Source organism: Serratia sp. Res13-Sevr-LER1-36-b, assembly GCF_015673035.1.
Taxonomy (GTDB): Bacteria; Pseudomonadota; Gammaproteobacteria; order Enterobacterales; family Enterobacteriaceae; genus Chania; species Chania fonticola_C.
Window position 1 is genome coordinate 287,910 of record NZ_JADACK010000044.1, and the last position, 115,343, is coordinate 403,252.

General features: G+C 52.8%; 84 protein-coding genes, 1 tRNA gene and 2 pseudogenes (1 of these 87 only partly in view). 28 read left to right on the plus strand and 59 right to left on the minus strand.

Features of this window, described 5'->3' with window-relative positions:
* Positions 1-59 precede the first annotated feature (59 nt).
* The 7 genes from mdcE to IMQ33_RS25200 all read right to left on the minus strand — a co-directional run bounded on the left by mdcE (position 60) and on the right by IMQ33_RS25200 (position 8,053).
* Complete coding sequence (mdcE, locus tag IMQ33_RS25170; RefSeq protein ID WP_196062712.1) at positions 60-866, minus strand: biotin-independent malonate decarboxylase subunit gamma; 807 nt, start codon at positions 864-866, stop codon at positions 60-62.
* Complete coding sequence (locus tag IMQ33_RS25175; protein ID WP_024528337.1) at positions 863-1,699, minus strand: biotin-independent malonate decarboxylase subunit beta; 837 nt, start codon at positions 1,697-1,699, stop codon at positions 863-865. Before IMQ33_RS25175 ends, mdcE begins: the two co-directional genes overlap by 4 nt.
* Positions 1,692-1,991 carry a malonate decarboxylase subunit delta gene (locus IMQ33_RS25180; RefSeq protein WP_021806268.1) on the minus strand — a complete coding sequence of 100 codons (300 nt, stop codon included), beginning with the start codon at positions 1,989-1,991 and terminating at the stop codon, positions 1,692-1,694. Before IMQ33_RS25180 ends, IMQ33_RS25175 begins: the two co-directional genes overlap by 8 nt.
* 21 nt (positions 1,992-2,012) lie before the next feature.
* Positions 2,013-2,867: a triphosphoribosyl-dephospho-CoA synthase gene (locus IMQ33_RS25185; RefSeq protein WP_196062713.1), complete on the minus strand. Its 855-nt coding sequence runs from the start codon at positions 2,865-2,867 to the stop codon at positions 2,013-2,015.
* Positions 2,867-4,528, minus strand: a complete 1,662-nt coding sequence (gene mdcA / locus IMQ33_RS25190) for a malonate decarboxylase subunit alpha (RefSeq protein ID WP_024528340.1) — start codon at positions 4,526-4,528, stop codon at positions 2,867-2,869. The genes IMQ33_RS25185 and mdcA overlap by 1 nt, the downstream gene beginning before the upstream one ends.
* Positions 4,529-4,748: 220 nt before the next feature.
* Positions 4,749-7,346, minus strand: a complete 2,598-nt coding sequence (gene acnB, locus IMQ33_RS25195; protein WP_024528341.1) for a bifunctional aconitate hydratase 2/2-methylisocitrate dehydratase — start codon at positions 7,344-7,346, stop codon at positions 4,749-4,751.
* 560 nt (positions 7,347-7,906) lie between these two features.
* Positions 7,907-8,053, minus strand: coding sequence for a hypothetical protein (locus IMQ33_RS25200; protein WP_158006212.1), 147 nt, complete (start codon positions 8,051-8,053; stop codon positions 7,907-7,909).
* Here IMQ33_RS25200 and IMQ33_RS26295 point away from each other — a divergent pair.
* A complete protein-coding gene (locus tag IMQ33_RS26295; protein WP_255518680.1) occupies positions 8,034-8,156 on the plus strand; it encodes a hypothetical protein in 123 nt (40 codons plus the stop codon). The genes IMQ33_RS25200 and IMQ33_RS26295 overlap by 20 nt on opposite strands.
* 98 nt (positions 8,157-8,254) lie before the next feature.
* On the opposite strand, the gene lpdA is transcribed toward IMQ33_RS26295, so the two are convergent.
* The 4 genes from lpdA to pdhR form a co-directional block, all read right to left on the minus strand.
* Positions 8,255-9,679: a dihydrolipoyl dehydrogenase gene (gene lpdA, locus IMQ33_RS25205; protein ID WP_021806270.1), complete on the minus strand. Its 1,425-nt coding sequence runs from the start codon at positions 9,677-9,679 to the stop codon at positions 8,255-8,257.
* Positions 9,680-9,913: 234 nt separating this feature from the next.
* The gene (gene aceF, locus IMQ33_RS25210) at positions 9,914-11,785 is read right to left on the minus strand and encodes a pyruvate dehydrogenase complex dihydrolipoyllysine-residue acetyltransferase (RefSeq protein ID WP_065684542.1); all 1,872 of its coding nucleotides are present in this window, start codon (positions 11,783-11,785) and stop codon (positions 9,914-9,916) included.
* Positions 11,786-11,798: 13 nt separating this feature from the next.
* A complete protein-coding gene (aceE, locus tag IMQ33_RS25215) occupies positions 11,799-14,462 on the minus strand; it encodes a pyruvate dehydrogenase (acetyl-transferring), homodimeric type (protein WP_024528344.1) in 2,664 nt (887 codons plus the stop codon).
* 165 nt (positions 14,463-14,627) lie between these two features.
* Positions 14,628-15,392, minus strand: a complete 765-nt coding sequence (gene pdhR, locus IMQ33_RS25220) for a pyruvate dehydrogenase complex transcriptional repressor PdhR (RefSeq protein ID WP_021179689.1) — start codon at positions 15,390-15,392, stop codon at positions 14,628-14,630.
* Positions 15,393-15,998: 606 nt separating this feature from the next.
* Here pdhR and IMQ33_RS25225 point away from each other — a divergent pair.
* Positions 15,999-17,378, plus strand: coding sequence for an amino acid permease (locus tag IMQ33_RS25225; RefSeq protein WP_065684543.1), 1,380 nt, complete (start codon positions 15,999-16,001; stop codon positions 17,376-17,378).
* A gap of 55 nt (positions 17,379-17,433) precedes the next feature.
* On the opposite strand, the gene IMQ33_RS25230 is transcribed toward IMQ33_RS25225, so the two are convergent.
* From IMQ33_RS25230 to IMQ33_RS25240, 3 genes are read right to left on the minus strand one after another with little or no spacing between them, the layout of a single operon-like run.
* The gene (locus tag IMQ33_RS25230) at positions 17,434-18,675 is read right to left on the minus strand and encodes a cytochrome c (protein ID WP_024528346.1); all 1,242 of its coding nucleotides are present in this window, start codon (positions 18,673-18,675) and stop codon (positions 17,434-17,436) included.
* Positions 18,675-19,226 carry a (2Fe-2S)-binding protein gene (locus IMQ33_RS25235; protein WP_065684544.1) on the minus strand — a complete coding sequence of 184 codons (552 nt, stop codon included), beginning with the start codon at positions 19,224-19,226 and terminating at the stop codon, positions 18,675-18,677. Before IMQ33_RS25235 ends, IMQ33_RS25230 begins: the two co-directional genes overlap by 1 nt.
* Positions 19,223-22,012, minus strand: coding sequence for a xanthine dehydrogenase family protein molybdopterin-binding subunit (locus IMQ33_RS25240; protein ID WP_065684545.1), 2,790 nt, complete (start codon positions 22,010-22,012; stop codon positions 19,223-19,225). The genes IMQ33_RS25235 and IMQ33_RS25240 overlap by 4 nt, the downstream gene beginning before the upstream one ends.
* A 261-nt stretch (positions 22,013-22,273) precedes the next feature.
* Here IMQ33_RS25240 and IMQ33_RS25245 point away from each other — a divergent pair, with 261 nt between their 5' ends.
* From IMQ33_RS25245 to IMQ33_RS25255, 3 genes are all read left to right on the plus strand, one after another.
* Positions 22,274-22,855 (plus strand): NTP transferase domain-containing protein, encoded by a 582-nt coding sequence (locus IMQ33_RS25245; protein WP_161711681.1) that lies wholly within the window; start codon positions 22,274-22,276, stop codon positions 22,853-22,855.
* Positions 22,855-23,829 carry an XdhC family protein gene (locus tag IMQ33_RS25250; protein ID WP_065684547.1) on the plus strand — a complete coding sequence of 325 codons (975 nt, stop codon included), beginning with the start codon at positions 22,855-22,857 and terminating at the stop codon, positions 23,827-23,829. Before IMQ33_RS25245 ends, IMQ33_RS25250 begins: the two co-directional genes overlap by 1 nt.
* Positions 23,830-24,087: 258 nt before the next feature.
* A complete protein-coding gene (locus tag IMQ33_RS25255; protein ID WP_065684548.1) occupies positions 24,088-25,482 on the plus strand; it encodes a sugar porter family MFS transporter in 1,395 nt (464 codons plus the stop codon).
* 54 nt (positions 25,483-25,536) lie between these two features.
* Here IMQ33_RS25255 and IMQ33_RS25260 read toward each other — a convergent pair whose 3' ends face one another.
* Together IMQ33_RS25260 and fumA are read right to left on the minus strand one after the other, a co-directional pair.
* The gene (locus IMQ33_RS25260; RefSeq protein WP_065684549.1) at positions 25,537-26,427 is read right to left on the minus strand and encodes a helix-turn-helix domain-containing protein; all 891 of its coding nucleotides are present in this window, start codon (positions 26,425-26,427) and stop codon (positions 25,537-25,539) included.
* A gap of 160 nt (positions 26,428-26,587) precedes the next feature.
* The gene (fumA, locus tag IMQ33_RS25265) at positions 26,588-28,234 is read right to left on the minus strand and encodes a class I fumarate hydratase FumA (protein ID WP_024484031.1); all 1,647 of its coding nucleotides are present in this window, start codon (positions 28,232-28,234) and stop codon (positions 26,588-26,590) included.
* A 367-nt stretch (positions 28,235-28,601) separates the two neighbouring features.
* Between fumA and IMQ33_RS25270 the strand changes: the two genes are divergently transcribed.
* The 6 genes from IMQ33_RS25270 to ruvX all read left to right on the plus strand — a co-directional run bounded on the left by IMQ33_RS25270 (position 28,602) and on the right by ruvX (position 32,750).
* The gene (locus IMQ33_RS25270) at positions 28,602-29,102 is read left to right on the plus strand and encodes a SprT family zinc-dependent metalloprotease (RefSeq protein ID WP_021806282.1); all 501 of its coding nucleotides are present in this window, start codon (positions 28,602-28,604) and stop codon (positions 29,100-29,102) included.
* Between the two features lie 114 nt (positions 29,103-29,216).
* Positions 29,217-29,915, plus strand: coding sequence for a deoxyribonuclease I (endA, locus tag IMQ33_RS25275; RefSeq protein WP_024528353.1), 699 nt, complete (start codon positions 29,217-29,219; stop codon positions 29,913-29,915).
* A 68-nt stretch (positions 29,916-29,983) separates the two neighbouring features.
* Positions 29,984-30,715, plus strand: coding sequence for a 16S rRNA (uracil(1498)-N(3))-methyltransferase (rsmE, locus tag IMQ33_RS25280; protein WP_065684800.1), 732 nt, complete (start codon positions 29,984-29,986; stop codon positions 30,713-30,715).
* 33 nt (positions 30,716-30,748) lie between these two features.
* Entirely contained in the window at positions 30,749-31,699 is a 951-nt protein-coding gene (gene gshB / locus IMQ33_RS25285; protein WP_024528355.1) for a glutathione synthase, read from the plus strand.
* Positions 31,700-31,764: 65 nt separating this feature from the next.
* The gene (locus IMQ33_RS25290; protein ID WP_024484035.1) at positions 31,765-32,328 is read left to right on the plus strand and encodes a YqgE/AlgH family protein; all 564 of its coding nucleotides are present in this window, start codon (positions 31,765-31,767) and stop codon (positions 32,326-32,328) included.
* Complete coding sequence (gene ruvX, locus IMQ33_RS25295) at positions 32,328-32,750, plus strand: Holliday junction resolvase RuvX (RefSeq protein WP_021179674.1); 423 nt, start codon at positions 32,328-32,330, stop codon at positions 32,748-32,750. The genes IMQ33_RS25290 and ruvX overlap by 1 nt, the downstream gene beginning before the upstream one ends.
* Here ruvX and IMQ33_RS25300 read toward each other — a convergent pair.
* The 5 genes from IMQ33_RS25300 to IMQ33_RS25320 all read right to left on the minus strand — a co-directional run bounded on the left by IMQ33_RS25300 (position 32,713) and on the right by IMQ33_RS25320 (position 40,836).
* On the minus strand, positions 32,713-34,881 hold the full coding sequence (locus IMQ33_RS25300; protein WP_186530220.1) for a fimbria/pilus outer membrane usher protein: 2,169 nt from the start codon (positions 34,879-34,881) through the stop codon (positions 32,713-32,715). The two genes, ruvX and IMQ33_RS25300, sit on opposite strands and share 38 nt — an antisense overlap.
* A gap of 83 nt (positions 34,882-34,964) precedes the next feature.
* The gene (locus tag IMQ33_RS25305; RefSeq protein ID WP_021179672.1) at positions 34,965-35,405 is read right to left on the minus strand and encodes a DUF1090 domain-containing protein; all 441 of its coding nucleotides are present in this window, start codon (positions 35,403-35,405) and stop codon (positions 34,965-34,967) included.
* Between the two features lie 125 nt (positions 35,406-35,530).
* Positions 35,531-38,902 carry a transporter substrate-binding domain-containing protein gene (locus tag IMQ33_RS25310; RefSeq protein ID WP_196062714.1) on the minus strand — a complete coding sequence of 1,124 codons (3,372 nt, stop codon included), beginning with the start codon at positions 38,900-38,902 and terminating at the stop codon, positions 35,531-35,533.
* Positions 38,903-39,038: 136 nt separating this feature from the next.
* Positions 39,039-39,671, minus strand: a complete 633-nt coding sequence (locus tag IMQ33_RS25315; RefSeq protein ID WP_196062715.1) for a response regulator transcription factor — start codon at positions 39,669-39,671, stop codon at positions 39,039-39,041.
* Between the two features lie 172 nt (positions 39,672-39,843).
* Positions 39,844-40,836 (minus strand): type IV pilus twitching motility protein PilT, encoded by a 993-nt coding sequence (locus IMQ33_RS25320; RefSeq protein WP_024528360.1) that lies wholly within the window; start codon positions 40,834-40,836, stop codon positions 39,844-39,846.
* Between the two features lie 20 nt (positions 40,837-40,856).
* Between IMQ33_RS25320 and IMQ33_RS25325 the strand changes: the two genes are divergently transcribed.
* The 6 genes from IMQ33_RS25325 to hemW all read left to right on the plus strand — a co-directional run bounded on the left by IMQ33_RS25325 (position 40,857) and on the right by hemW (position 45,081).
* On the plus strand, positions 40,857-41,570 hold the full coding sequence (locus IMQ33_RS25325; protein WP_024528361.1) for a YggS family pyridoxal phosphate-dependent enzyme: 714 nt from the start codon (positions 40,857-40,859) through the stop codon (positions 41,568-41,570).
* Positions 41,571-41,580: 10 nt separating this feature from the next.
* A complete protein-coding gene (proC, locus tag IMQ33_RS25330; RefSeq protein WP_065684557.1) occupies positions 41,581-42,402 on the plus strand; it encodes a pyrroline-5-carboxylate reductase in 822 nt (273 codons plus the stop codon).
* 82 nt (positions 42,403-42,484) lie between these two features.
* Positions 42,485-43,039 (plus strand): YggT family protein, encoded by a 555-nt coding sequence (locus tag IMQ33_RS25335; RefSeq protein WP_021179666.1) that lies wholly within the window; start codon positions 42,485-42,487, stop codon positions 43,037-43,039.
* On the plus strand, positions 43,036-43,326 hold the full coding sequence (gene yggU / locus IMQ33_RS25340; protein WP_024528363.1) for a DUF167 family protein YggU: 291 nt from the start codon (positions 43,036-43,038) through the stop codon (positions 43,324-43,326). Before IMQ33_RS25335 ends, yggU begins: the two co-directional genes overlap by 4 nt.
* A gap of 17 nt (positions 43,327-43,343) precedes the next feature.
* The gene (gene rdgB, locus IMQ33_RS25345; protein ID WP_024528364.1) at positions 43,344-43,940 is read left to right on the plus strand and encodes an RdgB/HAM1 family non-canonical purine NTP pyrophosphatase; all 597 of its coding nucleotides are present in this window, start codon (positions 43,344-43,346) and stop codon (positions 43,938-43,940) included.
* Positions 43,930-45,081, plus strand: a complete 1,152-nt coding sequence (hemW, locus tag IMQ33_RS25350) for a radical SAM family heme chaperone HemW (protein WP_173408750.1) — start codon at positions 43,930-43,932, stop codon at positions 45,079-45,081. The genes rdgB and hemW overlap by 11 nt, the downstream gene beginning before the upstream one ends.
* Before the next feature lie 111 nt (positions 45,082-45,192).
* On the opposite strand, the gene IMQ33_RS25355 is transcribed toward hemW, so the two are convergent.
* The 4 genes from IMQ33_RS25355 to trmB form a co-directional block, all read right to left on the minus strand.
* Positions 45,193-45,909: a DUF2884 domain-containing protein gene (locus IMQ33_RS25355; RefSeq protein ID WP_065684559.1), complete on the minus strand. Its 717-nt coding sequence runs from the start codon at positions 45,907-45,909 to the stop codon at positions 45,193-45,195.
* A 40-nt stretch (positions 45,910-45,949) separates the two neighbouring features.
* Positions 45,950-46,873, minus strand: coding sequence for a glutaminase B (gene glsB / locus IMQ33_RS25360; protein ID WP_024528367.1), 924 nt, complete (start codon positions 46,871-46,873; stop codon positions 45,950-45,952).
* Positions 46,874-46,953: 80 nt separating this feature from the next.
* Positions 46,954-47,280 (minus strand): YggL family protein, encoded by a 327-nt coding sequence (locus IMQ33_RS25365; RefSeq protein ID WP_065684560.1) that lies wholly within the window; start codon positions 47,278-47,280, stop codon positions 46,954-46,956.
* Positions 47,280-47,999: a tRNA (guanosine(46)-N7)-methyltransferase TrmB gene (gene trmB / locus IMQ33_RS25370; RefSeq protein WP_021806299.1), complete on the minus strand. Its 720-nt coding sequence runs from the start codon at positions 47,997-47,999 to the stop codon at positions 47,280-47,282. The genes IMQ33_RS25365 and trmB overlap by 1 nt, the downstream gene beginning before the upstream one ends.
* 180 nt (positions 48,000-48,179) lie before the next feature.
* On the opposite strand from trmB, the gene mutY reads away from it, so the two are divergent.
* The 3 genes from mutY (at position 48,180) to mltC (ending at position 50,692) form a co-directional block, all read left to right on the plus strand.
* Positions 48,180-49,280, plus strand: coding sequence for an A/G-specific adenine glycosylase (gene mutY / locus IMQ33_RS25375; RefSeq protein ID WP_024528369.1), 1,101 nt, complete (start codon positions 48,180-48,182; stop codon positions 49,278-49,280).
* Positions 49,277-49,549, plus strand: a complete 273-nt coding sequence (locus IMQ33_RS25380) for an oxidative damage protection protein (protein WP_021179657.1) — start codon at positions 49,277-49,279, stop codon at positions 49,547-49,549. The genes mutY and IMQ33_RS25380 overlap by 4 nt, the downstream gene beginning before the upstream one ends.
* Before the next feature lie 66 nt (positions 49,550-49,615).
* Positions 49,616-50,692, plus strand: a complete 1,077-nt coding sequence (mltC, locus tag IMQ33_RS25385; protein WP_021806301.1) for a membrane-bound lytic murein transglycosylase MltC — start codon at positions 49,616-49,618, stop codon at positions 50,690-50,692.
* 195 nt (positions 50,693-50,887) lie between these two features.
* Here mltC and speF read toward each other — a convergent pair whose 3' ends face one another.
* From speF to IMQ33_RS25410, 5 genes are all read right to left on the minus strand, one after another.
* Positions 50,888-53,050: an ornithine decarboxylase SpeF gene (gene speF, locus IMQ33_RS25390; protein ID WP_196062720.1), complete on the minus strand. Its 2,163-nt coding sequence runs from the start codon at positions 53,048-53,050 to the stop codon at positions 50,888-50,890.
* A 486-nt stretch (positions 53,051-53,536) separates the two neighbouring features.
* Entirely contained in the window at positions 53,537-54,883 is a 1,347-nt protein-coding gene (locus IMQ33_RS25395) for an OprD family outer membrane porin (RefSeq protein WP_196062716.1), read from the minus strand.
* A 111-nt stretch (positions 54,884-54,994) separates the two neighbouring features.
* A complete protein-coding gene (locus IMQ33_RS25400; protein WP_024528372.1) occupies positions 54,995-56,296 on the minus strand; it encodes a pyrimidine-nucleoside phosphorylase in 1,302 nt (433 codons plus the stop codon).
* A 17-nt stretch (positions 56,297-56,313) separates the two neighbouring features.
* Positions 56,314-58,257 carry a bifunctional 2',3'-cyclic-nucleotide 2'-phosphodiesterase/3'-nucleotidase gene (locus IMQ33_RS25405; RefSeq protein ID WP_370572956.1) on the minus strand — a complete coding sequence of 648 codons (1,944 nt, stop codon included), beginning with the start codon at positions 58,255-58,257 and terminating at the stop codon, positions 56,314-56,316.
* A gap of 68 nt (positions 58,258-58,325) precedes the next feature.
* Complete coding sequence (locus IMQ33_RS25410) at positions 58,326-59,507, minus strand: NupC/NupG family nucleoside CNT transporter (RefSeq protein WP_065684563.1); 1,182 nt, start codon at positions 59,505-59,507, stop codon at positions 58,326-58,328.
* 395 nt (positions 59,508-59,902) lie between these two features.
* Here IMQ33_RS25410 and IMQ33_RS25415 point away from each other — a divergent pair.
* Together IMQ33_RS25415 and IMQ33_RS25420 are read left to right on the plus strand one after the other, a co-directional pair.
* Positions 59,903-59,978: transfer RNA gene (locus IMQ33_RS25415), tRNA-Phe, on the plus strand.
* A 195-nt stretch (positions 59,979-60,173) separates the two neighbouring features.
* Positions 60,174-60,557, plus strand: a pseudogene (locus IMQ33_RS25420) (Arm DNA-binding domain-containing protein); the annotation flags it as partial.
* 53 nt (positions 60,558-60,610) lie between these two features.
* Here the strand turns inward: IMQ33_RS25420 and IMQ33_RS25425 are convergent.
* Positions 60,611-61,534: pseudogene (locus tag IMQ33_RS25425) on the minus strand (IS5 family transposase).
* A 449-nt stretch (positions 61,535-61,983) separates the two neighbouring features.
* Here IMQ33_RS25425 and IMQ33_RS25430 point away from each other — a divergent pair.
* Together IMQ33_RS25430 and IMQ33_RS25435 are read left to right on the plus strand one after the other, a co-directional pair.
* Entirely contained in the window at positions 61,984-63,876 is a 1,893-nt protein-coding gene (locus tag IMQ33_RS25430; RefSeq protein ID WP_196067771.1) for a DUF3696 domain-containing protein, read from the plus strand.
* Positions 63,873-64,895, plus strand: coding sequence for a hypothetical protein (locus tag IMQ33_RS25435; protein ID WP_196062582.1), 1,023 nt, complete (start codon positions 63,873-63,875; stop codon positions 64,893-64,895). Before IMQ33_RS25430 ends, IMQ33_RS25435 begins: the two co-directional genes overlap by 4 nt.
* 288 nt (positions 64,896-65,183) lie before the next feature.
* On the opposite strand, the gene IMQ33_RS25440 is transcribed toward IMQ33_RS25435, so the two are convergent.
* The 6 genes from IMQ33_RS25440 to IMQ33_RS25465 all read right to left on the minus strand — a co-directional run bounded on the left by IMQ33_RS25440 (position 65,184) and on the right by IMQ33_RS25465 (position 70,349).
* A complete protein-coding gene (locus IMQ33_RS25440) occupies positions 65,184-65,879 on the minus strand; it encodes an IS6 family transposase (protein ID WP_196062583.1) in 696 nt (231 codons plus the stop codon).
* A gap of 44 nt (positions 65,880-65,923) precedes the next feature.
* Positions 65,924-66,436: a type IV toxin-antitoxin system AbiEi family antitoxin gene (abiEi, locus tag IMQ33_RS25445; protein ID WP_196062584.1), complete on the minus strand. Its 513-nt coding sequence runs from the start codon at positions 66,434-66,436 to the stop codon at positions 65,924-65,926.
* A 161-nt stretch (positions 66,437-66,597) separates the two neighbouring features.
* Positions 66,598-67,710 (minus strand): M20 family metallopeptidase, encoded by a 1,113-nt coding sequence (locus tag IMQ33_RS25450; RefSeq protein ID WP_161714147.1) that lies wholly within the window; start codon positions 67,708-67,710, stop codon positions 66,598-66,600.
* A gap of 96 nt (positions 67,711-67,806) precedes the next feature.
* On the minus strand, positions 67,807-68,268 hold the full coding sequence (locus tag IMQ33_RS25455; RefSeq protein ID WP_037434993.1) for a YjiG family protein: 462 nt from the start codon (positions 68,266-68,268) through the stop codon (positions 67,807-67,809).
* 16 nt (positions 68,269-68,284) lie between these two features.
* Positions 68,285-69,019, minus strand: coding sequence for a nucleoside recognition domain-containing protein (locus IMQ33_RS25460; RefSeq protein ID WP_230326798.1), 735 nt, complete (start codon positions 69,017-69,019; stop codon positions 68,285-68,287).
* A gap of 559 nt (positions 69,020-69,578) precedes the next feature.
* Positions 69,579-70,349: a histidine phosphatase family protein gene (locus tag IMQ33_RS25465; RefSeq protein ID WP_196062585.1), complete on the minus strand. Its 771-nt coding sequence runs from the start codon at positions 70,347-70,349 to the stop codon at positions 69,579-69,581.
* Positions 70,350-70,843: 494 nt separating this feature from the next.
* On the opposite strand from IMQ33_RS25465, the gene IMQ33_RS25470 reads away from it, so the two are divergent.
* Positions 70,844-72,235, plus strand: a complete 1,392-nt coding sequence (locus IMQ33_RS25470; RefSeq protein ID WP_196062586.1) for a Xaa-Pro peptidase family protein — start codon at positions 70,844-70,846, stop codon at positions 72,233-72,235.
* 50 nt (positions 72,236-72,285) lie between these two features.
* Here the strand turns inward: IMQ33_RS25470 and IMQ33_RS25475 are convergent, their stop codons facing one another.
* The 4 genes from IMQ33_RS25475 to macA all read right to left on the minus strand — a co-directional run bounded on the left by IMQ33_RS25475 (position 72,286) and on the right by macA (position 95,603).
* Positions 72,286-72,945 carry a 4'-phosphopantetheinyl transferase superfamily protein gene (locus IMQ33_RS25475; RefSeq protein ID WP_024529099.1) on the minus strand — a complete coding sequence of 220 codons (660 nt, stop codon included), beginning with the start codon at positions 72,943-72,945 and terminating at the stop codon, positions 72,286-72,288.
* A gap of 68 nt (positions 72,946-73,013) precedes the next feature.
* Complete coding sequence (locus tag IMQ33_RS25480; protein WP_196062587.1) at positions 73,014-92,378, minus strand: non-ribosomal peptide synthetase; 19,365 nt, start codon at positions 92,376-92,378, stop codon at positions 73,014-73,016.
* Positions 92,379-92,547: 169 nt separating this feature from the next.
* Positions 92,548-94,494: a macrolide ABC transporter ATP-binding protein/permease MacB gene (macB, locus tag IMQ33_RS25485; RefSeq protein ID WP_186579223.1), complete on the minus strand. Its 1,947-nt coding sequence runs from the start codon at positions 94,492-94,494 to the stop codon at positions 92,548-92,550.
* Positions 94,494-95,603: a macrolide transporter subunit MacA gene (macA, locus tag IMQ33_RS25490; protein WP_065684631.1), complete on the minus strand. Its 1,110-nt coding sequence runs from the start codon at positions 95,601-95,603 to the stop codon at positions 94,494-94,496. Before macA ends, macB begins: the two co-directional genes overlap by 1 nt.
* A gap of 912 nt (positions 95,604-96,515) precedes the next feature.
* Here macA and IMQ33_RS25495 point away from each other — a divergent pair.
* Entirely contained in the window at positions 96,516-96,920 is a 405-nt protein-coding gene (locus IMQ33_RS25495) for a dTDP-glucose pyrophosphorylase (RefSeq protein ID WP_098931818.1), read from the plus strand.
* Positions 96,921-96,991: 71 nt separating this feature from the next.
* Here IMQ33_RS25495 and IMQ33_RS25500 read toward each other — a convergent pair whose 3' ends face one another.
* From IMQ33_RS25500 to IMQ33_RS25535, 8 genes are all read right to left on the minus strand, one after another.
* Complete coding sequence (locus IMQ33_RS25500; RefSeq protein WP_196062588.1) at positions 96,992-97,819, minus strand: hypothetical protein; 828 nt, start codon at positions 97,817-97,819, stop codon at positions 96,992-96,994.
* A 79-nt stretch (positions 97,820-97,898) separates the two neighbouring features.
* Positions 97,899-98,429 carry a fimbrial protein gene (locus IMQ33_RS25505; protein WP_024529105.1) on the minus strand — a complete coding sequence of 177 codons (531 nt, stop codon included), beginning with the start codon at positions 98,427-98,429 and terminating at the stop codon, positions 97,899-97,901.
* A 15-nt stretch (positions 98,430-98,444) separates the two neighbouring features.
* On the minus strand, positions 98,445-98,933 hold the full coding sequence (locus IMQ33_RS25510) for a fimbrial protein (RefSeq protein ID WP_024529106.1): 489 nt from the start codon (positions 98,931-98,933) through the stop codon (positions 98,445-98,447).
* A 13-nt stretch (positions 98,934-98,946) separates the two neighbouring features.
* Complete coding sequence (locus IMQ33_RS25515; protein ID WP_230326799.1) at positions 98,947-99,483, minus strand: fimbrial protein; 537 nt, start codon at positions 99,481-99,483, stop codon at positions 98,947-98,949.
* Positions 99,484-99,547: 64 nt separating this feature from the next.
* A complete protein-coding gene (locus IMQ33_RS25520) occupies positions 99,548-100,297 on the minus strand; it encodes a fimbria/pilus periplasmic chaperone (RefSeq protein ID WP_024482983.1) in 750 nt (249 codons plus the stop codon).
* Between the two features lie 8 nt (positions 100,298-100,305).
* Complete coding sequence (locus tag IMQ33_RS25525) at positions 100,306-102,882, minus strand: outer membrane usher protein (RefSeq protein ID WP_370572760.1); 2,577 nt, start codon at positions 102,880-102,882, stop codon at positions 100,306-100,308.
* Between the two features lie 122 nt (positions 102,883-103,004).
* Complete coding sequence (locus IMQ33_RS25530) at positions 103,005-103,541, minus strand: fimbrial protein (RefSeq protein ID WP_021179564.1); 537 nt, start codon at positions 103,539-103,541, stop codon at positions 103,005-103,007.
* Positions 103,542-103,610: 69 nt separating this feature from the next.
* Positions 103,611-104,150 carry a fimbrial protein gene (locus IMQ33_RS25535; RefSeq protein ID WP_021179563.1) on the minus strand — a complete coding sequence of 180 codons (540 nt, stop codon included), beginning with the start codon at positions 104,148-104,150 and terminating at the stop codon, positions 103,611-103,613.
* 762 nt (positions 104,151-104,912) lie between these two features.
* Between IMQ33_RS25535 and IMQ33_RS25540 the strand changes: the two genes are divergently transcribed.
* Positions 104,913-105,233, plus strand: a complete 321-nt coding sequence (locus tag IMQ33_RS25540) for a FaeA/PapI family transcriptional regulator (protein WP_083196365.1) — start codon at positions 104,913-104,915, stop codon at positions 105,231-105,233.
* Positions 105,234-105,349: 116 nt separating this feature from the next.
* The gene (locus IMQ33_RS25545) at positions 105,350-106,129 is read left to right on the plus strand and encodes a helix-turn-helix transcriptional regulator (protein ID WP_065684635.1); all 780 of its coding nucleotides are present in this window, start codon (positions 105,350-105,352) and stop codon (positions 106,127-106,129) included.
* Between the two features lie 32 nt (positions 106,130-106,161).
* Here the strand turns inward: IMQ33_RS25545 and IMQ33_RS25550 are convergent, their stop codons facing one another.
* From IMQ33_RS25550 to IMQ33_RS25595, 10 genes are all read right to left on the minus strand, one after another.
* Positions 106,162-106,734 (minus strand): type 1 glutamine amidotransferase family protein, encoded by a 573-nt coding sequence (locus tag IMQ33_RS25550; protein WP_161713824.1) that lies wholly within the window; start codon positions 106,732-106,734, stop codon positions 106,162-106,164.
* Positions 106,735-106,864: 130 nt separating this feature from the next.
* The gene (locus IMQ33_RS25555; protein ID WP_065684637.1) at positions 106,865-107,290 is read right to left on the minus strand and encodes an RbsD/FucU domain-containing protein; all 426 of its coding nucleotides are present in this window, start codon (positions 107,288-107,290) and stop codon (positions 106,865-106,867) included.
* A gap of 89 nt (positions 107,291-107,379) precedes the next feature.
* On the minus strand, positions 107,380-108,144 hold the full coding sequence (locus tag IMQ33_RS25560) for an SDR family NAD(P)-dependent oxidoreductase (RefSeq protein WP_161738592.1): 765 nt from the start codon (positions 108,142-108,144) through the stop codon (positions 107,380-107,382).
* 35 nt (positions 108,145-108,179) lie between these two features.
* On the minus strand, positions 108,180-109,487 hold the full coding sequence (locus tag IMQ33_RS25565) for an MFS transporter (protein ID WP_161713822.1): 1,308 nt from the start codon (positions 109,485-109,487) through the stop codon (positions 108,180-108,182).
* Positions 109,488-109,610: 123 nt separating this feature from the next.
* Positions 109,611-110,657 carry a LacI family DNA-binding transcriptional regulator gene (locus IMQ33_RS25570; RefSeq protein ID WP_196062589.1) on the minus strand — a complete coding sequence of 349 codons (1,047 nt, stop codon included), beginning with the start codon at positions 110,655-110,657 and terminating at the stop codon, positions 109,611-109,613.
* Between the two features lie 397 nt (positions 110,658-111,054).
* Positions 111,055-111,360 carry a type II toxin-antitoxin system RelE/ParE family toxin gene (locus tag IMQ33_RS25575; RefSeq protein ID WP_161713820.1) on the minus strand — a complete coding sequence of 102 codons (306 nt, stop codon included), beginning with the start codon at positions 111,358-111,360 and terminating at the stop codon, positions 111,055-111,057.
* Positions 111,360-111,614, minus strand: a complete 255-nt coding sequence (locus IMQ33_RS25580) for a type II toxin-antitoxin system Phd/YefM family antitoxin (protein ID WP_065684642.1) — start codon at positions 111,612-111,614, stop codon at positions 111,360-111,362. Before IMQ33_RS25580 ends, IMQ33_RS25575 begins: the two co-directional genes overlap by 1 nt.
* Before the next feature lie 133 nt (positions 111,615-111,747).
* A complete protein-coding gene (locus tag IMQ33_RS25585; RefSeq protein WP_173408734.1) occupies positions 111,748-112,497 on the minus strand; it encodes a DUF3142 domain-containing protein in 750 nt (249 codons plus the stop codon).
* Positions 112,467-114,644 (minus strand): hypothetical protein, encoded by a 2,178-nt coding sequence (locus IMQ33_RS25590; RefSeq protein WP_196062590.1) that lies wholly within the window; start codon positions 114,642-114,644, stop codon positions 112,467-112,469. The genes IMQ33_RS25585 and IMQ33_RS25590 overlap by 31 nt, the downstream gene beginning before the upstream one ends.
* 122 nt (positions 114,645-114,766) lie before the next feature.
* Positions 114,767-115,343 carry the 3' portion of a LuxR C-terminal-related transcriptional regulator gene (locus IMQ33_RS25595; RefSeq protein WP_098929782.1) on the minus strand. The gene runs 5 nt beyond the window's last position, so the window shows 577 of its 582 coding nt (coding positions 6-582); its start codon lies off the right edge, out of view; the stop codon is at positions 114,767-114,769.

A 115,343-nucleotide genomic window follows, 5' to 3' on the forward strand; every position in this document is an offset into this window, starting at 1 on the left:
CCCTCCCGGCGGGTCGTATTTTGTTCCTGAACTCTGACGTAAAAATGGCTAGCGTGGCATTACCACTCTGCGCGCATACGTTCACGCACCAGCGAAGAGCTATGGCGGTTGTCTGCCCCCAGGCGGTTAGTTAAACCAACGCCTTCACTGCGTGTTTTAGCAATCGCCTGAACCACCGAGTGGCGCACCAGATTAAGCTCCTGCTCACTGGCCTGCAGCGGGTCACGGATATCCAGTAACTGTTCCAGCAGGCCCAGCGAGCTGTAATGCTCGATGTCATAGGCCATCGGTGGAATGGTTGCTGCCAGCTTCTCCAGCGCCTCTACGGAGCGTAACGTGATGCGCGCCGCAGACTCTTTGCCCATCGCATGGATCATCACGCCAGCATCGTTGAAGGCGATCAAGCGGTTGGCCTGATAGCCGTGCGCCAGAAACGCGCCGGACATGGCTTTCCCGACGATCAAACCAATCACCGGGTGACCAGCCAGCCGAGCCTTGGCATAAGCCCCGGCCGCACCGGCCAACGCCTGATGAATACCAAAGGCCTCTTCCCGACGCCCGTAGGCCTGGCTCGGCACATCGATCACCGCCACGATGGCGCGCTTTTGTGCTTTACCAACGTCAGCCGCGACCGCTTCACTGACTACCAGGGCTAACGTCCAACCTTCCAGCAAACCTACTTCACCGCGTGCGGCGCGCGGGTAATGGTTATTTGCATCCGGCACCACGGCGATAAAACGCACCGGTTGGCCCTCTAGTTCAGCGTCCGCGACTCGGATCGAGGCACACTGCCCCTGGCGCTGCTCGGCACCTGCCGTCAGCAAAGAGAACCAATATTCTCCACGGCTTGATGATGACGTACTCATACCCGATCCTCCGCAGCAAACAGTTGAGCAATGACCGCCGAGTCCGCCTGCTGGCGGGTGTCGAATTGCGACAGTTTCGGCAAGTAGTAGTGATAATTGTCGGAACGGTGTTGAGCAGGCACGCCGCGTTGCAGGCAACCTGTCATCGCAGCCTTGACCGCATGTAACGCATCAGGGACTTCTTCATCGACAAAGCCACTGCGATAGCGCACATCGCCACCGGTCATGCTCCAGATAAAAGGCCGATCGCGGGAATCGTATTCTTCGATACCGGCTTCCTGTTCAATTACCTGTGGGCCGTTTAAGCCCAGGCGCGCTTCACGGGTGACAATCAGGTAGCTGCATAATGCTGCCGCGATCGACATCCCGCCAAAGCAGCCCACGGTTCCAGCAATAATGCCCACCACCGGGGTATATCGGCGCAGATCGACAATCGCCGCATGAATATCCGCGATCGCGGCCAGCCCCAGGTTGGCTTCCTGCAAACGCACGCCACCGGTTTCCAGCAGCAATACTGCCTGAGTCGCAATGCCGTTGCGGTTATCTTCTGCCGCCAGTTCCAGGGCCGCGGCCATCTTGGCACCGGAAACCTCCCCCATACTGCCGCCCTGAAACGCCCCTTCTACCGCCACTACCACTGCCGGTTGACCGTCAATGGTGCCTTTGGCGACCACCATGCCGTCATCGGCCTGGGTGACTATGCCTTGTGGCTCCAGCCAAGGTGAAGTAATGCGCTCAAATGGCCCCAATAGTTCACGAAAACTGCCGCTGTCCAGCAGATTACGAGCGCGCTCCCGAGCGCTGAGTTCAATAAAGCTGAGATCATCACGCATGGGCGGCCTCCTCAAATACCTGTTCGATACGCAACCGAGCCACCCCCGGCGTAGCGCCGAAGTCGTTAATCTCTAACCGTCCGGCAGGTAAATCGCGCAATGACGCCAAGCGTTCAAACAGGTGCTGCCAACGCTGACGACTACCGTCTACGGAGGTTTTGATCGCCACCGTCAACGTACCGTCAGCCGCAGGCTCAAACAGAGCCTCCATGTCACCGGAGCCCACGACTCCGGTCAGTGCCTTACCCGGCAGCGTAATGCTGGCCGGATAACTCAAATCGATATGTTCCATAACATCCTCTGGATTGATTATTCAGCGGGCCGTAGCCCGATCGAGGAACAGAGCCGCAGCCAGCAAATCGGCTGCGCCACCGGGTGAAGCGTTGCTCGCCAATAGCCGTTGTTCCAGTTTGGCCAACGCCGCCTGCCCTGCCGGATGTTGATATCCTCCAGCATGCAGTACCTCGGCGGCCCCCTGCTGCATCGCTTTCAGCGCCGTTAGCCCACCGCGCGACAACACACAGGTATCGCTCAGGGTGGTCATGATGGCCATCAGCGCATCGATCTGCGCGGCTGGCTCACTGGCCCCTTGGCTCCTGCTGTGCCACAGCTGCGGCAGCGCCCGTTGCATCACATGCGGAAAACCTTGCTGGGCCTCTTCCCTTGCGCCTGGAACCTGATAGCGTTGAGTGGCTCGCAAGCCTTTACTGAACACCTTCGGGCTGGCGTGATCCGGCAATTGCGCCAACTGGGCGGCTAATACGCAGCTGCTGGATGGTGTTGCGTTCCCCCCTTGCATGGCTACCGCCGTCACCAGCAGGCCCATCGCCCAGATCGCCCCGCGATGCGTGTTAACACCGGCAGTGGCTGCCATCATCCGCTGTTCACCTTCCCGACCAATCCGGCCAACTTCCTGGCGTAACGCGCTATCGGCTGGACGCTGCCAACCGGCAATCGCCAGCCGATGGAAGACCGGCGTCAGACTGTGAGCCGAACGTTCCATCAACGCCAGCGTCAGATCCTGATGCGCACCGGAGCCCCGGGCATCTACCAGCCCCGGTTTCGGGCTGAGGTGCGCCTCATCCACTAGCGCCTGCGTGGCAAGCTCCGCCAATCGTGCAGCAACCCGATCCGCTTCAGAGGCGATTAAACAAGGGGAAAGTTTCATTACCAGCTCCGGAATTTAGCTGGCGGGTTGTACAGGCCGCCGGACCACTCGACCAGATCCGCTACGCTGCCCGCGGCCAGCAAAGAACGCGAAGCATCGGTGCGGCGAATATCGAGATCTTCCGGGAACACCACTTTTCCTTCACGGCGCAGTTCAGCCACGCGTTTGGCGTCCACACCCAGCCCGATATCGGTGATACCGGCTACCGCAGCCACCATAGCGCGGCGCTCTTCCAACGAGCGTGCACGATACAGATAAGCGATGCCCTCTTCGGTCAGCACGTGGGTCACGTCATCGCCGTAAATCATCACCGGAGCCAACGGCATGCCAGATTCTTGCGCCACATCGACGGCATCGAGTTTTTCTACGAAGGTCGGTTTGGCACCTGCCTGGAAGGTTTCCACCATCTGCACCACCAGCTTGCGGCCACGAGCCAACGGATCCGGCTCTTCGATCATATCCAACCAGGCAGGCGTAGCGTGGCGACGACCGTGTGGATCGTGCCCCATGTTCGGTGCGCCGCCAAAACCGGAGAGGCGGCCACGGGTCACGGTAGAAGAGTGAGCCATACCGTCGATCTGTAAGGTGGAGCCGATAAACATATCTACGGCGTACTGACCGGCCATCTGGCAAAACGCGCGGTTGGAACGCATGGAGCCGTCACTACCGGTAAAGAAAATATCCGGGCGAGCGGCAATGTAATTCTCCATCCCCAGCTCACCGCCAAAGCAGTGCACGGTCTCAACCCAACCGCTTTCGATCGCCGGGATTAGGGTTGGATGTGGGTTCAGAGTCCAGTGTTTACAGATTTTACCCTTCAGGCCCAGTTGCTCACCGTAGGTGGGTAACAGCAGCTCGATGGCGGCGGTGTTAAAACCGATACCGTGGTTCAGCGATTGCACCTGATGTTTGGCGTAGATGCCTTTGATCGCCATCATCCCCATCAACACATGCACGGGTTTGATCAGACGCGGATCGCGGGTAAACAGCGGTTCAATAAAGAACGGCTTGTCTGCCACCACCACAAAATCGATCCAGGAACCGGGGATATCAACTCTTGGCAGATCCGTTTCATCGTCGACCAGTTCGTTGACCTGAGCGATGACGATGCCGTCTTTAAACGCGGTGGCCTCCACCAGTGCCGGGGTATCTTCGGTACTTGGCCCGGTGTACAGATTGCCATGACGATCGGCCTTGAACCCGGCCACTAGCGCCACGTTCGGCACCAGATCCACATACAGGCGGGAATAGAGTTCTATATAAGTGTGGATGGCACCGATTTCGAGCTGCCCATCTTCCAGCAGTTGGGAAATGCGCAGGCTCTGGGTACCAGAGAAGGCAAAATCGAGCTTGCGAGCGATACCCTTTTCAAAAATATCCAGATGCTCGGCGCGGCCAACGCTTGGCATGATCATATGCAGATCGTGAACCTTGGTGGGGTTGACCTCGGCGAGCATACGGGAGAGAAAATCAGCCTGTTTCTGGTTATTGCCTTCCAGCACCACCCGATCGCCAGAAACCAGCAGTTTTTCCAGCACGCTGGTCAGATCGGCGGTGGGGATCACTTTGCCCTGCGACTGCCCTTGCACACTCGCGATACGGCGTTTTTTTTCCTGCCGCCGGGTATCCCAAACGCGCGTGGGGCTTTGATGAAGCGACATACCTCAACCTCCTGAGTTTATTTGGTTCGGTTTAGTACGGTTAGAGTAAGAGTCTAGGAGAGCGCCATCAATCAAGCAGGGGGATGGTTTGTTAGCCTGAGAGTAATAATTTCATCAAAACAATACTAATCAATCAGTTAATATCAATAAAAGCGCGAGATGATCACAAAAAAACGGGGAACCCAAAGGCTCCCCGTGATGATGCTAACTCAGTACCGAATTACACCGCGGTTTGGAAGATCACACCGTCGGCTTTTTCCGTGTACTGGGTCAACTGGTCGAAGTTCAGGTAGCGATAGGTATCCGCCGCCGTCTTGTCGACCTGTGCCATATAGGTCTGATACTCATCAGGCGTTGGCAGACGGCCAAGCAGTGAAGCCACTGCAGCCAGCTCTGCGGAGGCCAGATAAACGTTGGCTCCGGTACCCAGGCGGTTCGGGAAGTTACGAGTCGAGGTGGAAACCACGGTCGCACCGTCCGCTACGCGTGCCTGGTTACCCATACACAGTGAACAGCCAGGGATCTCGATACGTGCCCCGCTCTTGCCAAAGACGCTGTAGTAGCCTTCTTCAGTCAGTTGCGCTGCGTCCATCTTGGTTGGCGGAGCCACCCACAGGCGAGTTGGCAGTTGGCCTTTATGCTGATCCAACAGTTTACCCGCCGCACGGAAGTGGCCGATGTTGGTCATGCAGGAACCGATAAACACTTCGTCGATCTTGCTGTTGGCCACGTCGGACAGCAGGCGCGCGTCGTCCGGATCGTTCGGCGCACACAGGATTGGCTGCTTGATATCGGCCAGATCGATTTCGATCACTGCGGCATATTCTGCATCCGCATCGCCTTCCAGCAACTGCGGATCCGCCAGCCATTTTTCCATCCCCTGAATACGGCGCTCCAGAGTACGGCGATCGCCATAACCTTCGGAGATCATCCACTTCAGCAGTACGATGTTAGAGCTCAGATATTCGGCGATCGGTGCCTTATCCAGCTTGATGGTGCAACCGGCGGCGGAACGTTCTGCCGAGGCATCGGTCAGCTCAAACGCCTGCTCGACCTTCAGCTCCGGCAGACCTTCGATCTCCAGAATGCGGCCAGAGAAGATGTTCTTCTTGCCCTTCTTCTCTACGGTCAACAGGCCCTGCTGGATCGCGTAGTAAGGGATAGCATGCACCAGATCACGCAGGGTGATACCAGGCTGCATTTTGCCTTTGAAGCGCACCAGCACCGACTCAGGCATATCCAGCGGCATTACGCCGGTAGCGGCAGCAAAGGCCACCAGACCAGAACCTGCCGGGAAGGAAATGCCGATCGGGAAGCGGGTGTGGGAATCGCCACCGGTGCCGACGGTATCCGGCAGTAACATGCGGTTCAGCCAGGAGTGGATCACGCCATCGCCAGGGCGCAGCGAAACGCCACCACGGTTCATGATGAAGTCTGGCAGTGTATGGTGAGTGGTGACGTCCACCGGTTTCGGGTACGCGGCGGTATGACAGAACGACTGCATCACCAGATCGGCAGAGAAGCCCAGGCAAGCCAAATCTTTCAGCTCGTCACGGGTCATCGGGCCGGTGGTATCTTGCGAACCTACCGAGGTCATCTTAGGTTCGCAGTATTCGCCAGGGCGAACACCAGCAACGCCACAGGCGCGGCCAACCATTTTCTGCGCCAGCGAGAAGCCCTTGCTGCTAGCCGCTACCGGCTTGGCAATACGGAACACTTCGCTGTGCGGCAGGCCCAGCGCTTCACGCGCTTTGGTGGTCAAGCCACGGCCGATAATCAGTGGGATACGGCCACCAGCACGCACTTCGTCCAGCAGCACATCAGTTTTCAGCTCGAAGCTGGCAACCAGTTCGCCAGTTTCATGATTACGCACTTCGCCTTTATACGGGAAGATGTCGATCACATCGCCCATGTTCAGGTTGGAGACGTCCACTTCGATCGGCAACGCACCGGCATCTTCCATAGTGTTAAAGAAGATTGGCGCAATCTTGCCGCCCAGCACCACACCGCCGCCACGCTTGTTCGGCACGTAGGGGATGTCGTCGCCCATAAACCACAGCACCGAGTTGGTGGCAGATTTACGGGAAGAACCGGTACCGACCACGTCACCAACGTAGGCCAGCGGGAAACCTTTCTTGTTCAGCTCTTCAATCTGCTTGATTGGGCCAACGCTACCCGGCTGATCCGGGAAAATACCTTCACGTTCGCTCTTGAGCATTGCCAGCGCATGCAGTGGGATATCTGGACGTGACCAGGCATCCGGAGCGGGTGACAGATCGTCGGTGTTGGTTTCGCCAGTCACTTTGAACACGGTCACGGTAATCTTTTCCGCTAACGGTGGGCGTGATAGATACCATTCGGCATCGGCCCAGGACTGCATGATTTGCTTGGCGTGTGGGTTACCGGCTTTGGCTTTCTCTTCTACGTCGTAGAAGTTATCAAACATCAGCAGCGTGTGGGAAAGTGCCTTGGCAGCAATCGGTGCTAGCTTTTCGTTATCCAACGCGTCGATCAGCGGATGAATGTTGTAACCGCCCTGCATGGTGCCTAGCAGTTCAATGGCTTTTTCGGGGGTAACCAGGGGAGAAGTGGCTTCGCCTTTGGCAACGGCTGCCAGAAAACCTGCTTTGACATAGGCGGCTTCGTCGACGCCCGGTGGTACACGGTTAATCAGCAGGTCTAACAGAAATTCTTCTTCGCCTTTTGGCGGATTTTTTAATGATTCAACCAGCGCTGCCATTTGTGTCGCATCTAATGGCTTAGGGACGATGCCCTCTGCAGCACGCTCGGCCACGTGCTTACGGTATTCTTCTAGCACGACTTTCTCCTCGCTCTCATTGTCATTTATTGTGCCTGGCGTTTTATATTCAAACCGGGTTTAGCGCACGGCGATATTTGACGGGGCACTGCTGTCGATATCCTGGACTGTAAGTAAGGTACAGTGCCCGGTTCCGCCCAGCCAGCATATCAGGATTTGAATCGGTTGTTAATTCGTTCACATAAAAGCAACATTAAATCTTTGCTGAATCGTTGACCGCAGCGTAATCGGCTGCAAAGCAGGCGGGACGGGCTTGGGTTCGTTACGGCACAACGGCAATCTCAGCCCAATGAGCACAACATAACGTCCATACTTTTACAATGGTTATTGATAGAGTTGGGGGAAATTGGCGGGCATTGGGCACAAAAAAACCGCCATAAAGACGGTTCTTTTGTATCCGCGCGGTGTTAGCAGGCACCGAACGGATTTCTTATATCGTTAAGAACGATACAAGCGCTGACGAACAGGATCATTGTGCGTAAAGCCGGTTAAAAAATCAACCATTGGGATGCAAAAACCCTTTTTTTTATGTACCCTGATTTTGGGTCTGTTCTGCCGGTTTAGCAGCCGGTCATCGGGCTTGAGAACAGTGCTGCAACTACTGCGATACAAGCGCTGACGAACGCTTGTTCCGCCGGGATTTTTCCGGTGAAGTCGCGGTGGTCGTGGTTCCACAAGGAACGCGCAATGAAAGGGAGATCACTCATTATCCTGCTCATTGTACTGGGATCGGTGTTTGGCGTCAGTAAAGGTGGCTGGTCAGTTTCCGGCAACCAACTGATCTTCAACGTCGTACTCCAGAACAAGTAAGCTACTGGCCGCTCTTTGAGCGGCCTTTTATCCGCTACTCACCAAATAAAAACGGCCCCTTTACAGGAGCCGCTTATCAACCTGATCAACCGCAGAAATTATTTCTTCTTGGCTTTCGGGTTTGGCAGATCGGTGATGCTGCCTTCGTAGATCTCTGCTGCCAGGCCTACGGATTCGTGCAGGGTTGGGTGAGCGTGGATAGTCAACGCGATATCTTCCGCATCACAGCCCATCTCGATCGCCAGACCGATTTCACCCAGCAGCTCGCCGCCGTTGGTGCCGACAATCGCGCCACCGATGATACGGTGCGTTTCTTTGTCGAAGATCAGTTTGGTCATACCGTCTGCACAGTCAGAAGCGATAGCACGGCCTGAAGCTGCCCACGGGAAGGTGGACGTTTCGTAGCTGATGCCTTTCTCTTTGGCTTCTTTCTCGGTCATCCCTACCCATGCCACTTCTGGCTCGGTGTAAGCGATAGATGGGATCACTTTCGGGTCGAAGTAGTGCTTCATACCGGCGATAACTTCGGCAGCTACGTGGCCTTCATGCACGCCTTTGTGTGCCAGCATCGGTTGACCAACGATGTCACCAATCGCGAAGATGTGCGGCACGTTGGTACGCAGCTGTTTGTCGACGTGGATAAAGCCACGGTCGTCAACTTCTACACCGGCTTGGCCAGCGTCCAGCAGTTTACCGTTCGGCACACGGCCGATCGCTACCAGCACCGCGTCGTAACGCTGTGGTTCTGCAGGGGCTTTTTTACCTTCCATCGTGACGTAGATGCCGTCTTCTTTGGCTTCTACCGCGGTCACTTTGGTTTCCAGCATCAGGTTGAACTGCTTGCTGATACGCTTGGTAAAGACTTTCACCACGTCTTTATCTGCAGCCGGGATCACCTGGTCGAACATTTCAACCACGTCGATCTGTGAACCCAGTGCATGGTATACGGTGCCCATTTCCAGGCCGATGATACCGCCGCCCATAACCAGCATGCGCTCTGGAACGGTTTTCAGCGCCAGTGCATCGGTGGAATCCCACACGCGTGGATCTTCATGAGGAATAAATGGCAGTTGGATCGGACGGGAGCCTGCGGCGATGATGGCATTGTCGAAGTTGATGGTGGTTGCACCATTCTCGCCTTCAACCACTAGCGTGTTGGCGCCGGTGAATTTACCCAGGCCGTTGACCACTTTCACTTTGCGGCCTTTAGCCATGCCAGCCAGACCACCGGTCAGCTGATTGATGACTTTCTCTTTCCAGACGCGCACTTTGTCGATGTCGGTTTTCGGCTCGCCGAAAACGATGCCGTGTTCGGCCAACGCTTTGGCTTCTTCGATCACTTTGGCAACGTGCAACAGTGCTTTGGAAGGAATACAGCCCACGTTCAGGCAAACACCACCCAGAGTGGAGTAACGCTCAACCAGAATGGTTTCCAGACCTAAGTCAGCGCAACGAAAAGCAGCAGAGTAACCTGCAGGGCCCGCCCCAAGTACCACGACCTGAGTTTTAATTTCAGTACTCATCATGACCTCTTAATTGTTTTGTCCGGCGGGTCAGACGTCATTTTTATTGCTAGTCGATCTCATAACGCCCTTCATCCACCGGGACGCATACACCGCGAGCAGTTTACAGAATTGTTAATAATCTGCAAAGCGTGTTCGAGTGACCCGTGTCCCAACAATTCTGTCGAGTCATGCAAAACCCGACAAAACTGCTACTGAATTACTAAGGGCGCAGCATGCTGCGCCCTTTTTTCATTACATCACCAGACGGCGAATGTCGGCCAGCATGTTGTTGATGATGGTGATAAAGCGCGCACCGTCAGCACCGTCAATCACCCGGTGGTCGAAGGAGAGCGACATTGGCATCATCAGACGCGGCGTGAACTCTTTACCATTCCAGACCGGCTCCATCGCAGACTTGGAGACACCCAGGATAGCCACTTCCGGCGCGTTAACAATCGGCGCGAAGTGAGTAGTCCCGATACCGCCCAGGCTGGAGATGGTGAAGCAACCGCCCTGCATTTCGCCTGCGGTCAACTTACCGTCACGCGCTTTTTTGGAGATCGCCATCAGTTCACGGGACAGCTCAGTGATGCTCTTCTTGTTCACATCCTTGAATACCGGAACCACCAGGCCATTTGGCGTATCTACCGCCACACCGATGTTGATGTATTTCTTCAGCGTCAGCTTCTGGCCGTCTTCGGACAGTGAGCTGTTGAAGCGTGGCATCTGCTCCAGGGCAGCGGCAACGGCTTTCATGATGAACACCACCGGGGTGAACTTCACGTCCAGCTTACGCTTGGCAGCTTCGTCGTTCTGCTGCTTACGGAACGCTTCCAGATCGGTGATATCGGTCTTGTCGAAGTGAGTCACGTGCGGGATCATCACCCAGTTGCGGCTCAGGTTGGCACCAGAGATTTTCTGGATGCGGCCCAGTTCAACTTCTTCGATCTCACCAAACTTGCTGAAGTCCACTTTCGGCCACGGCAGCATGCCTGGCAGGCCACCACCGGTAGCGGCAGGAGCGGCTTCGGCGCGTTTGACCGCGTCTTTCACGTAAGCCTGAACGTCTTCGCGCAGGATACGGCCTTTACGACCGGTGCCCTTCACTTTCGCCAGGTTAACACCAAACTCACGCGCCAAGCGGCGGATGACTGGGGTAGCGTGAACGTAGGCGTCGTTTTCAGCGAACTCGCCTTTACCAGCAGCAGGTGCAGCCGCTTTAGCTTCCTGCTTGGCTGGAGCCGGAGCAGCTTCTGCTTTCTGGGCCGGAGCAGCGGCAGGTGCTGGTGCAGCGCCTTCCACTTCGAACACCATGATCAGAGAACCGGTTTTCACTTTGTCCCCGGTTGCGATTTTAATTTCTTTCACGGTGCCCGCGAACGGAGCCGGAACTTCCATAGAAGCCTTGTCACCTTCAACGGTGATCAGTGACTGCTCAGCGGCAACTTTATCGCCCACTTTCACCATCACTTCGGTCACTTCTACTTCGTCGCCGCCAATGTCTGGCACTTCGACGTTTTTCGCCGCGCTTGCCGCAGGGGCAGCAGCCGGTGCCGCCTGGGTAGCCGCAGCAGCAGGGGCAGCAGAAGCCGCGCCAGCCACTTCGAAGACCATAATCAGGGAACCGGTTTTCACTTTGTCACCGGTGTTGATTTTGATCTCTTTCACGGTACCGGCGAATGGCGCAGGCACTTCCATAGAAGCCTTGTCGCCTTCTACGGTGATCAGAGACTGCTCGGCAGTCACGGTATCGCCAACTTTCACCAGGATCTCGGTGACTTCAACTTCGTCCGCACCGATGTCCGGTACTTCAACGTCTTTGGCTGCGGCAGCGGCAGGAGCCGCGGCCGGTTTTTCTTCTGCCTTGGCGGCTGGTGCGGCAGCGGCCGCACCTTCTGCTTCAAAGATCATCAGCAGTTTGCCCGTCTCGGTTTTATCACCGACGGCAACTTTGATCTCTTTCACCACGCCAGCCTGCGGCGAAGGCACTTCCATGGAGGCTTTGTCGCCTTCCACGGTGATCAGCGATTGTTCAACTTCAACCTTATCGCCAACCTTCACCAGGATCTCGGTGATTTCAACTTCATCTGCACCGATGTCCGGCACTTTGATTTCGATAGACATTGTTCAGTACCTCTTATGCCAGACGCGGGTTAACTTTTTCTGGGTTGATGTCGAATTTCTTAATCGCATCAGCGACCACAGAAGCTTCAATTTCACCGCGTTTAGCAAGTTCACCCAGAGCAGCAACCACCACGTAGGAAGCATCAACTTCGAAGTGGTGACGAAGGTTTTCGCGGCTGTCTGAACGACCGAAGCCGTCAGTACCCAGTACGCGATAATCGCTGGCTGGTACGAAAGTACGAACCTGCTCTGCGAACAGCTTCATGTAGTCGGTAGACGCTACCGCTGGCGCCTCGTTCATCACCTGAGCGATGTAAGGCACACGTGGGGTTTCGGTTGGGTGCAGCATGTTCCAACGCTCACAGTCCTGACCATCACGCGCCAGTTCGGTGAAGGAAGTTACGCTGTAGGTGTCAGAACCCACGCCGTAGTCTTTCGCCAGGATCTGCGCAGCTTCACGCACATGACGCAGGATCGCACCGGAGCCCAACAGCTGTACTTTACCTTTGCTACCTTCCAGAGTTTCCAGCTTGTAGATACCTTTACGGATACCCTCTTCTGCGCCCTGCGGCATGGCTGGCATGTGGTAGTTTTCGTTCAGCGTGGTCAGGTAGTAGTAGACGTTTTCTTGCGCGTCACCGTACATACGCACCAGGCCGTCATGCATGATCACCGCGACTTCATACGCGTAAGCCGGATCGTAAGAGATGCAGTTAGGGATGGTCAGAGACTGAATGTGGCTGTGGCCATCTTCGTGCTGCAGACCTTCGCCGTTCAGGGTCGTACGCCCTGAAGTCCCGCCGATCAGGAAGCCACGCGCCTGTTGGTCACCCGCTGCCCAGCACAGGTCGCCGATACGCTGGAAACCGAACATGGAGTAGTAGATGTAGAACGGGATCATTGGCAGATCGTTGGTGCTGTAGGAAGTCGCTGCGGCCAACCAGGAAGAGGCTGCACCCAGTTCGTTGATACCTTCCTGCAGGATCTGGCCTTTCTCGTCTTCTTTATAGTATGCAACCTGCTCACGGTCCTGCGGGGTGTACTGCTGGCCGTTCGGGCTGTAGATACCGATCTGACGGAACAGACCTTCCATACCGAAGGTACGCGCTTCGTCGGCGATGATTGGCACCAGGCGATCTTTGATCGACTTGTTCTTCAACATCACGTTCAGGGCACGCACAAAGGCGATGGTGGTAGAAATTTCTTTGTTCTGCTCTTCCAGCAGTGAGCTGAAATCTTCCAGAGCTGGCATTTCCAGCTTCTCGGTGAAGTTCGGCAGACGAGTCGGTACATAGCCTTGCAGCGCCTGACGGCGTTCGTGCAGATACTTGTACTCTTCGGACTCTTTCTCGAAGGTGATGTATGGCAGTTTTTCGATGTCGGCATCGGCCACTGGCACGTTGAAACGATCGCGGAAGTGGTGAACCCCTTCCATGTTCATTTTCTTCACCTGGTGAGCGATGTTCTTACCTTCCGCAGTTTCACCCATGCCGTAACCTTTGATGGTATGGGCCAGGATCACGGTTGGTTTGCCTTGGGTATCCTGCGCTTTTTTCAGTGCAGCAAAGACTTTCTTCGGATCGTGACCACCACGGTTCAGCGCCCAGATTTCGTCGTCGGTCATATCTTTGACCAGCGCGGCGGTTTCTGGGAAGCGGCCGAAGAAGTGCTCACGCACGTAAGCGCCATCTTTGGATTTGAAGGTCTGGTAGTCGCCGTCCAGGGTTTCGTTCATCAGTTGGATCAGCTTGCCGCTGGTATCTTTACGCAGCAGTTCATCCCAACGACCGCCCCAGATCACTTTCAGCACCTGCCAGCCAGCACCTGCGAAGATGCCTTCCAGCTCGTTGATGATCTTGCCGTTACCGGTGACCGGGCCGTCCAGACGTTGCAGGTTACAGTTGATGACGAAGACCAGGTTGTCCAGCTTCTCACGGGTTGCGATGGTGATCGCACCTTTGGATTCTGGTTCGTCCATCTCGCCGTCGCCCAGGAAGGCATAAACGGTCTGGCCAGAGGTGTCTTTCAGACCACGGTGTTCCAGATACTTGAGGAACTTGGCCTGATAGATGGCGCTGATCGGGCCCAGACCCATGGAGACGGTCGGGAACTGCCAGAATTCAGGCATCAGTTTTGGATGCGGGTAAGAGGACAGGCCTTTACCGTGCACTTCCTGACGGAAGTTGTTCATTTGATCTTCGGTCAGGCGGCCTTCAAGGAAGGCACGTGCATAAACGCCCGGAGAGATGTGGCCCTGGAAGTAAACCAGATCGCCGCCGTCTTTCTCGTTGCGAGCACGGAAGAAGTGGTTAAAGCAGACTTCATAGAAGGTCGCAGAAGATTGGAAGGAAGCCATGTGGCCGCCCAGATCCAGATCTTTCTTGGAAGCACGCAATACGGTCATCACGGCGTTCCAACGGATAGCAGAACGAATACGACGCTCCAGATCCAGGTTGCCCGGGTATGCCGGTTCGTCTTCTACCGCGATGGTGTTGACGTAGTTGTTAGCCGCAGCACCCGCTGCAACGCTAACACCGCCCTTGCGGGCTTCTCCCAGCACCTGATCAATCAGGAACTGAGCGCGTTCAACACCCTCTTCACGGATGACCGATTCGATCGCCTGCAGCCAGTCGCGGGTTTCGATCGGATCCACGTCATTGTTTAAACGTTCTGACATGGTGGTATTCCTTATCTGTCTAATGGTTTGTTTGGAGCCTGTCTTCGTGCGTTCTGTCATAAAACGCACGAAGACAGGCTCATCAGTTTGGTTGCCGCTTAAGTACTTAACTAAGCACTCCGAGCTTTATCTCTACAAGCTGGTGTGCCTTGAAGAGAACCACTCTTAATCCTTGCGTTGCTGGAGACGCCGCAGCGATCGATCACGCCGGGTGTGTTCCCTGCTGAGATCCAGCAAAATTTCCTCGATAAACGCCAAATGGCGGTGCGAGGCTTCACGGGCCTTTTCAGGTTCGCGTGCCACAATCGCCTCAAAGATCCCGGCGCGATGGCTACTCACTGTTGCCAACATCTCACGGCGCGAGTAGAGCAATTCAAAGTTCTGACGAACGTTCTGTTCCAGCATCGGGCCCATACAGCGCAGCAGATGGAGTAACACAACGTTGTGGGCAGCCTCGGTCACGGCAATTTGGTATTGCATGACCGCGTCGGCTTCGGCGTCTAGATCGCCACTGTCCTGAGCTTGCTGGATCACATGATGGCAGTCGCGGATGCGCGCCAGATCTTCGTCAGTCCCACGCAACGCCGCATAATAGGCAGCGATACCTTCGAGGGCATGACGGGTTTCGAGCAGGTCGAATTGTGATTCAGGGTGATCGGCCAGCAGTTCAGCCAGCGGATCGCTGAAGCTCTGCCACAGATTAGTTTGTACAAAGGTGCCGCCTCCCTGGCGACGCAGGAGCAGCCCTTTAGCTTCCAGACGCTGAATTGCCTCTCTCAGAGAAGGACGGGAAACATCAAACTGTTTCGCCAGCTCGCGCTCTGGAGGCAGCTTTTCGCCTGGACGTAGCGTACCCTCGAGGATCAGGTATTCGAGCTGCTGCTCGATAACATCTGACAACTTGGGTTGGCGGATTTTGCTGTAGGCCATGGGTGATTTCTTCTCTGCGAAGTGCCCGGAGTCAATTGGTAATACCAATTTCAAAAACGTGACGGTAAAGTAACAAAGTATTCACCTCCTGTCCATATGGGCCTTGATCGAAATCATGAATGCCGCACATTTTAACACTTCAATCCATAAGCCTTTGCAAACCGGCAACTCAGCGTTGGTAATACCATTTACGAGGTAGTCGCCGAATTTAACTTTTGTGAAACCTCTGGTTAGAAGAATGCCCGGAGTATATGGCAAGGAGATTAAGGGTTATTTTCGCTTTACTACCGCTTACCCAGCCCCTCCCTGTTAACAAAAAAACAACAACAATGGCGATTATTTTTGCCAATTCTGTGAGTTATTGCTTATTTCGTGCACGCAATCCCCCCGCTCGTCACACAACCCGCATTTTGTTGCCTAAACTGCTGCAATCTTCATCATTCAAACAACAAAGCAGGTGCAAACTTTCGCACATACCATTATTCTCTGCCAAACGGTAGCGACGCCGTGGAATTTATAGCTATAACGTCGTAAACAAAAAACAACACACATCGTAATCATTACTTTACGGTAATGAGCATTATGTCAGCACAGAGGGTTTCATTGATGGATGGTCAACAGCATGGCGACCAGCTAAAGCGCGGCCTGAAAAACCGCCATATCCAGCTGATCGCCTTAGGTGGCGCAATAGGTACCGGCCTGTTCCTCGGTATCGCTCAAACAATAAAAATGGCCGGTCCGTCGGTCATCCTTGGTTATGCAATTGGCGGTTTTATTGCCTTCCTGATCATGCGTCAACTGGGTGAAATGGTGGTAGAAGAGCCGGTGGCCGGTTCTTTCAGCCACTTCGCCTATAAATACTGGGGGAACTTCGCCGGTTTCGCGTCCGGCTGGAACTACTGGGTGCTGTACGTGCTGGTTGCCATGGCGGAACTGACCGCGGTGGGCATTTACGTGCAGTACTGGTGGCCGGAGATCCCAACCTGGATCTCCGCTGCCGTGTTCTTCCTGGCCATCAACGCCATCAACCTGTCGAGTGTGAAGGTCTATGGTGAAATGGAGTTCTGGTTCGCCATCATCAAAGTAGTCGCCATCATCGGCATGATCGTCTTTGGCGCCTACCTGCTGTTCAGCGGCCTCGGCGGCCCGGAAGCCAGCGTCACCAACCTGTGGGCCCAGGGTGGGTTCTTCCCGAACGGTACCATGGGGCTGCTCATGGCGATGGCGGTGATCATGTTCTCCTTCGGTGGATTGGAGCTGGTGGGTATTACCGCCGCCGAAGCCGATAACCCGGAAAAAAGCATCCCGAAAGCCACCAACCAGGTGATCTACCGCATCCTGCTGTTCTATATCGGTTCGCTGACTATTCTGCTGTCACTCTATCCGTGGGGCAAAGTGGTCGAGGGCGGCAGCCCGTTCGTGCTGATCTTCCATGCGCTGAACAGCAATATGGTCGCAACGGTGCTCAATATCGTGGTGCTGACGGCTGCGCTGTCGGTCTACAACAGCTGCGTCTATTGCAACAGCCGCATGCTGTACGGTTTGGCCAAACAAGGTAATGGCCCGAAAGCCCTGCTGAAAGTGGATAGCCGCGGTGTGCCGGTAGTTGCCATCGGTTTCTCTGCGTTGGCAACCGCGCTGTGCGTGCTGATTAACTACCTGATCCCAGGCCGTGCCTTTGAGCTGCTGATGGCGCTGGTGGTGTCTGCCCTGGTGATCAACTGGGCGATGATCAGCCTGGCACACCTGAAATTCCGCAAGGCGAAAAACCATGAAGGCGTCGAGCCGAAGTTCAAGGCCTTCTGGTATCCGTTCAGTAACTATCTGTGCCTGGCCTTTTTGGCCGCCATTCTGGTGATCATGTATCTGACACCGGGGATCCAGATTTCCGTGCTGCTGATCCCAGTATGGCTCGCTATTCTTGGCATCGGTTACTTCATCAAGCAGCGCGGGCAACGTGCTGTAAGCGCGACCAATACCCACTGATATCGTTGTTGACGATCAATAGGCCCGCATGCGGGCCTATTGTTTTTCTTCACTATTAATGGGCGTTGCGCAGAGCCTTCACCTGCTCTGCGGTGATATCCGCTGGCAGCCCACCCCAAGTGACACGCAGGTAATTCACCAGCTCGGCAATTTGCGCATCATCCAGACGATCGGCAAAGCCCGGCATGCTCTGCATACTTTCGTTGCCGGGGAACTGCTGCGCTGGTAGCCCGTCCAGCACCGAAACGATCAGGTTCTTGCCGTCTGGTTGGCGCAGCGTGGCGTTATCACGCATCGCTACCGCAACATGCGGTATACCTGCACCATCACGCTCATGGCAGGCGGAACACTGATCGAGATAGGTGATACGCCCGGCATCGCTGCCCTGCCCGATTTTAGCGGCAACCGGCTGTGGTGGCTTGTCGCCCATCAGGTAGGTCACCAACGCCCGATGATCTTCCGGCGTCAAATGACGAGTGCTGAGATCGACGACCATGTGCATTTCGCTAAACGCCGAGCCCTGCGGCGCTAACCCGGTGCTGAGGAAACGGCTTAGATCCTCTGGCGTCCAGCCGCGCTGAGCCAAAGCCTGTGGCGTGATATCCGGCGCGATAAACCGCCCCAGATCGCCGCCCTGCATCGGCTTGCTCAGTTCCATCTGCCCCAGCATACCCCGTGGCGTATGGCATTCACCACAGTGGCCAAGCACGTCAGACAGGTAACGGCCACGCTGCCATTCGGCGGAGTTCCCCTGCGAGCTGGCCGGTAACGGATCGCTGTTGCGGAATAGCAAATTCCAACCGATCAACGCCATCCGCTGGTTGAACGGGAATGGCATATCGTTGGCTGGAATGGCCACATCCACAGCCGGGCGCGACATCAGATAGGCATAAATAGCATCCGCATCCTCACGCGAAATGCCTTTGTAGGAGGTATAAGGCATCGCCGGGTACAGATGGCGGCCACCCGGAGCCACCCCCTGCGTCAACGCCAGGAAGAAATCATCCTTGGTCCAGCGGCCAATACCCTGATCGGCAGAAGGCGTCAAGTTGCTGCCATAAATGGTGCCGAACGGGGTATCCAGCGGATAGCCTCCCGCCAGCGGTGCCCCACCAGCGGCGGTATGACAGGCGGCACAGTCGGCAGCCTGCGTCAGGTAACGCCCACGGGCAATCTGTTCGCTGCTGGCGGTAACCTGCTGGACTGGGCCGTCGTAGCTGCGGTTTTCCCGCCACCAGAGTACGGCGATGACAATCGCCGCAATCAGCACAATCAACAATGCGAGACGTTTTTTCATTACGCCGTCTCCTTCAGCAGGCCTGGGGTTTTCAGCACCACGTCACGCACCGCCTCGTAATAACGGACATAGCCGGTACAGCGGCAAATATGGTTTTCCAACGCCTGCTCAATCGCGCCTTCCAACTGGTCACGCAGGATTGGCTCACGCTTGAGCTTCTCGACAAAGATGGTGGCCGCATTGACAAAGCCCGGCGTGCAATAGCCACACTGGAAGCTGTAGTGATCGAGGAACGACTGCTGGATAGGCGAGAGTTCAACCACTTCGCCCTGATTATCCACCTGCGCAACGCCTTCGATGGTGCGTACCTGTTTGCCATTGAAAAAGTGAGCACCGGTGATACAGGTACGGATTTCTTCGCTGGTGCCACTTGGATGGTCGAGGATCGCCACGCAGGCGTGGCAAATACCCTGCCCGCAGCCGAGACGTGAGCCAGTCAGATCGAGATATTCATGCAGAAAATCGATCATCATCAGCCCTTCCGGTACCTCGATAGGGCCATATTGTTTGCCGTTAATGGTCAGGGTAATGGGTTGGGTTTTAATGCTCATGGTAACACCTCAAGAATATTTTCGGCACGGACGGGCAAATCACGGAAACGATGACCGGTGGCATGGGCAATGGCGTTAACCAGTGCAGCGACCACCGGGATCATGACGACTTCCGCCATTCCTTTCGGCGGATCGGTTTCCGACAGCGCAGGCAGGATGTCACCGGTCTGTTTCCAAACCGCCACATCGCTGGCGCGCGGCAAATGGTAACGGTTAAAATTCCAGGTGCCGTTACCCGGCCCATCTTCGTACAGCGGTAAATACTCATGCAGCGCATGGCCGATCCCCATCGCCAAACCGCCCTGCAACTGGCCAGAAACCAGCTCAGGCACGATCAGGTTGCCACACTCCATGATCGAATGATGATTCAGCAGTTCGACCTTGCCGGTGGCGATATCCACCGCTATTTCCGTCAGCGTACCCACGGCGCTGTAATAGGTCACAGCGGCGTTATTACGCTGGGTTGGCGGGTAATAAACCTGCTCACGCTCCAGAGCGCTAAACTCGCCGTGGCCAGTGCGTATCGACAAGCCGTCGACAGGCAGGCGCTCGCTGTGATTATTCAGCTTGAAGTCCGCTTCCGCCCACTGCCAGCGGTTGAAGACATGCACCACCGCGCCGGTCAGGTTGCCCATCTGATAGGCTTTCTTCGCCAACAGCTCAAACGGCAATATCTGCATACCGGCCGCCGTCAGGCCACCTTCCACCCAGCGAGCATCTTCTTTACGCACCACCAGCGGTGCCGCCTGGCCACCACCTATACCCGACTGCCAGATAGACAGCGCGGCAGGCCACAGCCCCTGTTCAAACACCAGCCGGGCCGCTTCACGCGTGCTGTGCGAGAAATAGTAAGCGGAATTGCTGGCGCTGGAAGGAGAACAGTAGCTTGGCGTCCAGTTCGGGTTGGTTTGCAGCTTGTCCTGCTCATCCTGCGACATCGTGTAGGGATCGCCGCTGGTCACCATCGGCAACAGGGACCAATCGGTCACCGAGAAATGAGCCTCATCTGCCGGTTTCCCCAGCCATTGTGCACATAGCACCGACTGCGACGTTGACATACCGGTGCCCATTTCGGCCCCGCTGTGATACAGCGAGATACGCCCGTCCTCGCTGAACTCCACACGAGCAAAGGAGGTTTCAGCCCCGGTGCCAAAGTCTTTCTGCACGCAGCCAAAGCCTACGCCATAGCGTTTGCCGGGATTCTTACTCTCAAACTCCACCTTACGCTCGGCTCGTTTGCGCCACATCTCATGCTGTGAGGCTTTTACCAGCACTTCATCGGCGCGAATAGCCCCTGCCGGGATCGCCCCCTGGGTATTTTTCATGCCGGACTTAAGCACGTTGCGCAAACGAAACTCGATCGGATCGAGCTTCAGCTCTTGTGCCAATTCGTCCATCATCATCTCGGTGGCGGCCATGCTTTGCAACGTGCCGTAACCGCGTGCGGAACCCGCATCGATGGCACGAGAGGCCAGCCCGACCGAGGAAAGATCGCTTTTCGGGAAGTAGTAAATCGACTGTGCCGCCGTAGCCCCCACCATCACTACCGATGGCGTAAAGTTACAGCGCCCACCACCGTCGGCGGTCATTGCCCCTTGGAAGGCCTGCAATACGCCGGTCTGTTTGTCTACCGCAATGCGGTAATCCATATCGAAGGCATGGCGTTTGATCGAGGTCTGGAATTGCTCATAGCGGTCATTAGCCAGCCGCACCGGTAGCCCGTCACCGTACAGCGCGGCAACCGCACCGTAATACGGGAAGTTATAGTGATCTTTCGAGCCGTAGCCCACGGTGTAGCACGGGTGCAGGATTAGCTGTTTAACCGGCTGATGACGTTTGGCCAACATGCGTGGCATTTCGTCCGCTACCTCCTGCGGGGACTGGGTCGGGATCACCAGATGCAGGGTCTGGCTGGCGGTATCAAACCAGCCATTGGCGTTGTCCGGCTCCAGGGCCGAAGTATCAACAGATTGCGTGGTATAGCGGCGTGACATTACCAACCAGTCCTGCGGTGGGGTTTGCAGTTGGTCGGCAATCATCCCGGCGTAATACATGCCTTCCTGATCCAGCTTGCCGCCCTCACGCCCTTCCGGCCACACCGGCAGATGTCTGCGCATCGAAAGTGGGAAGATAGGAGTATCTTTCAGGCTGGAGAAGCGATCGTCATCGAATGGCTTTTCGCCCCCGACGCGCACGTAGCGGAAGCTGCCCCATGGATCGCGCTGTAACGGGCCGGTTTCAGTACCATACTGGATCACTTCGTCGTGGAATTTCAGCTTGTCTTTGGCAAAGCGGAAACGAGCAAAATCATGATAGATCAGGATTGCCACCGCATGGCCGAGATAGGCTGGGGTTTTCCCTGTGGGCAGCAGCATGTCATCGCCATAAAACGCCGGGAAGGCCAAACCATCACGCTCAAGATCTTCCGCCGTCACTATCCGATCCGGTTGCAGATCGTCACCCAGCAGGGAGAGATCGATACCGGTAAACAGACGATCGGCTTTCGTGGCGCGCAGAATAAAGGCATGAGCCTGCTGCTGCGGCCAGTGTGGCATATCAACGGCACGAATATCGCGGGCAAACACTTTCTGGCCCATGACCTTGGAGCGGCCATCGATACGGTAGCGAATGCGTTTAGTCTGCGCATCCCAGTTGGGCGATTGCAGGATCTTCTGCTCAAACAGCGCGGCATAAGCGCGGCTGTAAAGAGGCGCGAGGTAGACTGACACCCCCGCTATCACGGCACCCTTGATAAAACGGCGTCGTGACGGGTTGAAATTGCTCATAAAATATCCTTTACGTTCTTATCTACCCCCTAACATCTAGATGCAGGCATTAGCGCCTTAACCCGAAGGCTGGAGGTAAGTCGTTTTTTATCGGTTTTGTTGCGCAACCGCTGGTAACCTTGCCGAAGACGTTATAATCATAAGCTTATAACCAAAATTATGTGAGTATTAACATTTTGTTTTCATAAAATGAAACACTTGGAAACATGTAATGCATCTAATCTATAGTGTGGCTGATTTGCGCAAACGCGGGCAAAAGAGATGACGACAGGTATCGTAATTACCGCCGCCGGGCGGGGTGAGCGTTTTATTCAGGCCGGTGGCAGTGGCAACAAGCTTAACGCCCTATTACAGGGCAAGACGGTGTTCGAACATACGCTGCAACAGGCGCTAGCCTCCGGTTTACCGGTGCAGGTCGTCACCCGGCCAGAAAACCTGCCGGTGCAACAGGTTTGTGCCGCATATCAGGTTCCCTGCACCTTACTGGCCAGCGGTGGGCTGGGTGAATCTATTGCCGCAGGCGTTGCCGCAACCGCAAACTGGAATGGCTGGCTGATCCATTTAGCGGATATGCCTTTTGTCTCGCCGCAGATCTTTGTGCAGGTAGCAGCAGCGCTGAGCCAACACAACATCGTTCGCCCCAGTTTCCAGCACCAACCCGGCCATCCAGTGGGGTTCACCGCCATTTTGCGCAAACAACTGTGTGCATTGCATGGCGATAATGGTGCGCGAGAGCTGCTACGCAGTCACGGGGAGGTTTACCTACTCCATCTCGACCAACCGGGCATCGTGCAAGATATCGATCTCCCTTCCCAGCTAGTAGCGAATGAGTCCATTAATTAATGCAACACCTTGATATCACCGTAGTTGGCCAGGCAATCAACTGGCTGGAACAGCAGCCGGTGTGGCTGTGTACCGTATTGAACACTTACGGCTCATCACCACGTTCTCCAGGCGCGTTGATGGTGGCTACCCGCGACGGACACTATTGTGGATCGTTATCCGGTGGCTGCGTGGAAGAAGACTTCTTGCGCCGTCTGGCTGAGGGGGAATATCAAGCCGCCAGTCAGGTGATCCGCTATGGTGCTGGCGGGCTAACCCCCAGCGTGGCGCTGCCCTGTGGTGGCGTGCTGGACGTATTGATCGAGCATCTGCCCGCAGGCCCTGCCAGCATTAGCTACTTGCGTAATATTGCCGAGGCCTTGGCTGGCCATCATGCCCTGGTCAAGCACCTGACCTTGCCCAATGCCTGTAGCGCGCTGGAAACCACCAGCTTTGCCAGCGCCACCCAGGTCGTACGCAACCAACAGGAGATCCAGTTGCACATCGCCGCCGCTCCTCGGCTGCTGATTGCCGGGCTTTCTAGCGTCGCGCTGTATTGCGCCGACTTTGCCAGCGCACTCGGCTTTGAAGTGTTGGTATGCGAAAACCGCCCGGAAGCGTTGGAAAACTTCGCCACACAGCTCAAACCACATATCACCTTGCTACGCCAGTTCCCAGCCAAATTCATTGAGGCAGGCGGTTGCCACGCCAACACCGCGATTGTGGCGCTGACCCACGATCCGCGTATGGATGATTTAACCCTGATGGAGGCGATCTACACCCCGGCGTTTTACATCGGCGCGATGGGTTCCCAACGGAACAGCGATCGCCGCCGCCAGCGGCTGCAACAGATCGCCGAATTCAGCCCACAGGAACTCGGCCGTATCCATGCGCCGATCGGCCTGCCGCTTGGCAGTAAAACTCCGGCGGAGATCGCGCTGGCCGTGATGGCCGATATCGTGCAGCAGAAGAACCAACTCCGCCAACCCATTTGAATACCTGACGCGATCCTTCGGCTATGACAAATCATTGGCCGGTCAAAATGAAAGCGATTACACAAATTGGCATATAAAATCACCAATCCTATTTTAAACCATGGTTTAACATCTCATATTCATGATGTTAAATCGTAATACATAAACACATTAAGTGTAACCGATTACACTAAATGTGATCGATAGCACGTTAAATCATCACCTAGACCAATAACATTGCCTATTAACGAATCATCTATCTGGTTAACCGAGGCCGTTATGAGTACATCATCAACAAGTAAAGGCAGATCGAATGCCCAAATGACCTTCTTTGTCTGTTTTCTGGCAGCACTGGCAGGCTTACTGTTTGGGCTGGATATCGGCGTGATCGCCGGAGCATTACCTTTTATTGCTCATGAATTCCAAATCACTTCCCAACAACAAGAATGGGTGGTGAGCTCAATGATGTTCGGTGCAGCAGTTGGCGCTGTCGGCAGTGGCTGGCTCTCTTACCGGCTGGGGCGCAAATACAGCCTGATGATTGGCGCCGTGCTGTTTGTCATTGGCTCGCTTTGCTCTGCTTTCGCCCCCAACAACGACATTCTGCTGGTTTCCCGCGTTCTGCTCGGCCTGGCAGTAGGCATCGCATCCTTCACTGCCCCGCTGTACCTTTCTGAAATCGCGCCTGAACGCATTCGCGGCAGCATGATTTCCATGTACCAGCTAATGATTACGATAGGGATCCTGGGGGCTTATCTGTCCGATACGGCTTTCAGCTACAGCGGTTCATGGCGCTGGATGCTGGGTATTATCACCCTTCCGGCTTTGTTGCTGTTTGTTGGCGTGTTCTTCCTGCCCCGCAGCCCTCGCTGGTTAGCGTCACGTGGCCGTGATGCAGAAGCCAGGAAAGTGCTGGAAATGCTGCGAGATACGACCGAACAGGCGAAAGCCGAACTGGATGAGATCCGTGAAAGCCTGAAAATCAAGCAAAGCGGTTGGGCACTGTTCAAAGACAACAAGAATTTCCGCCGTGCGGTCTATCTTGGCGTATTGCTTCAGGTTATGCAGCAGTTCACCGGCATGAATGTCATTATGTATTACGCGCCGAAAATTTTCGATCTGGCCGGTTTTGCCAGTACAGCGCAACAAATGTGGGGAACGGTGATCGTCGGGTTAGTGAACGTGCTGGCAACCTTTATTGCCATCGGCCTGGTGGATCGTTGGGGCCGTAAACCTACGCTGAAGCTGGGCTTCCTGGTGATGGCCATCGGCATGGGGACATTGGGTACCATGATGAATATCGGCATGAATACGCCTGCGGCTCAATACTTCGCGATACTGATGTTGCTGATGTTTATTGTCGGTTTTGCCATGAGTGCCGGCCCGCTGATTTGGGTATTATGTTCAGAGATCCAACCGCTTAAAGGCCGTGATTTCGGTATCACCTGCTCAACGACGGTAAACTGGATCGCCAACATGATCGTGGGGGCCACCTTCCTGACGATGCTCAACAGCCTGGGCAGCGCGCATACCTTCTGGATCTATGCCGGGCTGAACCTGGTCTTTATCTTCATTACCATTGCCCTGATACCTGAAACCAAAAATATTTCTCTGGAACATATCGAGCGAAATCTGATGGCAGGGAAACCGCTACGGGAGATTGGTTCACACTGATCGAGGTCTTTGATTATCGCCCGTTTCGGGCGGTATTTACATCCGCAACGGCAATCAGGAGCGCGGGTTGGTTTTCTCTGCGAAGGCTTTGTCTGGCACTATTGGGATGAGATACTCATATTCCAGATACAGCTCTTCGTCACCATCGAGCGAGTAGCTATGCTGCGCAATATCGTACCCTTCCCGGCGTACCAGATTAAACTGCGGCAGAAGTTTGGTATAAACGCTGGCAATATGTTCGTGAAGGGCCACCGGTTTGCCAGCATAGCGAAAGCGACAATAACCGCCGCTGATTTCCGGAAGTTCCGGCAACGATTTACCTTTGGCGATCGCTTTATCAACCGCAACAAAATAGTCGACCTTCACCCGTTCACCATCCGGCGTAAAATTGGTTAGCGCATAAAGTTTGTCTGGATTTAAACTAAACTCGTCACAAAAACGATCCTTTATTCCATCACGAATTGCCGCGTGGGATTCGCCCAACTGTTCAATCTCGATGTGATAAGAATAATACTGACCGGCCAGCGAGTAGCTGTCTGGTTTAACCTCAACATAATCAATAGAGATATCGCTAGGTTGATTCAGCGACAGCGATTGCACCAGATGGCTGAAGTCACAATTCTGGGCCTTACGGTAGGCGCTAGGTGTGACAGAGAAATGTTTTTTGAAACAGCGTGAGAATGTCTGTTGGGAATCGAACTGATATTCCAACGAAATATCCAGAATGCTTTTCTGCGTAAAGCGTAATGAAAAGGCCGCCAGATAGAGGCGACGAGCGCGGATATAAGCAGCAAGTGGCAGGTTGGTCTGTCGGCGGAACATGCGCTGCAGATACCATTTCGAGTAGCCGGATTTTTCGCAAACAATATCCAGTGATAGTGGATTGCGTAGGTTATTTTCTATCCAGACCAGTAATTCTTTGATATGCGTTTCCTGCGTCACCATTACTCTTCCTAGCCAAAATTGTCCACGGCAATGGTATACAGATTTATTTAGAGCGTCCAAAGCGACGACACTATTTTACAAAGGTTGACGAATTCATCACAAACATCACAGCTTGTTACTCAAAATACAAGCCGCCCACCAGGGGCGGCTATCAATCAGATTACTTCACACAGCGCGTACATTGAGATTCCTGGATCTTCTGGAAGAAATCATTCCCTTTGTCGTCCACCAGAATAAAGGCCGGGAAATCTTCCACTTCGATTTTCCAGATAGCTTCCATACCCAGTTCAGGATATTCCACACACTCCAGGCTCTTGATGCTCTGCTGTGCCAGCACCGCCGCCGGGCCACCAATGCTGCCAAGATAGAATCCGCCGTGCTTGTGGCAGGCATCCGTCACCTGCTGGCTGCGGTTACCTTTGGCCAGCATGATCATGCTGCCGCCGTGTGACTGCAACAGATCGACATAGGAGTCCATGCGCCCTGCCGTGGTTGGCCCCAGAGAACCTGAAGCATAGCCTTCTGGCGTTTTGGCCGGGCCCGCGTAGTAGATCGGGTGATCTTTCACGTACTGCGGTAAACCTTCGCCACGATCCAGACGCTCTTTCAGCTTGGCATGGGCAATATCACGCCCAACGATGATGGTGCCGCTCAGGGAAAGACGGGTAGACACCGGATACTGTGACAGCTGCTTGAGAATATCGGCCATCGGGCGGTTCAGGTCCACCTTGATCGCTTCCCCTTCACCCGCGCGGCGCAGTTCCTGTGGAATAAATTTACCTGGGTTATGCTCCAGTTTCTCCAGCCAGATCCCCTCACGGTTGATCTTGCCTTTGATATTACGGTCGGCGGAGCAGGAAACCCCCATCCCCACCGGGCAAGAAGCGCCGTGGCGTGGCAAACGCACTACGCGCACGTCGTGGGCAAAGTATTTGCCGCCAAACTGTGCACCCAGGCCCAAATTCTGGGCTTCTTTTAGCAGTTCCTCTTCCAGTGCCACATCGCGGAACGCCTGGCCATGTTCGTTGCCTTCGGTTGGCAACGCATCATAGTATTTGGTTGAAGCCAGCTTCACGGTCTTCAGCGTGGCTTCCGCCGAAGTGCCACCAATTACAAAGGCCACGTGGTACGGTGGGCAGGCCGCGGTGCCCAGAGTACGCATCTTGTCGACCAGATAGTCTTTCAGCTTACCTGGGGACAGCAGCGCCTTGGTTTCCTGATACAGATAGGTTTTGTTGGCCGAACCACCGCCCTTGGCGATACACAGGAATTTATACTCGTCACCATCCACGCTGTAGAGATCGATCTGCGCAGGCAGGTTGCTGCCGGTATTGACCTCCTGGTACATATCCAGCGCGGCGTTTTGCGAATAGCGCAGGTTGTCTTCGATAAAGGTGTTGTATACCCCACGCGACAGGGCTTCTTCGTCCCCACCACCGGTCCAGACGCGCTGTCCCTTTTTACCCATGATGATCGCCGTGCCGGTATCCTGGCAGGTTGGCAAAATACCCTTGGCGGCGATTTCTGAGTTACGCAAAAATTGCAGCGCAACGTACTTGTCGTTTTCACTGGCATCGGGGTCATTGAGGATATCCGCCACCTGCTGCTGGTGCGCAGGGCGCAACATGAACGAGGCGTCGTGGAAAGCGTGCTGGGCGAGCAGGGTCAGGGCTTGCGGGTCAACCTTGAGGACTTCCTGGCCGGCAAATTCGCCGACGGAAACGTGGTCACGGCTTAGCAGATAGTATTCGGTATCGTCTTTCTTCAGCGGGAACGGATCTTGATAATGGAACGGTTTATTCGACATTGATCTCTCACTTGCAACATCAGCTGCGTTAAATTCACACTTACCCAGCGTGCTCGGGGCGCGCTGCGTCAAAAAAACTCCCCACACCTTACGTATTTTTAGGTAGTCAGTTATTGCGCCAAATCGCAAAATAACCTGTATTAACGTAGGGACTTAACGCTGGCGATGTTTTTCTGACCTCATCCGGTGAGAACTGCGGGTACAGACTCATCATGCACGGATTATTATCCCGCAGTTAACACAATGATTACAATCGAAGTGAGTCGATCGGCTTATCATTGTGGGAAAATAGCTGCGTCCATCTAGAAACGATTTCCTTACTGCTCCCGTTGCCAGCCGCCGCATCATTGCTTAAGCTAGCGCCATTATGAACAGAGTAAGAATCCCCATTGCGCTGCAACAGGCGGTAATGCGCTGCCTGCGAGACAAATTGCAGCTGGCGCGGCAGCATTTTGCCGTCGAGTTCCCAGAGCCCAAGATCCTGTATCAGCAACGCGGCACCAGCGCGGGCACCGCCTGGCTGCAAGCCTGGGAAATCCGCCTCAACCCAGTGCTGCTGATGGAAAACCAACAGCCGTTTATCGACGAAGTGGTCCCCCATGAGTTGGCTCACCTGTTGGTGTTCCGCCAGTTTGGCCGCGTGCCGCCGCATGGCCGGGAATGGCGCTGGATGATGGAAAACGTATTGCAGGTTCCCGCCAGCCGTACCCACCAGTTTGAGACCCGCTCGGTACAGAGCAAAACCTTTCCCTACCGCTGCGATTGCCAGCAGCATCAGTTGACCCTGCGCCGCCATAATCGGGTGATGCGCGGCGAGAGCGAATACCGCTGCCGTCAGTGCGGTGAAAAGCTGACATTTTCCGGTTAACCAAAGCCGTTAACAATAATATTTATAAGTTAAAACAATCTATTATCTCTATTTGCACCTATCGGTGACTTCCGTTACCCTGCCTGCCTTTCCAATTTTGAGCTGTTTTGGAATATGCATCGCAAAATTTTATTTTTAGTCGTATTGACGGCCTCCAGCGGCACGCTAGCCAAGGGGATTAATAACTTTACCCAGGCCAAGGCTGCTGCCGCCAAAATCAACCAGGACGCCCCAGGCAGCTTTTATTGTGGCTGCAAGATCGATTGGCAAGGTAAGAAAGGCATTCCCGATCTCGCTAGCTGCGGCTATCAGGTCCGTAAAAATGCCCAACGCGCCGGGCGTATCGAGTGGGAACATGTGGTTCCAGCCTGGCAGTTCGGCCATCAGTTGCAGTGCTGGCAACAGGGTGGGCGTAAAAACTGCAACAAGGATCCGGTTTATCGCCAGATAGAGATCGATCTGCACAACCTGCAACCCGCCATCGGTGAAGTAAACGGTGACCGCAATAACTTTATGTACAGCCAGTGGCGGGGTGGCGAAGGGCAATACGGGCAGTGCCAAATGAAGGTGGACTTCAAAAACAAGCAAGCCGAGCCACCGGCCCGTGCGCGAGGTGCCATCGCACGCACTTACTTCTACATGCGCGATCGCTACCAGTTGCCGCTTTCACGCCAGCAAACCCAACTGTTTGAAGCCTGGAACCGCCTATATCCGGTCAGCGCCTGGGAATGTCAACGTGAAGCACGCATCGCCATAGTACAAGGGAATCACAACCCTTATATTCAACAGGCTTGTCAGCAGCAAAAAGGCTGACCTACTATAGTGCTTTCGCGCTGCCCATCGGCAGCGCCGTTTCATTGAGCCAGGATCTGACAATCATTATGCGTAAACCCCGCATTTACCATCCAGAGCCCTTGAGCGCCAGTGCAGAAATTGCATTGAGCGAGGATGCCGCCAATCATGTCGGCCGCGTGCTGCGGATGAGCGCCGGGCAGGCACTGCAACTGTTCGATGGCAGCAACCAGGTGTTTGAGGCAGAAATCACCCGGGTGGATAAAAAGAACGTGCTGGTTCAGATCAACGCCGGGCAACTGGAAGATCGCGAATCACCACTCAACTTACATCTTGGCCAGGTGATCTCCCGTGGCGAAAAGATGGAATTCACCATCCAGAAATCCATTGAGTTGGGGGTGAACGTGATCACTCCGCTATTTTCCGAGCGCTGCGGCGTTAAACTCGACGGTGAGCGCCTGGAGAAAAAGCTCCAGCAGTGGCAAAAAATCGCCATCGCGGCCTGCGAGCAATGCGGCCGCAACCGCATTCCGGAAATCCGCCCAGCGATGACTCTGGAACACTGGTGCGCCGAGCAGGACGATAGCCTCAAGCTGAACCTGCATCCACGCGCCAGCCAAAGCATCAATACCTTGCCGTTGCCGGTAATGAGCGTACGTCTGCTCATTGGGCCGGAGGGCGGATTATCCGCCGAAGAAATTGCCATGACCACAGACTATGGATTTACTGATATCCTGCTGGGGCCACGCGTTTTGCGTACAGAAACCACCGCGCTCACCGCAATTACCGCTTTGCAGGTCCGTTTCGGCGACCTGGGCTAAGGACCTGTCTTCACAGGTTCGTAAGGAGAAGAGATGATCAAGCTCGGCATCGTGATGGACCCTATCGCATCCATCAATATCAAAAAAGACACCAGCTTTGCCATGCTGCTCGAAGCGCAGCGCCGCGGCTGGGAACTGCATTATATGGAGATGAACGATCTCTATCTGCATGCCGGTGATGGCCGTGCCCGCACGCGCCTGCTGAACGTGAAAGAAGACAAAGCGAGCTGGTTCAGCTTTGGCAGCGAGCAGGACCTGGCGTTACAGGATCTGGACGTGATCCTGATGCGCAAAGATCCGCCGTTCGACACTGAATACATCTATGCGACCTACATCCTGGAACGGGCCGAAGTGAAAGGCACGCTGGTGGTTAACAAGCCACAGAGCCTACGTGACTGTAATGAAAAGCTGTTCACCGCCTGGTTCCCGGAACTGACGCCAGACACCTTGGTCAGCCGCAGCGCTGCTCATATCCGCAAATTCCACCAGCAGCACGGCGACATCATCCTCAAGCCGTTGGATGGCATGGGCGGAGCCTCAATCTTCCGCGTGAAGCAGGACGACCCCAACCTGTCGGTGATTATCGAAACCCTGACCGAGCACGGTAGCCGCTTCTGCATGGCGCAAAACTTCCTGCCAGCCATCAAGGATGGGGACAAACGCATTCTGGTGGTGGATGGCGAACCGGTGCCTTACTGCCTGGCGCGTATCCCTGCCCAGGGCGAAACCCGTGGTAACCTGGCCGCCGGTGGCCGTGGTGAAGCGCGCCCGCTGAGCGAAAGCGACTGGAAAATAGCCCGCGCGGTTGCTCCAACGCTAAAAGAGAAAGGGCTGATCTTTGTTGGCCTGGACGTGATCGGCGATCGCCTTACCGAGATCAACGTCACCAGCCCAACCTGCGCCCGTGAGATCGAAGCCGCATTCCCGGTTTCCGTCACCGGCATGCTGATGGACGCCATTGAAAAACGTCTGGCCGCGAAGTAGGCCGACGACGCGCCCTCTCTCATTGGGAGAGGGCATGCATTTTACTTCCGAATTGAATTAACGCCATGAATTTACAGCACCATTTCCTGATTGCCATGCCCGCAATGCAAGATCCGCGCTTCAAACGTTCGGTGATATACGTTTGCGAACATAATGACGACGGAGCCATGGGATTAGTGATCAACAAGCCCGTGGAACATTTCACCGTGGAGACGGTGCTGGATAAACTCGACATCAAGCCTTCACCGCGCGATCCGGCGATCAGCCTGGATAAGCCGGTGTTTGCTGGCGGCCCACTGGCTGACGATCGCGGCTTTATTCTGCATACCCCACGCAAAGGCTTTGGTTCCAGCATTCAAATCTCACCGGCCACCATGATCACCACCTCAAAAGACGTGCTGGAAACGCTTGGCACGCCAGATCAACCCGCCGATGTGCTGGTGGCGCTTGGCTATGCGGGCTGGGAAAAGGGCCAGTTGGAACAAGAGCTACTGGAGAATGCCTGGCTGACGACCGAGGCTGACACCGACATTCTGTTCCACACGCCGATCGCCAACCGCTGGCGCGAAGCAGCCAACCGCCTTGGCATCGATATTCGCAGCATTGCCAGCCACGCAGGACACGCCTGATGACTAACCGCACCATTATCGCCTTCGACTTCGGCACCAAAAGCATCGGCGCGGCTATCGGCCAGGAAATTACCGGCACCGCTCGGGCGCTGGCGGCCTTTAAAGCTCAGGACGGTGTTCCTGACTGGCAGAAGATCGAACGCCTGCTGAAAGAATGGCAGCCAGACCTGGTGGTGGTTGGCTTACCTTTGAATATGGATGGCACCGAGCAACCACTGACCGAACGAGCGCGTAAATTTGCCAACCGGCTGCATGGCCGCTTTGGCGTGCAGATTGCCCTGCATGATGAGCGCCTGAGCACCGTTGAGGCACGGGCCAATCTGTTTGACCATGGGGGATTCCGCGCATTGGATAAAGGCAGCGTTGATTCTGCCTCCGCCGTGGTTATTCTGGAGAGCTGGTTTGAGCAGCATCCGGGCTGATTTTCCGTGCCGGAGCAAAGCGGCTGAACATGATCGCACCGGCGGTAGGCACCACTTCCTGATCAGATTCAGGCAACTCAAGCGTATCCGGTAGTTCGAGGCTGTCCAGCGTCAGACTGTTGATACGGTACGGCGTCAGATTGCCTATCAGCGCATAGCCCCGCCAGTCGGTGGTGACGCCATACTGATTATCGATGCCGATCCCCGGCGTCCCAGGCACGCTGACGATGGCCACGGTTTCGCCTAACGTCTGCCCAAGCGTGAGGCCTTCCTGATGCGCCATCAGGCTGCCAGCAAGCTCCAGATTCTGCTGGCGATAGCCTGCCCCTTGCGAATGGCCTACCCGCAGGTCACCTGCGTTATATTGATAATTGGCGCTCAGATCCTGGCTGCTGCCATTGCGTTGGCTTTGACTAGTGCTGGCATTATAGCTCAGGCTATAGTCGTCAAGCAGCGTACCGCTGACGCCTATCCGCCGGCTGTCGGTCCGATCGTTAGCCAACGTATGATCGTAGTTCAGCTTCATACGTGGTGCGCCGAGCGCGTTCAACGGCAGCGAGACAGAGAGCCCCAACTGTGCCTGTTCTTTGCCATACGAGGGGCGGTTATATTCCGCATACAGCGCAACGTCTACCTTACCCAGGCTGGCGCTGAAGCCCATCTCGACGCTGGTTTCGCCTCTTTGATTACCCCGCGTGGCCTCTCGAGCCAACGTCAGGTAAAGGCTGTCTGAATCGGACAGATACTGGTTATAGCGCGCTTCCAGGCGATACTTTTTTTCCTCGTCAAAGTCACCGACAAAAATGCCGTCTTCCCAGTCCCACCAATAGGTGCTCTGCTGATCTATCGCCGTGCCAAACGTGCGATAGCGCTGCCGTGGATAATATTGCGCCATCAGGCTGAGGGAAGACTCCCAGGCCGGGAAAGCCTTGGCGTAACGCATACGCGCCATGCCGCCGGTGTCCGGCGCTGAACGCCTTGGCTGACGGGCAGATGAAAACGTGTAATCCGCCGAAATCGCTCCCCAGTGGTTAAGACTCTTGCCAATCCCGACCGCCACGCTGCGATAAATATCTGCCCCCTGGAAACCACCATACAGGGTAACCTTTCCTGGGAGCCCATAACTGAGCGAGGCCTGGGCAAAGCCTGGCTGCTCCTCTTCCATGCCGTAATAGGGTTGGTATTTACCCACCGAGGCGTCATAGCGCCACTGGCCGGCGTAAACCAGGTTGGGCATGGAGGAGTAGGGGATTTTTCGTTCGGTTTCGGTACTGTCGCTTTCGCGTATCGTGACGGTAAGATCCCCCTCAAGCGCAGGCGGATAGACATCTTTCAACACGAATGCTCCCGGGGAAACAAACGTCTGATAGATGACCTCACCGTTCTGGCGCACCCTCACCTCCGCATTACTCCGTGCGAAGCCGCGTATCCAGGGGGAAAACTGCCGCAGGCCATCCGGTAGCATTCGGCTATCCGATACCAGGCTGATGCCACGGAATCGGACGTTGTCGAATAAAACTGATGGCGTCACGCTGTCACCCAAGGTCAACGTAGCGCGCCAGGCTTTGAGATCCCGATAGGCTAGCGCCCTTTCGGTGTGCCAGGTCGGGTTGCCCCAGATCTCTTTCTGATAGACGGGCTGATAACGCAGCCGCCAAGGGCCCACGTTTACCCCGGTGGTAATATCGGCATACAGGCTGTCGTGCCGCTGCGTATCGCGATAGTTTTCGCCCGCATAATGGCCGTAATTGAACTGATAGTTAACAAATGCCGCATTGATGCCGTCATCCCAGCGGCCTGCCAGCTTGCTGTCACCCAGCATGCTGGCCGGGATATCTACCGTCAGCAATTGCGCTATCGGCTCATAGAAAACCCCAATTTTTCGAGCACTCAATACGCCGGGCAGAATACAACCTTCAGGGGTCGTTTCCATCACTATCACGGCATCACGTATCCCCCACTCACGTAGCAATGAGGCATCAATACACGGCTGCTCATCCAGCCCCAGGTTAACGGCCACCTCACCCTTAAAGTTATCGTTAATAATGAGATAGACGTTATTTATTTCAGCCCTGGCACCGTTAACCAACAGGCCTAACGACATAATGGCAATATGAAAAGTGGGTTTCATTCGTTCCCTGAGTGCTAACCACAATATTTATCCAACACAAAAAGAGGCGCATCTGCGCCCCTTAATTACCAAATCATGACTGCTTATTTCTGTGCAGCGGCCAGTTCAGCACGAGCCTGCTTCAGCTCCTGTTTGATTTCTTTTACGTCAGCCTGCTTTTCTTGCAGTTTTTTCTGGTACTTGGCCACTTTCTTGGCGTCACCTTTAGCCTGAGCTTCGCGCAGGTCGGCTTTAATTTCCTGGACGTCTTGCTGCTTGTCGGCCAGTTTCTGTTCCAGCTTGGTAACTTTCTTCTGCGCGTCCTGCAGCACGCTGCCGTTGGTGCAATGGGCATTAACTTCGCTCAGAGCACGCTTCAGACCCGCTACGCGGTTGTAGTTACCGTACTTCTCAGCCTGCTGGATCTGATATTCGATCGCAGCACGCTTGGCGTTACAGTCGTAAGCCGCATTAGCCATGGTAGAGAAGCTCGCGCCCAGAACCAGAACCAGTGGCAGAATCGCTAATTTAGTGGTGTTTTTCATCATTTAATCCTTAAACGTTATTACACATGAGGAGCCCCAAAGCCCCCCTTCCTGTGCAACAAAGAATAAAATGATCGTGCTTACCTTAATATCCACAGAAGCCTTAATCACTCTGTAGGAAGGGACTATTCTCCTGTAGTCCGTTGTAGCCTACTTAAGGTGCTGAGCAGCCGTTGCGCTTCCCCCTGCACCGCCGTTGCGGTTGCCTGAACGGGGTTGTCATGCAATGACTGACAAGCTTGATTCAATTTTTCAGCATTCACCAACCGGGCAGCACCGGCCAATTTATGAGCCAACGCCCGTATGCTTATCAGGTCCATCGGTTGTTGCTTCATGTCCATGGCAAGTTGCGTGCAGTCTTCCTGTAAACAATCCAGCAACGTTTGGATGAACTCTTGCAATACCTTTGGCTGGCGCAATTCCGCTGGCAAATCTTCCACGACAAACGCAGGTTCCTCTTCACTGCGTCCCGCATCAGTCAGTGGCAGCGTAGACAATTTCATTTTTAATATGCTCAGGTTAACCGGCTTGAACAGGCAGTCATCCATTCCCGCCTGCAGACATGCCTCCCGTGCACTTTCTTGCGCATTGGCCGTCAGCCCCCAGATCACCGTAGGAACGGACTGCTGTTCACGCTCGAGGTGCCTGATTTGGCGGCTCAGGCTGTAACCATCGCGTTCAGGCATCTGGCAGTCGGTGATAATCAGGTTGAAGCTCTCCTGCTCCAACAACTGCAGCGCCTGCTCCCCATCCCCCACCGCACTAGGCTGATGGCCTAGAAACTGCAACTGTTGGGTCAATAACATTCTGCCCGCTGGATGATCTTCAACGATCAGTACCCGCAGTTGGGATGGTGCCATCGGGGCTGGTTCCTCCAGAGGTGTTTGAGGGGGGAATTTCAGCAATCTCGGCACCGAAAGCAGCACGGTGACGTCGCTGCCAATCCCAACCTCACTGTTCAATGCGATGGTTCCCCCCATCATCTCCACCAGCTTGCGGCAAATATACAGCCCAAGCCCTGTCCCGCCAGCCTCTCCATTGCCCTGAGTAAAGGGTTGGAAAAGACGCTCTTGAGTGGCTGCATCAATCCCCTTGCCAGTATCAGAAACACGTAGCCGCAGATCCGCTCGTTCTTCGCTAATCTGATCGACCGCGACACTGAGTGTGACCTGTCCCTGCTCGGTAAACTTGATGGCATTACTCACCAGATTGGATAGCACCTGCTTGAAACGCATGGGATCAACTAACACATCGCCGGTGATCTCCGCGTCAATATCCAACCTGAACGCTAACCCTTTTTGGCGTGCCACACCGTCAAATAACATCGCCACGGCTTCAATCAGGCGACGGATATCTGCACGCTGTGGATGCAGGATCAGACGGTCCGCCTCAATGCGTGAGATATCAAGAATGTCTCCAATCAAGGCCAGCAGAGAATGGGCGGACTCATGTGCAACGCTCAGCAGTTCTCGATCTAAAGCTTCCTCCCGCTGCGGGCGGTTCAGCAACAGTTCCAACATGCCGATAATGGCATTGAGCGGAGTGCGGATCTCATGGCTCATGGTGGCCAGGAAGGTGGTTTTAGCCCGGTTGGCACTGTCAGCACGCTCCTTCGCCTGCTGTAACTGAGCAATCAGGCGATCGCGTTCGGTCACATCGAACCACCCGCCAATTTTTCCTTCAGCACGCTGATCTTCAGTAATCAGCAATTGGCCCCACTGCTGCAAAATGCGCGACTGGCCCCCAAACTGCATAACAGATAAAACCGGTTCCTGCTCACCGCCCCGGCCAATATCCAACGCAACAGGTAACTGCAGTGAGTAGTTCTCCAGTGAGCTACCGATCACCGTCTCTGCTGGAACATTGATGGCATTAAAAAACGGCGTATTCGCCATCACTATCTGGTCTTTCAGATTGGTGATGTAAATCGGCAAGGGCACGCTATCGATGACCGCCTGGCAACGCTGCACCAGGCGGCGATTATTGCGCAACCGGCTGATAACCAAGACTATCACCAGCATTGCCAGCAACAGAACGATCAGTAACCACGCTGTGGAATAACAGTGGGCAAGCAATTTTCCATCGCCCGGGGTCCCTTCAAGCAGATAGGTATTGTTATACCAATTGCTGGTCATCGCATGGATATCCTCTGGGGGGATATTCAGCAATGCCTTGTCGAGGATAGTTGCCAGGGGATACTCATTGCCAGAGACACCAATCACAAAACGCGCCGGTTCAATATCCAGAGCACTCAGAATACTTAACCCCGAGGAGGGCTCCCGAGCCAGGAAGTAATCGGCGCTAATCATCGGCAACACGAGTGCTTCTGCCTTTCCCGCTTTTAGCGCCTCAATACCGGCTTGGGGTGAAGGCACGGTAATGATCCGGCTATCGGGGTACTGTTCCCGCAAAAGAACCTGCAGAGGGTGCCCTGCCACCAGAGCAATCAACTGCGGCGGATCATGGCTAATCTGCTCCTGGATCCCCAGCAATACCCAAGAGTTGAATAAATAAGATCGAGTCGTCAGCAACCCGTTAGGCCAGATTGCATCTAACGTCACGCCAGCGACAATGTCCGCCCTGCCGGTTTTCACCGCATCCAGGGAGTCTTGCAGTGATTGCGCGCGGATGATGTCAAACTTGAGCCCTATACGGCTAGAGATAGCCTCCATCACATCGGCTGTCAGACCGCGGAACTCCCCCTGAACGTCGAAGAAGCCCAGAGGGGCAAAATCGCCATTAACGGCCAAGCGCACCCTGGGATGTTCTTCCACCCACTTTCTTTCCAGTGAGGTCAGCAGTAGGTGTTCATCGCTTTGTGACATGGGGATCCCGCCATTCCAGCGGCTCTGGATCTCTGCATGGGTGCTTTCCGGAATGCTCGCTAAAACAGCGTTCAGTATTCGCTGTAAACGCACATTCCCGCTGGCCATGCCAAAGGAGAAACCTTTGATGTCCTGCTGTGGCAGCAATTGCAAACGCAGATTGTTCAGGTTGCCCTGATTGATTAAATAGCGAGCCACCGTGGCATCACCAATAAAAGCGTCCAGCTTCTTGAACGACAACGCCTCCAGCGCCCGACGCGGTATGTCAAAAACCTGATAATCCGCCGGAAAGCTTGCTACCAAACTCTGATTACCACTGTATAGGCGTTCGATAGCAATGCGCTTGGGGGGATTCTGTTGCAGCAGACTGTCGGTGCGCACCACCAATGCCGGTGAGGCAGAGACATAAGGCGTAGAAAGCAGCATGTCGGGATCGGCTACGTTTTTTGCAGCGACATTGCCGATCAGATCGACTTCTCCCTTATCCAGACTACGCCGCAGGGCTGAGGCATCTTCGTAGTAACGCACCTTTATCTGTACGTTAAGGTTATAGCCAATGATCCCCAGGTAATCAGCATTGATACCCCCATAATCCCGGGTGCCACTGATGATATCAAAAGGAGAATAATTGGGGGCCGCAATGCCGAAAACCAGCACACGTTTACGGCGCAACCATTGCCAATCATCACTGGTTAGCTCGGGTTCGGATAATTGAACCTGGCTACGGCTAAGCAAATTAGTTTCACGAAATGCTGGAGCTTCCCCAGCGGAAACACCAAAGCAAAAAAACAAAAGTATCAAAAGGAATTTATTCATCGTCAGGTCGTTCGCTCTGATGATGAAAAAAAGCCACTAAATCTTCTGTACTGCTAACTTTTAGTTTTTCCATCAGACGTGTCTTATAAGTGCTGATGGTTTTATTACTCAAAATCAGACGTTCGGCTATTTCCTTATTGCTAAGGCCCTCTGACAAATACCGTAACACGGTCAGTTCACGATCGGAAAGATTCGTAAGATTATTCTTGTTTTTTTGCGGTGCGTTTAGCAAAGGCATCAGAGTAATCTGTGGAAAACAGGCATAGCCTTGCAGCACCAACTGGCACAATGGAGCCAATTGGCTGATATCCTGATCCTTGTTGAAAAAGCCGCTAGCTCCGGCACGCAACGCTCTTTCTGCGTAGCTCCCCGTGGGCAGGCTGGTATAGACCACTACTTTAATAGCGCTGTCTACCTGGCGAATATGCTGTAGGATCTGCAGCCCATCCATTTTGTTCAGCATGATATCAAGGATTACCAGCTTAGGCGTATTTTCCCTTATTTGCGCCATGGCATCCAGACCGTTAGTTGCGGTAAAGATCGAGTCATTACCTAATGAAGATAAAATTGCTTTCACAGCGAAACAAATTGCAGGGTGATCGTCAACAATCAGCCAGGAACTCATAAGAATATCCTTATCCTAATACTAATCCTAAAAATAACAGCGCAAAGATAGCTGCTTAATAGTGCAACGGGGTTCGCACTTAAGTTACCAATATACTTCGCTCTCGCACACAACCTCTGTGCTATTGATTGCAATTAAAAATAAGGGGGAGAATAGTTAATTGATTGTGGCATTATAATATTCCCTGCGCAACACGCTGTTGCAGACCCTGTTCAAAAGTTTGCATGCCTGACTGCGCACCAGTTTGCAATACGCTGACCAACTGATGAGTTTTCCCTTCGCGGATCATGCTGCTCACCGCCGCCGTGGCCGTGAGGATCTCGTAAATGGCAACACGCCCTCCCCCGGGCTTGCTCAGCAGCTTTTGCGCGATCACCGCCTGCAGGCTACTGGCCAACTGAGCCCGAACATAGGCTTTCTCTTCCGCCGGGAAAACATCCACCAGCCGTTCCACCGCCTGTGGCGCGCTGCGGGTATGCAAGGTAGCCAAGACTAAATGGCCGGTTTCTGCCGCGGTCAACGCCAGCCGAACGGTGGTGGTATCACGCAGTTCCCCCAGCAGGATCACGTCTGGATCCTCACGCAGTGCGGCCCGCAACGCATCGTCAAAACTGTGGGTATCCCGCCCTAACTCGCGCTGCTGAATCAGGGAACGCTGGCTACGATGGATAAACTCGATCGGATCTTCCAGCGTGAGGATATGGCGGCGCTGATGCCGATTAATAAAGTCGATCATCGCCGCCAACGTGGTCGACTTGCCGCTGCCGGTAGCGCCGGTGACGAGTATCAAGCCATCTTCGCGCTGCAGCAGCGCCGGAATAATTTCCGGGGTGGTCAGTTCGGCCAACGTGGGGCACTGGCTGGCGATCCTGCGTAACGCCACGGAGACCCCGGTATTCTGCAAAAAGAAATTGGCACGCAGCCGGGTGCCACCAGCAAGGGCTAACGCCAGATCGAGCTGCCCCACCTGCTGGAGTTGCTGCCACATCGTCTTCGACAACTGCGCTTGGCACCATGCCTCCATCTGCTGTTGGGTAAGGATTTCCCCACTTTCCACGGCCTGGAGTTCACCATCGATACGTAACATTGGCAGATGGCCGGTACAAAGGTGCAGATCGGAGGCATTATGCTTTACACTAAGAGCCACAAATTCATCGATATCCATATCAATCTCCCGGGTTAATCATGAGCACTATCCAACAGAATCTGCAGGATGTCAGGAGCCGTATTGCCGCGGCCGCTCAAGACTGCGCACGCATTCCAGAAGAAGTGACATTGCTTGCAGTCAGCAAAACCAAACCTGCGGAGGCGATCGCACAAGCCATCGCCGCAGGCCAGCACGCGTTCGGCGAGAATTACGTGCAGGAAGGGGTAGACAAGATCCAGTATTTTGCCCAGCGGCCTGAAGGGGCTGGATTGGAATGGCACTTTATCGGCCCGCTGCAATCCAATAAAAGCAGGCTGGTGGCAGAGCACTTTGCCTGGTGCCACACCGTTGACCGCTTGCGTATTGCCCTGCGCCTGAGCGATCAGCGCCCCGCAGAAATGCCGCCGTTAAACGTGCTGATCCAGATAAATATCAGTGACGAGCAGAGTAAATCTGGCATTGTATTGAGTGAGCTGCCAGCGCTGGCAGAGGCGGTAGCCGCATTGCCTAACCTGTGCTTGCGTGGGTTAATGGCCATCCCAGCACCGGAACACGACTATCAGCGCCAACTGGCGACATTCGGCCAGATGAACGACGCTTTCCAGGAGCTCAAGCAGCGCTATCCGCAGGTGGATACGCTGTCGATGGGCATGACAGATGATATGCAGGCAGCGATCGCCGCTGGCAGCACGATGGTTCGTATCGGCACCGCAATTTTTGGTGCCCGTGACTACTCGCACACCACCGTATAACGAGGATTTGATGCAACATCGCAAAATTACCTTTATTGGTGCCGGTAATATGGCTCGCGCTATCATTGCGGGCCTGGTCGCCGGTGGCTATCCGGCAGCCGCCATCAGCGTTTGTGCGCCGTCAGCAAAAAACCGTGACGCCCTGGCCGCCGAATATGGCATCAACAGCAGCGCAGACAACATCACCTGTGCAAAACAGGCCGACGTCGTGGTCCTGGCGGTGAAACCGCAAATGATGGCGCAGGTTTGCTTACCTTTACAGGAACAGGTCGATTTCTCCGGTAAACTGGTGCTGTCGATCGCTGCGGGTATTCTGGTGAGCCGTTTCTATCAAATGCTTGGTGAAGGCTTGAATATCGTGCGCATCATGCCCAATACCCCTTCATTAGTGGGTAAAGGGATGAGCGGGCTGTATGCTCCCGAACAGGTTAGCCAACAGGATCGTGATTACACCCGCGATCTGATGAGTTCGGTGGGTAAAGTCTGCTGGGTCGATGACGAAAACGGCATTAATGGCGTGATCGCCGCGGCAGGCAGCGCACCGGCCTATTTCTTCCTGTTTATGGATGCCATGCAACAGGAGGCCGAGCGTATGGGGTTCAGCAGCCAGGCCGCGCGTGATCTGGTGCAGCAAGCCGCTATCGGGGCTGCGGCATTGGCCGCCGCTAATCCGGAGATTTCGCTAGCCACTCTGCGTGAGCAAGTGACCTCCAAAGGGGGCACTACCGCCGAGGCGTTGCGGGTATTCAACGAACAACGGTTGCCAGAGACCGTTGCCAAAGCCATGCAGGCCGCTGTTTCCCGTGCGCAGGAAATGGAAAAATCATTTTAACTATGCCCGATGAGTTTCAGGCCGCCAAGGTGGTCTGAAAACCCAGGGGATAACCCAGAAGTTAAGGAGAAGGGTAACTTACATGCTAACGCTGACTTTCCTGGTCAAAACCGTCGTTGATATTTACGTGATGGTGCTGCTGTTGCGCATCTGGATGCAACTGACGCGCACTGACTTTTATAACCCGTTTTCGCAGTTTGTGGTAAAAATCACCCAGCCGATCGTCGGCCCACTGCGCCGCATCGTTCCTTCGATGGGGCCGGTAGATAGCGCCTCATTGCTGTTGGCATTCCTGCTGATGACCATCAAATATCCGCTACTGCTGCTGATCCAGAGCGGTACCCTGTCACTCAGCCTGTACAACTTGCTGTTTGGCCTGATTTCTCTGATCAAATCCGTCGGCTACCTGATCTTCTGGGTGATGATCATTCGCGCCTTGATGAGTTGGATCAGCCAGGGCCGCAGCCCGATTGACTATGTGATGTTCCAGCTTACCGAGCCGTTGATGGCCCCTATCCGCCGCGTGATCCCGGCGATGGGCGGCATTGATTTCTCCGCGATGGTAGTGATCCTGATCCTGTATCTTATCAACTACCTGGGAATGGATCTGTTTGGCGAGCTCTGGTTCCTGCTGTGAGCGCAGTCACCACGCACCTGGACGGGCTGGTGGTCAGGCTATATATTCAGCCCAAAGCCAGCCGCGATCAGATTATTGGCCTGCATGGCGACGAGATAAAAGTCGCCATCACCGCACCGCCGGTTGATGGCCAGGCCAATGCTCATCTCATCAAGTTTATCGCCAAGCAGTTCAAAGTGGCGAAAAGCAACGTGCTCATAGAGAAAGGCGAACTGGGGCGGCACAAGCAACTGCGCATCCTCAACCCGCAACAGATCCCGGACGTCATCTCGGCGCTGATCGAATAATTTCAAGGTATCTATATATGCAAAAAATCGTTCTTGCCACCGGCAACCCCGGCAAAGTGCGTGAACTCGCCGAACTGCTGGCCGATTTCGGCTTTGACGTGGTAGCACAAACCGATCTTGGCGTAGACTCCGCCGAAGAAACCGGCCTGACGTTTATTGAAAACGCTATTCTCAAAGCCCGCCATGCTGCGCAAATCACCGGCCTTCCAGCGATTGCCGACGACTCTGGCCTGGCAGTCGATGCCTTGGGCGGCGCTCCGGGTATCTACTCTGCCCGCTACGCCGGTTTAGAGGCCAGCGACCAGCAGAATCTGGACAAGCTGCTGGTGACGCTGAAAGACGTGCCTGCGGGCAAGCGCGGTGCTCAATTCCATTGCGTGCTGGTGTATATGCGCCATGCAGAAGATCCCACCCCGCTGGTATTCCACGGTTGCTGGAACGGTGAGATCACTTTTGAAGCGGCCGGCGTTGGCGGCTTCGGTTACGATCCGATCTTCTACGTACCAGATTTGGGCTGCACAGCAGCAGAGCTGACGCGGGAAGAGAAAATTGCCATTTCCCACCGTGGCAAGGCGTTGAAGTTGATGTTGGAAGCGATGCGTAATGCCAGCTAACAGCGTACAACTGCCCCCGCTCAGCCTGTACATCCATATTCCCTGGTGCGTACAAAAGTGCCCATACTGTGATTTCAACTCGCATGCCTTGAAGGGCGAAGTCCCGCACCAGGAATATGTCGATCATCTGCTGGCGGATCTGGATGCCGATTTGCCGCTCGCCAGCGGTCGTGCAATCAGCACCATCTTTATCGGTGGTGGTACGCCGAGCCTGTTGAGTGCTGAAGCCATGCAAGCGCTGCTGGATGGCGTGCGGGCGCGCATTCACGTCGAGGATAACGCCGAGATCACCATGGAAGCCAACCCAGGTACCGTGGAGGCCGATCGCTTCAGTGGCTACCAGCGCGCCGGGGTGAACCGCATCTCGATTGGCGTACAAAGCTTTAGCGCCGAGAAGTTAACCCGTCTGGGGCGCATTCATGGCCCGGATGAGGCCAAACGCGCGGCACATCTGGCAACCGGCCTAGGTTTACGCAGTTTCAATCTGGACCTGATGCATGGCCTGCCGGATCAGTCACTGGAAGAAGCGCTGGACGACCTGCGTCAAGCTATCGCTCTTAATCCGCCGCATCTGTCCTGGTATCAACTCACTATCGAGCCAAATACCCTGTTCAGCTCACGCCCGCCGGTATTGCCGGATGATGACGCACTGTGGAATATCTTTGAACAAGGGCATGAGCTGTTGAGTGCCGCCGGTTATCAGCAGTACGAAACCTCTGCCTACGCAAAACCGGGTTATCAGTGTCAGCACAACCTCAACTACTGGCGCTTTGGCGACTATCTGGGGATTGGTTGTGGCGCACACGGCAAGCTGACCTTTGCCGATGGCCGCATTCTGCGCACCGCCAAAACCAAGCATCCGCGCGGGTTTATGCGGGGTGACTATCGGGACAAGCTGCATGAAGTCGAGGCGCACGATCGGCCATTCGAGTTCTTTATGAACCGCTTCCGCCTGCTGGAAGCGGCGCCACGCGCTGAGTTCGCCCAATATACCGGGCTGGATGAGAGCGTGATCCGCGCACCATTGGACGAAGCGCTAGCCAAAGGCTATCTGCAAGAGACGCCAGAGTATTGGCAGATCACCGAGCATGGCAAACTGTTCCTTAATTCGCTGTTGGAACTTTTCTTGCCGGAAGAATAGCTTAGGTAGAATTGCAGGCTCAACTGTCACACGCTTATCTGGCAGGGGTAATAGGTTCCGTCGAGTTAAGAGTGCAGCGCTTAAAACAACGGAACCTGTTGACGTCAAACCTTAGTTCAGCGCCTTAACCAGATCCTTACGCTGGGTTTCCAGAGCCGTTACGCGCTTGCACACGTCGCGACCAAAGTTCTGGAAGTCCTGCTCCTGATTATTCCATTCGTTCTTGATGGCCTGCTGTAGCCCACCCAGATTGCCCATGATCGCCTGCAACGGGTTGCCATTGCTGTTGGCGACCTGCTTGACGCCCATTTCGTTCAGGCTGTCCTGCAATACGCCGCCCATGCTCTGCTGCACGATATTGCGGCCATCCTGCTCCACCTGAGCGATCGCCTTGTGGTGGAACGTGAGACCGTCGCTGCGATGTTCGATGATACGGTTCATCTGCTGCTTCAACTGATCGTTGAGCGTGGTCAGGCGGTTACGCACGTTGCTGTCAGTACCCAACTCCTGAACGATGACTTTATCCAGCGCTACCCGCGCCTTTTCCAGATGCTGCTGCGCGCCCTGATCGATCCAAGGTAAATCTTTGCGCAATGCGTTCTGGTAGCTGAACGCCTTCTGGCGCTGGTTATCGTTCAGGCTCAATGCTTTGCCATCACGAGTGACGTCGCCGTCGGCGGTGATTTGCAGGTTACCGCCAGCCCCCACCACCTGCACGGTCTGTGGGCTGATAATCACGTCGTCCTGTGGCCTGACGCTGCACTGATACTCGGCATGCGCCTGTGAAGCCGTTAACAACAGCAAGGCCAATCCGGTTCTCTTTAACATAGTTTCTCCTGACTCCCTTCCAACCGCATGTGCGATGGAGTTAAAAAATCGAACGGCTAATGCGTTGAGACAACAGTTCTAGTGCCGCAGTTCCCGCCAATGAGTTACCGGATGCATCCAACTCCGGCGACCAGACGACAATCGACAGTTCATCAGGGACGATGGCGATAATACCGCCGCCCACTCCAGACTTGCCCGGCATGCCAACCCGGTAAGCAAATTCACCAGCGCCATCATACATACCGCTGGTCATCATCAAGGCATTAATCTGCCGGGCCTGTAACGGGCTGATCACCTCTTCACCATCAAGCGTCCGGCCCTGGTTAGCCAGGTAGACAAAGCTGCGTGCCAGTTCAACGCAGCTCATCCGTAACGCGCAGTAGTGAAAATAGGTTTGCAGCACGGTCAGCACATCATTGTCGAAGTTACCGAACGACTTCATCAGATAGGCGATGGCGGCATTGCGATCGGAATGCTCAAATTCGGAACGCGCCACGCGAATGTCATACGACAGATCATCAACGCCTGCCAGTTGGCGCACCACTTCCAACATCCGCTGCTTGGGAGCACTCAGCCGGGTTTGCAGCATATCGCATACCACCAGCGCTCCGGGGTTGATGAACGGGTTGCGCGGTTTTCCCTGTTCCATCTCCAACTGCAGCAGCGAATTAAACGGCAGGCCAGAGGGCTCTTTCCCCACCCGCTGCCAGATTTCCCCTTCCTGATAACGCGTTAGCGCCAGCGTCAGGCTCAATACCTTGGAGATCGACTGGATGGAAAAGCGCTCCGTCGCGTCCCCGGCCTGAAACAGCTCGCCGTCAACGGTACAGACGGCGATCGCCAGCCGATCGGCAGCAACTTCCGCCAGCGCGGGAATATAGTCTGCAACCTTGCCTTGCCCAATCAACGGGCGTACCTGTTGCAGGATCTCCTCCAGCAACGCGTTATCTAATGTTGTTACCACCGCGCTCACTACTCCAGAAAGGACACCAGATAAAACAAAGGTGCCATTAAGGCACCTTCGGCAATGCTAATCGGACGGGATCAATCCCACCAGATGTCGAACAGATCGCTGGTTTTCACATCGCTCAGCTTGCGTGCTTCCAGCCAGTTTTTGATCAGCTCACGGTGTTCTTCGGTGCAATGACCAATCGTCTGCAGGCAGATCAAACCTTCCCACTGCAGATAGCCACTGCCGTCAAACGCCAGGCCGTTCGGCTCGATCACTTCCTCGATAAACGCGTCCAGGGTGCTGTCGATATCTTCAACGGCGGTCCCTTCGGCAAAACGCCAGGCGACGGAGAAGCCCAGTTCCTGAAACTCTTCGATATGCAACTTTTTACGTAAACGACGACTACGGTTCTTAGCCATTATTCCATCCTCTCAAACATCAAATCCCAAACGCCATGTCCCAGACGCTGGCCACGTAATTCAAATTTTGTCAGCGGACGCGAGTCCGGACGCGGTACGTAATCATTGCTCTCGGAGAGATTACGGTAGCCTGCGCTGCTGCTCATGACTTCCAGCATGTGTTCCGCATAGGGTTGCCAGTCGGTGGCCATATGGAATACGCCACCGACTTTTAATTTGCGCTGCACCAGCTCAACAAACGGCGTCTGTACGATGCGGCGTTTGTTGTGGCGCGCCTTGTGCCACGGATCCGGGAAGAACAACTGCACCATATCCAGTGAAGCGTCCGGGATCATATTCTGCAAGACTTCTACCGCATCGTGGCACATCACCCGCAGGTTGGCCAACTCCGCCTCATGGGCATCGGCCAGACAGGCACCCACGCCCGGCGAATGGACCTCGATCCCCAGGAAATTCTGCTGCGGGTTATTGCCCGCCATGGTGACCAGCGAAGCCCCCATGCCAAAACCAATCTCCAGCACGGTTGGCGCTTCACGGCCAAACAGCGCGGCGATATCGACAGGTTCAGCCTGATATTCCACGCCCATCACCGGCCAATAGTTGTCCAGCGCCTGCTGCTGGCCTTTGGTCAACCGCCCCTGGCGGCGAACAAAACTGCGGATACGGCGCATCGCGCGGCCGTTCTCATCAAATTCTGGGGAGATGACGTCATTAATCATAGTGCTTTCTGTCTATTTGGCTGCCAATTAGGGGAACGCGCATTATGCAAAGATACCTTGCTTTAGCAAGCGTTCATCATCATACCGGATGTGCTACTGCGGAAAGTTCCGGTTTACAGCACCATCACTCTATGCTGCAATCGCGCATCATTATTTATCTGCCGGATAGCGAACTCGCTCATGATGCAAGCACAACAGTTCTCGCACGTAGTGCTTGACTGGTACCAACGCTATGGCCGCAAAACGCTGCCGTGGCAACTCGATAAAACGCCTTATCAAGTATGGCTCTCTGAGGTGATGCTGCAACAAACTCAGGTTGCCACCGTTATTCCTTATTTTCAGCGCTTTATGGCACGCTTTCCGAACGTGCGAGCCTTGGCCGAAGCGCCGCAGGATGAAGTCCTGCATCTGTGGACCGGGCTTGGCTATTATGCCCGCGCCAGAAACCTGCATAAAGCGGCGCAGACCATTGTCGCACAGCACGGCGGTGAGTTCCCGACAACCTTTGAAGAAATTGTTGCGCTGCCTGGCGTAGGCCGTTCAACTGCTGGCGCCATTCTCTCTCTGTCCCAGGGGCAGCACTACCCGATCCTAGACGGCAACGTCAAGCGCGTACTGGCCCGTTGCTATGCCATAGCTGGCTGGCCGGGCAAGAAAGAGGTGGAAAATCGCCTGTGGGAGATCAGCGAAGAGGTCACACCGGCAAAAGGGGTTGGCCAGTTCAATCAGGCGATGATGGATCTGGGAGCGATGGTCTGCACCCGTAGCAAACCCAAATGTGAGCTATGCCCGCTCAATATCGGCTGCATCGCCAACGGCAACAGCAGCTGGGCCAACTACCCAGGTAAAAAACCCAAGCAAACCCTGCCGGAAAAAACCGCCTACTTCCTGATGCTACAACAGGGTGATGGCGTCTGGCTGGAACAGCGCCCAGGAACTGGCCTGTGGGGAGGACTGTTCTGCTTTCCACAGTTTAGCGCGCGGATCGATCTTGAACTCTGGCTGCAACAACGCGGCCTGCAAGGTAGCCGTTTAGAGCAAATGACCGCCTTCCGCCACACCTTCAGCCATTTCCATCTGGATATTGTGCCTATGTGGCTGAACATCGACAAAGCGGGTAGCGCCATGGATGCGGGTTCCGGTCTCTGGTATAACTTAACGCAGCCCCCTTCGGTCGGGCTGGCCGCGCCGGTTGAGCGCCTGCTACAGCAGTTGGCCAAACAGTCCCCGACCCAACCCGGTTTATTTGGCAACAGCGCCATTGACGAGGAATTAGCATGAGCAGAACCATTTTTTGTACCTTCCTGCAGCGTGACGCCGATGGGCAAGACTTTCAGCTCTATCCAGGGGAAGTCGGCAAGCGCATCTACAACGAAATCTCCAAGGAAGCCTGGGGAGAATGGATGAAGAAGCAGACCATGCTGATCAACGAGAAAAAGCTCAACATGATGAACGTGGATGACCGCAAACTGCTGGAACAAGAGATGATCCGCTTCCTGTTCGAAGGGCATGAGGTCCACATCGAAGGCTATACGCCACCGAGCGAATAAGATTTTCCGGGCCAGGCGCTGGCCCTTTCCCCCTGTTTAATTCTTCGCGTATACGGCTTTAACAAGATGAAGAAAATGTTAGCTTTGCTAGTGATAGCGCCTTTGCTGATCTCCTGTTCTGGCAAAAAAAACGACGTGGTCAGTGAAGCCTATGTCAAAGACACCAACGCCTTTGATATTTTGATGGGCCAATTTGCCCACAATATCGAGAACATCTGGGGGCTGAGCGAAGTTCTGATTGCCGGGCCAAAAGACTACGTCAAATATACCGATCAATATCAGACCCGTAGCCACATCAACTTTGATTCGGGCACCATCACTATCGAAACCATCGCCACCACCGATCCTGCTGCTCATCTGCGCCAGGCGGTGATCAGCACCCTGTTGATGGGTGACGATCCAGGCTCGATCGACCTCTATTCCGACGCCAATGATATCCAGATCAGCAAAGAGCCGTTCCTGTACGGCCAGGTGCTGGATAACAAGGGCCAACCCATCCGCTGGGAATGGCGGGCGGCGCACTTCGCCGACTATCTGCTGCAAAACAAGCTAAAAAGACGCACATCGGGCTTGCACGTGATCTACTCGGTGACGATGCAACTGGTGCCTAACCACCTGGATAAACGTGCACACAAATATCTGCCGATGGTTCGCCAGGCGTCTGAGAAATACGGCGTCGAAGAATCGCTGATCCTGGCGATTATGCAGACCGAATCCAGCTTCAACCCGTATGCGGTAAGCGGTTCCGACGCGCTGGGCCTGATGCAGGTGGTGCAGCATACCGCCGGTAAAGACGTGTTCCAGAGCAAAGGTAAATGGGGCACACCAAGCCGCAGCTACCTGTTTGATCCGGAGAACAACATCGATACCGGTACTGCCTATCTGGCAATCTTGCAGAACAACTACCTGGGCGGCATTCAGAACCCGACCTCACGCCGTTATGCGGTGATCACCGCTTACAACGGAGGGGCTGGTAGCGTGTTGCGGGTGTTCAATAGTGACAAGGCGAAGGCGGTAACCATCATCAACAGCATGCAGCCTGGTGATATTTATCAGACTCTGACCACCAAGCATCCGGCGGGTGAATCACGCCGTTATCTGGTGAAGGTGAATAACGCGCAGAAAAACTATCGGCGGAAGTAATCGTTGGTGGGAAAATACGGGGCTGGGGAGCGATGATTCGTTCCCTCACCCTAACCCTCTCCCACAGGGAGAGGGGACCTACCGTGCTAGATCTTAGCTACGGCATTCATCCTCAACATCACCTTGCTACAGATTAACTTCCACACCTGGGTACGGTGCAATGGCGAACGCCGAGCTGGGGCCAAATAACGAGCTTCATTGCTTGATCATATAGCCAAATATCCGTTTCCAGCCGTGATCTTTCTTCTCGATATACACGCCCTGCAACTCCGGTGAGAAGCCAGGCAAGCGGTTGATGCCCTCCTCCAGCGCCAGGAAGTAACGCTGTACCGCACCGCCCCACACTTCGCCTGGCACCACGCACAGCACGCCCGGTGGATAAGGTAAGGCACCTTCTGCCGCGATGCGCCCTGTAGCCTGAGCGATCGGCACCAGCTCAACGTTGTCACGGATAAACTCGACGTTGGCATCCTGCGGATTCATCATCACCGGCGGGAAATGATCCTGACGGAACATCTCTTTTTGCAACTGCTTCACGTCAAAGCTGACGTACAAATCGTGCATCTCCTGGCAAAGTTGACGAATGGTGTAGCCTGCATAACGCTGCTGATTCTTGCGATAAACCGTCGGCAAGACCTCACTCAGTGGCGCATCTGCCTCAACGTAACGCTCGAACTGCACCAGCATATCCACCAGATGATCCATTTTCGCCGGGTTCTCCGCCGGGGTGAGCAGGAACAGGATCGAGTTGAGATCGCACTTCTCCGGCACGATGCCGTTCTCACGCAGGAAGTTGGCCAGAATGGTGGCTGGGATACCGAACTCGGTGTACTGGCCGGTGGCCGCATCAATCCCCGGCGTGGTCAGCAGCAACTTGCAAGGATCGACCAGATACTGCCCCTGCGCATAACCGGCAAAGCCGTGCCATTGCTCACCCGGTACAAAGTTGAAGAAGCGTGCGTCGTTGGCGATCAGGTCAGTATCGTAATCCTGCCAGTCTTTGCCTGCCACCTGCGGCGGAATAAAGGGCCGCAGCTGCGAGCAGCGTGCCAGTAGCTGTTTACGCGTGTCGATCCCCAGCTTGACGCACTCCATCCACATGCGGCGGCCAGCGGCACCGGCATGCATCTTGGCGTTGACGTCCAGCGCGGCAAACAGCGGATAAAACGGGCTGGTTGAGGCATGCAGCATAAACGCATTGTTGAGATGCTTATGGTTGCAGTGGCGCTTCTGGCCTTTGATGTGATCGTCTTTTTTATGGATCTGCGAAGTCTGCGAGAATCCGGCCTGCTGCTTATGTACCGATTGCGTGACGAAAATACCCGGATCGTGCTCATCCAGTTCCAACAGCAGCGGCGAGCACTCTTTCAGCATCGGAATAAAGCCTTCATACCCCACCCAGGCCGAATCAAACAGGATGTAATCGCACAGATGGCCGATGGTGTCGATCAACTGACGGGCGTTGTAAATGGTACCGTCATAGGTGCCGAGCTGGATGATCGCCAGGCGGAAAGGCCGTGCCGCAGCGGCTTTTTCCGGGGCTACATGGCGGATTTGCTCGCGCAGGTAAGCTTCATCAAAGCATTGGGAATCGATGCCGCCGATAAAACCAAACGGGTTACGCGCGGTTTCGAGATACACCGGCGTCGCTCCGGCCTGGATCAACGCGCCGTGGTGATTGGATTTATGGTTATTGCGATCGAACAGCACCAGATCGCCACGCGTCAGCAGCGCGTTGGTCACCACTTTATTGGATGCCGAAGTGCCGTTCAGCACGAAGTAGGTTTTATCGGCGTTGAACACTTTCGCCGCGTGTTTTTGCGCATCCTTGGCCGAGCCTTCGTGGATCAGCAGATCGCCCAGCTTCACATCGGCGTTGCACATGTCCGAACGGAAAATCGTTTCGCCGTAAAACTCGAAAAACTTGCGCCCTGCCGGGTGTTTACGGAAAAACTCGCCGCCCTGATGGCCCGGGCAGGCAAAGGTTGAGTTCTCCATTTCCACGTAGGTTTTCAGCGTGTTGAAGAACGGCGGTAACAGCGCCTGCTCGTAGGCATCGGCGGCGGCCTCCAACTGCGCCATGTAAAACACTTTGGTCGCTGCAGCCAAGGCAAATACGCCAGTAATCAACGGTAGGTGATCCGGGGAAAGCTGCTCATCCCCCTCAACGGCAACAAACGTCGGGATCTCAAAGCCGGTCGCTTTAAGCGTTGCCAGAATACCGGCATCCACATCGCTAACGGAGACCACGGCCGCCGCCACATCGGTATAGTCAGTCTGCCCCACGCGCACAATTTCGCGCAGGGTTTCAATGCTGGCTACCAGGCTGGCGCTGGTTGCTATCTTCAATTCTTTCATCATGCTGAGTCTCAAACGGTTAAGGATGAGGGTGTGCCACTGGGCACATAATGAGATAACCCTGGTTATCCCGGCAAAGTGATGAGCCAAGGCGCAACCATGACCGGCCGATGCGGGTAGGCATCAGACAACTATCGGGGACTGGGATCGGCAGCGTCCGATAGACATCAGTAAAATCAGAGCCGCAGCTCTATTTTTAATCATGCCTAACAGCGAGCATTGGCTAGCTTTACCGCATAACGGGCAGCGGTGTTCGCATAAATGGCGTTAAGGATACATGGAGTGATGGCATCATCAGACGTCTGGAGCGCAGCTGCGCTGAGGTGGTTAAACCCGTCATGCCTGTACTCCTCTGTGATGAAATGGGGAATTCGCGCAATGATTACACGTTTTTTTCGAGGGTTCAAGCCGGTTAATAGTTACTATTAATGCATAATTATTTATTGATACCGTGTGGGTTTCCCCACACGGCCAGGCAGGCGTTGATTAGAACAGGTTGAACTTGTAATCCACCTGCAGTTCGATCGAGTGGTTCTGAGCGCGCATCGGCTTGCCATCCGAGGTCAGCTTCGGCTGGTTGCTCTGGCTCTGGTAGTTCCAGGATGGGCCACCGGACAGCTGCACTGCCAGGTTTTTCAGTGCAGGCTGTGACGGCGTCCAGCGGGAGTAAACCAGGGTTTCACCACGCTCAATGCTATGGCCTCGGTACTTCATCCCCCAGCCATAGTTGGTGACCATCCCCAGCTCAACCTCTGGCGTAACGGCATAGCCGAAGGTCCAGGCCAACATCTTTTCCTTATCGCCCACATAGTCGTTACCCCAACTGTCGGCCATGGAGTTAAAGGTGCCGCGGCTGTGCTTGGCCAGGTGCCACTCAAAGCGCCCTAACCCGTTGCCATTATCGAGTGAGGCACGGGTGTATGAAGCCCCAACCTTGTGCTTCCAACGCTCGGCGCGCCATTCGGCGTACATCGCATAATGGTAGGCATCGTCATCGAACGTCTTGTGACGGGTGGACATGCGGGTCCAATCTTGCAGACCATGGTTGTAATACAGCTGGCTGGCAAGCTTGAGGCGATTTTCCGCCCAGGACGCCGGTTGCCACCCCAGTTCCACCCCGTGGCGTTGCATATAGTTATGGCTTTCACCCAGGAAATAGAGTGCGCTATAGCCGTGATCGCTATAGCTCAATTCACCGGTCGCAATGCTGCTGATCTCCTTTTTATCCGCAGTGAGGAAATGGATCTTATCCGGAGAATCCCTGTCGCTATAACGGGTCACATAAGCACCGCGTACCCGTACTGGCCCGGTAGCCGCTTCACCACGCAATCCCAGATAGGTACTTGGAATAGCGCGCGTGGAGTTGTTAAGTGCGCCCCATTTTTTAATCTGCTGCCAACCGGAATAAAGGTGTAGATAGGTGTCATCATCACCCAAACGCCCTTTCAGGTAGAGCTGACCAATCTTGTTGAAACCTTTCGCCTGGCCGTTGTCGTTATACAACACGCTACGGCCCCAGAAATCATCGCTGGCGGCCAGTTTAATCACGCCATAATAAGAAGCGTCTACTCCCAACATATCTGCAAAATAGCCGGACTGATAATCAAGCGTGATCCCCTGCCCCCAAGCCGTTTGGATGGAGCGTTCCCCATAATCCTCGGTGCTTAAATTTTTAAACACGTTACGGAAAGAAAGATCTGCGTGGCTATCATTAATAAAACTTGAGAAGAGATGATCGCTTACCTTTATTTCCTCTGCGCTGAGGGGTAAAGAGAGCATCAGTGCAAACAATGCAAGAGGCTTTTTTATTTTAAATTTATTGATTTGATACATAGAAAAATCCCGTTTTCTATCTACTCACCCAGAACTATTTTAATTAAATGATTTCTAGATAATGTTGGAAATGTTTCACCCCGCAACCAGGGTGAAACACGGCTAATATTATTATTCTGTAATAATGGTATGGATCAGTTTTGGTGCTTGCGCCTTATCGGCAAGGGTGATGCTGTCATAGATTTTCGCCATGACGTTCGCCACATCCGGGCGGTTGGCATGGATCGTCACCAGTGAGTCACCGATGGCGACCCGATCGCCGACTTTTTTATGCATCATCAGGCCCACGGCCAGATCGATGTCATCTTCCTTGGTGGCACGACCGGCACCGAGCAACATGGCTGCCACGCCGATTTCATCGGCCACAATATTGGCTACCACACCCGCCTGCTTGGCCGGAACCTCAATCAGGTATTTAGCCTGCGGCAGCTTCTCTGGATGATCCACCATTGAAGCATCGCCGCCCTGGTTGGCCAGGAAGTCACGGAACTTGGCCAACGCCTTGCCGTTATCGATCACCTCTTGCAGCATGGCGCGCGCAGCCGGTAACGAATCGGCCTTCTTCGCCAGCACGACCATTTGGCTACCCAACTGCATGACCAGTTCGGTCAGATCTTCCGGGCCTTCACCACGCAGCGTATCGATGGCTTCCTTCACTTCCAGCGCATTACCGATGGCGTAGCCCAAGGGCTGCGACATATCGGAGATCACCGCCATGGTATTACGGCCCACGTGGTTACCAATGCGCACCATCGCCGTGGCCAACTCGACGGCATCTTCAGTGGTTTTCATAAACGCACCGGCACCGGTTTTCACGTCCAACACGATGGCATCGGCACCCGCCGCAATCTTCTTGCTCATGATCGAACCGGCGATCAGCGGAATGGAGTTCACCGTACCGGTCACATCACGCAGCGCATACAGCTTCTTATCCGCCGGGGTCAGGTTACCGGTCTGACCAATCACCGCCACCTTGTCGCGGTTCACCAGCTCGATAAACTGTTTGCTGGAGATTTCCACATGGAAACCGGCCACCGCTTCCAGCTTATCGATAGTGCCGCCGGTATGCCCCAGGCCACGGCCAGACATCTTCGCCACCGGGATATCCAGCGCCGCTACCAGCGGTGCCAGCACCAGCGTGGTGGTATCACCCACGCCGCCGGTGGAGTGCTTGTCTACCTTGACGCCTTCGATCGCCGAGAGATCGATTACGTCACCGGAGTTCACCATCGACATCGTCAGATCGGCACGCTCACGGTCATTCATATCCTGGAAGAAGATCGCCATCGCCAGCGCACTGGCCTGGTAATCCGGAATATCTCCCCGGGTGTAGCCGTTAACAAAAAACTCGATCTCTTGCGTAGTCAGCTCTTTTCCATCGCGCTTTTTGGCGATGATATCAACCATTCTCATTGTCATTCCCCGGCTCTTTATTTCTGTAAATCGATCTTGTAAACGGCAAAGCCGATATCGTCTTTTCCTACCAGCGTCATTGGATGCTGTGCGGACTGTTTGATGTAATCAGCCGCATTCTGGCTTGGTGAGGTCTCGATGCGGATATCCAACGGCTTATCCGCAGTAATTTGCGCGATCCGCCAGTTGTTTTTTACCTCTGGCTTATATGCGCCATGCTGTTTGGTCTGCTCGGAGATGTAGTTGGCCACGATAGTGCGCACTTCATCCGGCGAGGAGATAACGATATTTTTTTCACCCGTGCCGGCGAACTTGCCGGTAAATGCCCGGTAATTGTTCACGGCAACCAGGAATGGCGCGTCTGCTACCACCGGTTTACCTTTATAGGTCAGCGACTTGATACGCTGGGCCTGTGGATTGATCACGTTGCAATCCACGTCATAACGCGCAGGCTGGGTCACGTCGATCTGATAGCTCAGATCGTCAAACATATCGAAGTTGTAGGCCCGGAAACCGTTCCAGTTGAGCAGTGACTGTGGCTTATCGCTTTTCTCGTCGATCTGGTTGTACATGCCCGCAGAGCACTCCAACCACTCTTTCAGATCGCTGCCTTTCACTTTCACTGCCGCCAGCGTGTTGGAATACTGGTAAAGATCGGCCGCGTTACGGAAGCTCAGAGGCCCTTTACGCATATCAACGAAGGCCGCCGGGTCGTTCTTCCTGCCACCCGCCTTGAACGGTGCCGCAGCAGAAAGAACTGGGATATCAGCCAGATCCGGATCGCCCTGAATAAAGTGTTCAACGTAGGCTTTCTGCGCCGCACGGATGATCTGGATGGCCGAGGAGTCCTGCACTAATGACAGATAGGTATTGGTGTCTTCGGCAATGGTGCCAATCGGCTTGTTAACGAATTCACGGGTGTCGTTATGCGCCTGCTCCAGCGTTTTCACCAGCGTAGCCTTGGCCTCGACCAGCGATTTGTCATTCTTCTTATCAAAAATTGGGCGGGCTTCTGCACGGCTGGAGACCACCTTCCACTTATTGGTTTCCCCTTCCAGCACCAGGTCGATCACCCCCAGGTTATCCGCCCAGTGGCCCGGCATGACTGCGGGTACGCCATTAACCGTACCCTTTTCAAGATCTACCCCAGGAATAGCGGCGAAATCCTTGCTTGGGAAAATACCGTGAGAGTGGCCAAAGGTAATGGCATCGATGCCTGGAACCTGCGTGAGGTAGTAGACCGAGTTTTCTGCCAGCGCCTTGTAAGGATCGGCAGAGATGCCGGAGTGGGCGATAGCAATCACGATATCCGCCCCTTCTTTACGCATCTGTGGCACCAGTTCCCTGGCAGTTTCGGTAATATCTTTGGCGATCACCTTGCCCGACAGCTTGTCCTTGTCCCACAGCACAATCTGTGGCGGTACGAAGCCGATATAACCGATGCGCAGCTTATGCTCTTTACCCTCGGTATCTTTTACCGGCGTGTCCACGATCAGGTACTGTTTGAAATAAGGCTTGTTGGTCTTGGCGTCATAGACGTTGGCGTTGATGTACGGGAATTTGGCCCCGCTAATCGCCATTTTCAGGTAATCCAGCCCGTAGTTGAATTCGTGGTTGCCCAGGCTGCCGACTGCATAATCGAGGGTGTTCATCGCCTGATAAACCGGATGCACATCGCCTTTCTTCAGGTTGGCAGCGGCATAGTCCGCCATCGGGCTACCCTGGATGATATCGCCGTTATCGACCAGCACGCTGTTGGTCGCTTCTGCGCGGGCAGCATCAATCAAGGTGGCCGCTCTCACCAAACCGTACTGAGCGGTGGCTTGATCTTTGTAATAGTCATAATCCATCATGTTGCCGTGAACGTCGGTGGTTTCCATGATGCGGAGATCCACCGTTGCGGCATGCGCAGCGCCTGCAACCAACAGGGCCAATAACGATAGCTTGAGGGGAGAAGTCATTTTCATCACATATTCCTTATTGTTATAGCGATAGCAGGCCACAACCTCTTGATGTGGCCTTGAGCTAATTAAAAGAAGAAACCTACGACGGCGGCGTTCAGGAAGCTGACCAGCGTGGAGCCGTAAAGCAGCTTCAGGCCAAAGCGGGCTGCGGCATTACCTTGCTTGGAGTCCAACGCCTTGATGGCACCGACGATAATGCCGATAGAAGAGAAGTTGGCGAACGACACCAGGAACACCGAGATAATCGCCATAGTACGTTCAGAGAAATTGTAATCACCCTGTGACAGGTTGAGCATGGCAACAAATTCGTTGCTGACGATCTTGGTTGCCATCAGGCCACCGGCCTGCACCGCTTCGTGCCACGGCACCCCCACCAGGAAAGCCAGTGGTGAGAACACATAACCCAATACCCCTTGGAAGGAAATGCCAAATGCAGCGGTGAATAGCGCGTTAGCCATGGTGATCAGCGCAATAAAGCCGATCAGCATCGCACCAACGATAATCGCTACCTTGAAGCCATCGAGGATGTATTCGCTCAGGACTTCGAAGAAGCTCTGCTTCTCCCCTTCAACGACATCCAGAATATCTTCCTCAGGCTTGACCTGATAAGGATTGATCAGCGACGCCATGATAAAGCCACCAAACAGGTTCAGCACCAAGGCAGTCACCACGTAGCGCGGATCAAGCATCACCATGTAAGCGCCCACAATCGCCATTGAGACTGTCGACATGGCAGAGGTACACAACGTATACAGGCGATGCTCCGGCAGCAGGCCGAGCTGTTTTTTCACCGAGATGAACACTTCAGACTGACCGAGGATCGCCGAAGCCACCGCGTTATAGGACTCTAAGCGCCCCATGCCGTTGACCTTGCTCAGCGCCAGGCCGATGTACTTGATGATAAAGCCCAGGATGCGCCAGTGCTGCAGGATGCCGATCAGCGCGGAGATAAACACGATGGGCAGCAATACGGACAGGAAGAAAGAGATCTCGCCGTGATTCACCAAACCACCAAAGACGAAGTTAACCCCTTCGTTGGCATAGGAGAGCAAATTGCCAAATACCTCGGCGATCACGCCAATCACTTTATTGCCTACGTCGGTCTTAAGCAGCAGTGCGGTCATCAAAAACTGGCAGGCCAGCATGACGAAAATCGGACGATAGCGAATGTTTTTGCGATCGTTGCTCACTAAAAGTGCCAAAATACAGATAGTAACGATACACACTATCCCTATGATATATTTCATCTTTTCCCCAAAATTATCTGTGAACTTTTACGTTCCGTTGCCGAGCCTTGTACCCTGGCGTTTGCCGGTAACTAATGATGTTATTATCGAAACATAACACAGACAATATGTTATTAAAGTTACATCGATCACATTTGAAAATGACAATAGCCTTAAAATACATATATGTAACATGTTGTACTTATCACTAACATTAACTTGATTAGGGAATAGGCAAGGGTAAACATTGTTGGGGTGAGTTTTTCGATCTCTGGTATCGGGCGTTTTGGGGGAGAAGGGAGAATGCTGGCGCAGGAAGGTAGCCCTGCCCTTGCTTGAAATTAGAGCAATCGCTCGGCTTTGTGACAGAAACCCATTGACGACACAGGGCCAAATACGGTTTAATGCGCCCCGTTGCCCGGATAGCTCAGTCGGTAGAGCAGGGGATTGAAAATCCCCGTGTCCTTGGTTCGATTCCGAGTCCGGGCACCAAATTCATATCAACGGACCTCCACGGAGGTCCGTTTTTGTTTGTATACTCCGTCAGAATCAGCACTTCCTTCATACTTTCATTCAACCAGACTCCACCTAACTTACCCGGTATCAAGTCCCTTGTGCGGGTACAATCGAGGGTATAGTCTGATTCGATAATGTTTATACCCTTCCCCTCAATCAGGAGACCTGTCTATGGCACTCACTGACGCAAAAATCCGTGCAGCTAAACCGCAAGATAAGCCCTATAAGCTTGCAGACAGCGGTAATATGTTTTTGCTCTTTCACCCCAACGGCTCCAGATACTGGCGGCTCCGTTATCGATTTCTGGGTAAAGAAAAAATGCTGGCACTTGGCGTATACCCTGACGTGTCATTATCTGCAGCACGGGATAAACGCGATCTCGCCAGAAAATTGATAGCAGATGGCATTGACCCCTGCGAACAAAAGCGGGTTAAGAAATCAGTACCTGATACTGCATCAACCTTCGAAGCGGTGACGCTACAATGGCACAAGAGCAACAAAAAATGGTCTGAGTCGCACAGCGCTAAAATTCTGAAGAGTTTCGAGTCCCACGTGGCTTTGTTGAATAAATCGGGTTTAGATAAAACTACCCCCTATCAATCGTTTTCTCAGGCAATCCGTACACTTTTTGGCATGCCTGCACGCGTCATTTTGTTTAAGGCACGGATCATGGCCATAGCCTCTCCGACCTGTGCATCATAGTCACGCAGCGTAAGATGCCCGCCGAACAGTTGTTTTACACGATACATCGCCGTTTCCGCCACCGACCGCCGGTTGTAAGCTGTATTCCATTTCCAGTAGGCGTTACTCCCCGTAAGCCGCTGCCTCGCTACCGCCTGATTTCTGTCCGCGTACTCCGTTGGCCAGTAACCTGCGCGGGCTCGCGGTGGGATCAGTGCCTTTATTTTCTTACGTCTTAGCTCGTCATGGCACCGCTTTGTGTCATAAGCACCGTCTGCTGAAGCCACCTTGATTTTCCGGTGGGTCTGCCGGATAAGACCCGGGAATGCCTCCGCATCAGTCACGTTGTTCAGTGACAGGTCAGCACAGATAACCTCGTGGGTATCGGCGTCCACGGCGAGGTGCAGTTTTCGCCAGACGCAGCGCTTTTCCTTACCGTGCTTTTTAACCTTCCACTCGCCTTCGCCGAAAACTTTTAAGCCGGTGGAGTCGATAACGAAATGGGCAATCTCGCCGTGCGTGGAGTTTTTAAAAGGAAAGCAGACCGACCTGGCCCGTCTGCTGACGCAGGAATAATCCGGGCAACGAAGCGGGAGCTTCATTAACGTAAAAATGGAATCAATGAAGCCCTGAGCGGCACGTAGCGTGAGGCGAAAGACGCGTTTGAGCATCAGTACGGTGGAAATAGCTAACGCAGATTAACGTTGTGGACGCCCTCGTGAAGTCGTTTTTGGCTCGTCGTACTAGGCATGGATGACCGACCCATCAAGCCAGAATGTCAGTGAACCCCGATTGACGAGAGCCTTGTTGTAGGCGTTCCAGTTGGTGATTTTGAACTTTTGCTTTGCCAAAGGATACCGCCAGAGGGGGCAGGAATGTGGTGATCTGATCCTGATTGCGGCCAAAAGTTCGATTTATTCAACAAAGCCCATTTAATCCCACAACAGAAAATATGGCAATCCAACAGGTGAACCATATTATATCCTTCTATCATCCATTAAACTCAAGTTCCATTTTCATTCCATTGAGTTTCAATTAGTTTTTTATAACACATCCATGCCCCACAGAAGCGTTGAGAAAAGAGATAACCGTTTTTCCACCGCACATAACTGAATAGAAAAGACTGAAATTGATATAATTGCATTTAAAATAATTTAAAGCATGCATCACTCAACATGCTATTTTGAAAAACCATTTTGTGTAGTATCATACCATCATGCGAAACGCTCACGAATGTAAGACTGTTAGGACAACAACTACTGAGCAAGGTAGTCCATGAAAGACATATAAGGATGGTAAAATGTTAAAAAAATTACATCTTAATAGTTTTAAATCGATATTAAACTCAAACTCTATTAACTTAAGTGAATACTCCTTATTATGTGGAGCAAATAGCTGTGGTAAAAGTTCAGTTATTCAGTCTCTTTTAATGTTAAGCCAGACATTTTCTGCCAGATTTTTTCAAGACTCAGTATGTTTAAATGGTCCATTAGTTAAACTCGGTTCTTTCCCAGACATTATTAGCCACAGTTCAGAATCAAAAGAAATAAGAATAAACTTAAAATTAGTTAGAAATGACTTCAACCCCATTTTTGATGATTTTGATGAAATAGAATTAGACTTTTCGTTTGATGAGGACGAAAAAAACCTTATTCACCCAGGATTAATTAGGTCTTCAATAAAAATAAATAGAGCAGGGAAGAAAGATGAATCTGATACGCAAGAGTTTCGTATAACAAGGCGTAATCTGAATAATAAAAAAACAAGTAAAGAGGCTGAATATGATGTAGTCAGCCTACCAAAAAACTTAAGAGCAGAAATTGAAAAGGAATACCCCGGATTCAATATAATTGGATGTAAAAAGAGAAACACAATCCCTACCACGCTTATTATTGAATATGAGCACTCGACAAATGCAAATACGCGTTCAATCGAACTATTGCATAATGAGGTTTTATTTAGAATAGTAGACAGGAAAAATAAATCACTAAAAGAAAAAAGCCCTACAATACCAAAGAATGTTTTAATACAAATAAAAGAACTTATATCAGAAAGTTTTGAGTACACCGCATCAAGTTTATTCATACCGGAAAGCCTGAGGAAAATATTCTCCAAACAAGAAATTGATGAAGGGAATTTAATTAATATTATTATAATGGAACAAAAGAAAAAAATTGAAAAAGCTCTCCCAAAACATTTTTTATCAGAGAGTGAACTTGAGTTTTCCACTTGGTATAGCCATCTCAACAGTCTAGATGAAACGCTAAAAAAGAACGTATTGGATGTGATAGATAAAAATTCTTCAGCTCTGAGAAATACATGGCATAATAATTTCAAAAAGGAAAAAAAAGTATATGAATATGAATTAAAGCCTTTTTTATTAGCAGCTAGGTATTTAGAAAATTTTTTCACTTCAAAATTTAAATATTTGGGTCCATTGAGAAATGAGCCACAGGCAATATATCCATCACTGGGTTTGATTGATCCAACAGATGTGGGTTTGAAGGGGCAGTATTCCGCTGCGGTTTTACATATAAATAAAGAACGAGAAATAATCTACCCAGACCCCATTCAATTTTCTGATGCATTATTTCTTAAAGATAGTGGCTTTAAAAAAAATAAAGATAATTTATTAATCGCAAGTCTCAAATGGTTATCCTATCTTGGCGTTGTAGATGAGATCAATACAGATGATAAAGGTAAATTTGGTTATGAATTAAATGTTAAAACAAGTGGCGATGACAAGTGGCAGGATTTAACACACGTGGGCGTTGGTGTAAGCCAAGTACTTCCTATTGTCTTAATGAGTCTTTTATCAGAGGAAGACGACGTTTTGATATTTGAACAGCCAGAGTTACACTTACATCCCAAGGTTCAAACTCGCTTAAGTGACTTTTTTATCGCAATGGCACTATCCAATAGACAATGCATTGTAGAAACACATAGTGAGTATATGATTAACAGGCTAAGGTTACGAATTGCTCAAAGTGAGGACAAAAGAGTAATGGATGCTAGCTCAGTTATTTTCATTCAAAAAGATAAAGGGGAAACTAATTTTAGAAGTGTTGATATAACGAAATATGGTTCTATTAATGACTGGCCACAGGATTTCTTCGACCAAACCCAGGCTGAAGTAGAAACAATATTACTTGAAGGTGCTAAAAAAAGAAGAATGGAGAGGAATTCAAAATGATATTCTCCATAATTAGCGGTGACTATATTATGTCACCTGCCCTTTGCAGCCCGGAAAGTATAGAGGACTTCGTAGAGGATTTATTAAAAATAAAATGGACAATGAATAACAACATTCGCCCAAGGATTGTACTTGAGGATAACATTTTATTTAATGCTCAAGAAAGAGGGTTATACCCATGCTCCAAAGTATTTAAGGAGAACATAGTTAAATCAAGTGATACATTGATATATTCGAGTCAAGATATAGTAACATTAGTTCACTCAATTCTAGAAAACGCCACAGAACTTTCAGAATTTTCTGGGATAAACGAAATTATACTATCATCTGAAATTTCTCATGAGGTTCTATCTTCGTGTGCAACTGATAAACGCAAAAAAGAGTTAACAAATCTACTAACTTGCACTGTTTTTCACAGTGTCCACACGACAAACAACAAGGGTGCTCTGTTACACCTCTTACCGCATAGGGGGAAACTACCATCAAACTTAGAGCTAGAGGTTTCCTTAGTTCAAGTCGGTAACGATATCTTCGAAAACATAAAATTAGCGTATAATAAAGATATTTATGGTTCGTATGACTTACTCTTATTAAATTTTGGTTCTGAAAATTTACTACCATTTGTTAAATGTGACTTCTCCTTGAAATTAGCTCTTTATGTAAAAGCATTAGAGCTAGCAAAAGATACTGATGGAAATATAGATTGGGATTCATTTGAAATCGGCCAGCACATGCTGAATTCTTTAAAAAAAAACCAAGCAATGCATGGTGAGAAATACTCATCAACTGTCATTGAGAACATAGCAAGAGTACTAATTGGAAAGCCAAAGGAAGAGGTTAAAATATTCACTAAAAACACAAGTGATAACCAACCTCGGACGCATAATACATTCACGGCGTATAGAACCCATATAACCAAAGGCAGCTTAGGCTTAAGACTTATGTTTGGCAAGGATTCGCACAACTTCATAAGGCTCACAAACATAGGAGTTAAGCATGAATTGGAAATACTATGGTGAGATGTTTATACGATATCCTAGCCGGACAGCGCCACCACCATTGCAAATGCATTTCTATGAATTGGCCGCAGTCGTAACGATGCAGACGATTGCTTTCTACCTCAGCCATATCAGATAGGCGCTGAACCACTTTCTTTCAATATAGCGGAGTATAGTCTCCGCCTTAACTTATTTTCATCAAGCATTGAGTGACTTCCATCACTATGACGATAACCTCGAAGCCCTCCACAATCAGTGGCTCTGTCGCATTAGTGACATGAAGTTGGCCAAAGTTGCGTTGTTGGTTATTTAGGCAGCCAGCAAATAGAATTGTTCCGCGGGTGACAATCCTCCACTTTTCGGGTGTTGATATTGCCCTTTTCGTATCATGTTGAGCAGTTCGATACCGGCCAGGATCGTCTGTGCCCGTCGAAAGGATTTGAATCCCAGCATGGATCGTGTCCGGCGTTTGATATTACGGTGATCTTGTTCAACCAGATTATTCAGATACTTATTTTGCCTGACGATAATCGCTTCTTCGTATGGTTTATCGGCGTTAAGCGTTGCCAACGCTGCCGTGTTGGCACCACTTTTATCAATGGTAACCACCTCGGGTTCGCCGTGATGACGAATGGCTTTGCGAAAGAAGCGCAGCGCCGCTGCAGTATCCCGTTTAGCAGCCTGCTGGAAGTCGATAGTTTGGCCTGAAGTATCCACCGCGCGGTAGCGATATTTCCATTGCCCTCTGACTTTAATGTAGGTTTTATCCATTCGCCAGCGGCACCTCACGGCGCGTTTATGCCGTCGAAATGCCTTAGCCAGTAACTGTACCAGACGGATAACCCAGCGATGGAGCGTGGAATGGTCAACGACAATACCGCGCTCAACCATCATTTCCTCCAGATTACGCAGGCTCAGGGAGTAAGCTAGATACCAGCGAACACATTGCGCGATAATATCGACAGGGTAATGTAAACGTTTAAAGGCTTTTCGGATCAGAGGCATGAGCAGGTAACATCAGAAAAAATAGTACGTTACCTGACGCCGTCTTAATGCGACAGAACCGTATTGCGCCCAACCCGGAGCAAATCTCTGACTGCCGTTTCTTTTTTGGCAAAGCGGATGGGGGATTTCGTTTCAATCGTCCCGGCCAAAATATCATTGACGGAACGTGCCGTATGGGTCAATTCAATAACGCCCCATGGCGTTTGATATTCACCACTTCGCCCGGTAGTCATGACCGTTAAGCGATCAATTGGGATTTGCGAGATTACCCCATATTGCGACAGCGCGGATTCCAGACTGACATAGCTATACTCACCCCGACGCAGGGTTTTAACAATGTGCTCAAGAATATAACTATCCTGTGTGGCACGATTGTAAACATACACACCATAGACCGCACGCGTGAGAATGTCGCTTTCCACCAAACGCTTAATTGACGCTTTCAGTGCCCGCTCCGACTCATCGGGGAAGATTTTGCCAAAGTCGCGCAAATGAAAAACGTAACGCCCGTTACGGCTGAACTCATCCAGTTTGTTGATGGCTGTCAGTTTGTTCATTACCATACATTTACATGAAAGACCTTTACATGAGTCTTTTTTGTACACACAAGAGAGTTCAGCACGATCATCTATACAAAAATAACACTTATCTGTGTCTTTGCAGTAAAGATGAAGACACTATTCTGCTTCTGAATTTGTTCATCGTTTCGCAGAAGAGATCAAAGCGTTTCTATCACCCGGCGTAAAAGACGCACTCGGGGTTCGATGCTGGACAACTCCAGATATTCTGCCGGGCTATGGAAGCCAGCCCCAATTGGGCCAAAACCATCCAGTGAGGGAATATCAAGCGCGGCGGTATGGTTGGCATCAGAACCACCACCGACGGCCTGCCAGCGAACGTCAATATTCTCCAACCTACCCGCAGACTCCACCTTCGCCATCAGTTGTTCGGTTTTTTCTGAGGGTGACATGGCGGGCACATGAGCCTGCAATGTCACATTGAGGCGAACATCGGCAGTAAAGCAGTGAGGCGTAGGGGTTCGCATTAGCCGATCGACACGCTCAAATTCGTCGTTCTGCCAGAAGCGGACATCCACTATCGCTTGCGCGTGGTCCGCAACTACATTGGCCGCAGAACCTCCACTCACCACTCCAACGTTCAGGGTCGTCCCCAGTTGCGCATTGGCAAACTGATTAAGATGAAGTATCCAGTGGGCCATTTCATTGATTGCGGAACGCCCATTATCAGGATCGTTACCGGCGTGGGCGGCGACGCCGTGAAATTCCAGCTCGTAGCGGGCCATTCCCTTGCGAGCCTTGACCAGTGAGCCATCCGCACGGGCGGCCTCGCACACCAGCACGCAGCGGCTGCGTTTCGCCAGTGCGCCAATCCATTCATGTGAGTAAACCGACCCCGTCTCCTCATCAGGGTTCATGGCAATCGCGATAGAGAGACGCTCTTTCGCCTCTGCAGACAGTTCCCGCATTGCCCAAAGAATATTAAGGAGCCCGCTCTTCATATCCGCCACGCCGGGGCCATAGGCGCGATCCTCCTTGATGCTCATGGGGCGCGTCGCTACGGTACCTACCGGGAAAACCGTATCCAGGTGACCTACCAGTAGCACATCAAAGTGTGGACTATTGGGTTTGTTGGCAGCAAAAACGCCTGGCCCCACTTTATCGCCAAGATCGACAATTTCGCTGTGCCAGCCGAGCTGCTGATATTTCTCATGCATATTGCCAGCAACGGTGGCAACTCCGTCCAGCGTATTGGTACCACAGTCCACATTAACCAAGGAGGCCAACTCTGCCAGATAGTCGTCTAATTGCATGGTGTTTCCCCTGTTCTTTTGTGCAAGCTGCGCGTGCACTGAAATTAAATCGAGGGAGAGTACGATCTCGCACTCGCCCCGCAGGTCGCCGTGCCTCTAGATAAAAATGTGCATCAGCAACATGGCACCGAAGGCATTCAGTACCGAGATGGCTATCATCAACGGGATCAGTTTGGCGTTGGTGCCAATGACCCCAAGGATGCGTCCGGCATACTGGATCTGGGACCCCATCAGATAGATGGCCGGTGCCAGGATAGCCAGATGTTCTCCAGTCAGGATCCCGCTATCGAACAGGCTAACGGCTACGCCGATCCCACCGCCCATTGACATCCAGCCTCCGATCAGGACCGCTGCCGCCTCGCCCGGCAAGCCGAACAGCTGCATCAAGGGAGCAAAAATGAAAGCCAGCCCGTCCAGTGCACCAGTAATGGTCAGCGCCTTGATCACCACAAAGGCCATCAGAACATTGGGCAAGGTACTGGTTGTGGCAATAGTCCAGCCTTTGCGCGCGCCAGCAACAAAAACATCGGTGATCATGGGTTTGGATTCAGTCGTCATGCTCATGGTGCTCTCCCTATGCCTTATGGATTTCAGAAGATGCGTTATCTTGACGACGCATTTTCAGCAACAAACGAAAAATATTCGCGCCAACGATTTTCATAAAAAACATGACGAGGATGCACAGGCCGATCGAGGCGGGAACAGCCAGGGTGCCGTCAGCGGCGACCAAAGTGAACAAAATGGCGCCGGAGGAGAAAAAGTTGGTGATCATTGCGCCTGCAGAAAACTGAAACATGGTGAAAACGTCTTTTTCATTCTCAGTAATCTGCGCCTCATCAGCCAGCTTGCGTGTCAGTGAGGCACCAACATCCGTGCTCTGCAAGCTGCCGATCAGTGCCAAACCGGTATTACCACGCAGTCCCAACAACGGGCGCAACAGTGGGGTTAACAGTTTACGTGCTGCATTCAGCGCACCGTAGTGCTCCAGTACATTGATCATGCCAAGGGCAAACATGACAGCAGGTATCAGGCCGAAGGCGAAGAGAAAACCATCCATGGCACCATTACCGCCGGTACCACGAAAGGTACTGTTGGAAACGTTTAATGCCTCGTTGCTTTTAGTCACACCACTGACGACTCGTCCGAAAGACCCGTTCAATGTCGTGAAATCAAACACGCCATACCATTCTTTACCGCCGAGAAGCCCGGAAAAGAATACCATGGCAAAAAGTAGCGCCACGTAGGCTCCCCAGCGAACGGGAGCCATTTCTGTTGCAGAGGAGGTAATATTTTGTTGCTGTCCGCTCATGTTATTTCCTTATCAGAGTGTCACAAAATAACCCAGTGCCAGTCATAACAGCATCGGCTTATGAATAGTCTACTGTGTGTATTTTTTGTTCATGCGCATCCTGATGGCGATCAATAAATCCTGCACAAAGGAAAATTTAACTTATAAAACATGACGTTGTTGGCATTTTATCCTGTCCAAAATAACGATTTATTAATGAAATCATGACAAAATATGTGTAGTTATTACTGAATATGTTCACAACATGGTTTGATTTAGTCTGCTCATAGCATTGCCAACGGGTGCATTACTTGACCAACAGTGTTGTGATTTTTTTATTAATTTTTAATGTTTAATTAAATTAGCAGACTCATAATTAGAGCTTGCATTTTCGCCTTGGCTTATGCATTGATGTGCGTCGGGTTAAGTTCCTGCGCAGAAAAAAAGCCGAAAACCAGCATCAGGGACTAAATGATCTTATCTATATGATGATGTGACAAGATTGCCGCTGATGCTGGTTAGATATTGAGGGTTATGGATACATAGTATTCTATTTAATTACCTTTAGTTCACCGCCCAATCAGAGCTTTGCACCTTTTTCTACATAGCTCATATCGCCCAGTTTACCTACGGTAAATTCACGGTTTTTATAAGTAATCTGCGTAACGCTAGCATTAGACAGTGGCCCAACAATGGGTGTAGAGCTCATATCCGCTACCATGGCCAGAATAGCTGCTCCATGTGAAACCAGGAGTACGTTACCGCCCCCTTGAGCTGCCGTTTCCTCAGCAATAGTTTTTAGCTCTGATTGCATACGTGCTTTGACGGTGGCAAACGTTTCGGCTTCACCGCTGGTATCGACCAGAGTAACACCGCCGAACATCTTGGCAAATGGCAATTTCCCTTTGGCAAAATCACCGAATAGCGCTTTTTCCGACTCATAGCCAAGCTTGGTGGCGATTGCTCCCCACATATTGGCATCGAGATCGCCTTCGTAAATACCGAAGCAGAACTCACGCAATTTCTCGCTTTCAACGATGTCCAACTGCTGCCCTTTTGCGGCTAATATAATACGTGCAGTTTGACGCGCCCGCCCCAGATCGCTGGCATACACCTTTTTGAATTCAACATCCTTCAGCCCCTTGCCAAGTTGTTCAGCAACCGTAACGCCTGCGGCCGTCAACGGGGTATCTGCCCAACCCTGAACCCGATGTACGGTATTAAACATGGTTTTCCCATGGCGGGTTACATAAATGGTGACTGTATTATCATCTACTGTTTCAGCGTAAGCCAAGAGCGGGCTAAAAATAAGTGAAGATAATAGAGCAAGTAATAGTGAAAACCGTTTCATGGTTATTTCCTCAATGGTTATAGCTTGTATTATTGTTGGTCTTCCGTAGATGGATAATATATCCCACACATCAGACGAATAGTTTTAAACGCAAGCGGATTATGCCGTACATCAGGCTAGCCACGTTTTATTGGTCACTCACTCCATCAATAATTTCTTTTGCTGGTCGTTCATACCTCATCACTCTCTGTCGCGTTGCCGGGGTGCCAGCCTGTTGTATAAGCCGATCTTGAGGCAAAAAAAAACCTCAACCTCGGGTGGCGTGCTAACTAATAGCCAACACCACCCGAGGTTTAGGTTTTGCCTGTTAAACAGTAACAATCCTAATTTACAGTCCAATACGCTAACAGTTTGATAAATGAATGCAAGAACTCAAACCTATAAAAGTAGAAACTGTGATCAAATTAACGCTAAGCTGATTTTTGGCTGTTTTACACTGGCCGATAAGTCTTAACTATAGGCTGCAAAAGCTCCCACCAGGCAGAGAGGATCACATGAAAAACCAGCAAGTAAGCTTAAAAACCATCCCAGAGCCGCAAAAGGACTGCACTGGCGTGCCCGTTGCGCTTACGGACGAAACTATCCAACAAAGAAAAAACAACATCCTCAGCAGGATGAAGCAGCGTGGGCTTGATCAACTGGTGATTTACTGTGATGTGGAGCACGGTGGTAATTTTGAATATCTGGTTGGCTTTTTCACCCGCTTTGAAGAAGCCTTATTGATTATCAACGCCGATGGCGAAATGACGTTAGTGCTGGGGAACGAGAATCTTAATAAGGTCAGCAAAGCGCGGATCCAAGCCAAGGCGGTACACTTATCTCAATTTTCACTGCCTAATCAACCTGGTAGAAGCGATAAGTCGATTAAAGAGCTGCTGGTTGAAGCCGGCATTCGGGAAAATGCCCGCACCGGCCTGGTTGGCTGGAAAATGTTTACCAACGGGCCTGAAATCGACAAGAAAATCTACGACCTCCCGTCATTTATTGTCGATACCCTCCGTAACATTGTCGGTGATGAGGCCTGTTTATCCAATGAGACCGACTTGTTTATCGGCGAGCACGGGATAAGAACGGTCAATAATGCCAACGAGGTGGCTCACTACGAATATGGGGCCGCATTAGCCTCCGATTGCATTCTGGATGCCATGAATAAGCTGGCCCCGGGCGTCACAGAACAAGCGTTAGGGGATTGCCTGGTGCGCTTTGGCCAGCACCCGAGTATCGTTACCATTGCTTCCAGCGGCCCACGCTTTATTAAAGGCAACCTGTTCCCAACCGACAACACCGTGAAGTACGGTGATACGATCTCTTTAACCGTAGGCTATCGCGGCGGGGCCTCCAGCCGGGCAGGCTATGCGGTCAATGCTAATGGTGAGTTATCAACAGAGGCGAAAAACTATCTGGATGCGGTCGCCAAGCCCTACTTCTCGGCCTATGCCCACTGGCTTGAAGTGATAAGCGTTGGCATGCGTGGCGGGGAGCTGTTTGATCACGTGGAAGCGGTCCTACCGCGCTCAAAGTATGGTTGGTCGCTTTGCCCAGGGCACTTGACCGCTGAAGAAGAGTGGATGTCTTCGCCTGTTTATCAAGGCTCCCAGCAACCCCTACTGAGCGGTATGATCCTGCAGATTGATATCATTCCTTCAGTGCCCAACTTTGGTGGCGTTTCTGCCGAAAGCACTGTGCTACTGGCGGATGAACAGCTGAAGTTGGAGATCCAACAACAGTATCCACAGCTGTGGCAGCGGATGCAGCAGCGTAGAAAATACCTGATCGAAACATTGGGGATAACGCTGTCAGCAGATATCTTGCCGATGTGCAGCACCGTTGCCTATTTGCGCCCTTATTTGCTGGACAAGGACAGTGCTTTTGTCTGCCAGAGCTGAGCGCGCCGCCATATCGCATACGGCTTTGGCAGAAAACGGCAACGATTAAGTCAGGCCAACAAAGTGTCAAAGGCTAACGAAAACAGTGCGGTGTCATAGGATGTTGAGGCGCAGGATAATACATATTCCCCCCCGATGTCCTGTGAGTACAAATACCACCTTTTTTCAGCAACGTCGACGGTTAAGCCATTGGCAAAAGGGTGAGGTAAGGTAAACGTGGTCGGAGATAAAGCAAAACCCCGACCATCCGCTTTTATGATGGCTTCTTTCAACGACCACAGACGAAAGAAATCAACATTTTCCCCCTGAACGAGTTGTGTAAACTCCTCAGGGGTAAGCACATCCTGGTAGTCACGTATGTCAATGGGGACTCTTTTTTCCACATCAACGCCGATATCCCCCTGCGTAGTATAGGCACATACGGCCCAGTCCCCCGCATGGGAAAGATTAAACCCCCCTTTCATTCCCATCACAGCAGGCTTGCCATAGCGGTTATAGTGCAGCCTGGGAAAATGACTTCCCTGATACCCAACATGTTTTTTTAATGCATAACGTAGCAGCATTCTCCCCAATAATGACCGGCGTTTATCGTCATCAAATCTAAACCGATCGAATAAGATCCGTTGGTCTCTATCAAGATAATCCCGCTGCGAATAAAGCAGTTCGCTGCTTAGCTCGTCAATACGAGAGCAGTAGATATAATTGGTCATGTTCTTTAACCCTTCACCGACAGCATGCTGGGCAGGTAATAGAACCCCTGCCCAGTACCAAGAAAGAATTAGTGGATATGGCTAATCAACTCATCCTCCCTTTCTAGCAAGGTAAAGTGACTGGCTGCTATTTCAAACAGCTGTAGTTGGGCGATATTTTCAACACCAGTATCAATGTTGTTAAACCGATATTGCTGGTATTCCTCATTATCTATCTCCTCTGTCGCCTTAAACAGCACGATCTGCGTATGTTTCAACACGGCAGAAAGTGGCTGTGCATTCAATACCTTATCGCTTATGGCAACCGATTCGACATTATGTCTTAAATAATGTGGGATTTGTAACCGCTCCATCATAGAGTCCAGGTTAAAGGATGACTCATTCCGCAGATAATGATCTTCGCTTAACAACCAGGTATCCAGCAGATAGACAGTGATCGCCTTAACCCCACGCGCTTCTAAATTGGCCGCGATCTCCAGTGCAATCTTCCCGCCCAACGACCAACCTAATAAAGTGACCGGTTGGGTGATATCAAGCACGCGATCGATATGCTCCAGGTAGAAACGTGCCAATTCATCAAGCCGCTCGACCTTCTGCTCGTGATAGAAGTTATATGAGTCAACCCCATAACAGCAGTAACGCTCACTCAGCCTATTGGCCAAGGATTGGTAGACCGAACAGTTCCCCATCCCAGGGTGAACCATAAACATCTGTGGTTTTTGCGTTACCGTACTAAATGGCACTATCACCTCAAAGGACTTCCCCTGAGCCTGTGCAATGGCTTGCGATAACTCGCTTAGGGTGCGCGCATTGATAATATCAAGCAGACGTATTTTAACCCTCAGCACCTGGTTAATCCGGTTGTTCAGCCTCATCGCCAGGATGCTGTTGCCGCCCAACGCAAAGAAGTTATCCTCCATGCTGATTGCCTCAAATGAAACTTGCAGCGTATCGGCGAGTAACTCACATAGCGTTTTTTCAACCTTGTTTTCCGGTGCCACGTAGGTCACGGAATGGGTTATTTGCGGCTCAGGTAACAACCTTCTGTTCAGCTTACCGTTGGAGGTCACCGGCAGCGCCGTCAAATGAACAAATACGCCAGGTACCATATAATCTGGCAGGGTTTCCCGCAGATGAGCGCATAGCTTTTCGGTGGAAATTTCCTGCGCGGCAACATAATAAGCCACGAGATATTTATCGTTGCTGCCACGCTCACTGGCGATCACCACCGCATGATTAACGTCCGGATAACTGGCCAGGCGCGTTTCGATTTCTCCCAACTCAATACGGTAACCGCGCACTTTAACCTGGAAATCATTGCGACCCAGATATTGGATATTGCCATCGGCTAAATAGCGTACCACGTCGCCGGTTTTATACATCCGGCCATTGTAACCCCGTCGCTTTTCCTCACTGCTCTGGAATGGGTTACTCAGGAAAACCTTATCCGTCAATGGCTTATTATTCACGTAACCTCTAGCAACACCGACGCCACCAATGAATAACTCGCCAATAGCCCCCGGTGGAATGGGTTGCATTTGTGCATTCAGCACGTAGGCGGAAGTATTGTCGATCGGCTTACCGATTAACACATCCTTGATGGAGCGTGCGTTACAGTCGTAGAACAGCACATCCACCGTCGCTTCCGTTGGGCCATAGAGATTGTGGATCTGGCAATACGGCAGTAAGCGCTGGCATTTTCTGACTTCCCCCACGTTTAACGCCTCTCCGCTGCAAAACAGGTAGTTAAGGCTGCCCAGTTTTGCCTGCAACGCACTCTGCCCTTCCAGGGTTTCAAGGAATGCCGACAGCATTGAAGGTACGAAATGGAGCGTCGTTACCTGTTGCTGTTCAATCAGTTCTGCCAGATAAACATTATCTTTATAGGCCTCCTGCGAGGCAAAAACGGTACAGGCCCCGAACCAGTTAGCCCAGAACAGCTCCCACACTGAAACATCGAAGGTGTAGTTGGTCTTTTGCAAGATACGATCCTGCGCCGTGATCGGATATTGCTTATGCATCCAGACAATACGGTTGATCACGCTGTGATGCTCTAGCATGACGCCTTTAGGATTGCCCGTGGTCCCGCTGGTATAGATGATGTAAGCCAAATCGGTAGACCGCACCGATGAAGGCTGGTTTTCGCCTGAGTAGCGGGCAACGTCAGCTGAGATTTCCCGATCGGCGATATCAATGACGGTTCTGCCGGTTGCTGCTAGCGCTGCGGCTTTCTCATCGCCGGGGTGTGCCGTCAAGATGATATCGATACCGGCGTTGTCTAACATGTAACTGACCCGGTCATCCGGCGCCAGCGGATCCAGTGGTACGTAAGCGCCCCCCGCCTTGAGAATGGCCAGTATCGCGACCTGCATATGCTCAGAGCGGTTTAAACACAACGCCACCAGATCGCCAGTGCGGACAGCAAAGCGTTCTCTCAAGTAAACCGACAAGCGGTTAGCGCGTTCATTTAGCTGCCGATAGGTCAGGCTCACCCCCTCAAACACCAGTGCGATATTCTCTGGGGTCCTTGCTACCTGCGCCTCGAACATTTCGTGGATCGTCATCTCACGTGGGTAGTCGCATTCGGTGCGGTTCCCCTGGCAAATGATTTGCTCGTATTGCGCCGAATCCAGGTACTGGAGCTCCGCAAGGGAACGCCCCTGGCTGCACAGCGTACCCAGTTGGCGCAGGATATGCTGATAGGTCGCAATGTAGTTCTGCATCGTTTGCCCGCTGAACAGCGCCGTCGCATAGTTGAAGACGCCACCGATCGCCTCTTCACTGTCGTCCATCATCACGGTCAAATCGAACTTCGCCGCCCGATACGCCCCTTCTTGCGCGTCATACTGCTCAAACAGGCTTTCTCCTTCGGTACGTCCTGCTGCCCCAAACGATTGGAGACTGAACATCACCTGGAATATCGGGTGCCTTGAACTGTCTTTTTCCGTTTTCAGCACTTCAACCAGCTTTTCGAAAGGCAGATCCTGATGGGTATGCGCTTCACTGACCTGTTGGCCCGTTTCGCCAATAAATTCTCTGACCGTTTGGCTGACGTCTATCTGCCGTCTGAGGACCAGCGTATTGACGAACAGGCCCAGGGTGTCTTCCACCCCCGGGTAATGCCTGCCCGCTATCGGTGTCCCCAACACGATATCCCGCTGGTTACTGTAAACCCCCAGCAGCAGGTAATAGCCGCTCAGCAGTACCGTGTACAGGCTGACGTTCAACGAGGCGGCCAACGCCCGCAGCTCGGCACTGGTCGCCGCATCCAGTTGGAAGGTGATATCGTCGCCACGGTAATCCAATTGCAGTGGGCGCACATGGTCCGTCGGCAGGTTGAGCGGCTCATGGTCCGCCAGTTGCCCATGCCAGTAGGCCAGTTGTTTGTCCAGCGTGGCACCTTGCAGGTGTTGGCGCTGCCACAGCGCAAATTCCCGGTACTGCACCGGCGGGGCCGGGAGTTCATGGCTGGCCTCTCCGGTGAACACGCGGTAATAGTGCAGCAACTCTTTTAACAGCAGATCTACCGACCAGCCGTCAAACGCGATGTGGTGAATGACGATGCTGAAGTAGTGGCTCCCCGCCAACGTATAACTGCTGGCTGCAATTGGGCACTCCTGCGCCAGATCAAATACCCGGTGCTGATGCTCATGCAGCCGCGCATGCAGCGCTTGCACGCTGTCGCATGTTTCGTGCGGTAGGCTCAGTGAGAATGTCTCGGCTGGCAGGATCTGTTGATACCCCTGCCCGTCGTCATCACACAGGATCAGGGTGCGCAGCACTTCGTGCCGGTCAACCACCTTCATCAGGGCCTGTGCCACTTTCTGCGGATCGGTACCGGCCTGCAGTTTGAGCGTCAGTGGGACGTTGTAGGCGTTGCTGCCTTCTTCATAACGGTCGATAAACCACAGGCGCTCCTGGGCAAACGACAGCCGCTGTTCCTCAGGCCGGGCGATCGACGGTGCCTGGATGATCTGGCTACCCTGCGCGGTATTATCAATAAATGCCGCCAGCGCACGGATGGATCTCAGGCGGAACAGGTCAGAGACATGCACGCTTTTTTCTAACGCGCGGGTCAAACGGCCCACCAGCTTGATCGCCAGAATGCTGTTGCCCCCCAGGCGATAGAAGTCGTCCAGCACGCTGAGGCTGTCCTGCGGGAGGGCGAGCAGCTCGGCGAAGACCTCGGCCAGTTGCTGCTCGGTCGCCGTCTCTGGTGCTAACCGATCTGCCTGCGCCTCAAACGTCGGGACCGGCAAGGCGGCACGATCAACCTTGCCGTTGACGGTCATCGGTAGCGACAGCAGGTGAACCAGGGCAGACGGCACCATGTAGTCCGGCAGAACCTGTTGCAGATGGGCGCGCAACACATCTTGCTCCAAGGGGGCCTGTGCGACGTAGTATGCCGTCAGATGGGTATGCCCCGCCGGGTTAGTGCTCGCCAGGACCAGTGCCTGCTGGATGGCAGGATGCTCGATCAGCCGGGCTTCGATCTCCCCCGGCTCAATACGGAAGCCACGGATCTTGACCTGGAAGTCATTGCGGCCCAGGTATTCGATATTACCGTCCGGCAGGTAACGGCCCCTGTCCCCGGTTTTGTAAAGGCGGGCGTTTTCACCACGGCTGCGCTCGGCGTCACTGCGGAACGGGTTGGCAATAAACGCGTCCGCTGTCGCCTGCGGGTTATTCAGATAGCCGCGTCCAACGCCAGCACCACCGATATACAGCTCACCAATCGCACCTTGTGGGACGGGGCGAAGGTGGCGATCCAGCAGATAGACGCAAACGTTGTTGATCGCCTTGCCGATATTGGTATTGGCATCACCAGGTTGATAGATCCGCGCCGTCGCCCAAACGGTGGTTTCGCTAGGCCCGTAACCGTTGATCAAACGGACTCCGGCCTCACAGTAGCGGTCAATCATCGCCGCATCGAGACACTCCCCACCAACGACCAGCGTGGACAGTTCCAGAAGTTCATTTTGTGCCAGTAACGCCGGAGGAATAAAGGCGAAATCGATAGCGTGATCCCTGATATAGGCAGAGAGCGCGATAAAGTCGAGACGTTGGTGTTCTGCCAGAATATGCAGGCAATGGCCATTCAACAAGGCACAGAAGACATCTAGCGCATGGGCATCGAAAACATATTCCGAGTACCACAACGTGTTTAGTCTGGCAGACTGCTCATAGCCCGAAGGCATACCTAGCAGGTCTGACTGACCTTGCGCCAGGTTGATTAACGAGTGATGTTCAATCATCACCCCTTTTGGCCGGCCAGTGGTGCCGCTGGTATAGATGATATAAGCCAAATCGTCTGGCTGCGTGCGTGACGGTACATTGCTGTCGTCGAGCTGCGCCAGCCTGTTGGCCAGTTGCGGGTTATCAATATCCAGCAGAGGGAAACCACAGCCAGCGATGCGTGCACCATAATGCTGCTGCGTCAGGATCAACACCGGTTTAACGTCGTCGACCAGCAGACTCAAGCGCTCCAACGGTGCCTGAGGGCTAATCGGGACATAGGCCGCCCCGGCCTTGAGCACGGCCAGCATGGCAATAACCATATGGGCCGACTTATCAAAATAGAGGGCAATCGCGCTGTCAGGCTGTATCGCAAAGTTCGCCTGCAGGTAAGCCGCCAACTGGTTCACCCGCTGATTTAACTCGCGATACGTCAACCGCGTATCCTGATATACCAACGCCAAAGCATCCGGCGTTCTGGCGGCCTGCGCTTCAAACATCTGACCGACCAGTTTATTTCGCTCCACGGCAACCTGAACCCGCGGCTGGTTTGCTACCAGCTGCGTATAGTCGTCCTTCGTCAGCAGCGATAACGCCTGGGGACCCATGGCAGGGTCCGCGATCAGTTGCTGTACGGTGAGCCGAATTCCCTGCAGCACGCCTTCAATGGCCGAACGGCTAAACAGCTCGCCCGCATAGTTGATCTTGAACTCAATCCGTCCATCCTGTTCGTACACCATGATGCCCAGCGGGTAATCCAGTTTTTCATCACTGTCCTCAAACTCGAGTTTGAACAGACTCTCGCCGTTATCGGCAGGCACCGGATAGTTTTCAAACACGAATAGCGAGTTGAACAGACGTACCCCCGCCTTTTGCAGTGTGATCAGGCTGATATTGCTGTAGCTATTGATGTCATTAATATGGGCCTGCAGGCGTTTGACATTCTCGATGATCGCCTCATCGGTATGTGCCAGAACGACAGGCAACGTATTGATATATAACCCAACAGAGCGCTCTATCTCCTCCACCGGCAGGTTACGGCCAGACACCGTCATGCCCACAATAGTCACGTCCGCATGGCTATAAAGGCTGAGCTGTTGGTGCCAGCAATACTGCATCAGCGCATTCAGCGTCACGCCATGCTGCCGCGAGAGCGCCTTCAGCCCGTGGTAAAGCTCACCGGCCAATGCGGTCGACACGCTCTGGGGGTCTTGCAGGTGTTTATATTCACTTAAATTGACGTGTTTCATCTCCGGCTTTAGCAGACCGGTGAGATTCTCTTGCACCTCCAAGCCACCCAGATAGTTTTGCCAGAACTGCTCGGTTTCCTGGCTAACCGTCTGTAGCAATGCCTGCGCCTCCAGATAGCTTTGATCTGCGGCTTGCTCCGGCGCGCTTCCCTGTTGCAGGGCCAGATAATTTTGGTGCACGTCGTTGAGCAAGATCGGCAGGCTCCAGCCGTCCAGAATCGCGTGATGGTTATTAAACAAACAAATGTAGTGTTCGGCCGCGCACTTAACGATATACAGCCGGAATAACCCGTTAGCAGACAAATCGAAATGGGTCTGCTGATCCTGCTTGATGAGTTCAGCCACGGTGCTTGCTTGTGCACGTTCGTCCTGCTCACTGATATCGATAAACTGCCAACCAAAGGTGCCTTGCTTATCGACAATCTGCACAAACTCTTCCTGCCAGGAGAATCTTAGCCGCAGCGCCGGATATTTCGCCTGGCTGCATTGCCACGCCCGTTTTAACAGCTCGACATCCAACGCATTGCGATAGTGCCAGACCATTTGCGTACGATAGGCGTTGTCGATATCGCCTTGCAGTACGTAATGATAAATAAACCCTTGTTGCAGGCTGTTAGCCGGATAAATCGCCACCACCTCTTCATCCTGCTGGAGGTGCGCTAACAATTCACCGGAGACCACGCCATTAACATCAGACTCGGTGAGATAAGAGCGAGATGACCGCTTAAGCTCGTCGATCAACTGGATTAACCGCTGGCGATAAGTCGTGGCGAACAGTTCGAGCTGCCCCGGGCTGAGATCACCCTCGACCAGGAACTGTAATTGGCCATTGAGCACACCGCCGTTCAGCGCTAAAAAGTCCGTTGTGCGGTTATTCGCTGATAATGCCGACCCCGTAGACTCCTGAACAAACGCCCACTCGCCATCCCGTTCATCACCATCAAACTGGCCAAGGTAGTTGAAGGTCACTGCCGGCAATGCCTGCGCATCATAGCCAACCAACACGCCATAACCTAAGCCATGGTGAGGAGGGGTTCGCAGCCTGTCTTTAATCAGCGGTAAATTGCGTACAAGGTCACGATGCTCAATACGCAGATTGACCGGATACATGCAGGTAAACCAACCGACGGTATTGTTGATATCCACATCGTCAAACATCGCCTCTCTGCCATGCCCTTCCAGCAGGACATACTGGCTGTCACCGCCAACCACCTGCGACAACGCATCCGCCAGTACGGTCAGCAGAATATCGTTCACCTCGGTGTGATAAACATGATGAAGGTCTCGCAACAGACAACCGGTTTGCTGTTGCGACAGGCTTATCATCGTACGATTGAGCGTCCCCACGCGATGGGCGTCCAAACGCTGGTGCCAGGCGTCCAAATCCGTGGTCAGGTTCTCCCAGTAGTGCCTCTCATCCCTATGGTTGTTCACGGCAACGGCTGGGTAGTTTTGCAGTGAGTTGACCCATTGGCGGTAACTCGTGCCTTTCTGGCCCAGGATAGTTTGCGCATCAGCCGTCGCATCAAGGTTATCGCCTTGTGCTGCAAAGAACTGATAAAGCGTGCGTAAGTCGTGGTTAATAATCCGCCAGCTGACCGCATCAATATTGAGATGGTGTACCGCTACATGGATACGCGCAGTCTCGTCAGCGTAGCCTGCAATATAACCGATATGGAATAGTGGCCCTTCTGCCAGGCAAAAACGGTTCTGCCAGGCCGTCAACTGCGCATCGAGCTGAACGGCTGTGAAATCCTGTTGATTGATCGCATCAAATGGCAACGTCGCTATCGTTTGACGATAGTGGCCGACAGCGGCATCTTTCGGGTAAACGGCACGCAAAATATCATGGTATTCAACCAGTTTAGCCACGCTCAAACGCAGTAACTCAACGTTTAACGTTGGCACTTTGACCATAAATGCCTGGTTCCAATGCCCAGCATCAGGCAATTTCCCCGCCTCGACGGCCTGGAAGAACCAGCGCTGGATCGGCGCCAAGGGTAGCTCATCCGCCAGCATGCCCGCCTCTGACTGGATAACCGGCAAATTGTCACCCTGACGTTGCAGCAGGTAAGTGCTCAATGCTTTGGCCGTTCTGTGGGCAAAGATGTCTTTCACCGTGAGATGGTGGCCAGATAACTTTTTGAGTTTATTCGCCAGTTGGATACTGCTGATACTGTCCCCACCTAAACGGAAGAAATCATCGGTGATCCCCACCGCATAATCCTTAAGCTGTAATACCTCCGCAAATACGCGGCAGATCAGCATTTCACTCTCGTTGGCTGGGGCCACGTAGTTCGCCTCATCCGTTAATATCGGCAGAGGTAAGGCTTTGCGATCCAACTTATTGTTCATGTTCATCGGCAATGCCGTTAAATGAACAAACGCCGTAGGGATCATATAGGCAGGTAAACGCTGTTGCAGATGCTCAGACAGCACATCTGCTGGCAATGCGTCTGGCGCAACATAATAGGCCACCAGGTACTTTTGCCCCGAGTCATGCTCCAGCGCCAGGACCACTACCTGTTCAATCTGTGGATATTGGGTCAGACAACTTTCGATTTCGGCCAATTCGATCCTGAAGCCACGGATCTTCACCTGGGCATCATTACGCCCAATATAGTCAATCTTGCCGTCGTTCAGGTAACGGACTAAATCGCCTGTTTTATACAGCCGATCGTGACGTCCTCGTGCTTTATCTTCATCACTTTGCAATGGATTGACGATAAACGCCTGATGAGTCGCCTCAGGGTTATTTAAATAGCCACGACCTACACAGTCACCACTGATATAGAGCTCACCCACGGCACCCGCAGGGAGCGGCCGTAGACAACCGTCCAGAATATAAGCGTCAGCATTGCCTATTGGCCGGCCAATGATGGTATTGCTATCGCCCGTTTGGTAAACGTTCCTGGTGACAAAGACCGTGGTTTCCGTTGGGCCATAACAGTTAACTACTTTTACCCCCTGAGCGCTATAGCGCTCCATCACGCTGCTACTGGCCACCTCCCCTCCCAGGATTAGCGTGGAAAGCCCCAGTGTTTCATTGTTATTTAGCAGCGCAGGGGGCACAAAGCCGATATCAATGGCATGTTGTTTAATGTAGGCAGCAAGCGCACCGAAATTCAAACGTATCTCTTTAGACAAGACATGTAAGCAATGGCCGGTCAGCAACGGGCTGAACACATCCAGAACATGCGCATCAAAGGTATAATTTGAATAGAAAAGGTAACTTTTTGTCGGCTCTCCAACCTGGCAGATCTCAGTGCCAAAGATACTCCGCTGAGCCTCCACAAGATTGGCGACAGAATGATGCTCAATCATCACCCCTTTAGGGGTTCCCGTCGTCCCGCTGGTATAGATGACATAAATCAAATTGTCAGGTTTGGTTTGGGTTGCCACGTTAACCACCTGGTGGCTAGCAGCCCGCGTTATCAACTCAGGATCGTCCACGCACAGCAGCGCCGTCTTCTGTGGATCAATCAGCTTGGCCAGCGCCTCTTGCGTGCCCAACTCCGTCAGAATAACGCGGGAATGAATATTTTCTATCGTCCAGAGCATTCTCTCTGCGGGCATATCGGGGCTAAGCGGTACATAGGCGGCACCGGCCTTCAACACCGCCAGGATACTCACGATCATGCGCTCCGATCTTTCCAGGCAAAGCCCGATCAGATCGTCCGGTTGTAAAACAAACTGCGCTCTCAAGTAAGCCGCCAACCGGTTGGCGCGTTCATTCAACTGCCGATAGGTCAGGCTCACGCCCTCAAACACCAGTGCGATATTCTCTGGGGTTCTTGCTACCTGTGCCTCGAACATTTCGTGGATCGTCATATCCCGTGGGTAGTCGCATTCGGTGCGGTTCCCCTGGCGGATGATTTGCTCGTATTGCGTCGTATCCAGGTACTGAAGCTCCGCAAGGGAACGCCCCTGGCTGCACAGCGAACCCAGTTGGCGCAGGATATGCTGGTAGGTCGCAATGTAGTTCTGCATCGTTTGCCCGTTGAACAGGGCCGTCGCATAGTTGAAGACGCCACCGATCGCCTCTTCACTGTCGTCCATCATCACGGTCAAATCGAACTTCGCCGCCCGATACGCCCCTTCTTGCGCGTCATACTGCTCGAACAGGCTTTCTCCTTCGGTACGTCCTGCTGCCCCAAACGATTGGAGACTGAACATCACCTGGAATATCGGGTGCCTTGAACTGTCCTTTTCCGTTTTCAGCACTTCAACCAGCTTTTCGAAAGGCAGATCCTGATGGGTATGCGCTTCACTGACCTGTTGGCCCGTTTCGCCAATAAATTCTCTGACCGTTTGGCTGACGTCTATCTGCCGTCTGAGGACCAGCGTATTGACGAACAGGCCCAGGGTGTCTTCCACCCCCGGGTAATGCCTGCCCGCTATCGGTGTCCCCAACACGATATCCTGCTGGTTACTGTAAACCCCCAGCAGCAGGTAATAGCCGCTCAGCAGTACCGTGTACAGGCTGACGTTCAACGAGGCGGCCAACGCCCGCAGCTCGGCACTGGTCGCCGCATCCAGTTGGAAGGTGATATCGTCGCCACGGTAATCCAATTGCAGTGGGCGCACATGGTCCGTCGGCAGGTTGAGCGGTTCATGGTCCGCCAGTTGCCCATGCCAGTAGGCCAGTTGCTTGTCCAGCGTGGCACCTTGCAGGTGTTGGCGCTGCCACAACGCAAATTCCCGGTACTGCACCGGCGGTGCCGGGAGTTCATGGCTGGCCTCTCCGGTGAACACGCGGTAATAGTGCAGCAACTCTTTTAACAGCAGATCTACCGACCAGCCGTCAAACGCGATGTGGTGAATGACGATGCTGAAGTAGTGGCTCCCCGCCAGCGTATAACTGCTGGCTGCAATTGGACACTCCTGCGCCAGATCAAATACCCGGTGCTGATGCTCATGCAGCCGCGCATGCAGCGCTTGCACGCTGTCGCATGTTTCGTGCGGTAGGCTCAGTGAGAATGTCTCTGCTGGCAGAATATGTTGATACCCCTGCCCGTCGTCATCACACAGGATCAGGGTTCGCAGCACTTCGTGCCGGTCAACCACCTTCATCAGGGCCTGTGCCACTTTCTGCGGATCGGTACCGGCCTGCAGCTTGAGCGTCAGTGGGACGTTGTAGGCGTTGCTGCCTTCTTCATAACGGTCGATAAACCACAGGCGCTCCTGGGCAAACGACAGCCGCTGCTCCTCAGGCCGGGCGATCGACGGTGCCTGGATGATCTGACTACCCTGCGCGGTATTATCAATAAATGCCGCCAGCGCACGGATGGATCTCAGGCGGAACAGGTCAGAGACATGCACGCTTTTTTCTAACGCGCGGGTCAAACGGCCCACCAGCTTGATCGCCAGGATACTGTTGCCCCCCAGGCGATAGAAGTCGTCCAGCACGCTGAGGCTGTCCTGCGGGAGGGCGAGCAGCTCGGCGAAGACCTCGGCCAGTTGCTGCTCGGTCGCCGTCGCTGGTGCCACCCGGTCTGCCTGCGCCTCAAACGTGGGGACAGGCAAGGCCGCGCGATCGACCTTGCCGTTGACGGTCATCGGTAGCGACAGCAGGTGAACCAGGGCAGACGGTACCATGTAGTCCGGCAGAACCTGTTGCAGATGGGCGCGCAACACATCTTGCTCCAAGGGCTCCTGTGCGACGTAGTATGCCGTCAGATGGGTATGCCCCGCCGGGTTAGTGCTCGCCAGGACCAGTGCCTGCTGGATGGCAGGATGGTCGATCAACCGGGCTTCGATCTCCCCCGGCTCAATACGGAAGCCACGGATCTTGACCTGGAAGTCATTGCGGCCCAGATATTCGATGTTACCGTCCGGCAGGTAACGGCCTTGATCCCCCGTTTTATAAAGGCGGACGCTTTCACCACGGCTGCGTTCGGCGTCACTGCGGAACGGATTGGCAATAAACGCGTCCGCTGTCGCCTGCGGATTGTTCAGATAGCCGCGCCCAACGCCAGCGCCACCGATATACAGCTCACCGATTGCCCCCTGTGGGACGGGGCGCAGCTGTTCGTCGAGTATATACAGCTGGGTATTACTGATTGGCTGACCGATGGGTACGGTGTAATCAAACGCCTGCGACGCCGTATTGGTCAAATAGGCCGTGGCGTAGGTTGTCGTTTCCGTCGGCCCGTAAACATGCACCAACTTGACCTGCGGATAAAGCGCTCTAAAACGATTAACATGGTTAACGGACACCTGCTCACCGCCGAACAGCAGGTAGTTCAACTGCTGCAAACCAGGCAGTTCAGCATCCACCAACGTATTAAAGAAGGCGGTCGTGGCAAAGAAATTGCTGATCTGACGATCGACAATAAGCTGAGAGAGACGGTCTAAGTCCAGGATATTTGGCTTATCGGCAATCACCAATGCGGCGCCATTTAACAACGCCCCAAAGATGTCATAAATGGAGGCATCAAACTGATAGCCTGAAATACCAAGAATGCGATCCTGTTCACCGATCTCAACATAATTGGGATTAATCACCAGCCGGTTCACACAGCGTTGCTCTATCAACGTCCCTTTAGGATATCCCGTCGTGCCACTGGTATAAATGACATACGCCAGATCGTGGGGGCCGGTATTGCTGCATGGGTTATCTGTTGCACAGTGCGCCAAACGCGCGGTGGTTTCCGGTGTGTCAAGAGGGATAAGCATGGCGCCGGGTGCCATCTGGTCTAGCCTTTGCAAAGCCTGCCGTTGGCAAAGCACCGCTTTTACCTTGGCATCCGCAATAATATAGCCATTGCGCTCATCGGGGGAATCGGGATCCATCGGCACATAGGCCGCGCCCGCTTTCAGTATGGCCAGAATGCCAATGACCAACTGCTCACTGCGCTCAAGATAGAGACCCACGAGATCGTTGGCGCGCAGCTGGCAACATTGCTGTAAATAGTGCGCAAGTCGGTTCGCCTGTTGATTTAACTGTGCGTACGTTAACACCACGTCGTTAAATTCTACGGCGACGCTGTCTGGTGAGGCGGCCACGCGAGCTTCAAACAGTGCGGCGAGGGTTTTATCATGCTCGTAGGGCCTGCGGGTATCATTCCACTGGTGGATCATCGTTTGATACTGCGCCGCCTGTAGATAAGGCAACTCGGTTTGAGACTGAGAGGCTCCCTGAACAATATTTTCTACCAGCGTCCTCATCGTGTTCAGCAGTTGTTCGATCAACACGTCGTCAAACAGTTCACCGGCATAATGCAGGCTCAACGCCAGATGTTGCTGTTCCAACACGGTCACCACCAACGGATAATCTTGCTTCTCGTTAGCACTGCCGAAACGTAGCCGTAAATCGCTATCGATGTCCCCTGTGGGCATCGGGTAGTTTTCAAAGACAAACAAAGAGTTGAACAGGCGTTTTCCTGCCGGTTGTAGCTCAGCCAGATTGACATGGCTGCGGGTATTCGCTTCGTTGATCGCGTCCTGCAGGTTTTGAATAGCCGTGAGGATCGACACAAAAGCCTGATGATCGACGATCAGCGGCAGTGTGTTGATCAATAATCCTACCGTTTGATCCACGCCATCCACGGGCAGGTTACGGCCTGAAACCACCGTGCCAACGATGCTGGCCGCATTGCCAGAATAAATACTGAGCACTTTGTGCCAGCAATATTGCAATAGCGCATTCAGGGTTATCGCGTTCTCGGCGGTGAACGATTTCAGCTGTTGGTAACAAGGTTCATCAAACATCAACTGCTGTGTTTTCGGCGTTTTAATGTGCTTATATTCATTTAACTGAACGTGCTTCGCCTGCCCGCACAGCAAGATATTTAAATCTTCGGGTTCATCCTGTGCAGCCAGATAGTCCCGCCAGTAGGGTAAATGCTCGCTTTTGTGCGACTGTATATAGCGCTGAACCTGGTGGAAACCGTGGTCACCTTCCTGCTTCAACGTTTCACCACGCAACAACGCCAGATAGAATTTATGCACCGCTTCAATCAGTAGCGGGTTACTCCAGCCATCCATGATGGCGTGGTGGCAGCTGAAAATGCAGCGGTAACGTTCATCCGCATTTTTGACCACATAGACACGGAAGATCCCACTGATCGACAAATCGTAAGGCCGTGCTCGATCCTGGGCAGATAAATCAGAGAAGAAGGCTTGCTGTTGGTGCTCGCTTTTTCCACTGAGATCAAAGAAATGCCAGTTCAGTGCGGCATGGGCATCAACAATCTGCACCAACTCTTCATCCCAATTAAACCGCAGGCGGAGCGTTGGATAATGCTGCTGAGCATGTAACCATGCCTGCTTCAGACAGGCGATATCGAGCGCATTGTCATAGTCCCAGAACATCTGAGTATGGTAGGCATCGTCGACTTCACCCTGCGATAGCGCGTGGTAAATAAAGCCTTCCTGCAAACTATTGGCCAGATACACCGACTCCAGCTCGGTATCACACTGTAGAGCGTCAAGTGTTGCTTGAGGTATTACCCCGTCAATATCTCGCGCGGTCAGATAAGTGCGGCTTTCCGCCATCAGGCGCTCAATAACGCCTGCAATCGCCCCCTGGTAACGGCTCGCCAGGTGTTGCAATACTTCGTCTGCCAGGTAACCGGAGAGGCGTATTCTCAGTTCCCCCCCAACTACACCACAGTTGACGCTGAGCAGATGCGCTTCACCATTCTCATGCGCAACGGTTTGTCCGCTGTTTGTAGGGCTGAAGCACCATCCCTCCTGCTGCACCTCATCAAAGCGCCCTAAATAGTTAAAGCTAACCGGTGGCAGCAGGTCGGCGTCATACCCCATCAACGGCGCAAATCCAACGCCCCGGCGCGGGATCCCGCCAACGGTCTCTTTGACGGTCACGATCCGTTGATGCCAGTCCCCCTCGCTGCTCAAGCAGACCGGGTACATAGTGGTCAACCAACCTACCGTACGGTTGATATCGACGCTGGTATCGAGCGCTTCCCGGCCATGGCCTTCCAACGTCAGGTACTGGGTATGCAGCCCGGTAAACTCTTTGAGGATCTCAACAAAGCTCGCTAACAGAAGATCGTTAACCTGGGTATTGAACACATGATGCACCCCGCCCAACAGATGCTGCGTTAAGGTTTTGTTTAACGATAGCTCGCGTTGGCTCAACGATGGTGAGGTGAAAAGCGGCGCTATCCGTTGGCGATAGTCACCAAGACCGCCAATCACAGTACGCCAATAAAGAGTTTCCTCATTGGCTCCCTGATGGTTGGCATAATCCTGTATCTGGGCAGCCCACTGACGATAACTGGTGGGTTTATCACCTAAAATCTCAACGGGATCGCTAATACCCGCCGCGTTTCCTTCCAGCGCGCGATAAACCCTTTCCAGATCCTGTTTGATGATATGCCAACTTACCGCATCCATAATCAGGTGATGGAAAGCAAAGTGCAGCTTGGCCCGCGGCGCATTTTCGCTTGTTATATAGCCAATATGGCACAGCTTGCCGCCAAAGATATCAAACTCACTTTGCCACCGATCAAATAGCGCGATTTGTTGCTCGGCACCCACGGGCTCATCAATAACCGACAGCGGTATTTCGCCGATTTCTGATTGGTAGTGCTGGCTGTAACCACCATCACTGTCATGCGCAAAGACCAGTCTCAGGGCATCATGATAGGCAAATAACAACGCCAGGCTCTTGTTGAGTATGCCAATATCCAACTGGGGAACATCCAGCACAAAGGATTGGTTCCAGTGCTGGTAAGCGGCAAAAGTCCCCTGATCGACACGATCGAAGAACCACTGCTGGATCGGCAGCAACTGCGCAGGGCCGCTCAACATCCCCGACTCGGAGAGATGTTTGATGTGATGTTCATCGCCGTCCAGCACGATATTCCGGGCAAGTAAACGAACGGTTTTACAGTCAAAAATATCTTTGACGCTGGCCGCCCCTTTTAGCCTTTGACGGATCATTCTCACCATCTGAATGGCGCTGATACTGTCGCCGCCCAGCTTAAAGAAATCGTCATTAACGCCGACATGGCCCGGCGCCTGACCTAATATCTCACCATAGATCTGGCATAGCGCCATTTCCATCTCATCGGCAGGAGCGACATAGTCATCCTGCCCGCTCAGATCTGGCAGCGGTAACGCCTTACGGTTTAATTTACCGTTAACCGTCATCGGGAACGCCGTTAAATGAACATAGGCCATCGGGATCATATAGTCAGGCAAAGCATCCGCCAGGTGCCCAATGATCTGCTCTTTGTCCAAGGCAACATCCGCAACATAGTAGGCAACTAACGACAGGACTCCCGTCGGGAGCTTATGTGCAATGACCGCCGATTGGATAATCTGCGGAATTTGCACCAGTTGCATTTCAATTTCGCTTAATTCAATTCTGAAACCGCGGATCTTCAGTTGGGAGTCTCGCCTGCCGACATACTCAATGTGACCGTCGGCCAAGCGGCGGGCAAGATCGCCGGTTTTATACAGCCGTGCCGCTTCATTGCGCTGCTTTTGCTCGTCGCTCTGGAAGGGATTGGCGATAAAGGCACGCTCGGTCTGCTGCGTATCATTCAGATATCCCCGGGCCAGGCCAACACCACTGATATAAAGCTCGCCGATCACACCGACGGGGACAGGTGCCAGGTGCTCATCTAAAACATGTACATCAAGATTCAGTAGCGGCAGGCCGATATTGAGGTTGCCATCGCCATTTTCGTAATAGTGCAACGTCGCACAGACACTGCTTTCCGTCGGGCCATAGGCGTTGATGACCGTTGTTCCCTGCGCACGATAACGTTGCATAATTTCACGATTACAAGGTTCACCAGCAACAACCAGAGTAGAGAGCGCCAAAAGGGAGTTTTTATCCAATAATGCCGGGGGAATAGTGGCAATATCAATGCGAGCATCGGCAATATATTCCGCTAACGCGTCAAAATCCTTGCGCTTATTTTCCGGTAAAATATGTATCACATGGCCATTGGCAATCGCCGTAAAGAGCTCAGAGACATGGGCATCAAAAACATAGGCGGCATACCAAAGACATTGCTTTATCGACTCCTCGCCAGGTGCCAAGCCAAACGCTTCGCCCTGAACCAGCGCCAGATTGATTAACCCCGCGTGTTCAATCATCACGCCTTTTGGCTTACCTGTCGTGCCGCTGGTATAAATAATATAGGCTAACTGGTGCAAATTTATGGCGATATCAAGGTTCTCTGACTGCTGCTGAGCAACCAGGTCGCGCTGAAACTGCGGGTTATCAACGGCAATAATCGGCACCTGCGGCAGCTCTGCAATCTGATTCAAATAGCTCACGCTGGCGCTATCGCCCAAGATGGCTTTCGCTTGCGTGTCCTGCAGAATAAAACTTAACCTGTTCCCGGCCTCACCAGGGTTAAGCGGAACATAGGCTGCACCCGTTTTGAGTATGGCAAGAATACATACGGGCATTGCTGCCGACTTTTCAAGGCACAGGGCGACGAAATCGCCGCTCTTGATCCGCAGTTTACACCTTAGGTAATCAGCCAGACGGTTGGCCTGTTGATTAAGCTGTTGATAGGAAAGTGTTTGGTTGCCACAAACAACGGCGCTGCGGGCTGGGTAAGTCGCGGCCATACGCTCAAATTGTTCGACAATCGAATGTTGAGGGACTTTAGCGTCAGCGCATACATGCTGGGTGTGGTGTGGCGGCTGCGCAATCAGCGTGATGGAATTTATTGGCGTGTCTACTTCACCCGCAAGCAGCTTATCAAGCGTATTAATAAACAGATCTTTATACAGATCGATAAATTTCTCAACCAATGAGGCATCAAGGACGTTGCTATCAAACCTGACGCGATAGTTGATACCACTCGCTAACACCTCCTGTTCAAACAGCAGTTCATTCACCAGGTCAATATGGAAGTCGTGATTGACCGACTCATCCACGACGCCACTAAAATGGGTCTGATGATCGCGCAGGAAAGTTTGGGCAAAAGCGACATCCAGTACACCGGTAGCCTCACCACAAGCCAGGATCTCATGGACAGGTAAATATCTAGCTTTTGTCTGTTTTAATGCTTTGTAATAACGATGAACACTGGCAATAACGCTACGGATAGTCGCATCATCCGCAAAGCGATAATCGATAGCCAAGGTATTGATATGCGCGCCATACAACAGCTCCTTACCTTCAGAGATCGCCACCGGGTAAGCGAGCGCAACGGCTTTTTGCCCTGACATTTTGTGTAACAGCAGCGCCATGACCATTTGCCCGAACAGGTAAGTGGTCAACTTATACTTGCGCAGTAACAGCTTTACGCGACGGCTGATATCTTCATCAAAACCAAACAGTAACTCGCTGATCTGACGCCGGGTTGCAGCGGTTGTAAGCTGGCGGCCCGTTTGTAAAAAGCGTAAATCAACGCCTTCAAGATCGCCCAGACGCTCGCGCCAAAACTCACGCATTTGTTCGCCTTTTTCTTGCAGAAGCGTGGCGAAATTATGGCAAAGCTGCTGGTGCATAACCCCCTGTTCCTGCAGCGATGGCACCTGATAGTCGATGCCATTATAGCGTTTACGCCATTTTTCCCAGATCTCTTCGGTACTGATGCCATCGACAACAATATGATGAAAAATAAACAATGTACGGTATCGTTCTGCCCCAAGAGAAATCAAATGTATCCGTACCAGTGGGCCATTTCTTAAGTCAAAGGGGGCAGAAACTAGCGCATAAATTTCTTCATCGGTTAACGGGGTATCGTGATAGGTGACTAAATTGAAAACGGGCTCTCTCGGTACCCAGAAGGCCCCATCAGGTCCGTCATCAATGTTATGACGGGTAATAAAATGCTCGTTAAGCAGCTGTTCAAAACTATCGTTATACTTTTTTTTGTCTATTTCGCCGACAATAGTATTGTCGATCACCATATTGTAATCACTGCGATCGGGATCTTGTAGCCACTCATAATAAAAAATTGTCTGATAGGGGGTGAGCGTTATTTTTTCCATATTATTCGCCATGATTATTTTACTCCTTGAGATATTTTATTTATAAATATTTTGGCTGGCTTGAGCCATAGCACGGCCAACACCGTGAGTATCGACTCACAGCAATAGGTATCACCTGAACGTTATTGTGCCGAGGGTTCAGCAGTACTCGCGGATCAGGGTGAAATTATGGTTTGGCTGATTATTCCCGTGCCAATGCGTCAATGGGATCCAACCGCGCAGCGCTGCGCGCAGGGAGATAACCGAACACGACCCCAATACCGGTGGAACACAGGAACGCACTCAGCAGAGCCACCGGCGGGAAGTTGATCTGCCAGCCCGGCATCGCCAACTGCACCAGCAAGCCGATGGTGAACGACAGCGCAATCCCTAAAATCCCCCCCACCAGGCAGACCAGCACCGCCTCAATCAGGAACTGTTGCAGAACGTCGCCGGAACGAGCGCCTACGGCCATGCGGATGCCGATTTCTCGCGTTCTTTCTGTTACCGAGACCAGCATGATATTCATCACGCCAATCCCACCCACCACCAACGAAATCACCGCCACCAGGATCAGGAACAGTTGCAGCGTACGGGTGGTTTTTTCCGCCGTTTGCACCAGGCTATCCATGTTGTAGGTAAAGAAGTCTTTCTTGCCGTGGCGCAGCGTCAATAGCCGCGTCAGTTGCTGTTCGGCCTCCTGGCTGTTATAGCCATCGCGGATACGCACGGTGATCGAATCGAAGTAGTCGTTGCCCATCAGGCGATTGGCCATCGTGGTATAAGGCACCCAGACGCTGAGCATCTTGCTGCTGCCAAACATGGTTTGCTTTTCCTTGGCCACCCCCACCACGGTCGCAGGCATATTGCCAATCAGGATCACCTCACCCAGCACGTTTTTTTGTTGCGGAAACAGACGGCGCTGGGTGTTGGTATCGATCACCACCGTCTGCGTCTGGGACTCTACCTGCCTGACATCAATAGCCGCCCCCTGAGAAAACTCCATGCCGTACACCCGGAAAAACTGCTCGCTGACGCCCGCCACATTAGCCGCCACATCAATATTGCCAAAGCGCAGACGCATGCTGCTGCGAGTCATGGGAGAAAGCGCGCTGATATAAGGTTGTGCATGCAATGCGCTCAGATCGTCATATTTCAACGCCTGACGGAGGGTTGGGTCATCGTCACCAAAGTCTTTGCCGGGATAGACGTCCACGGTGTTGGTGCCGATGGATTTGATCTCGGCCAATACCTGCTGTTGGACTGCATCACCTATCACCAGGATCGAGATCACCGAGGCAATGCCGATAACGATCCCCAGCATGGTCAATAAGGTGCGCATCTTGTTGGCCGCCATCGCCCACCAGGCCATCGACAACGCCTCCCGGAAACGGTCGGCCATCTGCTGCCAGGAAGGGGCTGGCGTGGCAAGTTCCAACGACTTGGCCTGTGGCTTGCCCTGCGCCTGTGGCCGAGAGTCGCCAATGATTTCGCCATCATGGATTTCGATAATCCGTTCGGCTTGCTGCGCTACCGCCGGATCGTGGGTAACGATGATCACGGTGTGTCCCTGCTCGCACAGCTGCTTGAGGATCGTCATCACCTCTTTACCTGAGTGGCTATCGAGCGCACCGGTTGGCTCATCCGCCAGGATCACCTGGCCACCGTTCATCAATGCCCGCGCAATACTGACACGCTGCTGCTGCCCACCGGATAGCTGGCTTGGCCGATAGGCGATACGTTCCCCCAACCCCAGGCGTTGCAGCAAGGCCGCCGCCCTGGCATGCCGTGCCGAGTTATTCATCCCAGCGTAAACGGCAGGCACCTCCACGTTATGCGCCGCGCTCAGATGTGGCAGCAAATGATAACGCTGGAAGATAAAGCCGAAATGCTCGCGCCGCAGCTGAGCCAATGCATCGCTATTGAGTGTGGCCACGTCCTGCCCGGCCACGCGGTAAATGCCGCTGTTGGGTTTGTCCAGACAGCCGAGAATGTTCATCAGCGTCGATTTACCGGAGCCGGAAGCCCCGATGATCGCCACCATCTCACCGGCATCTATCCGCAGGCTGACGTTTTTCAATACCTCCAGGGTTTGATCGCCGGATTGATAACTACGCCGGATATCACTCAGTTCCAACAGTGCGGCCATCAGCTGTCCTCCACGCCGCCGCGGCTGACAATCACCTCTTCACCGGCAGTCAATCCACTGACAATTTGCACATCCAGGTTGTTACGCATGCCGATCGTCACCTCCCGCAGCTGTTTCTGGCCCTGTTGCAGCACCGCAACGTGGTAACGGTTATCGGCGATCTGCTCTCCTAACGCTACCAGCGGAATCACCAACGCATCGCTGGCACCAGCCAGCTGAATGTGCACCTGCGCGGTCATTTGCAGACGTAGCAATCCCTGTGGATTGGGCACTTCGAAACGCGCGTAATAAAAGATGGCGTTATTGACTTTCTCTGGGGTGGGTTGGATGTCTTTCAGCACGCCCTCAAAGCGTTTGTTCGGATCGCCCAGCACGGTAAACCAGGCTTTCAGCCCCGGCTTGAGGTGGATCACGTCCGCCTCGGAAACCTGGGCCTTCACCAGCATGGTACTCATGTCTGCCAACGTCAGGATGTTGGGGGCCTGCTGTGCGGCGATCACCGTCTGGCCCTGAAAGGTGGTGATCTGCACCACATCACCGTCCATCGGCGCTTCAATGCGGGTATAGGCCAGATTGATCTTGGCGGTATCCAGGCTGGCCTGATTTTTGGCGATCTGCGCCCGGGTGTTTGCCACCTGCGCCTTTTTCACCGCCAGCTCGGTGGTCAATTTATCCAGATCCTGGCGCGATACCGCCTGTACCTTGGCCAGTTCGCGGTTACGCTGCAAGGTGACCTCTGCCAGTTGCAGCTCCGCCTGCGCCTGTTGCAGCTGGGCTTGCAGTTGCTGTAGCGTGGCCTCGCCTTCGCGAATGCTGTTTTGTGCCTGTTGGGGATCGATAATGCCGAGCAGTTGGCCTTTTTGCACCTTATCGCCAATCTCGACCTTCAGGCTCTCTAGCTGTCCGCTGACCTGAGCCCCCACATCAACCTTACGTACCGCATCCAGTTGGCCGGTCGCCAAAACGTTCTGTTGAAAATCACGCTGGGTAACCTTAACGGTTTTAAACTCCGCAGGTAGAGGTTGGCTGAAATGCCAATAGACCAGCATAGCAATTGCTACTAAAGCGCCTCCCCCTAGCAGCCTACGTTTTGTTCGTCCTTTTAACATATGAATATTTTTCCCTAGCTATTTCGTCTATTCCTGCCAATTTCTAGCCGCAAAGCCGCCATCGAATTAAACCATCATGTGAATCCATAAATCCCCACCAAGGCTAATATGTGCACAGAACCTATTATTGATATTACTTATATATTACTTCTGCTTCATAATGTATAAGATATAAATAAAACCATTTACCCACACTTCGGAAATGGCTTTTATCAAGGCACAATGGCGCAGGCCGGATAGCAAAGCCACTGTTCCCCTAATCGTGTGCCAAACCTGTAGTGGACCAAACCTGTAGTGAGCCAATACGTTTAAATTGACATGAGTTATAATAGAACTGATTGAAATTTTGAATGACAACTATTATTGATTAATTTTTCTGATAGTTCAAATGGAATTTTCCCTCTAACCACCCAATCAGCCCTGCATTTATTAGCGAATATTCTTAACAATTAAGTTATTACCTAACAAAAAATGAGAAGTATCTTAACCAAATTTAAGATGGCATGACCACCTGTCGCATGACTGGAGAATTGAGCTATTCACGCAGATTATTTATTACTGCTCATTCTTAAGGATCAAGTTATTACTTAATATAAAACGGGAAATATCTTAGCTAAATTTAAGACAATATAACCAAATGTCGCGTAACCGCAAAATTGAGTTGTTCAGACAGATTATTCTTGGCGCCATCGTGTTGGCACCCTTGATGCCAACACGATACAGACCTCAACCAAGCATTTGAGTTTAGGCAAAAGCCCCTTTAGAGGGCCAACAAGAGTGAGCTGAATCCCGTTTTTCAAATTATCTGGCACCGGCTCTTGCTTGAGAGACAAAAAAGGAGGTTTGGTAGAGGGGATGTTCAGTGGGATCAAACTAACGCTCCTGCGGCAACTCCAGACAAAGGCTGATCCAATGACAGACTTATCCTCTTCGCCTAATACTCTCGCGATGCCAGAAATCATCGGCGTCACCGTACCTCATGATGGCCTGCATTACCTCAAACCGGAGCTATTACTGGATTTTATCAGCGTGACGCCGCGGCCGCTGGTATCCATAACGCCAGTGGCGGTGCTGTATGCCTCGATTGGCGTTTTGCAACGAATTGACCTGCGGAAGATCCCGGTCGCTATCAAAGGGCGGGTCATTTACCCCATTTGCCCCCAGTCCCTACCCAACCTGCGGGCCAAATTGGTGATCAATGGACCACTGAAGAAGGTTAAGTTTCAGGGAAGCCTCATCCCGGTAACAGAATCTCAGTCGGTAAAAAACATGACGCTCATTGGCGTGGCGCTGGAGTTTACGGTGCGAAAGACCTGATGATTGGATTAAACGGGCGCGGCATGCGGTTGAAGCAACCTCAGCCGCATGCTGCGCCCCGATATCAGTCACTAAGGCATCGTCAGTATTGCGGTGGCCGAACCAAAGAAATCACCGGCTTCAACGGTACCCACTTTAGTCAGCGTAGACATAAACTCCAGCGGCATCTTGGTTGCTGCTAAAGCATGGATCCTGACCCCGGTAGAGCCACTCACCCCACCTATGGTCAAGCGGGTTTGCAGGCTACCGTCGCTTCTGAGATTGACCATACCGTTTCCGGCCGACCCTGCAAGGTAAACCATCACGTCCATTGTTACCGTGCAACGGATATAACCTGTCTGCCGCGCCTGATGCCCTTCAATATCCCTAAGTTGAACCTGACCATGGGTCAGTTCAATGCTGGTTTCGGTAAATTCACATTTACCCACCGGCGGTGGTACGATCCCGCATAAGCTACTGGGCATCATTCTGCTGCCACCTGCATCTGTGGTCCCGGTGGTCGTTTTAAAGTACATCCCAACGCATTCCTGCGTCACTGCTGGGCCAACGTGATTCTGGGTTCCACTGCGCGGTAGCGAATACTTACGCTGAAAAGCCGCGCCCACATCGCCTACCGTCCGCAAAGTCTGGATGCCATCAAGATATTCCATACCATCAGAAACACCAGGGCCAGCCTCTCCAGCATCACTGTGCCGGTGGCCAATAAATACCGTACATTGCCCCCACCCGTAACACGGATTTGGAGTAGCATCTACGGTATCCCAGTATTCAATAGTCCACCAATATTTGGCGTTCTCGGGCGTGCCCTCACTACGGGTAATATAAGAATAAATCGCGCTATTGGCGCTATAGGCCGTCAGCAACATGACGGCTAAAAGTATCACTCTAATGGCTTGCATAAATACCCCTGTGATCATCCCTTATCTACCGCGGACTCATTAGCCACGCCGTCGATTTCAGGGTAAGCCGTATTACGGGCTACTCGTATTCCAATAAAAACGTCGCGCTGGCGGTAAAGTCGCCAGGGTTAATGGTTTTTTGGCTAATTGCATCGGGTTCACCCTGCACATAGGTCCGCAGGCTGATGGTATTATTGCCCGAGATCAGCCCTTGGTTATAGCTGCCGGTATTGATCGCGACCTTATTTCCCTGTTGCGTTTCAATACCGATACCAATACCGCTGGTCTGGCTCGCCCCGGATATCGCCAGCAGACCGTTCAGCCTGCTATTTTCCGTACCGGAAAAGGTCAGCTTCACCATATTCCCCAGGCTAAGATCGCAATCATCAAGATGTAATACCAATGGCACCCCTAGCGTGCGGGTGTTGATATAAAGATATTTCTCAACGATCGAGCCAAAATCGATATTGATATTTTCATCCGTGACTCGCAATGTGCAAGGGTCAGCCACCAGAGCGCCTCTAAAGCGTACATTATCAACCGCCTGGGATACGCTGGATAAACCGCCAAGCCCTACAGCCAGGGATATTAACAGTGCCGAAAATCGCATGATAGTTCCTCCCTGTTATTGATAATCAGCCTGCAGCGTTGCCGTTGCTTCAAACGCGCCTTCCGTTAGAACTATGCCGACCTGCTGCACCGGCACGGCTTTAAGCTGGGGTCTACTGGACGGCGTAATGGTTATTTCACTGCCAAGAACAAAGGGTTGACCGTCACGCAGGATTTTAATCCCCAGCCCATTAATATTGGTTTGCACCGCGGCGTTATCAAAAGAAATGGGGTTCCCCGTAAGCTTCAATTTCAACGCCCAACCATGGGTATTTGGCTCACAAACCAGATCATAATTAATGTTCTGCATATAGTTAACGCCATCCACTTTTTTGACACCCACCTTAAGGCCAAAATCAACGATGATATTATTGCCGCTGTTAATGCTACAAGGGGGCGGCTCGAGCAGCGTTCCTCGAAATTTCATATCGCCCCCTGCGGCAAATGCCGTAGATACAAGGCCACTTAAACCCGCAGCCAGTAGGGATAACAGTAGAATTCGCATGTCTTATGCTCCCTTACTGGTAATCAATTAATAACGTTGCGGAGGCGGTAAACTCGCCCCCCGTCAAGGTGGCCCCGCTACGCTTGACCGGCACCGCATACAGTACCGGCTGATTGGGATAGGTGTAGTTAAACCAGGTATTGATATTTAACCGTTGCGTCCCATAGTACAAAGCGATACCCAAATCGCTTTTATTGGTGCTCAAAAAGCCGGTCCCAAAGCCCGCAGTGCCGCCCTGAATGCTCATTTTCAGATCGTTGGATTTCTGGATGTCACAATTCAGGCTATAGACAATGGTCTGCTTATAGTTGACGCCATCAATCCGGGTAGTCATCACCTCATCGCCAAAGTCCACCCGAATGGTTTGATTATTATTAATCGTACAGGGCGGTGGCAGTATAACGGTTCCCCTGATATTCACTGGCATCGCGCTGACCGGAAAGCTGGTCAGCACGACACTGAATAGCGCCCCGGCAAGACAATAGCCTGAAGCCCTCGATCTCATGCTCCCCCGGCGATGCTTACCAGGAACAGGATAATATTGTTGCATACGTTCTCTCCTTGCAGACCTGACCCCGCGCCCTCTCCCTGTAACCTGGCACGACCGGTTTCAATTAACTCTTCTTCGCCGGTTCCACCTGGCAGTCCGATCCGCCGCAACGGAACGTCAGCACTGGGCGGCCGCCATAATCGTTGACGTAGGTCAGCACTGGCGATCCTCCTAATACCGACGCGCTGATACCTAAAGGAGCACTGCTTTTCGGCTCCAGCATCAGCGGCTCAAAACCCGTGGCGCTGACGCCTTTTCTGCTACCCGCATCCACCAGCGTCACGTAGTACGGCGTCGGGTTGTTCACCACATACTTGTCGCCCTGCTTGGTCAACGTAAGTTGGTCCTGCCACGGTGTCGCCATCTCGGTGACCGTTTTCACCAGCGCTTTTGGCCGATAGAACAGTTTGATGCGCGTCTGCAACGCCAGTTGCAAGGTGTTAGCCTTGTCACTCTTCGGCGGGATTTCACGCAGGTTGAAGTAGAACAACGTTTCCCGATCCTGTGGCAGTTGGCTCAATACCGGTAAGGCCTGTACCTTCACCTGGCTCTTGGCACCTGGTTCGATGCGCTGTACCGGCGGCAGTACCGTTAACGGACTGGTCACCTTGTTGCCCTTGGTATCCTCTATCCAGCCCTGCGCCAGATAGGGCAATTGCGGGTTGTCATTGTTGACGCTCAGGCTGACCGACTTATCGCCGCCAGGAAAGATGATCCGGGTACGATCTAGCGCGATCGCCGCCTGGGCCTGCGTGGTCAGCGCGCACAGTAAGGTTGCGGCGACCAGCGCCATCCCCGTATTGGTTTTCGTCATTTCGTATCTCATTGTATTGTCTCAGCCTTTTTCTGTATTGCGGCCAGGTCTGTGGAGTCTTTTTTCGCGGTTATCGCCCGGCAAGGCAGCAAGAGTTCAGCCATGCCGTTCGCTGGCAATACCGCCGGTAATGTCAGTTCACACTGCGCCTGTTCATCCCAGTGAACCGTCATCGTTTCACCGCGCTCAATACCACTCAGGTATACGCTGCCGGCGTCGCTGACGATCCCCACATCGCGTTTTTTCAGGTTCTGCACCGTCGCCCCGAACGGCGGCATCGTGCCGTCTGCCAGACGGATCACCGCCATGGCCTTCTCACCCGCTATCACGTCAAACCGGCGATAGCCTATCGCGCCTTCCGTCAGCGTGGCCTGCACCACCGACTTCATCGCTTCAGCGTTATCCGGCAGCTTATCCAGATCGATATTCACCCGATTGCGGTAATAGCTGTTCATGTCAGCCACCACGGCTTTGCCGTAGCGGTTGGTGCGCACTGGGGCTCCGTAGTTACGGATCGGGATATTGGCTACACCATCGGTGTCAACCAGCAAACGGGTTCCGCCCGGAATAGCGACCCGGTGCATCGCTGCACCTTCCGCCGTCGCCGTTACCCCGCCCTGCAATGCCAACCCCACCGTGCTGTAGCTCCCGGATTGAGCACTGGCGGTGGCGTTAATCTGCGCCCAATCCGCCTCGTGGCTATAGAAACCACTGGCCAATGGCCCTTTGCGAGTAAAGCCGGTGCTCACCTGATAGCTGCCACGATCCCCGACCCGGTCTGAGTAGCTGACCCGGTGGGTGTTGTCATTGCGATCCAGCGTGCCGCTGTAGCTCATCGAACCGCTGTTACCCCAAGGCAGCGACAGTGACAGGAACACCCCGTCGTCATTCTGCCCGTTGTACTGGTTACGGTAGCCAGTCATCGACAGGCTGAGGTTCTTGAAGCGGCCAATATCCATGTAACGCATCAGCGACAGGCTGTAGCGATCGTTGGCGTCCCGATCCCAATAGGTCTGGTGGTCATAGTTCAGGTTGGCCGTCAGCCCTATCTCGCGGAATTGCTGGCTGTAGGACACCGTGTACATCTCTTTGCCGCTCTGGCTGCGGGTTCCGAGGTTACGTACCTCCAGGAATTCCCCCATCGACATAAAGTTACGTTCCGAGAAACGATAGCCGGCAAAGGTCACCTGGCCACCAATCTGGTCAAAGTTCTTCGAATAGCGCAGACGATAGGATCCCCCGCTTAGCGTGTCCCCCTGCGGCAAACTCGCCCGCGACTGAGTCACGTCAAACGACAGTGCACCAAACGCCATCAGGTCGCGGCCAATCCCCACCGCCAACGCGTTGTACTCATCACCGGCCACCACGCCACCGCCGAACAGTGACCAACCATTGCTGACGCCCCAAGAGAATTCACCGCTACCGAATAGCGGCCCTTGCGTACGGTGCCGCCAGTCTGTTGGCCGCCCGCTCGCCAGCTTGTAGCGCACCATTCCCGGGCGGGTCAGATAAGGGATGCTCGCCGTGCTGATAGTGAACGCCTGGACGCTTCCGTCCTGCTCTTCGATCCGCACATCCATCAGTCCCGATACCGCGTTGCTCAGATCCTGAATACGGAACGGGCCAGCGGGCACCAGAGATTCATACAACACTCGCCCCTGCTGGCTGACCACCACACGGGCGTTGGTGCGTGCCACGCCACTCACCTCTGGCGCATAGCCGCGCAGGTTCGGTGGCAACATCGCGTCGTCGCTTACCAGGCTTAGCCCGGTGTAGCGGAAGCTGTCGAAAATGTCGGAGTTGAGGAAGTCTTCACCCACCGTCAATTTGGCACGGAGCCGCGCGATCGCCCGGTAGGCGGTATACTGTGTCCACTCAAAGTTGCGCTGGCTGGACTGCCCAGAGCCGGTTTGATGGTCAATTTGCGTCTGCCAACTGGCACGCAGCCGCCAGCTTCCCGCATTGGCGCCCACCACCCCGTTGCCGCTCAGGTTATAGCCTTTCTCGACACCGTCGTTTTGATCCTGACGTTGGCTCTGAGCATTGAGGTTGTAATCCAGCAGCAGCCCGGGAATACCGTTATCCCAACGTGCAGGTGGATCCCAATCGGGAGAGCTGTATTCCAGGTAAGCCTGCGGAACGCTGAGATAGAGTGTGTTGCTGCCCAGCTCGGGGCGCGCCGTCATCCCCTCGAGGCTACCGATCACCAAGCATTGCCCGTTGTGCCACCAGGCCAGATCGCGGGTAAATTCCTCTTTCAGCCCCATTTGTTCCACCAGAGCGGCAGACAAACAGGCTTCGGTCACGTTTGGATCTTTGTCCGTGGGATAAAATGGGATCGTCTGTTCAGGCAGTTCTTGCTGGTTGACGTTAATCAGCAGGCTGTATTCACCCGGCATCACGTAACCACTGCGGGAAAAACGTCCCAAATCGATATTGCCGCGCTCCTGAACGTCGAGCACGTCGGTATTGAATTCGATGGGTTTAGCGGCAGAAACCTGGCCATTCACCAGTGCCAGCGCAATCAACAGCGGCAACAAGCGGGTGCGCGGAACCTGTACTCCTACAAGTGGGGTGCTCATCATCCATTGACCTTTATGCGTTAAAACTTTCCCGGGCGTTATGGTTGTTATTAAAGGGAATGCCCTGCCGGAGAAGTAAATCTGTCTAGGCGTGCTGACTATCCGTTATCATGTCAGCCTGCAGCTCAGTGATATTCCAGCTGGTAGCGCACCTGAGCGCTATAGGTGCCCGTCTGCAACGGCTGGTTGTTGGCGACCATACGTGCGGTGTAATGCAGCAGCATTTCTTTGCCCTGCAACACCGGCGTCTGCGGCGGCAACGCCTTACCTGGAACGGCCTCATTCCCCAACGCATCGTTCAGCACCAGCGCTACGCCGCGTGCCTGCCCCTCTACGCCGAAACGCCCATCTTCATTGCGACCGTCAAACGTGACGCGAAAGTGCTGCTTGCCCAGAATATTATTGTTGCTGTGCTTAAGCGTGCAGTTCACCAGCCGGATACTGAATGGCCGCGACAATGCCTGACTGTCATTAATAATCCGATCAAAGGGCAGCGTGCCCATATCAACGGTCTGGTCTCGGCTGGTGGTGTCAATATCGCAGGCGGTAGCCACTATCGCCCCGTTCATGCTGAGTTGGCTTCCTTCCCCCCAAACCGGCAGCGCCGTGACAGCTCCCACCAGTAAAAACAACGAGGTAGCCGTAAAACTATTCACCGACATCCCTGGCTCCCGTAATCAGCAAGGACAGCAAAAACTGCATGCGGAAACCGCATGCAGTAACATCCACTATTAGTTGTATGCCATGGTAAAGTTGGTGGTAGAGGTGAAGTCACCTTCTACGATATCGGTCAACGTAGTACCGGCATGCCCCTGTAGGAAGGCGGTGAAGCTCAGAGTGTTGTTACCCGCAATCAGGTTCTGCACGGTAGTTGCAGTACCCAGGGTGATCGGTTGGTTAGAACCATCAAACATCGCGATGCTTGCACCTTTTGCCGCGCCAGTGATGGCCAGCAGGGTGTTGGTGGTGCCAGTTGCGCCGCCATTTGGACCAGCGAAGGTGACCTGTACTTTGTTCTTGCTAGAGATATCGCAACCTTGCAGTTTGATATCAAAGTTCACCACGTTAGTAGATTTACCACCATTCACCAGCTCCACATTAGCCACCTGGCCAAAGCTCTTGGTCTGGTCAATACTTTCTGGAGCGATAGAGCAAGGTGCATCAATGATTTTACCTTCGAAATTTACCTTGCCCGAACCCGCATCAGCATTTGCCAGAGAGACCATACCCAGAGACAGAACCGTAGCCAGCGCAATGTTAGTCAGTTTCATGTTTTCTTTATCCTTAAAACGTTAATTTAACGAGAAATCCAGACATACCTACCCCGACACAATTAAAACGGTGCCTATCAGAACAACGCTGTTTTATTTGGCGGTAATGGATATACCTGGCAGCATCCTTTCATTTGGTATAAAAGAAGGCATCCCTTTCCTTCCCCTTTATTTGCGAAGGGGCATATCACCAGAAAAGACAAGGCTCTCCCGGCGCTTCATCCGATGAATAAAGCGAATTATTAAAATACAACTTTATGCGACAGCCCTGAATAGATAGAACTTCAACCATAAAGCAGCCACGCACCAATTTTTTCATTGATCCAGGTATTTATGATAAGACAATTCTCACACCTTCTCCATCGGACAACCTCATCTCCTGTCGCCAAAAAATTATTGCAAATACCTCTAATTTTTGAAAGTGTTGTTTTCCAAACAGAGCAATTTCGCCATAAAAACCTTATTTATATGCAAGAATATTCTTATTGCGACGACTACGGTCGCAAAAACGAATTACTTAGTATTTTATGCTGCAAAACGCGATATTTGCGAACTCATTGATCGTAAATTTGGTTTTCACGAAACAATAGTCCATGATAGCTTAGAATGGTAAACTGACGCCTCATAAGGAAGAAATGGGGGTTATGATTCTGACAGTATTCCCCTGTGATCACCTAGAAAAGTTAGCAACAAAAGCCAGCAGCATAGGATTATTCCATTTCGAATAGCACCCATCAAGACGCATTAAAAGGAGGTAGTGACATGTCTTATCGCACCAATAAAGAAAGGGAAAAGCAGCTAAATAATGTTTTTATTGCTCTACAAACCCTTTGCAAGCGCGACATTCATCACACAGGCGTTCCCCCACAGGTTCAATGGCCCAAGACACGGGAAATCGCAGAATACTCCGAGACAACAATATACCTTGCTCGTTACTATCTGCTGCGATTAGTGGAAAACAAAAAAGCTTATGTTACCTCTGGCGCTCTCAATAACAGTTTACGCTGGTATATTGCTGAACCATCGCCATCACCTAAGCATCATGAAAAAAAGGAAGCACAGCCCGTTGCGGTGGAAGGCTAAATAGGTCTATCTCCCTTCTGACTTGTGTTTGATTTTTTCTACTGACATTTATCTATCCCGTGTCTGCCGCGGTGTTCCACGTAAGGCAGACACGCCGGTTGAAAGGAACTCATGCCATGAAACAACCTCTGTCCATCATGATAATCGATGCTGATCGTTATTTTACCTATGGTCTGGGCTTGGGGCTGCAAGCCTATTTTCAGGCCCGTCAGCAGGACATCCGTCTGCTTGAGGAAACACAGGTTGGCAGCGATATCGACATCATTTTCCTGGGCGATCTGGTCACTAGCTACCCATGGCATTACCGCTTACATCAGCGGAAAAATCATCCGATGGTGTTCTTTATCACCGAGCAGGGGCGCAACAAAAACCAGCTCAAGCCAAGGGTGCATTGCGAACAATGCCATACCAGGGCGCTGTACCGGCACCAGCCAATATCCTCATTATACGAGCGGTTGGATAGCGTGCTGTTTTCGCCCTTTGCGTCGCCAGCAGCGCCCAGCTACGATTGCACATGTATGTCTCCGTTGACGTCGCGCGAAGAGGAGGTTTTGCGCTGCATACACATGGGAATGAATGGGCAGGATACCGGCAACTATTTGCAAATCAGCAATAAAACCGCCAATGCCCATAAGCAGAACGCCATGCGCAAGCTCAATTTCAGATGCAATCAGGAGCTGTATCAATGGCTGCTGCAGGGGGGAGGACACTATCTGAACGAACGGTCGTCAATCAATCTGCCACGTTTGCCACCGCGACCAAAGGTGCCCGCAGAAACCAGTCTCATCTCTCCGGCACAGTTAATGGGACGGCAGAGAAAAGACCGCCCTTATACTGCCTTGTCTACGCACAAACAACCAGACACCCTCGGCCAGAGAGAGCCTGTCTCCACGTGAGGTGGCTCTCGGAGGCTATTTATAACAGTGGACTAGCCTGGCTTGCGGTGTTCCGCAGCATGCATCGCAAGATAGGCATTGAGGTTTTCATCCCCCAGACCCAGAGTACGCATGATTGCGGCCATAAAGCTGACCGGTGCAGTACCCGGTGCCGTGATAACGCGCCGATCGGCGATGGCATAGGGCACATCCTGATAGTATTGCGCACCGCCATAGTTCAGGCTCAACAGGTTTTCTGCCGAATTGGAAGTATGGCGGACCGCATCAAGCACGCCCGCCTGCGCTAAAACGCGAGTGCCATCGCAAATCCCGGCAACGATAGCGTTACTTTGATAAGCCGCAGCAACCAAGGCGGTGATATCCGGCGCCTGTGCGGTTTGCCAGATAGTGCCCCCGCAGACAATCAACAGATCGACTTCATCAGGTTGAATGGCTTCTATTGCCAGATGGGGGGAAACCAACATGCCACCTGAAGAGGTGACCTGGGCTGCGCCAGGTGTGGCAAAACGGCAGTCAAAACCGTAGTACCCACGCCCCGTCGAATTGATCAAAGCGGTTTCCCAATCGGAAAAGTTGTCAGTCAGGAGGGTAATAGCACGTATCATCGGAGTGTCCTTGTCAGTATTAGGGGCAATTTTCAGGATTTTCCTACCCACAAAAACCAAGAATAACCTGCACTGTTGACAGTTTCTGTCAGTAGCCAACAAAGGCCACTCCCACAAAGATAACCCGCATTCAATCAGCCAGCGAAACCGGTGCCACAGTCAGCAGCAGGTTGGCAAAACGCCGCATCTCACCGCTGGCGATAACCAGTAATGTCTCCTGTGATTTTGCCGCATGATAGAAAGCCTCCCGGTTGAGATAATCGATGGGGCAACCCTCAGGCAGCAGTTGCTGATATTCGGTAGCGATGGTGTTGGTGAAACCTTGCGGCCAGGCCATCATTGAGGCGTGTTCCACATTAATGTGCTTGAGCACCTTTGCTAATATCACGCTGCTGGCAATCATTCCGGGAGCAAGGTTCAGATAGACAATCGTGGCCTCTTTCGACGAATTGGTGACGAAAGAATAGTTACCATCGGCGATGAGGATCTGGGTTTTATGACCGCACAGCGCCAGGGTGCCCAACAGTTGCGGATGAATAATGTCGGCTTTGATCATAGTGTTTTCCAGTAGGGAAGACAGGTGGGCGCAGCATGCAGCGCCCCTACGTAGTGAACCGGTTGCGGTTTATCAGCGGCTGGGTTGACTCACATACGGTAAATACCGCCGTTAATATCGATGGTGGCGCCAGAGACGAAGCCGTCATATTCCGAGGCGAGGAATTTAATCACCCGAGCGACGTCCTCCGGCCCCCCCGCGCGGCCAAGGGGAATACCGTGGATGGTTTCATCGGCAGATTCCTTGCTGGTATGCAGGTTATGGAAGCGAGTGCCAAGAATAAGCCCCGGCGCTACGGCGTTGACCCGGATGCCATGTTCACCCAGTTCCGCCGCCAGGGAGCGGGTCCAGGTTAATACCGCCCCTTTGGCAGTGGAGTACACCAGTGAACCAGAATGCCCGCCGGAACGGCCAGCCAGTGAGGCCAAATTGACGATGCTGGCTCCGTCCTTGGCGCTTTTTAAGTAAGGTAGCGCGCTTTGCGTGACGTTCAGCATGGTCGTCATATTGACATCTATCACCGTCTGCCAGAATTGACGGTCGATCTCACCTAGCCATTTACGGGCGATAATGCCGCCCACGTTATTGATCAGTATGTCTATCCCCCCCAAAAACTCGGCGGCGGCAGCGACGCATCGCTGGGTATCTGCGGTATCGGTTAAATCAGCATAACCATAGGCGGCACGTTGACCGCGCGAATGGGCTAACTCAGCCAGTTCCTTTGGCCCCTCTTCGCCGCTGAAGTAGTGGATGTAGATGTCACACCCGGCGTTAATCAACTGCTCTGCGGTAGCTTTGCCAATCCCCTGCTCGGCCCCGGTAATAAACACTTTCTTACCCGTTAGATTTCCCATTTTATTGCCTCTTGATTATTTGTAGATAAAACCAGTTATGAGCGAATAACGCCTTCACGCTGTTTGGCGCAGTAAAAAATGCAGATCAATCCGGTAACCAATAAACACAGCGACAGGAAAACCAGCCCCGGAGTATTACTGTTAGTGACGTCCTTTAATAACCCGACTACGTAAGGCGCGACAAAACCCCCGATATTGCCGATACAGCTCACCACCGCCAGTCCGGCCGCCGCCGCCGCCCCGGTAGAAATATTGGCGGGCATGGAAAGGAATGAAGGAACCGAGGTATAGATACCTATCGCAGCAACGCTCAGGAACATCAGCGCAACAAATACGTTGTAGTTAAAGAACACCACGGCACCTATCAGGCCAAAGGCGGCGACAATCATGCTGATGCCGGCAAACACGCCGATTTTTTTGCTTTTACTGGCCCACAGACTCCACGGATAAACCAGCAAGGCGGCCAACCCGTAGGGAATAAAGGCAATCAGGCTCACGCGGAAAATATCGTCGCCAGAGATGGCTGTGATGATGGAGGGCAGCCACATTCCGAAACCGTAGATCCCGCACACCATGCCAAAATTCAACATGGCGTATAACAGATACTTTTTATTTTTTATGCCCTGCACGAAATCAGACAGCTTGACCTTGGAACCCGATTTGCTGCGGGTGGTGTTGTCCATTAGCCAGGCTTTCTCTTCCACATCGAGATAGCCCACATCCTTCGGTGAGTTCTTGATAATAAATGGAATAAACAGGCCAATAATCACCGGTGGAACGCCTTCGAGGATAAACAGCCACTGCCAGGGTTCCAGGCCAAACCAGCCATGCTCAACGTTAAGGATCAGCCCGGAAATCGGTGAACCGATAGCGTTCGACAACGGCTGTACGATGATAAACATGCCGAGGATCTTGGTGCGGTACTTCTCCGGGAAAAACACCGTGAAGTAATAGACGACCGAGGGGAAAAACCCCGCCTCACAGACACCCAGCATAAACCGACAGATATACAACTCCATCGGCGTGCGGACAAAACCCATCAATACGGCAAATATCCCCCAGGTGATCAGGATCCTGGCAAACCAGATACGTGGGCCAAACTTGATGGTTCCCGCATTACTGGGAATTTCAAACATAAAATAACCGATAAAGAATATCCCAGAGGCAAAGCCAAAAGCCGTGGCGGTTAACCCCAGGCTATCTTCCAATGCCATTGCCGCATAGGCCATATTATTACGATCTAAAAAAGCCAGAAAGTATAATAAGATCATTAACGGGACAATATTCAGCGTCATTTTTCTAATGGCACTGCGTTCAATTTCCTGAGGCGTTCTTTTTTGCATAATAGAATACTTCCAATGTTGTTAATCGGAATAATAATCTGCTACAGGCATGCCTGATGGATATAGGTATATTCACCTGATAATAAATAATGCTATTTAATCGTTCTCGTTACGCTATTCGCGTTATGGCGTAATGGTTATTACCGACTGGCGGCTGACTAACGTCGGCGGGAAAATAAACTCTTCAGGGACTAGTGTAGGCTCCCCTACGCGTTGCAATAAGCGCTCCACCATCAAATGGGCCATCTCGGCAAGCGGTGGCATGACGGAGGTCAACGCTGGCCACACCAGCCCCGAGAGCGGAATATTGTCGATACCCACCACCGATATCTCACCAGGCACCACCACTCCCGCTTCCCGCAGCCCCGCCAACAGGCCGATACCCAGAGCATCGTTGATAGCCACCACGCCATCCGGGCGCGGAGAAAGAGCAAGTACCTGAGCGGCCAGGGTAAAGCCCAGTTCGGCCATCTCGGTATCGCCATACTCTCCGCTGGCTTTGCCTTCTATCACCCGCTGCTGAGCGGGCAGGCGATGATTACGCACCACGGTGAGAAACCCTTCAATCTTATGGCTGCGGCTCATGGTCAGACTGGCCTCGGTGGCAAAGACGATATTGCGACAACCGCGTTCGATCAGATGTTGAGCCGCCAACCGCCCGGCCTCTACGTTGTCCATTGAGACGCTGTCGAATAACCGGGCATCAGCGGTGAAGCTCCCCGCCATCCGGTTATCGTAGTTGACGATCATCATTCCCATTTCGGCAGCCTGTGCAAAATGGGTCTTACGGATATCACTCGCCGCAACGATAATGCCGCGCACCCCATGGGCGAACATATCTTCGATAAAGGTGCGCTCTTCATCTTCTTGCCGATAGGTGTTGCCCAACAACACCCGGTAGCGGTGTTCTTTAGCCGCCAGGTCAACCTCGCGAGCCAGGGCAGAAAAGCTGGGGTTGACGATCGAAGGAACCAGCAGACCGATCATCCGGGCATGCCCGGTTTTCAACTGCTGCGCCACTCTGTTGGGCTGATAGTTCAATTCGCGCATCACCTGTTCGATACGCAGCCGGGTTTCCGGGCGCATTTGATTACTACGCCCATTTAACACGTTGGAAACGCTGCTCACGGAAACACCGGCGAGATGTGCGACATCACGAATATTGGCCATGTTTTCGCTCCCCCTCCGGTGCTGACGTTAATCGGTTAACTTATGCACGACACGCCATTAATTAACAGAATAATCAATACATTAAATATACGACCTGGCATTATCTGTATCGTTTTAGTGAAACGATGCAGATCAATTTATAGCGGAGATATGACTCAATCAAGCGACTTTACCAGCCGCGCCGCGGTTGCGTGATGCTTTTGTGAAAGCTATCAAGCCTAGCGCCATGGCATTACTAAACATGGTTAAAATCCCCGGCTGTTTAGTCAGTGTTTAGTGGTGGGGGTTAAAGGCTGGAACGGGGTTTGGATGGGTACTGCATGCTACGCCCCTACATAAATAGTCTGCAAAACGGGGGCGTAAAAAAACAGCCAAAGAGAGCTCCTTCATCCTATGTTCATATGCGACGATTTAATAACAACGTTGGTAGGCGACTCTGGTGAACAACGCCGATGATAGAAATTCCATCAGCGGCACGTTGATAATAGGTCGTATGGCTCATATACGGAAAACTCCATATATCCAACCCTAAACTCTCAACTTCATTAGTGCCCATCCCCGGCATATTAGCCAGATGCTGCATAGTGACACGCATTCCAGCCAAGTATTCCCGTGTTGTCAACGAACCAAACTGCCTTAGAGAAAAACCCTTTATTTCGCACAAATCCTCTCGCGCATCGTCAGTCAGTTTGTAGTTAACCATTAGAGATCCTTCATCAACTCGTCAAATACCTGATCACCCTCATGCAACTGGCCAGCCTCTGCCTGAGCAATGGACTGCGCAAGCTTGGCGCGCAAGCTTTGCAGTTTCAACGCCTCAAACTCGTTGTAATCCTCAACAGACATAACCACTACGGAAGGTTTACCGTTTTTGGTGATGCTGATCGGCTCACGCTGAGCTTTAGTTATCATCTCGCCAAACTGGGTTTTGGCCTGGTTGGCCGTAAAGCTAATCATGGCAATTTCCTCAGTCGTTCAAATAGGTATAAATCGTTCGATTCATACCTATTTTTAGACCAGTTAAGTTCTGCCTACTAGCATAAGCAAATAATATAATTATCCAATTGATATACTTATATAAAATCAAAAACTATAGGCTCGTATTCAACAAAAAAACCACCTCACCGCGATAATAAGGCGATGTGGTCAGCCGCCGTTGCCACTCGGCGTTCCAGTCGCCCTGCTGCACCAGACCGATTTTGAAGGGGATTTGTAGCTTAAGTAGCGCGGGGAGATAGCGTTCATATTCCGTGACCGTGCGCCGCCCCTGATAAGTTTGGATCACCAACTCATCGATTGGCAACGCATTCAACTGGCTGACGTTACCGGTCTTTGCCCAATCGAGCAGGCCAGTCACTCCCAAAGCATATTCTTTGGGTAAACGACCGCGCAGTTTGTCGAGAAACTCCGCGTACTTATCCAGTTGATAGGTTGCCGCGTCAAAGTCGATCTGTAGCCCTACCACCCGATTGCCTGCCGCAGCCCAACGGGCAGGCAGACGCACCGCCGAGGCCAATACCTCGTCGGACATGTCCAGGGTTGCGACACGTACGGTGATCCAGACGGCAGGCGCCTGGAGCTTGCTCAACGGCAGTCCCAACTTCAGAAAACGAGCGCCCTGGCGGCCGTTCACGATTTCACCCTGATGGAGATAGAGTAAATCGGCCTGCTGCAACGCAGGCTGCGGCCAAACGCCGGACCAAAGCCAGAATGCGCGGTAATCATGCGCATTTACATACCGGCCAGCTGCGTTATCCGCCGCTGCAGCGGTTGCAAAGATCGGCAACCACAGCAGCAGCAATAAGCGCATCACCAATAGTATTTGAGCTTTTGTTCCCATTGGTTACCTTTATACTGGCTCTTCAACAGGTTAAACCAACGTTGGCGAGTTTTTTGTGAGATCTCCTGCCGATCGCAGCTGTTGTAGCCGGAAGGTGAGAAACACATCACTGCCCGGTACAACGCATAGGTTTTATCTTCCGGTTCGGCCTTGGGATCGGCGATCACTTGCTGATAATATTTTAATCTGCCGTGCGCTTTATCTTTACTCAGTTCGGCTCCAGCCAGGTCATCCAGCTGTTCATTGCCCCCCATTTCCGCTTCGGTGCTGATATCGGCAAAGGTGGTACGCAGGAACTCTGCCACGCAGTTCATGGCGTGCGCATCAGTCTTGTTCTTCGCCAATACGACAACATTAGCGTCTAAAGAAGCACAGAAATAGCCAGGCTCGGTCCGACTGCCATCCCAATCAAAAACGCTGAGTGCGACATCGCCAAATACCTGCGGGTCAGGCGTTTGTTTGATATTTTTTTTCAGCTGGCTGTCGTCAATAAAACCCTGATAGTCGCCCACCATCAAATCCTTAAACAGCAGCGTATGCAGAGCAATGGTCTTTTCTTCATCATTGGGTGCGCCCACGGCCTGCTGTTGCAGCAACGCTTTATTGGCCAGGCTTTTGAGCACCACTGAGCGATAACGCAGGTTATTGATTGGGCTGTCCGGGGCAAAAATAGCCGCCATTTTATTTTCCTGCACCAAGGCGGTGGCCAACATCAGCTGCAGATACTGTTGCTGGTAAGGGGCAAGCTTCATGCCAAGCAGATGACGCCAATGGGCTTCGGCACCCTGCCAATTTTCCTGCATCACCAGAGCATCGCCGTAGAGGACCTGTTGGCTGAACGCGATGAGATCGTTCGCTGCCAGCTGTGCCGCAGGCTGGATCGCCTTGGTGACCGCGGCATAATCCTTTTGCTGATAGAACAGCCAGGCATTATGCATATATTCCCAGAGCGGCAACTGATTGGCGGCAACAAACATTGGTTTGTACCCCTGCAGCATCTCATCGGTCACTTTCGGCATCGACTGGTTATCGAGATTGTATTTGCGCAACCACTTCATGGTTTGGGTGAAGGTCAACAACGGGGCATCGGCACTGCTGACAAAAGGCTGTTCTGCGCTGTCATAAGGAATGTTGCGGCTCAGCAGAATTTGGTCCCCTTCATCAATCATCGCGCCAAGCGTATTGATATCGGTGGCCGCGGTTATCTCGCTTTCATACAGCTGTGCCAAACGCGGCCAGTCGGACAGATACCAATTCACCCGGCGCTGTAATCCCTGCACGGAATCCACATATTCGCCTTTGGGATAAGCGGCCAGATAAGCCTGCGCACGTTGCAGTGCCAAAGCGCCCGCCTCTTTATTAGCCCGCAGTGGATCGAACATGCCGTACTGATCCGTGGCATTTTCAGTGATCTGGTTCAAGGCCACGCGGAACAGCATATACGCGGCGGTTTCGGCTACCCATGGTTGATCCGATTCTTTAAGCCGTTGGAACCCGGTATCCGCATCGGCAAACTGCCCCTGATAAAACTGTTCCGCACTGGTGAGGTAATCTCTGAACGCCGCGGCATGGGAACCTGCGGCATAGTTTGCCATCAGCGGTAAAAATTGCTCCGGCTGCGCTTCACCCCGATAAATTTTGGCCCGGCGCAACGCCAATAAGTCGCGTTCGGCCTGATCTAACTGCTGGTCTGCCAGCAGGGCCTGGAAGAATTGGCTTAATGAGTCCGGGTTATTGGAAACCCAACGCCCCTCATTTTCTGTTGAAACCCCGGTTAACCCCGACGGTTTAATGCCTAAGCTTAACGCCTGCGTATTGAGAGGATTATCCTGCAGCACGGCAGTTTGAACAGGTGCGGTGGCCTGATCGGTTTCAGTAGCTGCCTCACTAGGGAACAGACCAAACGTGTATCCTCTGCTGCGGCTAATATCCTGCGGCAACGACGACAGTGCCACGGGTAAATTGCGCATTCCCGCTGACAGCATCAGCAGATTGACGCGGGTATCATTATCGGCGGCCAGGTAGGGCACACCGCCCATTGCGCAATAATCGCTCCAACGGCACCCGGTTTCATCGGAAGAGGCCTGTACGAACTGGCTGGTACCAGCGATGGTTGAGACCACCGCGGCTACTATGAGTTTTTTCATCGATGTCCTTACTTATCTGCAGTGCTCACTCTCATCCCGAGTGAATTTTGCCTGAGATAGTGTCGTAAGCATGGAGAAAAAACAATACGGCGAAAACCAACCGGCATACGCGGGCTATTCCCCTACCACAGGCCACCTTGCCGCAGCCAGTAATATAATTCGCCATTACGCTTGAAGCCGAGCTTGCGCATCGCCGTGAGTTTATGGGTGCTGACGGTCTTGACGTTAAGCGAAAGTTTACTCGCAATCTCGTCAGGTGTTAATTCCTCTGAGATCCCTTGCAAAACGTCGCGCTCGCGCGGGGTCAGATGCAAATGCCGACACGGACTTACCGTATTGTCTGTCAGAGACGATCGACTTGCCTGCTCAAACATCTCCTCAACCAAATGCACCACGGCATCAGGCCGTTCCTTGCGACCTAATAGTGCGAGCTCATGCTGACGTATTATATTCTCAGCGGCCGTATCACGTATGATAATCGTTCCAAGCCGCCGGTTATCTGGCTTTTCCCGGCGAGAATTAAACCGCGATGACCAGCCAAAGGGGTTGACACAAACCATCAGGTCGATCGCTATCCCAGGCGCAACTGGCACAAAACTCCATGTACAGCCTTTAGCCAGAAAATAGTCCTGCAAAATATGTTGAATGCCCAGAGCAAAATAACGGTTGCTATCCTGAATAGTGATAACAATATGTGGT

Excerpts from the sequence above, each read along its gene's own strand:
- IMQ33_RS25560 (WP_161738592.1), bottom strand. The coding sequence starts at position 108,144 with ATGGGAAATCTAACGGGTAAGAAAGTGTTTATTACCGGGGCCGAGCAG.
- IMQ33_RS25475 (WP_024529099.1), bottom strand. The coding sequence starts at position 72,945 with ATGACCAATTATATCTACTGCTCTCGTATTGACGAGCTAAGCAGCGAA.
- IMQ33_RS25400 (WP_024528372.1), bottom strand. The coding sequence starts at position 56,296 with ATGAGAATGGTTGATATCATCGCCAAAAAGCGCGATGGAAAAGAGCTG.
- IMQ33_RS25365 (WP_065684560.1), bottom strand. The coding sequence starts at position 47,280 with ATGGCTAAGAACCGTAGTCGTCGTTTACGTAAAAAGTTGCATATCGAA.
- IMQ33_RS25530 (WP_021179564.1), bottom strand. The coding sequence starts at position 103,541 with ATGTCGGTGAATAGTTTTACGGCTACCTCGTTGTTTTTACTGGTGGGA.
- IMQ33_RS25495 (WP_098931818.1), top strand. The coding sequence starts at position 96,516 with ATGACAGACTTATCCTCTTCGCCTAATACTCTCGCGATGCCAGAAATC.
- IMQ33_RS25290 (WP_024484035.1), top strand. The coding sequence starts at position 31,765 with ATGAATTTACAGCACCATTTCCTGATTGCCATGCCCGCAATGCAAGAT.
- mdcA (WP_024528340.1), bottom strand. The coding sequence starts at position 4,528 with ATGTCGCTTCATCAAAGCCCCACGCGCGTTTGGGATACCCGGCGGCAG.
- IMQ33_RS25580 (WP_065684642.1), bottom strand. The coding sequence starts at position 111,614 with ATGATTAGCTTTACGGCCAACCAGGCCAAAACCCAGTTTGGCGAGATG.
- IMQ33_RS25230 (WP_024528346.1), bottom strand. The coding sequence starts at position 18,675 with ATGAAAAAACGTCTCGCATTGTTGATTGTGCTGATTGCGGCGATTGTC.
- IMQ33_RS25335 (WP_021179666.1), top strand. The coding sequence starts at position 42,485 with ATGCTAACGCTGACTTTCCTGGTCAAAACCGTCGTTGATATTTACGTG.
- IMQ33_RS25245 (WP_161711681.1), top strand. The coding sequence starts at position 22,274 with ATGACGACAGGTATCGTAATTACCGCCGCCGGGCGGGGTGAGCGTTTT.
- IMQ33_RS25380 (WP_021179657.1), top strand. The coding sequence starts at position 49,277 with ATGAGCAGAACCATTTTTTGTACCTTCCTGCAGCGTGACGCCGATGGG.
- IMQ33_RS25185 (WP_196062713.1), bottom strand. The coding sequence starts at position 2,867 with ATGAAACTTTCCCCTTGTTTAATCGCCTCTGAAGCGGATCGGGTTGCT.
- IMQ33_RS25325 (WP_024528361.1), top strand. The coding sequence starts at position 40,857 with ATGAGCACTATCCAACAGAATCTGCAGGATGTCAGGAGCCGTATTGCC.
- IMQ33_RS25540 (WP_083196365.1), top strand. The coding sequence starts at position 104,913 with ATGTCTTATCGCACCAATAAAGAAAGGGAAAAGCAGCTAAATAATGTT.
- proC (WP_065684557.1), top strand. The coding sequence starts at position 41,581 with ATGCAACATCGCAAAATTACCTTTATTGGTGCCGGTAATATGGCTCGC.
- IMQ33_RS25240 (WP_065684545.1), bottom strand. The coding sequence starts at position 22,012 with ATGAGCAATTTCAACCCGTCACGACGCCGTTTTATCAAGGGTGCCGTG.
- IMQ33_RS26295 (WP_255518680.1), top strand. The coding sequence starts at position 8,034 with ATGAAAGGGAGATCACTCATTATCCTGCTCATTGTACTGGGATCGGTG.
- IMQ33_RS25565 (WP_161713822.1), bottom strand. The coding sequence starts at position 109,487 with ATGCAAAAAAGAACGCCTCAGGAAATTGAACGCAGTGCCATTAGAAAA.
- abiEi (WP_196062584.1), bottom strand. The coding sequence starts at position 66,436 with ATGAACAAACTGACAGCCATCAACAAACTGGATGAGTTCAGCCGTAAC.
- IMQ33_RS25250 (WP_065684547.1), top strand. The coding sequence starts at position 22,855 with ATGCAACACCTTGATATCACCGTAGTTGGCCAGGCAATCAACTGGCTG.
- macB (WP_186579223.1), bottom strand. The coding sequence starts at position 94,494 with ATGGCCGCACTGTTGGAACTGAGTGATATCCGGCGTAGTTATCAATCC.
- mdcE (WP_196062712.1), bottom strand. The coding sequence starts at position 866 with ATGAGTACGTCATCATCAAGCCGTGGAGAATATTGGTTCTCTTTGCTG.
- IMQ33_RS25395 (WP_196062716.1), bottom strand. The coding sequence starts at position 54,883 with ATGTATCAAATCAATAAATTTAAAATAAAAAAGCCTCTTGCATTGTTT.
- IMQ33_RS25590 (WP_196062590.1), bottom strand. The coding sequence starts at position 114,644 with ATGAAAAAACTCATAGTAGCCGCGGTGGTCTCAACCATCGCTGGTACC.
- mltC (WP_021806301.1), top strand. The coding sequence starts at position 49,616 with ATGAAGAAAATGTTAGCTTTGCTAGTGATAGCGCCTTTGCTGATCTCC.
- IMQ33_RS25440 (WP_196062583.1), bottom strand. The coding sequence starts at position 65,879 with ATGCCTCTGATCCGAAAAGCCTTTAAACGTTTACATTACCCTGTCGAT.
- IMQ33_RS25465 (WP_196062585.1), bottom strand. The coding sequence starts at position 70,349 with ATGAAACGGTTTTCACTATTACTTGCTCTATTATCTTCACTTATTTTT.
- IMQ33_RS25405 (WP_370572956.1), bottom strand. The coding sequence starts at position 58,257 with ATGACTTCTCCCCTCAAGCTATCGTTATTGGCCCTGTTGGTTGCAGGC.
- IMQ33_RS25430 (WP_196067771.1), top strand. The coding sequence starts at position 61,984 with ATGTTAAAAAAATTACATCTTAATAGTTTTAAATCGATATTAAACTCA.
- IMQ33_RS25270 (WP_021806282.1), top strand. The coding sequence starts at position 28,602 with ATGAACAGAGTAAGAATCCCCATTGCGCTGCAACAGGCGGTAATGCGC.
- IMQ33_RS25450 (WP_161714147.1), bottom strand. The coding sequence starts at position 67,710 with ATGCAATTAGACGACTATCTGGCAGAGTTGGCCTCCTTGGTTAATGTG.
- IMQ33_RS25260 (WP_065684549.1), bottom strand. The coding sequence starts at position 26,427 with ATGGTGACGCAGGAAACGCATATCAAAGAATTACTGGTCTGGATAGAA.
- IMQ33_RS25515 (WP_230326799.1), bottom strand. The coding sequence starts at position 99,483 with ATGCAACAATATTATCCTGTTCCTGGTAAGCATCGCCGGGGGAGCATG.
- IMQ33_RS25255 (WP_065684548.1), top strand. The coding sequence starts at position 24,088 with ATGAGTACATCATCAACAAGTAAAGGCAGATCGAATGCCCAAATGACC.
- IMQ33_RS25575 (WP_161713820.1), bottom strand. The coding sequence starts at position 111,360 with ATGGTTAACTACAAACTGACTGACGATGCGCGAGAGGATTTGTGCGAA.
- IMQ33_RS25545 (WP_065684635.1), top strand. The coding sequence starts at position 105,350 with ATGAAACAACCTCTGTCCATCATGATAATCGATGCTGATCGTTATTTT.
- pdhR (WP_021179689.1), bottom strand. The coding sequence starts at position 15,392 with ATGGCCTACAGCAAAATCCGCCAACCCAAGTTGTCAGATGTTATCGAG.
- IMQ33_RS25535 (WP_021179563.1), bottom strand. The coding sequence starts at position 104,150 with ATGAAACTGACTAACATTGCGCTGGCTACGGTTCTGTCTCTGGGTATG.
- IMQ33_RS25300 (WP_186530220.1), bottom strand. The coding sequence starts at position 34,881 with ATGAAACCCACTTTTCATATTGCCATTATGTCGTTAGGCCTGTTGGTT.
- IMQ33_RS25585 (WP_173408734.1), bottom strand. The coding sequence starts at position 112,497 with ATGGGAACAAAAGCTCAAATACTATTGGTGATGCGCTTATTGCTGCTG.
- IMQ33_RS25505 (WP_024529105.1), bottom strand. The coding sequence starts at position 98,429 with ATGCGATTTTCGGCACTGTTAATATCCCTGGCTGTAGGGCTTGGCGGT.
- gshB (WP_024528355.1), top strand. The coding sequence starts at position 30,749 with ATGATCAAGCTCGGCATCGTGATGGACCCTATCGCATCCATCAATATC.
- speF (WP_196062720.1), bottom strand. The coding sequence starts at position 53,050 with ATGAAAGAATTGAAGATAGCAACCAGCGCCAGCCTGGTAGCCAGCATT.
- endA (WP_024528353.1), top strand. The coding sequence starts at position 29,217 with ATGCATCGCAAAATTTTATTTTTAGTCGTATTGACGGCCTCCAGCGGC.
- IMQ33_RS25500 (WP_196062588.1), bottom strand. The coding sequence starts at position 97,819 with ATGCAAGCCATTAGAGTGATACTTTTAGCCGTCATGTTGCTGACGGCC.
- IMQ33_RS25525 (WP_370572760.1), bottom strand. The coding sequence starts at position 102,882 with ATGATGAGCACCCCACTTGTAGGAGTACAGGTTCCGCGCACCCGCTTG.
- IMQ33_RS25435 (WP_196062582.1), top strand. The coding sequence starts at position 63,873 with ATGATATTCTCCATAATTAGCGGTGACTATATTATGTCACCTGCCCTT.
- rsmE (WP_065684800.1), top strand. The coding sequence starts at position 29,984 with ATGCGTAAACCCCGCATTTACCATCCAGAGCCCTTGAGCGCCAGTGCA.
- hemW (WP_173408750.1), top strand. The coding sequence starts at position 43,930 with ATGCCAGCTAACAGCGTACAACTGCCCCCGCTCAGCCTGTACATCCAT.
- IMQ33_RS25200 (WP_158006212.1), bottom strand. The coding sequence starts at position 8,053 with ATGAGTGATCTCCCTTTCATTGCGCGTTCCTTGTGGAACCACGACCAC.
- aceE (WP_024528344.1), bottom strand. The coding sequence starts at position 14,462 with ATGTCAGAACGTTTAAACAATGACGTGGATCCGATCGAAACCCGCGAC.
- IMQ33_RS25470 (WP_196062586.1), top strand. The coding sequence starts at position 70,844 with ATGAAAAACCAGCAAGTAAGCTTAAAAACCATCCCAGAGCCGCAAAAG.
- IMQ33_RS25315 (WP_196062715.1), bottom strand. The coding sequence starts at position 39,671 with ATGAGTTCCTGGCTGATTGTTGACGATCACCCTGCAATTTGTTTCGCT.
- trmB (WP_021806299.1), bottom strand. The coding sequence starts at position 47,999 with ATGATTAATGACGTCATCTCCCCAGAATTTGATGAGAACGGCCGCGCG.
- IMQ33_RS25555 (WP_065684637.1), bottom strand. The coding sequence starts at position 107,290 with ATGATCAAAGCCGACATTATTCATCCGCAACTGTTGGGCACCCTGGCG.
- rdgB (WP_024528364.1), top strand. The coding sequence starts at position 43,344 with ATGCAAAAAATCGTTCTTGCCACCGGCAACCCCGGCAAAGTGCGTGAA.
- IMQ33_RS25570 (WP_196062589.1), bottom strand. The coding sequence starts at position 110,657 with ATGGCCAATATTCGTGATGTCGCACATCTCGCCGGTGTTTCCGTGAGC.
- IMQ33_RS25225 (WP_065684543.1), top strand. The coding sequence starts at position 15,999 with ATGGATGGTCAACAGCATGGCGACCAGCTAAAGCGCGGCCTGAAAAAC.
- IMQ33_RS25520 (WP_024482983.1), bottom strand. The coding sequence starts at position 100,297 with ATGACGAAAACCAATACGGGGATGGCGCTGGTCGCCGCAACCTTACTG.
- fumA (WP_024484031.1), bottom strand. The coding sequence starts at position 28,234 with ATGTCGAATAAACCGTTCCATTATCAAGATCCGTTCCCGCTGAAGAAA.
- IMQ33_RS25460 (WP_230326798.1), bottom strand. The coding sequence starts at position 69,019 with ATGAGCGGACAGCAACAAAATATTACCTCCTCTGCAACAGAAATGGCT.
- IMQ33_RS25410 (WP_065684563.1), bottom strand. The coding sequence starts at position 59,507 with ATGAAATATATCATAGGGATAGTGTGTATCGTTACTATCTGTATTTTG.
- IMQ33_RS25320 (WP_024528360.1), bottom strand. The coding sequence starts at position 40,836 with ATGGATATCGATGAATTTGTGGCTCTTAGTGTAAAGCATAATGCCTCC.
- IMQ33_RS25455 (WP_037434993.1), bottom strand. The coding sequence starts at position 68,268 with ATGACGACTGAATCCAAACCCATGATCACCGATGTTTTTGTTGCTGGC.
- IMQ33_RS25510 (WP_024529106.1), bottom strand. The coding sequence starts at position 98,933 with ATGCGAATTCTACTGTTATCCCTACTGGCTGCGGGTTTAAGTGGCCTT.
- aceF (WP_065684542.1), bottom strand. The coding sequence starts at position 11,785 with ATGTCTATCGAAATCAAAGTGCCGGACATCGGTGCAGATGAAGTTGAA.
- macA (WP_065684631.1), bottom strand. The coding sequence starts at position 95,603 with ATGTTAAAAGGACGAACAAAACGTAGGCTGCTAGGGGGAGGCGCTTTA.
- IMQ33_RS25235 (WP_065684544.1), bottom strand. The coding sequence starts at position 19,226 with ATGAGCATTAAAACCCAACCCATTACCCTGACCATTAACGGCAAACAA.
- lpdA (WP_021806270.1), bottom strand. The coding sequence starts at position 9,679 with ATGAGTACTGAAATTAAAACTCAGGTCGTGGTACTTGGGGCGGGCCCT.
- IMQ33_RS25550 (WP_161713824.1), bottom strand. The coding sequence starts at position 106,734 with ATGATACGTGCTATTACCCTCCTGACTGACAACTTTTCCGATTGGGAA.
- ruvX (WP_021179674.1), top strand. The coding sequence starts at position 32,328 with ATGACTAACCGCACCATTATCGCCTTCGACTTCGGCACCAAAAGCATC.
- IMQ33_RS25355 (WP_065684559.1), bottom strand. The coding sequence starts at position 45,909 with ATGTTAAAGAGAACCGGATTGGCCTTGCTGTTGTTAACGGCTTCACAG.
- IMQ33_RS25305 (WP_021179672.1), bottom strand. The coding sequence starts at position 35,405 with ATGAAAAACACCACTAAATTAGCGATTCTGCCACTGGTTCTGGTTCTG.
- mutY (WP_024528369.1), top strand. The coding sequence starts at position 48,180 with ATGATGCAAGCACAACAGTTCTCGCACGTAGTGCTTGACTGGTACCAA.
- IMQ33_RS25480 (WP_196062587.1), bottom strand. The coding sequence starts at position 92,378 with ATGGCGAATAATATGGAAAAAATAACGCTCACCCCCTATCAGACAATT.
- IMQ33_RS25180 (WP_021806268.1), bottom strand. The coding sequence starts at position 1,991 with ATGGAACATATCGATTTGAGTTATCCGGCCAGCATTACGCTGCCGGGT.
- IMQ33_RS25175 (WP_024528337.1), bottom strand. The coding sequence starts at position 1,699 with ATGCGTGATGATCTCAGCTTTATTGAACTCAGCGCTCGGGAGCGCGCT.